Annotated in this window: 94 protein-coding genes and 3 pseudogenes (1 of these 97 cut by a window edge); 47 read left to right on the top strand and 50 right to left on the bottom strand. The window is 65.7% G+C overall.

The genetic code is table 11. The annotated features are described in order from the left end of the window. Nucleotides 1-7,305, top strand: a 7,305-nt coding sequence (locus ACWEO2_RS29420) for an SDR family NAD(P)-dependent oxidoreductase (RefSeq protein WP_452408291.1), incomplete at its 5' end; no start/stop codon positions are given. Nucleotides 7,306-7,350: 45 nt separating this feature from the next. Here ACWEO2_RS29420 and ACWEO2_RS29415 read toward each other — a convergent pair. Together ACWEO2_RS29415 and ACWEO2_RS29410 are read right to left on the bottom strand one after the other, a co-directional pair. After that, nucleotides 7,351-8,109, bottom strand: a complete 759-nt coding sequence (locus ACWEO2_RS29415; protein ID WP_452408290.1) for a thioesterase II family protein — start codon at nt 8,107-8,109, stop codon at nt 7,351-7,353. A 28-nt stretch (nt 8,110-8,137) separates the two neighbouring features. Next, nucleotides 8,138-9,007, bottom strand: coding sequence for a class I SAM-dependent methyltransferase (locus ACWEO2_RS29410; RefSeq protein ID WP_452408289.1), 870 nt, complete (start codon nt 9,005-9,007; stop codon nt 8,138-8,140). A gap of 112 nt (nt 9,008-9,119) precedes the next feature. Between ACWEO2_RS29410 and ACWEO2_RS29405 the strand changes: the two genes are divergently transcribed. The 3 genes from ACWEO2_RS29405 to ACWEO2_RS29395 all read left to right on the top strand — a co-directional run bounded on the left by ACWEO2_RS29405 (nt 9,120) and on the right by ACWEO2_RS29395 (nt 12,024). Further along, nucleotides 9,120-10,457 carry a cytochrome P450 gene (locus tag ACWEO2_RS29405; protein ID WP_452408288.1) on the top strand — a complete coding sequence of 446 codons (1,338 nt, stop codon included), beginning with the start codon at nt 9,120-9,122 and terminating at the stop codon, nt 10,455-10,457. 278 nt (nt 10,458-10,735) lie between these two features. Then, nucleotides 10,736-11,431 carry a type 1 glutamine amidotransferase domain-containing protein gene (locus ACWEO2_RS29400; RefSeq protein ID WP_452408287.1) on the top strand — a complete coding sequence of 232 codons (696 nt, stop codon included), beginning with the start codon at nt 10,736-10,738 and terminating at the stop codon, nt 11,429-11,431. Nucleotides 11,432-11,433: 2 nt separating this feature from the next. Next, complete coding sequence (locus ACWEO2_RS29395) at nt 11,434-12,024, top strand: TetR/AcrR family transcriptional regulator (RefSeq protein WP_452408286.1); 591 nt, start codon at nt 11,434-11,436, stop codon at nt 12,022-12,024. Here ACWEO2_RS29395 and ACWEO2_RS29390 read toward each other — a convergent pair. The 3 genes from ACWEO2_RS29390 to ACWEO2_RS29380 are packed head-to-tail and all read right to left on the bottom strand — an operon-like array spanning nt 11,991 to nt 15,039. After that, entirely contained in the window at nt 11,991-13,127 is a 1,137-nt protein-coding gene (locus ACWEO2_RS29390; RefSeq protein WP_452408285.1) for an FAD-binding oxidoreductase, read from the bottom strand. The genes ACWEO2_RS29395 and ACWEO2_RS29390 overlap by 34 nt on opposite strands. Before the next feature lie 14 nt (nt 13,128-13,141). Next, on the bottom strand, nt 13,142-14,626 hold the full coding sequence (locus ACWEO2_RS29385) for a phytoene desaturase family protein (protein WP_452408284.1): 1,485 nt from the start codon (nt 14,624-14,626) through the stop codon (nt 13,142-13,144). Beyond that, on the bottom strand, nt 14,623-15,039 hold the full coding sequence (locus ACWEO2_RS29380) for a nuclear transport factor 2 family protein (RefSeq protein WP_452408283.1): 417 nt from the start codon (nt 15,037-15,039) through the stop codon (nt 14,623-14,625). Before ACWEO2_RS29380 ends, ACWEO2_RS29385 begins: the two co-directional genes overlap by 4 nt. Nucleotides 15,040-15,160: 121 nt before the next feature. Between ACWEO2_RS29380 and ACWEO2_RS29375 the strand changes: the two genes are divergently transcribed. Further along, on the top strand, nt 15,161-15,727 hold the full coding sequence (locus ACWEO2_RS29375; protein WP_452408282.1) for a PadR family transcriptional regulator: 567 nt from the start codon (nt 15,161-15,163) through the stop codon (nt 15,725-15,727). Nucleotides 15,728-15,843: 116 nt separating this feature from the next. Here ACWEO2_RS29375 and ACWEO2_RS29370 read toward each other — a convergent pair whose 3' ends face one another. Beyond that, nucleotides 15,844-16,488: a hypothetical protein gene (locus tag ACWEO2_RS29370; RefSeq protein WP_452408281.1), complete on the bottom strand. Its 645-nt coding sequence runs from the start codon at nt 16,486-16,488 to the stop codon at nt 15,844-15,846. Nucleotides 16,489-16,723: 235 nt separating this feature from the next. Between ACWEO2_RS29370 and ACWEO2_RS29365 the strand changes: the two genes are divergently transcribed. The 7 genes from ACWEO2_RS29365 to ACWEO2_RS29335 all read left to right on the top strand — a co-directional run bounded on the left by ACWEO2_RS29365 (nt 16,724) and on the right by ACWEO2_RS29335 (nt 26,953). Next, the gene (locus tag ACWEO2_RS29365; RefSeq protein WP_452408299.1) at nt 16,724-17,428 is read left to right on the top strand and encodes a response regulator transcription factor; all 705 of its coding nucleotides are present in this window, start codon (nt 16,724-16,726) and stop codon (nt 17,426-17,428) included. Next, nucleotides 17,406-19,073, top strand: coding sequence for a sensor histidine kinase (locus ACWEO2_RS29360; RefSeq protein ID WP_452408280.1), 1,668 nt, complete (start codon nt 17,406-17,408; stop codon nt 19,071-19,073). The genes ACWEO2_RS29365 and ACWEO2_RS29360 overlap by 23 nt, the downstream gene beginning before the upstream one ends. Further along, nucleotides 19,070-21,124 carry an ArnT family glycosyltransferase gene (locus tag ACWEO2_RS29355; protein WP_452408279.1) on the top strand — a complete coding sequence of 685 codons (2,055 nt, stop codon included), beginning with the start codon at nt 19,070-19,072 and terminating at the stop codon, nt 21,122-21,124. The genes ACWEO2_RS29360 and ACWEO2_RS29355 overlap by 4 nt, the downstream gene beginning before the upstream one ends. A 293-nt stretch (nt 21,125-21,417) precedes the next feature. Further along, nucleotides 21,418-23,625: a hypothetical protein gene (locus tag ACWEO2_RS29350; protein ID WP_452408278.1), complete on the top strand. Its 2,208-nt coding sequence runs from the start codon at nt 21,418-21,420 to the stop codon at nt 23,623-23,625. A 92-nt stretch (nt 23,626-23,717) separates the two neighbouring features. Then, on the top strand, nt 23,718-24,581 hold the full coding sequence (locus ACWEO2_RS29345; RefSeq protein ID WP_452408277.1) for a MurR/RpiR family transcriptional regulator: 864 nt from the start codon (nt 23,718-23,720) through the stop codon (nt 24,579-24,581). 107 nt (nt 24,582-24,688) lie between these two features. Beyond that, on the top strand, nt 24,689-25,510 hold the full coding sequence (locus ACWEO2_RS29340; RefSeq protein ID WP_452408276.1) for an HAD family hydrolase: 822 nt from the start codon (nt 24,689-24,691) through the stop codon (nt 25,508-25,510). 18 nt (nt 25,511-25,528) lie between these two features. After that, nucleotides 25,529-26,953 carry a lipase maturation factor family protein gene (locus tag ACWEO2_RS29335; protein ID WP_452408275.1) on the top strand — a complete coding sequence of 475 codons (1,425 nt, stop codon included), beginning with the start codon at nt 25,529-25,531 and terminating at the stop codon, nt 26,951-26,953. On the opposite strand, the gene ACWEO2_RS29330 is transcribed toward ACWEO2_RS29335, so the two are convergent. Next, entirely contained in the window at nt 26,947-27,348 is a 402-nt protein-coding gene (locus tag ACWEO2_RS29330; protein ID WP_452408274.1) for a nuclear transport factor 2 family protein, read from the bottom strand. The two genes, ACWEO2_RS29335 and ACWEO2_RS29330, sit on opposite strands and share 7 nt — an antisense overlap. 87 nt (nt 27,349-27,435) lie before the next feature. Here ACWEO2_RS29330 and ACWEO2_RS29325 point away from each other — a divergent pair, with 87 nt between their 5' ends. Next, nucleotides 27,436-27,990 carry a PadR family transcriptional regulator gene (locus ACWEO2_RS29325; RefSeq protein WP_452408273.1) on the top strand — a complete coding sequence of 185 codons (555 nt, stop codon included), beginning with the start codon at nt 27,436-27,438 and terminating at the stop codon, nt 27,988-27,990. A 5-nt stretch (nt 27,991-27,995) separates the two neighbouring features. Here the strand turns inward: ACWEO2_RS29325 and ACWEO2_RS29320 are convergent, their stop codons facing one another. The 3 genes from ACWEO2_RS29320 to ACWEO2_RS29310 all read right to left on the bottom strand — a co-directional run bounded on the left by ACWEO2_RS29320 (nt 27,996) and on the right by ACWEO2_RS29310 (nt 29,756). After that, the gene (locus tag ACWEO2_RS29320; RefSeq protein ID WP_452408272.1) at nt 27,996-28,661 is read right to left on the bottom strand and encodes a VC0807 family protein; all 666 of its coding nucleotides are present in this window, start codon (nt 28,659-28,661) and stop codon (nt 27,996-27,998) included. Nucleotides 28,662-29,130: 469 nt separating this feature from the next. Then, on the bottom strand, nt 29,131-29,469 hold the full coding sequence (locus ACWEO2_RS29315; RefSeq protein ID WP_452408271.1) for a hypothetical protein: 339 nt from the start codon (nt 29,467-29,469) through the stop codon (nt 29,131-29,133). Beyond that, entirely contained in the window at nt 29,466-29,756 is a 291-nt protein-coding gene (locus ACWEO2_RS29310; RefSeq protein ID WP_452408270.1) for a hypothetical protein, read from the bottom strand. The genes ACWEO2_RS29315 and ACWEO2_RS29310 overlap by 4 nt, the downstream gene beginning before the upstream one ends. 449 nt (nt 29,757-30,205) lie before the next feature. On the opposite strand from ACWEO2_RS29310, the gene ACWEO2_RS29305 reads away from it, so the two are divergent. The 3 genes from ACWEO2_RS29305 to ACWEO2_RS29295 are packed head-to-tail and all read left to right on the top strand — an operon-like array spanning nt 30,206 to nt 31,873. After that, complete coding sequence (locus ACWEO2_RS29305) at nt 30,206-30,535, top strand: hypothetical protein (protein WP_452408269.1); 330 nt, start codon at nt 30,206-30,208, stop codon at nt 30,533-30,535. Then, nucleotides 30,516-31,034: a DUF6879 family protein gene (locus ACWEO2_RS29300; RefSeq protein WP_452408268.1), complete on the top strand. Its 519-nt coding sequence runs from the start codon at nt 30,516-30,518 to the stop codon at nt 31,032-31,034. The genes ACWEO2_RS29305 and ACWEO2_RS29300 overlap by 20 nt, the downstream gene beginning before the upstream one ends. Further along, nucleotides 31,031-31,873, top strand: a complete 843-nt coding sequence (locus ACWEO2_RS29295) for a helix-turn-helix domain-containing protein (RefSeq protein WP_452408267.1) — start codon at nt 31,031-31,033, stop codon at nt 31,871-31,873. Before ACWEO2_RS29300 ends, ACWEO2_RS29295 begins: the two co-directional genes overlap by 4 nt. A 92-nt stretch (nt 31,874-31,965) precedes the next feature. Here ACWEO2_RS29295 and ACWEO2_RS29290 read toward each other — a convergent pair whose 3' ends face one another. Further along, nucleotides 31,966-33,294, bottom strand: a complete 1,329-nt coding sequence (locus tag ACWEO2_RS29290) for a lipase family protein (RefSeq protein ID WP_452408266.1) — start codon at nt 33,292-33,294, stop codon at nt 31,966-31,968. Between the two features lie 325 nt (nt 33,295-33,619). Here ACWEO2_RS29290 and ACWEO2_RS29285 point away from each other — a divergent pair, with 325 nt between their 5' ends. The 6 genes from ACWEO2_RS29285 (at nt 33,620) to ACWEO2_RS29260 (ending at nt 39,315) form a co-directional block, all read left to right on the top strand. Next, nucleotides 33,620-34,861 carry a PucR family transcriptional regulator gene (locus ACWEO2_RS29285; protein WP_452408265.1) on the top strand — a complete coding sequence of 414 codons (1,242 nt, stop codon included), beginning with the start codon at nt 33,620-33,622 and terminating at the stop codon, nt 34,859-34,861. Nucleotides 34,862-34,901: 40 nt separating this feature from the next. Continuing rightward, the gene (locus tag ACWEO2_RS29280; RefSeq protein WP_452408264.1) at nt 34,902-35,516 is read left to right on the top strand and encodes a DUF1800 family protein; all 615 of its coding nucleotides are present in this window, start codon (nt 34,902-34,904) and stop codon (nt 35,514-35,516) included. Further along, on the top strand, nt 35,513-36,772 hold the full coding sequence (locus ACWEO2_RS29275; protein ID WP_452408263.1) for a DUF1501 domain-containing protein: 1,260 nt from the start codon (nt 35,513-35,515) through the stop codon (nt 36,770-36,772). Before ACWEO2_RS29280 ends, ACWEO2_RS29275 begins: the two co-directional genes overlap by 4 nt. 17 nt (nt 36,773-36,789) lie before the next feature. Then, nucleotides 36,790-37,461 carry a response regulator transcription factor gene (locus ACWEO2_RS29270; protein ID WP_452408262.1) on the top strand — a complete coding sequence of 224 codons (672 nt, stop codon included), beginning with the start codon at nt 36,790-36,792 and terminating at the stop codon, nt 37,459-37,461. 2 nt (nt 37,462-37,463) lie between these two features. Beyond that, complete coding sequence (locus tag ACWEO2_RS29265) at nt 37,464-38,657, top strand: sensor histidine kinase (protein WP_452408261.1); 1,194 nt, start codon at nt 37,464-37,466, stop codon at nt 38,655-38,657. Between the two features lie 202 nt (nt 38,658-38,859). Continuing rightward, entirely contained in the window at nt 38,860-39,315 is a 456-nt protein-coding gene (locus ACWEO2_RS29260) for a DUF2231 domain-containing protein (RefSeq protein WP_452408260.1), read from the top strand. Nucleotides 39,316-39,410: 95 nt separating this feature from the next. Here the strand turns inward: ACWEO2_RS29260 and ACWEO2_RS29255 are convergent, their stop codons facing one another. Both ACWEO2_RS29255 and ACWEO2_RS29250 read right to left on the bottom strand, forming a co-directional pair. Continuing rightward, nucleotides 39,411-40,235: an amidohydrolase family protein gene (locus ACWEO2_RS29255; RefSeq protein WP_452408259.1), complete on the bottom strand. Its 825-nt coding sequence runs from the start codon at nt 40,233-40,235 to the stop codon at nt 39,411-39,413. A 19-nt stretch (nt 40,236-40,254) separates the two neighbouring features. Further along, nucleotides 40,255-41,046, bottom strand: coding sequence for a 3-oxo-5-alpha-steroid 4-dehydrogenase (locus ACWEO2_RS29250; protein ID WP_452408258.1), 792 nt, complete (start codon nt 41,044-41,046; stop codon nt 40,255-40,257). A 102-nt stretch (nt 41,047-41,148) separates the two neighbouring features. Here ACWEO2_RS29250 and ACWEO2_RS29245 point away from each other — a divergent pair, with 102 nt between their 5' ends. Continuing rightward, nucleotides 41,149-41,955 carry a nuclear transport factor 2 family protein gene (locus ACWEO2_RS29245; protein WP_452408257.1) on the top strand — a complete coding sequence of 269 codons (807 nt, stop codon included), beginning with the start codon at nt 41,149-41,151 and terminating at the stop codon, nt 41,953-41,955. 9 nt (nt 41,956-41,964) lie between these two features. Here the strand turns inward: ACWEO2_RS29245 and ACWEO2_RS29240 are convergent, their stop codons facing one another. Continuing rightward, nucleotides 41,965-42,558 carry a TetR/AcrR family transcriptional regulator gene (locus ACWEO2_RS29240; protein ID WP_452408256.1) on the bottom strand — a complete coding sequence of 198 codons (594 nt, stop codon included), beginning with the start codon at nt 42,556-42,558 and terminating at the stop codon, nt 41,965-41,967. Between the two features lie 128 nt (nt 42,559-42,686). On the opposite strand from ACWEO2_RS29240, the gene ACWEO2_RS29235 reads away from it, so the two are divergent. Further along, nucleotides 42,687-43,553 (top strand): NmrA/HSCARG family protein, encoded by an 867-nt coding sequence (locus ACWEO2_RS29235; RefSeq protein ID WP_452408255.1) that lies wholly within the window; start codon nt 42,687-42,689, stop codon nt 43,551-43,553. Here the strand turns inward: ACWEO2_RS29235 and ACWEO2_RS29230 are convergent. Beyond that, complete coding sequence (locus ACWEO2_RS29230; protein WP_452408254.1) at nt 43,550-44,458, bottom strand: sterol desaturase family protein; 909 nt, start codon at nt 44,456-44,458, stop codon at nt 43,550-43,552. The genes ACWEO2_RS29235 and ACWEO2_RS29230 overlap by 4 nt on opposite strands. A gap of 223 nt (nt 44,459-44,681) precedes the next feature. On the opposite strand from ACWEO2_RS29230, the gene ACWEO2_RS29225 reads away from it, so the two are divergent. The 3 genes from ACWEO2_RS29225 (at nt 44,682) to ACWEO2_RS29215 (ending at nt 47,129) form a co-directional block, all read left to right on the top strand. Further along, nucleotides 44,682-45,845, top strand: a complete 1,164-nt coding sequence (locus ACWEO2_RS29225) for a sensor histidine kinase (RefSeq protein ID WP_452408298.1) — start codon at nt 44,682-44,684, stop codon at nt 45,843-45,845. Next, nucleotides 45,842-46,507, top strand: a complete 666-nt coding sequence (locus ACWEO2_RS29220) for a response regulator (RefSeq protein WP_452408253.1) — start codon at nt 45,842-45,844, stop codon at nt 46,505-46,507. Before ACWEO2_RS29225 ends, ACWEO2_RS29220 begins: the two co-directional genes overlap by 4 nt. A gap of 238 nt (nt 46,508-46,745) precedes the next feature. Then, nucleotides 46,746-47,129, top strand: a complete 384-nt coding sequence (locus ACWEO2_RS29215; protein WP_452408252.1) for a hypothetical protein — start codon at nt 46,746-46,748, stop codon at nt 47,127-47,129. Here the strand turns inward: ACWEO2_RS29215 and ACWEO2_RS29210 are convergent. Both ACWEO2_RS29210 and ACWEO2_RS29205 read right to left on the bottom strand, forming a co-directional pair. After that, nucleotides 47,119-47,826: an endonuclease/exonuclease/phosphatase family protein gene (locus ACWEO2_RS29210; protein WP_452408251.1), complete on the bottom strand. Its 708-nt coding sequence runs from the start codon at nt 47,824-47,826 to the stop codon at nt 47,119-47,121. The genes ACWEO2_RS29215 and ACWEO2_RS29210 overlap by 11 nt on opposite strands. Nucleotides 47,827-47,896: 70 nt before the next feature. Then, nucleotides 47,897-48,097, bottom strand: a complete 201-nt coding sequence (locus ACWEO2_RS29205; protein ID WP_452408250.1) for a hypothetical protein — start codon at nt 48,095-48,097, stop codon at nt 47,897-47,899. A 268-nt stretch (nt 48,098-48,365) separates the two neighbouring features. Between ACWEO2_RS29205 and ACWEO2_RS29200 the strand changes: the two genes are divergently transcribed. After that, a complete protein-coding gene (locus ACWEO2_RS29200) occupies nt 48,366-49,514 on the top strand; it encodes an alpha-hydroxy-acid oxidizing protein (RefSeq protein ID WP_452408249.1) in 1,149 nt (382 codons plus the stop codon). 1 nt (nt 49,515) lies between these two features. Here ACWEO2_RS29200 and ACWEO2_RS29195 read toward each other — a convergent pair whose 3' ends face one another. Then, complete coding sequence (locus tag ACWEO2_RS29195; protein ID WP_452408248.1) at nt 49,516-50,145, bottom strand: TetR/AcrR family transcriptional regulator; 630 nt, start codon at nt 50,143-50,145, stop codon at nt 49,516-49,518. A 112-nt stretch (nt 50,146-50,257) separates the two neighbouring features. Between ACWEO2_RS29195 and ACWEO2_RS29190 the strand changes: the two genes are divergently transcribed. The 4 genes from ACWEO2_RS29190 (at nt 50,258) to ACWEO2_RS29175 (ending at nt 57,387) form a co-directional block, all read left to right on the top strand. Next, the gene (locus ACWEO2_RS29190) at nt 50,258-51,544 is read left to right on the top strand and encodes a glycosyltransferase 87 family protein (protein WP_452408247.1); all 1,287 of its coding nucleotides are present in this window, start codon (nt 50,258-50,260) and stop codon (nt 51,542-51,544) included. 264 nt (nt 51,545-51,808) lie between these two features. Beyond that, nucleotides 51,809-53,557 carry an aa3-type cytochrome oxidase subunit I gene (gene ctaD / locus ACWEO2_RS29185; RefSeq protein WP_452408246.1) on the top strand — a complete coding sequence of 583 codons (1,749 nt, stop codon included), beginning with the start codon at nt 51,809-51,811 and terminating at the stop codon, nt 53,555-53,557. A 150-nt stretch (nt 53,558-53,707) separates the two neighbouring features. Further along, the gene (locus tag ACWEO2_RS29180; RefSeq protein WP_452408245.1) at nt 53,708-54,691 is read left to right on the top strand and encodes an endonuclease/exonuclease/phosphatase family protein; all 984 of its coding nucleotides are present in this window, start codon (nt 53,708-53,710) and stop codon (nt 54,689-54,691) included. A gap of 743 nt (nt 54,692-55,434) precedes the next feature. Next, nucleotides 55,435-57,387 (top strand): cytochrome c oxidase assembly protein, encoded by a 1,953-nt coding sequence (locus ACWEO2_RS29175; protein WP_452408244.1) that lies wholly within the window; start codon nt 55,435-55,437, stop codon nt 57,385-57,387. Between the two features lies 1 nt (nt 57,388). Here ACWEO2_RS29175 and ACWEO2_RS29170 read toward each other — a convergent pair whose 3' ends face one another. Beyond that, on the bottom strand, nt 57,389-59,707 hold the full coding sequence (locus ACWEO2_RS29170) for a heavy metal translocating P-type ATPase (protein WP_452408243.1): 2,319 nt from the start codon (nt 59,705-59,707) through the stop codon (nt 57,389-57,391). A 44-nt stretch (nt 59,708-59,751) separates the two neighbouring features. After that, nucleotides 59,752-60,510 carry a zf-HC2 domain-containing protein gene (locus tag ACWEO2_RS29165; RefSeq protein WP_452408242.1) on the bottom strand — a complete coding sequence of 253 codons (759 nt, stop codon included), beginning with the start codon at nt 60,508-60,510 and terminating at the stop codon, nt 59,752-59,754. A gap of 81 nt (nt 60,511-60,591) precedes the next feature. Here ACWEO2_RS29165 and ACWEO2_RS29160 point away from each other — a divergent pair. Further along, nucleotides 60,592-60,800: pseudogene (locus tag ACWEO2_RS29160) on the top strand (sigma factor-like helix-turn-helix DNA-binding protein); the annotation flags it as partial. Between the two features lie 170 nt (nt 60,801-60,970). Here ACWEO2_RS29160 and ACWEO2_RS29155 read toward each other — a convergent pair. The 3 genes from ACWEO2_RS29155 to ACWEO2_RS29145 all read right to left on the bottom strand — a co-directional run bounded on the left by ACWEO2_RS29155 (nt 60,971) and on the right by ACWEO2_RS29145 (nt 63,891). Then, complete coding sequence (locus ACWEO2_RS29155; protein ID WP_452408241.1) at nt 60,971-61,726, bottom strand: ABC transporter ATP-binding protein; 756 nt, start codon at nt 61,724-61,726, stop codon at nt 60,971-60,973. Nucleotides 61,727-61,803: 77 nt separating this feature from the next. Beyond that, nucleotides 61,804-62,850: a FecCD family ABC transporter permease gene (locus tag ACWEO2_RS29150; protein WP_452408240.1), complete on the bottom strand. Its 1,047-nt coding sequence runs from the start codon at nt 62,848-62,850 to the stop codon at nt 61,804-61,806. 3 nt (nt 62,851-62,853) lie between these two features. Then, the gene (locus ACWEO2_RS29145; RefSeq protein ID WP_452408239.1) at nt 62,854-63,891 is read right to left on the bottom strand and encodes an ABC transporter substrate-binding protein; all 1,038 of its coding nucleotides are present in this window, start codon (nt 63,889-63,891) and stop codon (nt 62,854-62,856) included. A 210-nt stretch (nt 63,892-64,101) separates the two neighbouring features. Here ACWEO2_RS29145 and ACWEO2_RS29140 point away from each other — a divergent pair, with 210 nt between their 5' ends. Beyond that, the gene (locus tag ACWEO2_RS29140) at nt 64,102-64,563 is read left to right on the top strand and encodes an STAS domain-containing protein (RefSeq protein ID WP_452408238.1); all 462 of its coding nucleotides are present in this window, start codon (nt 64,102-64,104) and stop codon (nt 64,561-64,563) included. A gap of 234 nt (nt 64,564-64,797) precedes the next feature. Here the strand turns inward: ACWEO2_RS29140 and ACWEO2_RS29135 are convergent, their stop codons facing one another. The 3 genes from ACWEO2_RS29135 to ACWEO2_RS29125 all read right to left on the bottom strand — a co-directional run bounded on the left by ACWEO2_RS29135 (nt 64,798) and on the right by ACWEO2_RS29125 (nt 68,006). Continuing rightward, nucleotides 64,798-65,943, bottom strand: a complete 1,146-nt coding sequence (locus tag ACWEO2_RS29135) for a DoxX family membrane protein (protein ID WP_452408237.1) — start codon at nt 65,941-65,943, stop codon at nt 64,798-64,800. A gap of 77 nt (nt 65,944-66,020) precedes the next feature. Then, the gene (locus ACWEO2_RS29130) at nt 66,021-66,884 is read right to left on the bottom strand and encodes an alpha/beta fold hydrolase (protein ID WP_452408236.1); all 864 of its coding nucleotides are present in this window, start codon (nt 66,882-66,884) and stop codon (nt 66,021-66,023) included. A gap of 111 nt (nt 66,885-66,995) precedes the next feature. Beyond that, nucleotides 66,996-68,006 (bottom strand): sigma-70 family RNA polymerase sigma factor, encoded by a 1,011-nt coding sequence (locus tag ACWEO2_RS29125; protein WP_452408297.1) that lies wholly within the window; start codon nt 68,004-68,006, stop codon nt 66,996-66,998. 152 nt (nt 68,007-68,158) lie between these two features. On the opposite strand from ACWEO2_RS29125, the gene ACWEO2_RS29120 reads away from it, so the two are divergent. Beyond that, on the top strand, nt 68,159-68,758 hold the full coding sequence (locus ACWEO2_RS29120) for a dihydrofolate reductase family protein (RefSeq protein ID WP_452408235.1): 600 nt from the start codon (nt 68,159-68,161) through the stop codon (nt 68,756-68,758). Between the two features lie 296 nt (nt 68,759-69,054). On the opposite strand, the pseudogene ACWEO2_RS29115 reads toward ACWEO2_RS29120, so the two are convergent. The 7 genes and pseudogenes from ACWEO2_RS29115 to ACWEO2_RS29085 form a co-directional block, all read right to left on the bottom strand. Continuing rightward, nucleotides 69,055-69,249: pseudogene (locus ACWEO2_RS29115) on the bottom strand (hypothetical protein); the annotation flags it as partial. 403 nt (nt 69,250-69,652) lie between these two features. Further along, nucleotides 69,653-69,943, bottom strand: coding sequence for a helix-turn-helix domain-containing protein (locus tag ACWEO2_RS29110; protein ID WP_452408234.1), 291 nt, complete (start codon nt 69,941-69,943; stop codon nt 69,653-69,655). Further along, nucleotides 69,940-70,479 carry a DUF6879 family protein gene (locus ACWEO2_RS29105; RefSeq protein WP_355188891.1) on the bottom strand — a complete coding sequence of 180 codons (540 nt, stop codon included), beginning with the start codon at nt 70,477-70,479 and terminating at the stop codon, nt 69,940-69,942. Before ACWEO2_RS29105 ends, ACWEO2_RS29110 begins: the two co-directional genes overlap by 4 nt. After that, nucleotides 70,476-70,703: a hypothetical protein gene (locus ACWEO2_RS29100; RefSeq protein ID WP_452408233.1), complete on the bottom strand. Its 228-nt coding sequence runs from the start codon at nt 70,701-70,703 to the stop codon at nt 70,476-70,478. The genes ACWEO2_RS29105 and ACWEO2_RS29100 overlap by 4 nt, the downstream gene beginning before the upstream one ends. A 407-nt stretch (nt 70,704-71,110) precedes the next feature. After that, nucleotides 71,111-71,359 (bottom strand): hypothetical protein, encoded by a 249-nt coding sequence (locus tag ACWEO2_RS29095; RefSeq protein ID WP_452408232.1) that lies wholly within the window; start codon nt 71,357-71,359, stop codon nt 71,111-71,113. Then, a complete protein-coding gene (locus tag ACWEO2_RS29090) occupies nt 71,359-71,781 on the bottom strand; it encodes a DNA-directed RNA polymerase subunit beta (RefSeq protein WP_452408231.1) in 423 nt (140 codons plus the stop codon). Before ACWEO2_RS29090 ends, ACWEO2_RS29095 begins: the two co-directional genes overlap by 1 nt. 62 nt (nt 71,782-71,843) lie before the next feature. Beyond that, nucleotides 71,844-72,002, bottom strand: coding sequence for a hypothetical protein (locus ACWEO2_RS29085; RefSeq protein ID WP_452408230.1), 159 nt, complete (start codon nt 72,000-72,002; stop codon nt 71,844-71,846). A 255-nt stretch (nt 72,003-72,257) separates the two neighbouring features. Between ACWEO2_RS29085 and ACWEO2_RS29080 the strand changes: the two genes are divergently transcribed. The 3 genes from ACWEO2_RS29080 to ACWEO2_RS29070 are packed head-to-tail and all read left to right on the top strand — an operon-like array spanning nt 72,258 to nt 73,607. Further along, nucleotides 72,258-73,163: a helix-turn-helix domain-containing protein gene (locus ACWEO2_RS29080; RefSeq protein WP_452408229.1), complete on the top strand. Its 906-nt coding sequence runs from the start codon at nt 72,258-72,260 to the stop codon at nt 73,161-73,163. Continuing rightward, entirely contained in the window at nt 73,153-73,359 is a 207-nt protein-coding gene (locus ACWEO2_RS29075) for a DUF397 domain-containing protein (protein ID WP_452408228.1), read from the top strand. Before ACWEO2_RS29080 ends, ACWEO2_RS29075 begins: the two co-directional genes overlap by 11 nt. A gap of 41 nt (nt 73,360-73,400) precedes the next feature. After that, complete coding sequence (locus tag ACWEO2_RS29070; RefSeq protein ID WP_452408227.1) at nt 73,401-73,607, top strand: DUF397 domain-containing protein; 207 nt, start codon at nt 73,401-73,403, stop codon at nt 73,605-73,607. A 221-nt stretch (nt 73,608-73,828) separates the two neighbouring features. Here ACWEO2_RS29070 and ACWEO2_RS29065 read toward each other — a convergent pair whose 3' ends face one another. Genes ACWEO2_RS29065 through ACWEO2_RS29045 form a run of 5 tightly spaced genes read right to left on the bottom strand, consistent with a single transcriptional unit; the run spans nt 73,829 to nt 80,861 of the window. Continuing rightward, the gene (locus ACWEO2_RS29065) at nt 73,829-75,574 is read right to left on the bottom strand and encodes an N-acyl-D-amino-acid deacylase family protein (protein ID WP_452408226.1); all 1,746 of its coding nucleotides are present in this window, start codon (nt 75,572-75,574) and stop codon (nt 73,829-73,831) included. A 13-nt stretch (nt 75,575-75,587) separates the two neighbouring features. Beyond that, nucleotides 75,588-77,276 (bottom strand): class I adenylate-forming enzyme family protein, encoded by a 1,689-nt coding sequence (locus tag ACWEO2_RS29060; RefSeq protein WP_452408225.1) that lies wholly within the window; start codon nt 77,274-77,276, stop codon nt 75,588-75,590. A 24-nt stretch (nt 77,277-77,300) separates the two neighbouring features. After that, a complete protein-coding gene (locus ACWEO2_RS29055) occupies nt 77,301-78,341 on the bottom strand; it encodes an NAD(P)-dependent alcohol dehydrogenase (RefSeq protein WP_452408296.1) in 1,041 nt (346 codons plus the stop codon). After that, the gene (locus ACWEO2_RS29050; protein ID WP_452408224.1) at nt 78,341-79,480 is read right to left on the bottom strand and encodes a serine hydrolase domain-containing protein; all 1,140 of its coding nucleotides are present in this window, start codon (nt 79,478-79,480) and stop codon (nt 78,341-78,343) included. The genes ACWEO2_RS29055 and ACWEO2_RS29050 overlap by 1 nt, the downstream gene beginning before the upstream one ends. 13 nt (nt 79,481-79,493) lie before the next feature. Beyond that, nucleotides 79,494-80,861, bottom strand: coding sequence for a flavin-containing monooxygenase (locus tag ACWEO2_RS29045; protein ID WP_452408223.1), 1,368 nt, complete (start codon nt 80,859-80,861; stop codon nt 79,494-79,496). Between the two features lie 208 nt (nt 80,862-81,069). Between ACWEO2_RS29045 and ACWEO2_RS29040 the strand changes: the two genes are divergently transcribed. Both ACWEO2_RS29040 and ACWEO2_RS29035 read left to right on the top strand, forming a co-directional pair. After that, nucleotides 81,070-81,687 (top strand): TetR/AcrR family transcriptional regulator, encoded by a 618-nt coding sequence (locus ACWEO2_RS29040; protein ID WP_355188876.1) that lies wholly within the window; start codon nt 81,070-81,072, stop codon nt 81,685-81,687. 199 nt (nt 81,688-81,886) lie between these two features. Next, nucleotides 81,887-82,600 (top strand): DUF6319 family protein, encoded by a 714-nt coding sequence (locus tag ACWEO2_RS29035; protein WP_452408222.1) that lies wholly within the window; start codon nt 81,887-81,889, stop codon nt 82,598-82,600. Between the two features lie 61 nt (nt 82,601-82,661). Here ACWEO2_RS29035 and ACWEO2_RS29030 read toward each other — a convergent pair whose 3' ends face one another. From ACWEO2_RS29030 to ACWEO2_RS29020, 3 genes are read right to left on the bottom strand one after another with little or no spacing between them, the layout of a single operon-like run. Beyond that, complete coding sequence (locus ACWEO2_RS29030) at nt 82,662-84,251, bottom strand: diguanylate cyclase domain-containing protein (protein WP_452408221.1); 1,590 nt, start codon at nt 84,249-84,251, stop codon at nt 82,662-82,664. 8 nt (nt 84,252-84,259) lie between these two features. Next, the gene (locus ACWEO2_RS29025) at nt 84,260-84,871 is read right to left on the bottom strand and encodes a hypothetical protein (protein WP_452408220.1); all 612 of its coding nucleotides are present in this window, start codon (nt 84,869-84,871) and stop codon (nt 84,260-84,262) included. Next, complete coding sequence (locus ACWEO2_RS29020) at nt 84,868-85,458, bottom strand: pyruvoyl-dependent arginine decarboxylase (RefSeq protein WP_452408219.1); 591 nt, start codon at nt 85,456-85,458, stop codon at nt 84,868-84,870. The genes ACWEO2_RS29025 and ACWEO2_RS29020 overlap by 4 nt, the downstream gene beginning before the upstream one ends. Nucleotides 85,459-85,652: 194 nt before the next feature. Here ACWEO2_RS29020 and galK point away from each other — a divergent pair, with 194 nt between their 5' ends. The 3 genes from galK (at nt 85,653) to ACWEO2_RS29005 (ending at nt 88,907) form a co-directional block, all read left to right on the top strand. Continuing rightward, a complete protein-coding gene (galK, locus tag ACWEO2_RS29015; protein ID WP_452408218.1) occupies nt 85,653-86,774 on the top strand; it encodes a galactokinase in 1,122 nt (373 codons plus the stop codon). 174 nt (nt 86,775-86,948) lie between these two features. Continuing rightward, nucleotides 86,949-88,640: a sodium:solute symporter family protein gene (locus ACWEO2_RS29010; protein WP_452408295.1), complete on the top strand. Its 1,692-nt coding sequence runs from the start codon at nt 86,949-86,951 to the stop codon at nt 88,638-88,640. Between the two features lie 12 nt (nt 88,641-88,652). Further along, the gene (locus ACWEO2_RS29005) at nt 88,653-88,907 is read left to right on the top strand and encodes a hypothetical protein (protein ID WP_452408217.1); all 255 of its coding nucleotides are present in this window, start codon (nt 88,653-88,655) and stop codon (nt 88,905-88,907) included. Between the two features lie 247 nt (nt 88,908-89,154). Here the strand turns inward: ACWEO2_RS29005 and ACWEO2_RS29000 are convergent, their stop codons facing one another. Further along, on the bottom strand, nt 89,155-90,075 hold the full coding sequence (locus tag ACWEO2_RS29000; protein WP_452408216.1) for an NAD-dependent epimerase/dehydratase family protein: 921 nt from the start codon (nt 90,073-90,075) through the stop codon (nt 89,155-89,157). Further along, nucleotides 90,072-90,464 carry a hypothetical protein gene (locus ACWEO2_RS28995; protein ID WP_452408215.1) on the bottom strand — a complete coding sequence of 131 codons (393 nt, stop codon included), beginning with the start codon at nt 90,462-90,464 and terminating at the stop codon, nt 90,072-90,074. Before ACWEO2_RS28995 ends, ACWEO2_RS29000 begins: the two co-directional genes overlap by 4 nt. 394 nt (nt 90,465-90,858) lie before the next feature. On the opposite strand from ACWEO2_RS28995, the gene ACWEO2_RS28990 reads away from it, so the two are divergent. After that, nucleotides 90,859-91,467: a TetR/AcrR family transcriptional regulator gene (locus ACWEO2_RS28990; protein ID WP_452408214.1), complete on the top strand. Its 609-nt coding sequence runs from the start codon at nt 90,859-90,861 to the stop codon at nt 91,465-91,467. Between the two features lie 73 nt (nt 91,468-91,540). On the opposite strand, the gene ACWEO2_RS28985 is transcribed toward ACWEO2_RS28990, so the two are convergent. After that, on the bottom strand, nt 91,541-92,176 hold the full coding sequence (locus ACWEO2_RS28985) for a DJ-1/PfpI family protein (RefSeq protein ID WP_452408213.1): 636 nt from the start codon (nt 92,174-92,176) through the stop codon (nt 91,541-91,543). 84 nt (nt 92,177-92,260) lie between these two features. Between ACWEO2_RS28985 and ACWEO2_RS28980 the strand changes: the two genes are divergently transcribed. The 3 genes from ACWEO2_RS28980 to ACWEO2_RS28970 all read left to right on the top strand — a co-directional run bounded on the left by ACWEO2_RS28980 (nt 92,261) and on the right by ACWEO2_RS28970 (nt 96,069). Then, entirely contained in the window at nt 92,261-93,598 is a 1,338-nt protein-coding gene (locus ACWEO2_RS28980) for an aminotransferase-like domain-containing protein (protein ID WP_452408212.1), read from the top strand. 183 nt (nt 93,599-93,781) lie between these two features. Continuing rightward, nucleotides 93,782-94,942, top strand: a complete 1,161-nt coding sequence (locus ACWEO2_RS28975) for an MAB_1171c family putative transporter (protein ID WP_452408211.1) — start codon at nt 93,782-93,784, stop codon at nt 94,940-94,942. 230 nt (nt 94,943-95,172) lie between these two features. After that, the gene (locus ACWEO2_RS28970) at nt 95,173-96,069 is read left to right on the top strand and encodes an alpha/beta fold hydrolase (protein ID WP_452408210.1); all 897 of its coding nucleotides are present in this window, start codon (nt 95,173-95,175) and stop codon (nt 96,067-96,069) included. Between the two features lie 39 nt (nt 96,070-96,108). On the opposite strand, the pseudogene ACWEO2_RS28965 reads toward ACWEO2_RS28970, so the two are convergent. The 6 genes and pseudogenes from ACWEO2_RS28965 to ACWEO2_RS28940 all read right to left on the bottom strand — a co-directional run. Next, nucleotides 96,109-96,294, bottom strand: a pseudogene (locus ACWEO2_RS28965) (hypothetical protein); the annotation flags it as partial. Nucleotides 96,295-96,372: 78 nt separating this feature from the next. Continuing rightward, a complete protein-coding gene (locus tag ACWEO2_RS28960) occupies nt 96,373-97,830 on the bottom strand; it encodes a PepSY-associated TM helix domain-containing protein (protein WP_452408294.1) in 1,458 nt (485 codons plus the stop codon). Between the two features lie 306 nt (nt 97,831-98,136). Beyond that, nucleotides 98,137-98,700 (bottom strand): hypothetical protein, encoded by a 564-nt coding sequence (locus ACWEO2_RS28955; protein WP_452408209.1) that lies wholly within the window; start codon nt 98,698-98,700, stop codon nt 98,137-98,139. 169 nt (nt 98,701-98,869) lie between these two features. Then, nucleotides 98,870-100,528, bottom strand: a complete 1,659-nt coding sequence (locus tag ACWEO2_RS28950) for an acyl-CoA synthetase (protein ID WP_452408208.1) — start codon at nt 100,526-100,528, stop codon at nt 98,870-98,872. Nucleotides 100,529-100,726: 198 nt separating this feature from the next. Beyond that, the gene (locus tag ACWEO2_RS28945) at nt 100,727-102,352 is read right to left on the bottom strand and encodes an acyl-CoA synthetase (RefSeq protein WP_452408207.1); all 1,626 of its coding nucleotides are present in this window, start codon (nt 102,350-102,352) and stop codon (nt 100,727-100,729) included. A 143-nt stretch (nt 102,353-102,495) separates the two neighbouring features. Then, on the bottom strand, nt 102,496-102,758 hold the 3' portion of the coding sequence (locus ACWEO2_RS28940; RefSeq protein ID WP_452408206.1) for an ArsR/SmtB family transcription factor. 241 nt of this gene lie beyond the right edge of the window; the window shows 263 of its 504 coding nt (coding positions 242-504); the start codon falls outside the window, past its right edge; its stop codon occupies nt 102,496-102,498.

The following is a 102,758-nucleotide window of genomic DNA, read 5'->3' as shown; positions in this document are numbered from 1 at the left end:
TTCGGTGAGTCGGTGTTGGTGGTTCGGACCAGTGGTGCGGTTTCGGTTGCCGGGGAAGATATTACGAACTTGGCCGGTGCGGCTGTGGGTGGTCTGGTTCGTTCCGCCCAGGCGGAGAGTCCTGGCCGGATCGTGTTGCTCGACACCGATTCCCACGATGCCGGTGCCGAATCCGGTGGGTTGTTGGGTGGGATTGTGGCTGCGGAGGAACCTCAGGTGGCCGTGCGCGGTGGGCAGGTATACAGAGCGCGACTCGCCCGAGTCGTCTCCACTACTGCGACCGCTCCGGCGACCGATGCCTTCGAACCCGACGACACTGTTCTGATCACCGGTGCCAGCGGCTATCTGGGTGGGTTGTTCGCCCGGCACCTGGTGAACGCATATGGTGTGCGGCGTCTGTTGCTGTTGAGTCGGCGCGGTGAATCTGCTTCCGGTGCTGCGGAGCTACGCGCAGAGTTGCAGGGTCTCGGTGCCGAGGTCGGCTTCGTGGCTTGTGATGTTGCCGATCGTGGTGCGCTTGCGCAGGTGCTGGCCGAGGTGCCTGTCGGTCACCCGTTGACCGGTGTGTTCCATATGGCTGGTGTGCTCGATGATGGTGCGATCGCGTCGTTGACGCCGGATCGGTTGGATGCGGTGTTGGGGCCCAAGGTTGATGCTGCTCTGCATCTGCATGAGTTGACCGTGGATCTGCCGTTGAAGGCGTTCGTGCTGTTCAGTTCGGTGGCTGGTGCGTTCGGTAACCCTGGTCAAGGTAACTATGCCGCGGCCAATGCGTGTTTGGATGCGCTGGCGGCACATCGCAGGGCATCCGGGCTCTGCGGTCAGTCTTTCGCGTGGGGTTTGTGGAGCGTGGGTGGGGGTATGGCCGCGGAGCTCAGCGACCGGGACCGTCACCGCATGTCTCGCTCGGGCATGCTGCCGCTCTCGGAGGAAGAAGGCCTCGCGCTGTTCGATGCGGCTACCGGGATCGACGCGGCGGCCCCTGTGCTTGCTCGTCTGGACCTGGATGCCATGCGCAGCTCCGGGTTCGCCGCGCCCGCACTGTTTTCCGCGCTGATCCCGCATCGCCGCAAAGCAGCCTCCGGAGCCGCCACGGCGCTTCGCGCTCGGTTGGCGAACACTCCCGAGAGCGAGCGTTTCGGTGTGCTCGTGGATATCGTGCGTGGTCAGGTCGCGGCGATTCTGGGACATCAGGACGTCAACGCGATTGCGGCCGATAAGGCCTTCAACGAGTTGGGCTTCGATTCGATCACCGCTATCGAGTTCCGCAATGCCCTCAAAACCGTGACGGGCCTGCACCTCCCCGCGACCCTGGTGTTCGACTATCCGACACCACAGGCTTTGGCGAAGTATCTGGCCGATGAGTTCGCGGGCACCAGTCGGGATGTCGTGGTCACTGCCAGCAGAGCTGTTGACGACGACCCGATCGTGGTGGTCGGAATGGCCTGCCGTTATCCCGGCGGGGTCACTTCACCTGAGGAGCTCTGGGAACTGGTCCGTAACGGTGGCGATGCGATATCGATGCTCCCGGTCGACCGTGGCTGGGATATCGAGGGCATCTATGATCCGGAACCTGGTCGGGTGGGCAAGTCCTACACCCGGGAAGGTGGGTTCCTGCATACCGCTGCCGATTTCGATGCGGACTTCTTCGGGATCAGCCCGAACGAGGCCACGGGGATGGATCCGCAACAGCGGCAACTCTTGGAAACGACGTGGGAGGCGCTGGAGCGCGCCGGTGTGGATCCGGCGGTGTTGCGCGGCAGTTCGACCGGGGTGTTCGCCGGTGTGATGTACCACGATTACGCGCAGGGGAGCGGCGGCAACGCAACCGGCAGTTTGGTGTCGGGTCGGATCGCCTACACGCTGGGGTTGGAAGGCCCAGCAGTATCGGTGGATACGGCGTGCTCGTCGTCATTGGTGGCAATGCATTTGGCCGCGCAGTCGTTGCGGTCGGGTGAGTGTGATCTGGCATTGGCCGGTGGTGTGGCAGTGATGGCGACGCCGGAGACGTTTGTGGAGTTCAGCAGGCAGCGGGGTTTGTCGCCGGACGGTCGGTGTAAGTCCTTCGCCGACACGGCCGATGGTGTCGGCTGGGCCGAAGGTGCCGGTGTGCTGGTGTTGGAGCGTTTGTCCGACGCCCGCCGCAACGGTCATCAGGTTTTGGCGGTGATGGCTGGTTCGGCGGTGAATCAGGATGGTGCGTCGAATGGTTTGACCGCGCCGAATGGTCCGTCGCAGCGGCGGGTGATCCGCCAAGCCTTGGCGAATGCGGGGGTGTCCCCGGTCGAGGTCGATGCGGTCGAAGCTCACGGCACGGGAACCACGTTGGGTGATCCGATCGAAGCCCAAGCGCTGCTGGCGACGTACGGGCAGGACCGTGATGCGGAACGTCCGCTGTGGCTGGGGTCGTTGAAGTCCAACATCGGTCATTCCCAAGCTGCCGCGGGTGTGGGTGGTGTGATCAAGATGGTGATGGCGATGCGCCATGGCGTGCTGCCTCGAACGCTGCATGTCGATCAGCCCTCGACGAAGGTCGATTGGTCCGAGGGGCATGTGCGGTTGTTGACCGAGGAGGTGTCGTGGCCGGTGGTTGATCGGCCGCGTCGTGTCGGTGTGTCCTCGTTCGGTATCAGCGGGACCAACGCACACGTCATCCTGGAGCAGCCCCCGGCCGTGGAGTCGGTGCCGGTGGTGAAGACCGACCCGGTGGGTGGGGTGCTGCCGTGGGTGGTTTCGGCACGCAGTGCTGCGGCTCTTGCCGGTCAGGCTGCCCGCCTGGCATCTCATGTGGCCGACCACGACCTCGACCCGACCGATGTCGGTTTCTCGCTGGCCAGCACACGTGCTGTGTTCAACCATCGCGCTGTTGTCCTGGGCGATGATCGCGACGGTGTCCTCGCGGGAGTACGGGCGCTGGCCGGGGGCGTGCCGGCTCCCGGTGTGGTGACCGGTCGCGTGGTATCGGGTTCGACAGGTGTGGTGTTTTCCGGTCAGGGTGCGCAGTGGGCGGGCATGGCTACTGAGCTGCGTGGTGCGTATCCGGTGTTCGCCGAGCATTTCGACGCAATCGTTGCCGAATTGGATCCGCTACTGGGGCAATCGGTTTCGTTGAGTGTGGCGTTGGCCGACGGTGATCTGGTCGATCGGACGGTGTTCGCGCAGGCGGGTTTGTTCGCGTTCGAGGTGGCGTTGTTCCGGTTGCTGGAATCGTGGGGTGTGCGTGCGGATGTGGTGGCGGGTCATTCGATCGGTGAGGTTGCTGCCGCCCATGTAGCCGGAGTGATGTCCTTGGTGGATGCGTGTGTGTTGGTGGCCGCGCGCGGCCGGTTGATGCAGGCGCTGCCTGCCGGTGGCGCGATGGTCGCTGTGGGTGCCTCGGAAGCCGATGTGCTGCCGTTGCTGGGTGGTGAGGTGTCGATCGCGGTGGTCAACGGCCTATCGTCGGTGGTGCTCTCCGGTGTCGAAGACGCGGTCCTGGCCATTGTCCAGGCGTGCATCGAGCGTGGTTGGCGGACGCATCGGTTGCGGATCTCGCATGCCTCCCATTCGGCGTTGATGGAGCCGATGCTGGCCGAATTCGCTTCGGCGATCGAGGGTTTGACGTTCACCCGCCCGAGCCTCGCATTGGTATCCACGGTGACCGGTGCCCGGATCGAGCACGAAATGATCGACCCGTCGTATTGGGTCGGGAATATCCGCAAGACAGTGCGATTCGCCGACGCTGTCACCACGATGGCGGATATGGGTGTGACCCGGTTCGCCGAGGTCGGCCCCGATGCGGTTCTGACCCCGATGATCGCTCAAACTCTCGACACCGCAACCGCAATCGCGCTGGCCAGACGCGACAACGCCGACCCCACGACTTTGCTGACCGGACTCGCCCGGCTATACGTCGCAGGCACGACAGTGGACTGGACGGCGTACCACGCCGGTAGCGGAGCAGTGAAAATAGATCTACCGACATACAGCTTCCAGCGCCGCCGCTTCTGGGTCGCGGGCCAACTGCACACCGGGGAGGCACACGCACTCGGTCTGCGGTCCACCGAACATCCCATGCTGGGCGCGGTGGTGGCGCAGCCGGAGAGCGGGGGTGTCCGATTCACCGGCCGCCTGTCCACGGCCACCCATCCCTGGCTGGCCGATCATGACGTGCTCGGTACCGTGCTGCTGCCCGGCACCGGATTCGTCGAGCTGGCCATCCACGCCGGAGACCAGGTCGACTGTCCGGAACTGGAGGAACTCACGCTGCTGGCGCCACTCGTGCTCCAGGGGCACGGCGGTGTACAGATCCAGGTGATCGTCGGTGACGGAGATGAGACCGGTCGCCGCCGGCTCGACATCTACTCGCGCAAGGATGATGACGATCCGTCGGTCCCGTGGACGCACCATGCGGAAGGCGCTGTGCGCCCGAGCCGGGAGACCGACGAAGCGGAAAGCTGGGCCGACTTCGCGCAGTGGCCACCGGTCGGTACCACGCAGGTGCTGCTGGCCGGCGCCTACGACGAACTCGCCGACAATGGGTACAACTACGGGCCTGCCTTCCAAGGTTTGGAAGCCCTCTGGCGCCGCGGCGAGGATCTCTTCGCCGAGGTTTCCCTGCCCGAGCAGACCGCTACCCAAGGCTATGGTGTCCATCCCGCATTGCTCGATGCGGCGATGCACGCACTGGCCTTCAGCCATCCGCAGGGCGTGGACGAGGACGCCGAGCGTCCGATCCTCGTACCATTCACCTGGTCTTCGGTGCGTTTGCACAGCGACGGCGCCCGGCGGGTTCGGGTTCGGTTGACCTCTCCGAAGGCGGGGACAGTCACCCTGACCATGGCCGATTCCGGTGGCGCGCCCATGCTTTCGGTGCAGTCCCTCGCAGTGCGCCCGCTGTCCCTCGAACTGCTCGCGGCCGCATCCCAGTCCGCACATGATGCGCTGTTCGAGGTCATTTGGCGGCCCGGTCCGGAGCTGCACTCCGTTGCGGGAGTCTCCTGGGCCGAGTGGGGCGCGGCGGAGTCGGCCTCGGTCCTCCTCTTCCGGCCCCCGCTCGACGGCGGTGAAGTGCCGGTCCGGCTGCGCACAGCTCTGCATCGCACGCTCGGCGTCATCCAGGAGTTCGCGCGCGACGAACGCTACGCCGCAAGCACTCTCGCCGTGATCACCGACAGCACGGCCGACCCGGCCGCGGCTGCGGTGTGGGGTCTGGTGCGCGCGGCGCAGGCGGAGAACTCGGGGCGGCTCGTGCTCATCGAGGCTCCCGCAGCGACAACGGCGGATCACCTGGTAGCAGCAGCGCTGACGGGCGAGCCGGAACTGAATGTCCATGCGGATGGGACGCGGGTGCCGCGGCTCATCCGCGCCGCGTCACCAGAATCGGAGCGGCCGACCCCCTGGGATCCCGAGCGGACTGTATTGATCACCGGTGGTACCGGCGGAGTCGGTCGCTATCTCGCCGAGCACCTGGTGCGCGAGCACGGTGTGCGACACCTGCTGTTGGTCGGCCGACGTGGACCAGCCGCCGCCGCGGATCTCATCGAGAAACTCAACGCTCTCGGCGCCGAGGTGCGCGTAGCCGCCTGCGATGTCGGAGACCGTGCAGCGCTGCGGGACCTGCTTGCCTCGATACCCGCGGAGCATCCGTTGGGTGGGATCGTCCACGCGGCGGGGGTTACCCACAACGGGCTGGTCGACAACTTGACGCCGGAGCAGATCGACTACTGCCTCGGTGCCAAGGCCGACGCCGCCTGGTACCTGCACGAGCTCACCAGTGCGGCCGGGCTGTCCGCCTTCGTGATGATCTCCTCGGTGGCAGGCTTGGTACCGCCCCCGGGTCAGGGCGGCTATGCAGCCGCCAACATGTTCCTCGATGCGCTCGCGGCCCACCGTCACGCCGAAGGCATGCCGGCCACCTCGCTCGCCTATGGCCTGTGGGAGTCCGACACCGGACTGACTCAGCGGCTCAGCCAGGCCGATCGGCAGCGTATGCGCCGCAGCGGTGTGCCGCCACTGGCTGCCGCCAAGGCGCTCGAGCTGTTCGACGCGGCATTGTCCACGGACCGTCCGGTACACGTACCGGTCGAGATCGACCTTGCCGCGTTGCGTGCTCTGGACGCGGTGCCCCCGCTGCTCAGCGACTTGGTCAAGCGGACCGGGCGTCGGCAGAGCACCGGAACACAGGATGTGGGGGCGCTTCGCAGACGACTGGCACAACTGTCCGAGTCCGAACAGGAACAGTGGCTCCGGACGCACGTCCTCGAGAACGTGGCGAGACTGCTGGGACACGAGAGCACTGAGGCACTCGACCCCGAGCGGGACTTCCTCGAATCGGGGTTCGACTCACTGGCCGCCATGGAGTTGCGCACCGCCCTCAGCGCTTCCACCGGCCTGACGCTGCCGACCGCCGCGATCTTCGATCACAAGACGCCGGCGGCACTGGCCCGATACCTGCAGAAGGAGCTCACCGCAGACTCACGAACCGACCATGAACCCGATGGTGCGGACGACTCGTTGTACGGGATGTTCCGTGGCGCGGTAGCGTCCGGCCAGGCCGGCAAGGGTTTCGCTTTGTTGCGGGCGGCGGCGGAGTTGCGTGAGCAGTTCTCCTCGGCCCACGAACTGGACCGAGTGCCGGTGCCCATTCGGCTCGCCGCGGGCTCCACCCTGCCACGCATCATTTGCCTCGCGCCGCCGCTGGCCACCGGCGGCGCACATCAGTACGCCCGGATCGCATCGCATTTGCGAACTGCCCGTGACGTTTTGGCGCTGCCGCCGATCGGTTGTCGGACGGGTGAGCCACTGCCGACGACGCCGACGGCGGCCGCGGAAGCCGTGACGCGCTCCGTCCTCGAGGCGGCGCAGGGAGATCCGTTCGTTCTGGTCGGATACTCCTCGGGCGGACTGCTGGCCTACCTCGTCACCGAGCACCTGGAAGCCGCTGGTGGCCCAACGCCCGACGGCGTGGTCCTGTTGGACACTTACAACGTCCACTACGACGGCGAATGGCTGCTTCGGGCGATGGCTGAACGCATGGTGTCGGCGGAGGCTACATTCGGTCGCTTCGACCAGGCCCGGCTGACCGGCATGGGCCGGTATGTGCAGTTCCTACAGGAGATGGTGCCCGGCTCCGTCGCCACGCCGACGTTGTTCATCCAGTGCGCCCAGAACTTCCTGGGGAGTTCATCGGATCGGGTGAACTGGCAGGCCGAACCGTGGGATTCGACGCATACCGTTGTTTCGGTACCGGCTGATCACTTCACGATCCTGGAGGACGGTTCAGTGGATGTCGCCGAAGCGATCGAGGGCTGGCTCGAGAGCTAGGAACAATGACCGGGTGGGCGCCATGCTCACCCGGTCATTGTGGCCCTAGCCCGACAGCGCTCGAGCGCAATGATCGCGGATCAACTGTCCTATCGGACGGCAATTCGCATCGATGAAGAAGTGGCCGCCCGGAAATGATTTCGCGAAGAAGCTTCCAGAGGTGTGCGAGCCCCATACCTCGATCTCCGCGAAACTGGCATCGGGGTCACGATCGCCGACAATTGCGACGATGGGGCTGCTGACCATCGCCTCCGGACTGCACTCGTAGGTCTCGATGGCTCGGTAGTCGTTCCGGACGATCGAGAGGATCAGCTCTCGAAATTCGGGATCCTCGAGCAACGCCGATGGGGTACCGCCGAACCGGACCAGTTGCTCAGCGAGTTCTCGATCGCCCAGCAGGTGCACTCGCAGCTCAGGTGGCGCCGCCGAAGGTGCGCGCCGACCGGAGGCGAACAGGATCTTCGGGCTCGCTCCCACCTCGTGCTCGAGCCGTCGGCATGCCTCGAAAGCCACGACAGATCCCATACTGTGCCCGAACAAGGAGAAATCCTGGGCATCCCCGACTGCTGCTACCAGCTCGGGCAGCAGGCCGTCGACGAGGTCTGAAATATTCCCGACGAGCGGTTCCCGTCTTCTATCTTGTCGCCCCGGGTATTGGACAGCGAGAACCTCATACTCTGACCCCACGCCTTCGGCCAATCGTCCGAAAGACATGGCGGATCCGCCGGCGTGCGGAAAGCAGACCAGTTTATGAGATCCGTTCCCCGGCGCAGGGGACAGGCGACGTAGCCAGCTATTACCCATAGGGTGGAGAGCCTTTCGTTTACGCGAGCTAGAGGCTCGATGGTGTGTGCTCGAGCCGCACCACCGCACTCCAAGGCCTCGACGAATTTTCGATCGGCTTGCGGGGATCCGGCTGTGGGAAGAGCATGATCGGCTTCATGAACCAGGGCAGCCGGTTGAACCGGTGTGCCGCCGAGACCAGAGGTTCCACGTCGTCGGCCGTCCAGCCGAGGGCGGCGAAGAAGCCGAGCGGATCGACCGGACCGAACTGCCATGGTGCGTTGGCCAGCAGTTCGGTGGTGGCCTTGCCCATTCGCTTCACAACCGCCTGGTTATTGACATCCAGTGCCCACCAAGCGATTTCAGGACGAGCCAGCGCGGCGGCCAAGCCGACGACATCGTCGTCGCTGAGGTAGTAGACCAGACCCTCGGTGAGCACCAGTGCCCGCTGTGCACCCGCGAGGGCCCCGTCCAGGAACTGCTGCCGCGCCTCGGGATCGGCGAGATCCACCGCCGTGCGGGTGAGTGCGCAGCGCGGCGACTCCCCGGCCAGCAGCTTGTTCTTCTCGGCGACCAATTCGGGGAGATCGGCCTCTATCCAAGGGAATTCGGCGGACAGCTCCAGCCGGTACGGGCGGGTATCCATACCCGCGGCCATATTGACCACCAGATCGCAGCCCTGCGCGACGGTCTTCAGGATCAGGTCGTCGATGAGCTTGGTCCGGGCGACCAGGCTCCAGCCATTGCGCATCAAGCGCGGCGCGCGGGCGGCTATGGCGTGGCCCCGCTCCCCGGCGACCCGGTCGGCGAGGGGATCGTGGAAGAGGGCATCGGGGCGCGCGGATTCGGCGGCCCGGTAGGCGGCCACCCAGCGGGCGGTGTCGGAAACATTGGTAACTAGTTCAGCGGTCTCGGCCACCAATGCAGTCTTGCACAGCAAAACGAAAAAGATAATTATGAGCCACGCGTATTTCAGAACTCTCGCAACGCCACGTACTGTGATGTTTTCGCCATTGCACACAGGGGTTTTGATGAACGCACGGTACGCGGTCAGGTGGGCAGCCGAGCACGGGGTGCCGCGGCTGGCATTGCGCGCGCAGCGCCGCTTGGGCGACCCGTTCGCCCGGCTGCTCAGTGGCGCGGAAGGCCGCAGCGATCCGTATTCGCTGATCGATCAGCTGCGTGGGACCGGCAGCGTGCATACCGGCCCGGTTGGCTACGCGACCTTCGATTACCGGCTGTGCCGGGAGATCCTGCGCGACAGAAGATTCGGCGCGCGCACTCCGATCGACCCCGCCGTGCCCGGCCCGCTGCGCCGCAATGCCGAGCGAGTCGTGTTGCCGCCCAACTTGACCGAGGCGCCATCGATGTTGATGCTCGACCCACCGGAGCACAGCCGGATGCGCAAGCCGGTCGCCTCCGCGTTCACCCCGCGCGCCGTCGCCCGGTTGGGCGACCGGGTGCGTGCGGTCACCACCGAACTACTCGACGCCATGTCCGCGCGCGGATCGGCCGACCTGATCGGCGATTTCGCCGCGCAGGTCCCCATTGCCATCATCGCCGAGATGCTCGGTTTCCCCGCTGCCGACCGCGAGCTGTTCCTGCGCTGGGGTGATGTGGTCACTCCGCTGCTGGACGTCGGGATCTCCCGGCGGACGCACGGACGCGCGATAGCCGCGACGGCGGCGATGAATGGTTATCTCGCCGCCCACATCGAGAAATTGCGCCGCGAACCCCGCGAGAACATCTTCAGCGTCCTGGTGTCCTCGGGCGATCTGAGCACCACCGAGCTGATTGCCAACGCGAACCTGCTGATGGCCGCTGGCTTCGAGACCACGGTGAACGTGATCGGCAACGCGATCCCGCTCCTGTTTTCCCACCCCGACCAGCTCGACCTCTTGCGCGCCGAGCCGCAGCGCTGGCCCGGCGCGATCGAGGAGGTGCTGCGGTTCGACCCGCCGGTGCAGATAGCCGCTCGCCGAGTCCTGGAACCGGTGGATCTCGGTGCGGGCGTTCACCTTCAGCCAGGAAAGTCGATCATCGTGTCCCTGGCAGGCGCCAACCGCGATCCCGCGCACTTCCCCGACCCGCATCGATTCGACATCGCCCGGACCAACGCCAAGGAGCACCTCTCGTTCGGCTCCGGCATCCACGCGTGCATCGGCGCGAGCCTGGCCAGGCTGGAAGCGGCACACGCGCTACCTGCCCTGTTCGAACGCTTCCCCGACCTGCGCCTCGATGGCGAACCCAGCCGCCGCGGCCTGTCCACCCTGCGCGGTTACCAGCACATGCCGGCTCGACTGGGTCGACCGGCGGGGGCGCGGGCTGTCCCGTCCATGGCATCCGGCGACCGCGTACCCGGCAGCTGACAGCTGGGACGGGCGCTCGGCTCTTCCAGCGATACCGGGGTCTGGACCCATTGTCGGCGGCCGGTGGACATCCGGTGCCGAGCCATCGGAATTTCGATGTCTCGAATAGCCGATTCTATTGGTCAACCTTGATCGGGCGGGTCTACCTTCGACCATGTCGCCGCTGCCGAATCGAGCACAGAATGTCAGCTCATCCACTGCGTGGAGGACTCGAACCAGCGCGACGGCAACTCGGAGAGCGAGCCCGCTGCCCGGGCTCAGAACGACGGAGACAACCCATGTCGAAGATCCTTTTCGTGATGACCGGCGTCGACTACTGGACGCTGGCCGATGGCACCGAGCACCCGACCGGCTTCTGGGCCGAGGAGTTCGTTGTGCCCTTCCAGGCGCTGAAGGCCGCGGGTCACGAGATCGTGGTGGCCACCCCCGGCGGCGTAGTGCCGACGGTGGACAAGGGCAGCCTCGCGCCCGAGGCCAACGGCGGTCAGGAGATCGCCGACCAGCGGGCGGGCGTGCTCGCCACCAGCACCGAGCTGAACAACCCGAGCAAACTGGCGGAGGCCGACCTCGCCGACTACGACGCGGTGTTCTACCCCGGTGGCCACGGCCCGATGGAAGATCTCGCCGTCGATGCCACCTCCGGCGAATTGCTCAGCGCCGCACTGGATTCCGGTAAGCCGCTGGCCGTGGTGTGCCACGCGCCCGCCGCGCTGCTCGCCGCGACCAAGGCCGACGGCAGCAATGCCTTCGCCGGTTACGCCCTGACCGGATTCACCAATGTCGAAGAGACGCAGGCGGGTTTCGCCGATAAGGCCAAATGGCTGCTGCAGGACCGGCTGGTCGAGATCGGCGCCGATTTCCGCGAGGCCGATCCGTGGACCCCGAATGTGGTGGTCGACCGCAACCTGATCACGGGCCAGAATCCGGCGTCCTCGGCCGGTGTCGCCGAAGAACTGCTGAAGAAGCTGTCCTGATCATGGCCCCCGACCGGCTCGCGGAGGTGCTCGACGCGACCTATGCGTGCCTGACCCGCTACGGGGTGCGGCGCACCACGGTCGACGACATCGCCGCCACCATGGGGGTGTCCCGGTCGGCGGTCTATCAATATGTCCGCAGTAAGGACGATGCCGTCCGGCGGCTCGCCGAACGCCTGCACACTCGGGCGCTCGCGCGGGCCGAGACCGCCGCTACCACGGAAAGTCCTGCGGCCCAACGCATTCGCGGGGTATTGGCGGCCAAACTAGAGCTGGTGCTGCAACTGAAGGGCGATTCTGCGCACGGGACCGAATTGCTCGACCACAAGGCACGCCTGTTCGGCGATATCTGCACCGCATTCACCACCGACCTGCGCGAACTGCTGGTCGGACTGTTCACCACGGCGGGCACCGTCGAGCAGGTGTCGCCCGCGGCGGCCGCCGATATCTGTATCGCCATGGTGATCGGTCTGGAATCCGCGCCCCGGGCCCGGCGGCTGTTCGACCCCGCCGTTACCGCACTGCTCGGCGGGTTGCTCGCGGCACCAGGCGGGTCGGGTCAGATATCTATCTCGACGTCGGTGAGCGGGTAGGCGACGCAGGAATGGGTGTAGCCGAACCGGCTGTCGGACAGGCGCAGTCGCGCTTCCTCGGCATTGTGGATCTCGCCCTTGCAGATCCGCACGCGGCACAGGCTGCACTCGCCGGATCGGCAGGCGGCCTCGGGCCGGATGCCCTGATCTTCCAACGCGTCCAGCAACGGTCGGTTGCGTGGTGTGCGGAACGAGGTGGCGCCCACGGTGACGGTCACTTCTTCGGTCGCATCGAGTCCGGCGGGCCAGTGTGGTTGTGCGGTGGGGTCGGCGGGCGCGCCATTGGCCTCGAAGCGAATCCGGCGGCGGCGCTGTCCCAGCGACATGAGTTGTTGCAGCGCATAGGGATACAGCGCCTGCGGACCGCATACGTACACCATCCGATCGCGCAGTTCACCGACCAGCGCGGTGATCGTCTCGGCGGTCAGGAATCCGGTCCGTCCGTGCCAGCCGGGATTCGGTTCGGCGATCACGTAATCGACGCGGATATTCGGGTGCGCGGCGGCGATCGTGTCGAGTTCGCCGCGGAAGATGATGTCATCGGCCGACCGTGAGCCGTAGACGAGGTGGAAGCCACGGCCCAGCCCATTGTCGACGATATCGCGAATCATGCTCAGCGCCGGGGCGACTCCCGATCCACCCGCCAGGAACACCACGTCATCGCCATGGAAGAGCGGATTGTGGTGGAAGGTGCCCAGCGGACCGGTGGTGCTGAGGCGGTGTCCGATCTCGATGGTGTCGATGAGCAGATTGCTGATCCGGCCGCCGGGTACCCGGCGCACGGTCAGGTCGTAGTGGTCGAGTCGGGCCGGGCTGGAGGAAATCGCAAACGGCCTGCTGGTGCCGTCGATGAAGACGTTGACGTACTGTCCGGCCAGGAATGGCGGGAGTGGAACCGAATCGGCCGCCGCGATCCGGAAGGTCTTGCTGGTGGCGGTTTCCGCCATCACGTCGGTGACCACCACCCGCAACCGCTTGGGGTGGTATGCATCGACGGTCCGGTGGGTTTCGTCGTGATAGTCGCGGGCGTCGGGTGTGCGTGCGGCGATCTCGGCGAGGATTTCGGCGGTGCCGCCGAAGCGGTCGGCGAGTGGGTGTGTCACGAAAGATGCTCCCTTCAGGCGGCTTTGGTGCGAAGCAGGCGGCGGGCGACGCGGGCACCGGCTTCGAGGGTGGGCTGGAAGCCGCCGATGCCAGCCCAGGATCCGGCCAGATGCAGTCCGGGGACGTGGGTCCGGCGCTCGCTGTTGCGGAACAGCCAGCTCTCGGTGGCGTCCTGGTCATAGCCGTAGATGGCGCCGCCTGGGTGGCCGAGGTAGCGCATCATTGTCAAAGGTGTTGCGACATCGACCTCTTCGATGGCGTCGCGGATGCCGGGTGTGATGTGTTCGACCACATCGAGCAGGGTCTCGGCATAGGCGAATTTGGTCCTCGCGTAGTCCTGCGGCGCGATGTTGTCCCATGCGTCGGCGTACTGCAGGGTCATCAGGCTGATATGGGTCGCGCCGGATGGGGCGAAGCCGATGGGAGCGACGTCGTAGGAGGAGACGCAGACCCCGCGTGCTGGTTCGAGCGTGTGCCAGGAGGCCTGGGTGCGGTCGTCATCGGCGTCGCGATTGATGAAGCTCGTGCTGGCGGTGAAGCCCAATTCCGCTGGGGTGGCGGCCAATCCCATATGCAGTACGAAGCCGGAGACGCCGATGCGGCGGCTGGCGAGATCATCGCGGACGGCCGCCGGCACGATATCGCCGAGCATCGCGTAGGTGACCGGCAGCGAAGCATTCGAGACGATATCGGGCGCGGTGACCTCCTGCCCGTCCTCCAGCCGGACGCCGATGGCCCGGCCCGCCTCGGTGCGGATGGCGTCGACGGCGGTATTGAACCGGACCTCACCGCCCGCGCGCAGGAACGAATCCAGAATGGCGGTCGACATGGCCTGGGATCCGCCGCGCACATGCCACGGCTTGAATTCGAAATAGGCGAACAGCGTCAGCGCCAGATCCTGGAAGGGCAGCTTCGACGGCGGCTGGCCGAGGTAGGTCCAATAGATACCGAGCGCGCACTTGAGCGCTTCGTCTTCGAAGTACTCATCCAGCACCTGCCGAAGGGGGCGCAGCCCGTAGGTGAACAGCGTCGGATCGATCTCCTCGGCGGGCATGCCGCGCTTGGCTGCGATCTGCCAGAAGGCGACCGCCTTGACCAGATCGAAGAAGGCACGAGCCCGAGATCCATTGCCGGGGAACGCTTCTTCGATCGTCGTGATGGCGCCCTCCCAGTCCGCGGGCAGTGTCAGGTCGAGCTGCCCGGGAATCACCGCCCGGTACAGGTCGTGTTCCTGCACGAATTCCAGCTTGTCGGCGATATCGAGCTGCCGGAACAGGCCCTCGCGCAAGGAGACCGGCTGCCCCTCGACACCCACCCCGGACAGCTGGTGCAGTGCGACCTCGAATTCGAAGCGCCCGCGCCGAAACGAAGTACCGCAGCCGCCCGGGATATTGTGGCGCTCCACCAGCAGCGTGCGCGCGCCCGCCCGCTGCAGCGTGGCGGCCGCGGTCAGACCGGCATTGCCCGCGCCGATCACAATGGCGTCGAAATCGCTCATGCGTCTGCGCCTTTCGGCCGCGTGGCGGCGTAGGCTTCGGTTTGGATCTGCTCGAATTGCGCGCCCATCGCCTCGGCCAGTGCAGTCGCCGCCGAGAGCGGGCGCACCATCACCATGAAGTCATCGATCTTGCCGTCGGCGTCGAAGTGCAGGAAGTCGCAGCCGGTGAGCTGCTTGCCATTGACCTTCGCCTCGAAGACGAACGCGTGATCGCGCCCGTTCGGGTCGGCGATCTCGCGCACGTAGTGGAAGTCCTCGAATACTCGCAGGACGCCGCGCAGGATCGCGGCGGTGATCGCTTTACCCGGATAGGGCTTGAACGCGACCGGGCTGGTGAATACGACATTGTCGGCCAGCAGCGCCTCGATGGCGGCCGCGTCGCGGGTCTCGACGGCCGTGCGGAAGGGGTGCATCTCTCACCTTCATACTCAATTTGTTGACTATTTGGCTCAAAGATTAGCGAGGAACAGGCACGAGTGTCCATAGCTGAGTAGACAATATTTTGAATAATCGCCGAGGTGATAACCTGACCCGATGGCATTACGCAATGCGGTGCTGGCCGCGCTCATCGAAGGGGAGGCCTCCGGCTACGACCTGGCCAAGGGCTTCGACGCGTCGGTAGCCAACTTCTGGATGGCCACTCCGCAGCAGCTGTATCGCGAACTCGACCGGATGGCCGAGGAAGGGCTGATCCGAACGCGGGTCGTGCAGCAGGAGCGCAGGCCGAACAAACGATTGCACTCGCTCACCGAGGCGGGGTGGGCAGCCTTGCGCGCCTTTACCGCCGAGGAGCCGAAGCCCACGGCCATCCGGGACGAGCTGATGGTCAAGGTGCAGGCGGTGGATGTCGGCGACGGGGCGGCCGTGCGCGCCGCGATCGCCGAGCGCAAACAGTGGGCCGCGGCGAAATTGGCCCGCTACGAACGACTTCGGACGCGGCTGCTCGACGGCCGCACCGAACAGGCATATCTGCTGGAGGCCGACCATATCGGCCCATATCTCACGCTGATGCGCGGTGTGTCCTTCGAACAGGAGAACATCCGCTGGGCGGAACTGGCGCTCGCCGTTATCGACCGACGACTCGGCGCGGCGCAGTCCTAGTCCGGCGGCCGGGGGCAGCCTTACCTCCGCTTTCGCGGCGAATATCGCGGCTAGGGGTGGTTGGTGCTCGAGCCCTGCCGCGCCGCTGCCGGACCGGCGGGCGGGCTTCCAACGGCTCAGCTGCCTGGGCGGGTGGGCGGACCGTCCATGGGCCTGCCCATACCGGATCCGTTCAGGCCGTTGGTGCTGCCGCCGGGGCCGCCGCCCTGTGGGCCGGGGCCACCGTTCATGCCGTTCGGTGCGCCGGTGCTCGTGCCGACGGCGGTCGCAGTATTGGTGCCGTCGGTCTGGGTGCCCCGAATGGTCACGGTGTCACCGACTTTCACGCTGGTCGTGCCGGTGGTGGTTGCGGTGATGGTGTAGGTCTGGGTGTAGTCGTCGGCGCTCTTGGCGGTGACGGATGTGCTGGAAAGCGCGGTGATGGTGCCGGTTTGGGTCAGTTCGGTGCGATAGCCGCCATTGCCGTCGGAGACGACGACCTGGCCGTGCAGCGGCGGGCCGGTCATGGCACCGCCGGGACCGGCGCCGATCTGGCCGGGCTGGCCGTTCATGCTCATCCCCGGTCCGCCGGGGCCTTGGTTGCCACCGTTGTCACTGGACGACGCCGCATAGATGATGCCGCCGCCCGCCGCGGCGATCACACCGGCGATACCCACGGCGGCCAGGGTCTTTCGGGTCGACCAGCCGGTTGAGGACGGGGGAGTCGGCGCGCCCCAGGTCGGGTCCTGGTCGGGCGGGGGCTGGTGGATGAGGGTGGTCATGCTGGGTGCTCCTCTGCGGTGACGGCCGGTGCGCGCCGGTCCGGGTAGTCCTGGTCGGGGTCAACCGTCGTCGGCGAAATTAGGTGCGAGCTGTGGGCGAGGTCAGGATCGGCTATGTCCGATTCGGCGCACAGCAAGTTCACAGCCGGGCCATAGCCGCTGCCGAGCCACCGCCCGGAGTATGAGGCCCATGTCCACGATGACCTCTGGAAACAGCCCGGCCAACCGGACTGCCATGCGGCGCGCCGACGGCAGTCCGATCAATGTGCTCGTCGTCGATGACGAACCGGTCCTGGCCGAGATGTTGTCGATGGCGCTGCGATACGAGGGCTGGGAGGTCGGCACGGCCGGTGATGGGCGCACGGCGGTAACCAGGGCGCGCGAGACCAGGCCGGATGTGGCGGTGCTCGATGTGATGCTGCCCGATATGACCGGACTCGAGGTGCTCGGCAAGCTGCGCGCGCAGGTTCCGCATCTGCCGGTGCTCTTGCTGACCGCGAAGGATTCGGTGGAGGACCGGATCGCGGGGCTCACCGCGGGCGGTGACGACTACGTCACCAAGCCGTTCAGCATCGAAGAGGTGGTGCTGCGGTTGCGGGCGCTGCTGCGCCGCACCGGGGTGGCGAGCGAGAACGGCGGCGCCCAGATCGTGGTCGGTGATCTGGTTCTCGACGAGGACAGCTATGAGGTCACCCGGGCCGGTACCCCGATTGTGTTGACGGCCACCGAATTCGAACTGCTCCGGTTCTTCATGCGCAACCCGCGGCGGGTGTTGAGCAAGGTGCAGATTCTGGATCGGGTCTGGAGTTACGACTTCGGCGGCCGGTCCAATATCGTCGAGCTCTACGTGTCGTACCTGCGCAAGAAGATCGATAGCGGTCGGGCGCCGATGATCCATACCCTGCGCGGAGCCGGATATGTCCTCAAGCCCGCGGGCTGAGGTGCGCCGCCTGCGGTCGCCGCGACGGTGGTCGCTGCGGGCCAGGCTGCTGGTCGGGCAGGCGCTGCTCCTGGTGACCGTGGTGGTCGGCATCGGCGCCGCGACCGAGTTCGCGCTGCAACAGTTCATGGTGCATCAACTCGATACCCAGCTGATCGATGTGCAGAAGCGCTCACTCGGCGATTCCGGTGGCGGTCCCAGCCTGGGGCCGCCGCCCGGTGGGTCTTCCGGTAACCAGTCCGCACCCCCGCCCCCGCCGCCGCATCCGCAGAGCACCGGACCGGGGCCGGAATTCCTCGACCGGCGCGGCATCCAGCCCGATGCCGTGGGTGCGATCGTCGATCGGGGCACGGTCACCGCCGCGGGCCGGATCGGCAGCGACGGCATACAGGACGCGCTATCGGATGCCGCCCGCCGACAGCTTGCCGCGGTGGCGGCCAACGGCAGGGCGAGCACCGTCGATATCGACGGTGCGGGCCGCTATCGCGTGATCGCAGACCGGACCTGGCAGGGCACAACGGTGGTCACCGGGCTGCCATTGGCATCCGTGGACGAGACGCTCATGCGGGTGTTGTGGGTGCTGGTGATCGTTACCGTGATCGTGCTGGTGTTCGCGGTCACGGTGGGTATCTGGCTGATTCGCCGCGCGCTGGCGCCGCTGGACCGGGTCGCGGCCACCGCCGCGCGCGTGGCCGATCTGCAGTTGGATCGCGGGGAGGTCACCCTGCCGGTGCGGGTGCCACGAGACGATGCCGATCCGCATACCGAGGTGGGGCAGCTCGGCTCGGCCGTCAACCGGATGCTGGATCACATCACTGGCGCGCTCTCGGCCCGACACGCCAGTGAGACGCGGGTCCGGCAATTCCTCGCCGACGCCAGCCATGAACTGCGCACTCCGCTCGCCGCCATTCGCGGCTATGCCGAACTGGCGCAACGCAAACGGGCGGAGGTACCCGGTGAGGTGGCCAATGCAATGGGCCGGGTGGACTCCGCGGCCCGGCGGATGTCGGCGCTGGTCGAGGACATGCTGTTGCTCGCTCGGCTGGATTCCGGCCGCCCGCTCGAACACGAGGCGGTCGATCTGACCCAGCTCACCGTGGACGCGGTGAGCGACGCACATGTCGCCGGACCAGAGCAGCAGTGGGATCTCGACCTGCCCGACGAACCCGTGGTAATCGTCGGCGACGCCGCCCGATTGCATCAGGTGCTGACCAACCTGCTGGCCAATGCCCGGGTCCATACCGGTCCGGGGACCACGGTCGTCACGGCGCTGGCCTTCGATGGCGACGGCGGTGCGGTGCTGCGGGTCGTCGACGACGGGCCCGGCATTCCAGAAGCGTTGCAGCCGGAGATCTTTCAGCGATTCGCCCGCGGCGATACGTCGCGCTCGCGGCGCGCGGGGAGTTCCGGACTCGGTCTGGCGATCGTGGCCGCGGTGGTGAAGGCACACGGCGGTGCGATCACGGTGGACAGCATGCCGGGCCGCACCGAATTCACCGTGCGGTTGCCCGCAGATCCGGCGGCGATCAGCACCCGACCTCCGATCGATGGGCTCACGGCGGGCAACAGCGCCCAGCCCGCACAGACAGTGCACAGCAATCGCAAATATCGGACCCACGTCCGCAGATCAGGATCGGAAATATGACTACCGCTACCGAAGCGCCCGTATGGCGCGCCGACCGCGCCGAGCCGGATGGCTCGATACGGCAGCAAACCCGATGGACCCGACTGCTCTTCGGCTCCCGCGACCAGCCCCGCTGGGCCCGTCCCGGCCTGTGGACACTGCTGGCGGTGACCGCCGTCCTCTATCTGTGGGGGCTGAGCCGATCGGGCTGGGCCAATGAGTTCTACGCGGCAGCCGTGCAGGCGGGCACCCAGAACTGGAAGGCGCTGCTCTTCGGTTCGCTCGACGCCGGTAATGCCATCACCGTCGACAAACCGCCGGCCGCGCTGTGGGTCATGGGGTTGTCGGGGCGGTTGCTCGGATTCAGTTCCTTCTCGATGCTGCTGCCGCAGGCGCTGATGGGTGTGGCATCGGTCGGGCTGGTGTACGGTGCGGTCCGGCGCTGGAACGGTCCGGCCGCAGGATTGCTCGCCGGGGCCACACTGGCGCTGACTCCTGTTGCGGCACTGATGTTCCGGTTCAACAATCCGGACGCATTGCTGGTGCTGCTGCTGGTCGCGGCGGCCTATTGCACGGTGCGCGCCACCGAGCGCGGCAGCGGACGATGGCTCGCATTCGCCGGTGTCGCGGTGGGCTTCGGCTTTCTCACCAAAATGATGCAGGCGTTCCTGGTGCTGCCAGCACTCGGCCTGGTGTTCCTCGTCGCCGCGCCGATCACCTGCTGGCGCCGAATCGGCAAGCTGGTCGGCGCTTTCGCGGCCATGGTGATCTCGGGTGGCTGGTTCGTCGCACTGGTCAGCTTGTGGCCGAGTGATTCTCGGCCGTATATCGGTGGATCGACCGACAACAGCCTGCTCGAACTCGCGCTGGGCTACAACGGCCTCGGCCGGGTACTCGGCGGATCCGGCAACGGTGGTGGCCCGGGTGGTGGTCCGGGTGGTGGTGCCAACACCGGTTTCGGTGGCAGCATCGGCATTACGCGGCTGTTCGGGGATTCGATGGGAACCGAGATCTCCTGGCTGCTGCCCGCCGCGCTGATCGGTCTGATCGCGGGCCTATGGTTCACCCGCCGCACGCCGCGCACCGGGCGGACCCGTGCCGCCCTGCTGCTGTGGGGTGGTTGGCTGCTGGCGACCGGCGTCGTATTCAGCTACATGCAGGGCACGATGCACCCCTACTACACCGTGGCCTTGGCGCCCGCGATCGCCGCACTGGTGGCGGTCTCGGTGACCGAGCTGTGGCGGGGCAGGCGATTCCGGACGGCGCGCATCGCGCTCGGTGTCATACTCGCGACGACCGCCGTCTGGAACTTCATCCTGCTCGACCGCACACCCGACTGGTATCCGGCCTTGCGCTGGATCGTGTTGATCGGATCGATCGTGATCGCCGCGATCGTGATTGTCGGCGCCCACCAACTCGGCAGGTCGACCGCGGTGGTCGCCATCGCCGGTTTGCTGTCCGGACTGGCCGGAACCGCGGCGTACACCATCGACACCGCGGCGACATCGCACAACGGTTCGATCCCGACCTCGGGGCCGAATAGCGGTCGCGGAATGAGTGGCGGACCGGGCGGCCCCATGGACGGCGGCGATTTGGCGCCCGCCCGAGCCGAATCGACCACGGCTGGAACAACTTCCGATGCCGCAACACCAGGAAGCAACGATGCCGATGGGTTCCGCCCGGGTGACGGCGGCGGACCTGGCGGCTCGACGGCGAACAACACGGCGCTGCAACAGCTGCTGAAGAACACCGACAATCGTTGGGGCGCGGCAACAGTGGGCGCCCAATCGGCAGGCAGTCTCGAATTGTCCACCGGCACTTCGGTCATGGCCATCGGCGGCTTCACCGGCGGCGACAACTCGCCCACCTTGGCCCAGTTCCAGCAGTACGTCGCCAATGGCGAGATCCACTACTTCATCGCGGGCGGCATGGGCGCTCCGGGCGGCGGCATGGGCCCGGGCGGCGGATCGGGCAGTGCCAGCGAAATCACCGCATGGGTCAAGGCCAACTTCACTGCGATAACCGTCGGCACGACCACGGTCTACGACCTCAGCCTGCCGCTCACGTCCTGAGCATCGGCCGTATTGTACTGCGGCGCAATCGCTTCCGCCGAAATCCTTCTCGGTGATGGGAAATCCGCGGAAGTGGACGTTAGATGAACAATTGGTTTCTCAGAAGTGTTGCCGCGCAACAATAGTTGCGTCATGCTGAGAGCATGGCCACACGGTCGAAGATGCGGCCGAGTCGGCCAAGGTGGGGATCAGAGGATCCATGGGGGTGCTGTCCGCGCCCCGTTCAATTGTTGCGCCGGTTCGGTGCGAGTCCTTGGCGGCGTCGCATCGGGTGGTTTCTGGCAGTCATTTTCGTGCTCTTCGTCTTTCCCGGCGTCGTCGGGGCGGTGGCCAGTGCGCAGTACCAGGCCGCCGCCACCGGCAGCGGTGTTTCCCAAATCGACGGGCTCAGTTGGATGCACATCCGGGACTCGTCCGGGGTGCCGCTGGCCAACTATTCGTTCGCGACCGACCACGGCGGGGTGCTGAACCCGGGCGCGACCATCCTCTGGGCCATCCTCGGCTTCCTATTCATCGGCTACATCGCCATCGTGACGACCGCGATCTGGTTGATCGGGAATGCTTTGAGCTTCCAGTGGCTCAATATGTTCAGCTCGGCGCTGACCGGCGTCGCGGACCGGCTGACCGGTCAGATCGCGACACCCATGATGCTGATCACCGCGGCGACGATCGGTGCGTTCTGCGTCGCCTGGTTCTGGATGCGCGGCTATCACGCCAAGGCGGTGCTGCAGATCGTGACGATGCTCGGGGTGGCGGTCCTGGGCCCGGTGTTCCTGGCCGAACCGCTCGCCGATGTGCTGTCCCCGGACGGATTGCTCACCAAGGGCAGGGATTTGGGCATTTCGGTCGCAGCCGGTTTGAACGGCAATAACAATCCGAATCCGAATCAGCTGGTCACCACCATGCAGCGCGATCTGGCGGACAACTTCGCGCGCCGCCCGGTCCAGGTGTGGAATTTCGGGCATGTGGTCGACGAGCAACCGGCATGCCGCTCGGCGTGGTCCGCGGGGATGGCCGCCGGTGACGACGATCGGGTCCGCAAGGGCATGCAGTCCTGCGGCGACTCCGCCGCCTACGCCAAGGCGCAGAATCCGAGCATGGGTCAGGTCGGCACCGGCCTGATGCTGTTGATCTGTGGTGGCATCCTGCTGGTCTTCGCGGTGGTGCTCGGGATCAGGGTGATCAAGGCCGCCCTGGACACGATCTATCACGGGTTCATGTCGATATTCGGTTTCGCCGCAGGCGGATTCGTATACGGACCGACGCAGACATTTCTGGTCCGTAATCTTGTCGACAGCATTGTCGGGGCCGCCAAGATGACGGCCTACACCATCTTCCTCGGCGTCTATGTGCTGTTCATGGGCAATCTGTTCGCGCAGGCCAAGGGCGAGACCATGGCGGTAATCGTGATCGCGGGCACCGCCGAGATCGTGGCCGTTTCGCAGCTGAAACGCCTGAGCCGCGGCCTGGATCGGGGCAATGACTGGATCGCCAACCGGTTCGCGCTGGCGATCCAGGGTGGCCGCGCGCCCGGGGGTGGCAGCGGCGGCACGGCTTTGGGGATGGGAACCATGCAGGCCAGGGGCGGTGGGTCGGGGTCAGGACTGATGTCCGGCCTGGCCGCGATCAACACCGCCAACACCTCTCCGGTGGTGGCCTGGTTGGCGATGCGGACGAACCGACCGCTGGATCCCAACGCGCGACTGCGCAAGCAAGCCGAGCTGGTCAATATGCAGATCGCGGCATCGCGTATGACTCTCCACCAGCAGGAGGAACTGCTGGCCGCGCGAAACGTCCTCGACACCAAGGCCACATCGCGCGCGGACGATTACGGCGGCATGGGCCACTATGTGGGCCGGGCTCACGGGTGGGATGGTCTCGGCGATATGGATGCGAGTTACCAGGGCAAGATGGGCTCGATGAACCGGCTCGGTGTCAACGAGACGACGGTCGGCAATATCGCGTCCGTTCACGCGATTCAGAAGGCGAGCACGCCGCCGAACACGTACGAGTTCGCGCCGCGGGCGAAGGCGAACGCCGCCTTGCAGGCGGCGGTGAATCGTCCCGGCTCGGGCATCATGGAAGAATTGGCTGGCCAGGCGCATGTCGCGGTCTATAACTTCCGCAACAACGCCCCAAGGCCGATGCGGAACACGCTCGTCGACCAGGTCCTTATCGACGACGTCAACACGGCCATGGAGCGGGGCCAGAGGCTCGACCAGGCCATCGCTCCGGATCGTTGGGCAGACGCGGATAAGGCGACGCTGCAAACAATCGGATTCAATCTCGCGAACAACGCCTACGAGGCCGTGAACACGTGGGCGTTCAACATGACGGATCAAAATCTCGCCGCCGCCGTGGCCGCACACGAGCATGCGCACATGTTCGATGGCCTCACCGATGGCCTGGTGAATGATCCGTGGGGCGGCCTGAGGATGCGGAACCTGAACATCCAACCGGATGACCCATTCGCGCAGCGAAGCTGGCGAAGTGTGCAGTAACCCCGAGGGTTGGCGGCGGTTGCTGTTGGGCACTAGAACCTTACGGCTCGTCAGTTATTGTGTGGGCCTATCGTTCGAGTACCCGAATGATCGTGAGGCTCACTGTGCAGGACAGGGCACCTACCACCTTTCAGGAACTACGTGCCCTACTGCAGGTGCGGTTGCCCGAATTAGCCGACGGTCAACAGCGCATAGCCAGGCTGGTTTTGGACGATCCGGAGGGTACCGCCTTCCGGAGCATCGGCCGCAGCGCCGAACTAGCGGGCGTGCATCGCTCCTCGCTGGTGCGGTTCGCGACCATGCTCGGACTACCCGGTTATCCGGCTCTGGTCGAGCTATGCCGCAGGCAACTGGCCGCGGAGGCGCATCTGGTGCGTAGGCCGGCTGGCGCACCGCCACCCTCCTCGAACGACGAATTCTTCGATGCGATCACCGAATACGATACGAACAATCTGACCCGCACCTTCGCGCGGATCGATCGCGACGACTGGGACCGGGCGGTCGAGACACTCGCGACCGCGTCGGCCGTCCACATCATCGGTCTGCGGCGCAGTCTGGCCGTTGCCTATTCGGCCGACCATCTGCTGCGAATGATCCGGCCACGGGTCCGACAGCTGGGGGCCTCGGCCCGCCTGCTGACCGATGAACTGCGCGATATCGAGCCAGGCGATGCGCTCATCGCGGTGTCGATCCGCCGGTACAGCAGCGATACCGTGCGCACGGTCGAGTACGCGCGCCGCCGCGGTGCCACCACGATCGCGCTCACCGACGATCCGTCCTCCCCGCTGGCCCGCATTGCCGATCTGACGTTCTACGTCGAGACCGGCTCGGTCACGGTGCTGCGTTCGCTCACCGCATTCACCGGACTCGTGCACGCGCTGGTCACCGCCGTCGGGTTGCGCCTGGAATCCGTGAGCGCCGATACCGATATCCTCGACGACCAATTGTTCGAATAGCCGCACGGCCGCAGCGGCGATCGACGATAACGCCGCCGTCACCATCTCGAACGTCGCCGCAGCTCAGCGCCGCGTTTGCCGCTCCGGCTCCCGGGTACCGCTGTGATATGACGCCCATCCATGACCTCCGGGGGCTGGGTCTACCCGAGTCGATCTCGGTCGCGCTGTTCGATCTCGACGGCGTGCTGACCGACACCGCGGCAGTGCACCGGCGGGCGTGGAAGTTGGTATTCGACGAATTCCTGTCCGGTCGCGGCCATGGCGCGTTTTGGCCGTTCTCCAATGAGGACTATCTGGGCTATGTGGACGGCCGCTCGCGGGCGGACGGTATCCGGGAGTTCCTGAAGTCGCGGGGGATCACCCTGTCCGAAGGCGAGCCCGATGCGTTGCCGGGGGAGCCGAGTGTCGCGGGGCTCGGCAATCGAAAGAATCGACTGCTGTTGTCATTCCTCGAACGTGACGGTGTCCATACCTATCCGGGGTCGGTGAAGTATCTGGCGGCGGTGCGCGCGGCCGGGGTGAAGACGGGTGTGGTGACCGCATCGGCGAATGCCGCCGCGGTGTTGTCGGCCGCGGATCTGGGCCGGTTCATCGATGTCTGTATCGACGGGCTGGAGATCGCGCGCCGCGGATTGCGCGGCACACCCGCGCCGGACGCATTTCTCGCGGCCGCGCAAGCCCTGGACGCGAAGCCGGAACAGGCGGCGGCGTTCGAGGACGGCGTCGCCGGGGTGACGGCTGGTCGAGCCGGTCGTTTCGGATACGTCGTCGGCGTCGATCGAGACCGCGATGCCGGGCATGCCGAGGCGTTGCGCCGGGCCGGGGCGGATGTGGTCGTCACCGATCTGGCCGAACTCGGGAAAGTAGCGATGAATACCGACCGAGCCGAGCCGCAGCTACCCGATGGGCGGGCACCACACCGTAGGTAGCGGTACGAAGGAGCGGGCATGGCGTTCACCGAATCCGAGTACTGGTTGGGCAGACTGGTTTTTCAGCACGGCCTCGCGGTCATCTATCTGATCGCGTTCTCGGCGGCGGCGCGGCAATTTCGAGCGCTCATCGGTGCGCGGGGGATGTTGCCGGTGCCCGAGTACGTCCGGCGGGTTTCCTTCCGCCGCGCGCCGAGCATCTTCCAGCTGCACTACTCGGACCGCTACTTCGCCGCCGTCGCCTGGTCCGGCGCGGCGCTGTCCGCCGCGATAGCGGCCGGTGCGCTGCATCTGGTGCCGCTGTGGGGCGCGATGCTGATGTGGGCGGTGCTGTGGGTGCTGTATCTGTCGATCGTCAATGTCGGACAGGCGTGGTACTCGTTCGGGTGGGAGTCGCTGCTGCTAGAGGCCGGGTTCCTGGCTATCTTCCTCGGCAACGATCGGGTGGCGCCGCCGGTGCTGGTGTTGTGGCTGATCCGCTGGCTGCTGTTCCGGGTGGAGTTCGGCGCCGGGTTGATAAAGATGCGCGGGGACTCCTGTTGGCGGGATCTGACCTGCCTGTACTACCACCACGAGACCCAGCCGATGCCCGGTCCGCTGAGCTGGTTCTTCCACCGCCTGCCGAAACCGCTGCATCGGGTGGAGGTGGCGGCCAACCACTTTGCCCAACTGGTCGTGCCGTGGGGGCTCTTCACGCCGCAGCCGGTGGCGAGTGTGGCCGGGGCGCTCATTATCGTCACCCAGCTCTGGCTCGTGCTCTCCGGGAACTTCGCCTGGTTGAACTGGGTGACGATCCTATTGGCCACTACCGTGATCGACGGATCCTCGGCCGCCGCGGTTTTGCCAGTGCCGAAGCCGCCGTCGTTGGCCGCCGCACCGCCGTGGTTCGCGGGCCTGGTGATCGCGTGCACCGTCGCGGTGGTGATCCTGAGCTACTGGCCGGTGCGCAATCTGATATCCCGGCAGCAGCGAATGAACGCGTCCTTCAACCCATTGCACCTGGTCAATACCTATGGTGCGTTCGGCAGTATCGGCCGGACCCGTGAGGAGGTGGTGTTCGAAGGCACCGATGACGCGGAGATCACCGAGCGAACACACTGGCGGGAGTACGAATTCAAAGGTAAGCCGGGGGATCCGCACCGACTGCCACGGCAATGGGCCCCTTACCATTTGCGGCTCGACTGGTTGATGTGGTTCGCCGCGATCTCCCCGGCCTACGCCCGTGGCTGGCTGCTCGGCTTCGTCGAGCGGCTGCTGCGCAATGATCCGGCGACGCTGCGGCTGCTGCGCCGCTGTCCCTTTCCTGACGCACCACCGACCTATGTGCGGGCGCGAATCTACCTGTACCGCTTCGCGACTCCCGCCGAACTGCGGCACGAGCGAACGTGGTGGCACCGCACACTGGTCGGCGACTACCTGCCCCCGATGACACTCGCTCAGTAGAAGCTGCGTCCGGCGGGACCACCGGAGACCGACCAGACCTCGGTGATGACCCCCGCGACGATGCGCAGAATATCGGTGCCGCTGATGGCAATGGTCGCCCCATCGGGACCGGTCGATTCCGCGCCGTACGGGCGTGCGATGAATCCGGTTCGAGTGTCATCCATTTCGACGACCGGCTCACCCTGGGGTGCGAATCGGATGCCGGGACGCTGCTCACGAAATTCGGCGATCTGGGTGGCGAGGGCTTGTGGATCGCGGATGTCGTCGTACTCGCTGGCGTTCGGCTGCGCGTAGCGAAGGGTGAACTCTGGGGCCATGATTCGCTCCGCGAGCGTCAGATCGCCGTTCCACATCGCGGTCCACTGGTCGAACAGGGTGATGCCGAAATCGCGCATCGTCACTCCTTAATAGTCTCATTGATACGGTCTCGATGGCACTAACATATAGTCTCAGTGAGACGGTGTCAATGCGATGGAGGAGGCATGCCGGATCTCGGGCCGCAGGATCACATCGTGCTGGGATTGATCGCCAGGCACGGGCCGCTCACGCCGTATGAGTTGAAGGCCAGACTCGAAGAGAGCGTCGACTACTTCTGGCCGGTGCCGCATGCGCAGCTCTATCGGATTCCGGTGCGCTTGGCCGAGCGCGGTTTGCTCGACGAGGAGGCCGAACAGGGTGGGCGACGACGCAGACTCTTCCACCTGACCGATAAGGGCCGGACCGAACTGCGGCGCTGGCTCGCCGACCCGCGGAACCCGCCCGCCGAGACCCGCGATCCGGCACAGCTGAAACTCTTCTTCGCCGATCTCGGCGCACCGGAGGATGTGGTCGCCTTGGCGAACGGCCAAGCCGCGGAACACCGTCGGCTGCTCGAGCTGTATCGATCACTGCAAGCCGATATCGACCCGGCCGATCAGGTCCGCGCGGTTTCCCGCGCCCGCATCATACGGCTCGGCGTCCTGCACGAGCAGGCCTACGTCGAGTTCTGGGAAGACCTCGCCGCCGACCCCGAATATCGGGACCGGCGGCGCGGATAGGACGCTCAGGCCCGGCGGGCGCGCTTGACGAACCGGACGCTCAGGGCGATCAGCGGGGCGAAGAAGATGATCGACAGGACCGGCGACAGCCAGGCCATGGTGTGGACCGGGAGCTGGTAGGCGAGCAGTATCCGGACGACGGCCTCGGACAGCAGGCCGACGCCCCAGGCCGCGGCCAGGATAGTGAAGCCGCGGCGCTTGGCCGGATCAGCGCGGTAGGACTCTTCGAATTCGGCGAGCTTGGCCGGTCCGGCGGCCGAGAGCGCCTTGCGTGCAGACAGGTAGGTCAGTGGTTTGCCGACCGCCGTGCTGATCAGGAAGGCGATGCCGACGATCGCGGTACCCGCGGAATCCTTGACGATCATCATCCGGGGGTCGCCGCTGATCAGCGAGCCGACCAAGCCGAAAACGAAGACGCCGAGCATGATCGCGGCGAAGGGTTCGAGGCGCCGCGACCGGATGGTCTCGATGATCAGGACCGCACCGGAGAACAGGGTTCCGGCGAGCAGTCCGGCGAAGTCGCTGTAACCGAGGCCGGTCAGCAGGAAGTAGGCGCCGATGGGCACCGCGATATCGCGCACGATCGGGGCGAGTACGCGAATCGGGCTGAAGCGCGGCGCCGGGGTCCGAACTGTATCGGTCGGCCCGGCCGCTGCTGCGGTGGTCGTCATCTCGGGTGCTCCTGGTGAATTCGGCTGTGCACTACGAGAAATGACGCTACGGACCGGCGCGGGGCGGCAGATCTGCCAACCATCACGGGTCGGGCATGACAACTGTCATGCCCCGCGACGAGTTCGCCGAGTGTCCTGTGCGACCGTGATCGCACCGAACATCGATGCGGTGATCACGCACGCCGCGAGGGCGGCTCTGATGATCTTCATTTAGTTTCCTCCATCAGGGATCCCAAGAAGACGGCCCGGCCCTCACGCGCACGACGGTCGGGCCGCTTCTTGCTGTTCAGAGCTGCTACTTCTGACTCGGCGGCAGCTATCGCCCCCACGGCCGAATCAAGTCGTCACCTCGGTCTTCGCGCGGGTCCTGATTCCAGTTGTCGTGGTTGTTGCCGTCCGGGCCTGGATCCTCTACTCGTGCCACCATGTTGGGCCACATCCTTTCCAGCGTCGTTGCTGCGGAGCAGGTCTATGCGCCGTCCACATCGACAAACCGGAACGAGGCGTGCGGCGCGTATGTCGCCTTGGGCGAAATGGTGTTGATCTCGCAGACTCGGACGAGATCAGGCGGCACTGCGCCGCCAAGGTGCTCGAGGTTGGGGGTGATCACCGCGTCGACATCCAGACGCCGGACCACGTTCAGCAACCGACTCAGCGGATGGTCGGTCTGTGCGCTGAATGCCACAGTCTTGGCGAGGTTGTAGCCGTATCGCTTTGCGAGACTGCGAATCTGGATTTCGTCCCATGTTTGCGATATTCCTGATACGTCGGTGCGCAGGTATCCGATCGCGGTTGGTTTCGCCCTCACCGGCTCGCCCCGCTTGCGCTCACGGTGACAGCGCCGTTGCGCGGCAGGAATTCTCGGTATGGCCGTGCGTTGATCAGTGCCCGCCCGCGGTCGGTGATCTGCCACCCGACCGGGACTGTGCGGGAACCATGGGCGAGACCGGAATCGGCGAGCCCCTGCAGCGCTGCACGCGTAGCAGCCTCGGCGCGACCAGCGTGGCCGCACAGTTCGCGCACGGTCAGCGCTTGCGCGGGTTCCGGAATCGCCAGTGCGGCTAACACTTTGGCCTGTGTCTCAGTGAGCGCCATGACGCACCCCCTCGGGTGGGTCATGCGCACCAATGTCGAAAGACTCGACACCCCAGCACCGTGACGACTGTGCGAGCACGGGCGGATCTGCCCACTGGCGTACCGCGCCCGCGAACAACTCGACCACATCGGCCGGTGCGCCGCAAAAGGGAATGGGTGGGCCGACCAAGGGGTCACGTTGTGGCAGTTTTGAATTAGGCATGAACGGCATTGGCTGTACCGCCTCGGTGTTCGTTTCGGTTTGGCAGGCCGCCCGGCGCCGAGGGCTCTTGGGCATCACCCCGGCGCCGAGTGCCTGGCAATGACGGTAAGAATCCGGCAGCCTGCTCGTCCAGGCTCATGCTCCAAAATGCTCGAAATCTATTGTTCCTCTACACAACAAGCATTTAGAGAGGAACATGGAATCCGCGCGAGCATAGGTAGGCATACAGCGATTGGAGAGCCAGGCCATGCGGTTACAGTTTCTCGGCAAGGGCGGAACCACTGGAGGCGGATGCCCCAGCCTCTACGCCACCAACCAGGACACCTACGTCGTACAGGGATGGAAAACCGATTCAGCCGGAACTGTCGAGATCCCACACCTGTTGCTCGGATTCGCGCTCCCGAACACGTTCGTCGGGGCGCCGATGACCGACAGCGGCCGTGGCACCTTCACTCTCGAAGGGACACCGGTCACCGACCCGGACGTACTCGGGGGACTGGACATCTACGACGACGAAACATGCGTCGAGGTTTCGAAGGCAGAAAGGATGTTCTACGGTGCAACTCGTGCAGGATGAGGCGTTCAACCGCCTATTCCACTCCTGCCAGCGGGAGGCGTTTCATCTGGAAGTTCAGGACACCTACGAGACTCCAGAGGAGTCCGAGCCGTTTCGGAAGTTCCTTCAGGACGAACCCGACGACTACGCATGGTTCCGACCGTGGCTCGACCACGTGCGGGACGTGACCAGTCGTGGTGTGGCCGTGAACCGTGCCCGCGTGGTGACCGAACCTCACACCGACTACACGCGCTTCGCGAAGGCGGTAGCGCGGTTCAACGCTGAAGCTGGCGAGGACGTTCGCTACCTGCCGCGGCACTTGATCGACTCGGCCGAGTTGACCGTGGATGACTGGTGGTTGTTCGATGACGCGGTGCTGGCGTACACGATCTTCGAGCCGTCAGGCCGTTGGGTCGGTGGCGCAGTCACGACCGATCCTCGACTGGTCAAGTACTGCCGAGCCGTGAAAGAGCGTGTCTGGGCGCTCGCTACCCCTCTCGCGGAGTACTCCAACCAGTGAGTGATTCGCTTCACCAACTGCGCGAAGCTCTCGGAGGCCGACTCCGGGAGCTTCGCCTCAATTCGGGGCTCACCGGCACGGAACTCGCCAACCTCGCAGGCTGGCACCAAACCAAGGTGTCAAAGATCGAGTACGGGAAGACCAAACCGACCGATGCCGACGTTCGCACCTGGTGCGTGCATACAAACTCCGTGGACCAAGTGCCGGATCTCATCGCGACCGTGCGCAACATAGAGGCGTCCTACTTGGAGTGGCGCCGAGTACTTGGAACCGGCACGAAACGGCGGCAGCAGGCTTCGATCAAGTTGGAAGCCGAGACGCAGCTGATGCGTTGGTATGAGCCGGTTCTGATCCCGGGCTTGTTGCAGACTGCCGAATACGCAGAAGAGATCATGCGCAATGTGATCGAGTTCCAGGGCATACCCAATGACCTCGAAGATGGCGTATCGAAGCGGATGGAACGCCAACAAATCCTGTATCAACGCAAGCATCGGTTTCACTTCGTGATCGGAGAACAAGCGCTACGGACGACTGTCGGCGATGACCGGATCATGACTGGACAACTCGATCGCCTGCTCGCCGTGCTGGGCATGCCGCGGGTGCTGTTCGGGATCGTGCCCGCCGAAACCCGCTACCAAGTACCAATATCGAACTTCATCATGTTCGACGATCGCACAGTGATGGTCGAAAACGTGACAGCCGAACTCACGATTACCCAGCCACGGGAGGTCGCCACATACGGGCGCGCATTCCATGTCTTGGCGAAGCAGGCCGTGCGGGGCAACGCCGCTCGTTCCTTGATATCAGCGGCCCTCGAACGGCGAGCCAAGTCGGGCTGACGCCAACGCTCTTCGGGCACTGTGAATGTCAGCGTGACTTCGGTCATCGCACGCGCGAGGCTTGATCATCTGAGTGCTGTGTGCGACCGGGCTCAGGCGCAGCGGCGGAACTGCCGGATCGGCCTGCTGGTGAGCATGCGTGCCAGCAATCCGGCGAAACGCAAGTGGCCCAACGCCTCTCGCTTGGTGAACGCGACCGACCACACGGTTTCGGTGCCCGCAGCGGGCAGCGGACGCTGGTCGAATCGATCCGCCAGCCAGTTCATGGTGGCGGGTGCGCCGATGAACAGCAGCGGCATATGCAGGCTCAGGCGGTCGCGCAGGTAGCGCACGTGCGCACCGCGGATCGCATAGCGGGCAACGTGCTGGTCGACATCGGTGACGGCGATGAGTTCGTCATTGACACCCTGGATGACGAGCAGCGGCATGGCGGGTGCCTGCACACCGGGCCGGATATCGTCCAGGATCTGCTGCAGGTCGGGTTCGGCGAGTAGTTCGGCGAAGGTGCGGTGGCTGTAGTTGTCGATGTTCTTGCCCATCAACCGGAACAGCAAATGCAGTGTGGTGCGCGATTCGGCATCCGCGAGTATCTCCAGGAATTCGGATTCGAGGTGTGTGCGCAGGATGCGATCGAGATCGGTGTAGGCCCGCCGCAGCCCTGCCACGGCCATCGTCGAGAAGGCCGCGAAGAAGGTGCCGTTCAATCGCGCGAAGGCCGAGCCGAGATCGCCGACCGGCGAACCGGCGACCGCACCGACGATATCGAGCTCCGGTGCGTATTCGGCGGCCAACTCCGCGGTCCAGGCGGTGGCGAGTCCGCCGCCCGAATAACCCCACAGCGCAACGGGAGTCGAATCGGTCAAGCCGAGCGGGGCGAAACTCAGACTCGCCCGGATCGCGTCGAGGGACCGATAGCCGGGTTCGCGCGGCACTCCGAAATGTCCGGCCATCCCGCCGTGATCCGGAATCGATACCGCCCAGCCCTGAGCCAGTGCGTACGCGATGACCGGCAATTCGACCTGCGGAATCGAGCCGAGCGCCCGTGCGCCGCGGCGCAGTGCGTAGGAGGGCAGGCACTTGGAACTGACGCCGTCGATGGCGCATTGGAACGAGACCAGCGGCCGCGGCTGATGCGGATCGGCGCCCCACGGCAGCAGGACCGTCGTTGCGGCCGTCTCCGCACCGCCGTGCAGGTTGCTGGTCCGGTAGAGCAGCTGCCAGGCCGAAACCTTTTGTGGCACACGCCCGAACAGTGCCAGCTCGACCCTGCGGGTGCGCAGCACGGTGCCGGGGGCGAAGCGTGCGAATCCGGCGGGCGGGTGATAGAACCGATCCAGCTCCGGCGGCAGCGGTCGCTCCGATGGGAATATTTCGACAATCGGACGCGCCGGGCCCATCTCGGTGTCGGCAGGCACGGTCATTCCTGTACATCCTTTCGAACGGCACACCGGCACGGTGTTTATTTGAAATGACGCCGGAATCCTGGTTATCAAGGTAGCAACGGCGGTGACGGAAATTAATTGTCCCGAAACACAATTGAGTCGGGTCTTTTTCTCCGGTGGATGGTGTTGACGGTGACCGGCGTCACCAGGTAGCGCGCGGAACGCGCTGGTGAGCACGGTCATTCGAGCCATATTGTCACTGCACCCGGGAGAGAAGAATCCGCGGAAAGTTTGTGTTCGAAGACAACCGGCCGGTGGTTACGAGATTTATTGGTAAATGGCATCGTTGGGTACCGTGCAAGTCATGCCCGTTGCCCTACCCCCGTTGTCCGGAGACGCACCGATAATCGCCCGACTGGTCCGTCGGTTACCCGAAATCGCCGAACGCATGCTCGCTGCGGGCCTCGGATCGACGCCACCGGCCGCCGATCTGCCGGACGGGCATTTCACCGATGAGGTGCTGCCCGCGATCGCCGGATGCGGCCGCGCCTTCCTGCGCGCGCTGCAGGAGCAACGCACGTTCACCGGGGCCGAGGTGGTCGAGTTCGTCGGCCCGGTGGCCGAGCGGCATGCCGAGGACCGCATCCCGCTCGGACTGCTGATGCATGCGGTGCACGGCTCGGGCCAGGCGATCCTGCAGGAGGCGGCGGCGGTGGCCGCACCCGAGGATATGAACGATCTGATCGCCTTCGGTGGTCGACTGCTCGACCTGCTGCGGGATATCAATGTCGCGGTGGTCGAGGCGTATACCGATGTCGAGCAGTCGATCTATCACGCCGAACGCGAGGCGCGCCGGGCACTGTGTTCGGCCCTGTTGCGCGGCCAGCCCGCCGAGGAACTGGCCGCACGCGCGGATGTCGTTCTCGCGGAACGCTATACGGTGCTCGCCATCCACATCCGCCCGGACGACCATCCGATCGTGGTCGCCGATCTGCTCACCCGCCGCCGCATCCGGGTGCTGCAGCGGGCATTGGACGGGATCGCCGGAACCAAGGCACTGAGCACCTTCGACGGCACGACCGGAATCGCCCTGCTGCCGAGCGGATCCGACTCCGCGGAGTACCAGCGGCTGGCCGCCGACCTCACCGAACAGTTCGGTGTCGATGTGTTCCTCGCCGAACGCCGCGCGGTGGAACGGGATCTGCTTCCGCACGCGGTCCAGGAGGCATCCGATCTGGCCGAACTTGCCCGGCTGCTCAACCGGCCGAGCGGGCTGTACGACCTCGACGATCTGCTGCTCGAGTATCAGCTCACCCGCCCTGGTCCGGCCCGGGATCGCCTGGCCGACCGCATTGCGCCACTGCTATTGCGCCAGCACCTGTTCGAGGCCCTGGATGCGCACCTGCGGCACGGATCCGATCGCAAGGCGGCCGCCGCCGAGGTCCACGTGCATCCCAATACCTTCAGCTACCGGCTCAAGCGCATTGCCGAACTCACCGGCATCGATCCGAGTGAGCCCAATGGCTCCCGACTGCTCGCCGCGGCGCTCACGGTGCACCGTTTCTATCCGGTGGCCGAGGCGGCGGAGGTCGTCGAGGCGGACTGATTTCATGATCCCTTAATGCGCCCGGTGCGACCGTGAGCGCATGGCGGGCAGTGTCGTGGACGATGAGCGGGCGCTGATCGCGCATGTGCTGCGGCGCACCACCTTCGGGCCGTTTCCCGGACAGACCGAACGGTGGGTCGGCCGCGATATCGGCGCGGTGGTCGAGTCCGTGCTCACCGCACGGCCGATGGCGCCGGGCACGCCGGAGTTGTCCGATGACGACGCGGATGCGGCCAATGGGCCCATCGAGCGCTGGTTGACGGTGCTGGCCGACCCGGCGGCGGGACTGCACGAGAAGCTGGTGTGGTTCTGGCACGGGCATCTGACCACCAGTTACGACAAGGTCGGGCAGTGGCGGTTGCTATGGCGCCAGCATCTGCTGCTGCGCAGGCATGCCCTCGGCAATTTCCGGACGTTGCTGCACGAGATCACCAGGGATCCGGCCATGCTGGTCTATCTCGACGGCGCTGGCTCGCGCGCGGATGCCCCGAATGAGAACTTCGCGGCCTTCGAACGCGCGGCCATCTACGACCCGACACCCACCACTCGCGATGCGGTGACGGCCCTGGCCGCCACCCCCGGCCTCGACCCGCGCGCCCGCGCCGCGGCAATTCTGGCCTGCGTCGTCTCGTCACCGGAGTTCACCCTGTCATGATCAGCCTCGACCGCCGCGGGTTTCTGGGTCTCACTGCCGCAGGCGCTTTCGCCGCCGTCGGTGGCTACGCGGCATGGCAGCTCGGCACGGAATTCGCACCGGCCCCCGCGCCGCTGCGCGCGCCGACGCCGCCGGTGGCCGCGCCACCCGACCAGCGCAAGCTCGTCGTCATCGAAATGGCGGGCGGCAATGACGGGCTGTCGATGGTGGTTCCCTACACCGACGACCGCTACTACGCGCTGCGCCGCAGTACCGCCATCGAGGCATCGCGTGTACACCGGATCGACGATCGGCTCGGCCTGCACCCCGAACTCGAACAGGTCGCGCTCGGTGGCGCTGCGGTCCTAGCCGGTGTCGGCACCGCCGCGCCCGATCTCTCACACTTCGAAATGCTGCAGCGCTGGTGGACCGGGGATCCCGCGGGCACGCTACGGCCGACCACCGGCTTCCTCGGTCGACTCTGCGATGTCGTGGGGGATCCGGCCGCGCCCGCCGTTGGGGTATCGCTCGGCGGCGGGCCCTCGCCCGCGCTGAGCGCCGAACGGTGCACAACGCTGTCGATGGATCCCGATACCGGTGGCGCCTTTCCGATGCCCGACGATCCGGCCCTGGCGGCGGCCTGGCTCGCGGCCCAGCACGCAATGAATCATCCGGATCGGGGTGCTGCCGCATTGCTCTCGACCGCCCGCGACAGCGCGCGCACCGCACTGCGCTTCGGTGCTGTCGCGGCCGCACTGCCCGCCGCGGCGGACGGCTACCCGGACAGCCACCTCGGTTCCCAATTGTCCTTGACGGCAAGAGTTCTCGCCGACGATCAGCACGGCATCCGCATCGTGCACGTACCGATGGCCGACGACTTCGACACCCACACCGACCACCTGACCCGATACGCGAGCATCATGCGGCAATTCGACGCCGCCATCGGCGCCTTCCGCGCCGATTTGGACCGCCGCGGCCTCGGCTCTCGCGTACTCATCGCGACGCTGAGCGAATTCGGCCGTCGCGTTCCCGATAACGACTCCGGCGGCCTCGATCACGGCGCCGCGTCGACCGCACTGCTGTTCGGTCCGGTCCGCCCGGGTGGCCATGGCGAGCAGCCGTCACTGCGCACCCTCGATCGCGACGACAACCTGAAGGCCACCATCGATATGTCCGAGTTCTACGCGACCATTGCCGAGAGCTGGTTCACCGTCCCGGCCGAACTGGTCCTGCCGGGCCGTCCGAAACCCGTCCCCGGCATCATTGTCGACCGGTGATGTGATCGACTGTGTCGGTGCGGTTGCTGGTGGTCGAGGATGACGCGGGGCTGGCCAGGGTGCTGGTGCGCGGCCTGCGCGAGGAGGGGCATGCGGTCGACCACGCCCCGACCCTGGCCGAGGCCGACGATCTGTGCTCCTATAACGACTACGCGCTGGTCGTCCTCGATCTCGGTCTCCCCGACGGTGACGGGCTGAGCCTGTGCCGCCAGCTCAAGGCGGACGGCCGCACCCGGGTACTCGTGCTGACCGCGCGCGACAGTGCCACCGATCGCGTCACCGGTCTGGATACCGGTGCGGACGACTATGTCAGCAAACCCTTCGACTTCGGTGAGCTCGCCGCCCGGGTGCGGGCGGTGCTGCGCAGGCCGGTGACACAGGGCGGTTCGCTACTGCGGGTCGGCGATCTGAAACTGGATATGGCAACCCATCGGGTATGGCGGGCCGAGGTGCTGATTCCATTGACCGCCAAGGAATTCGCCGTAGTGCAGTATCTGATGCAGCAGTCGGGGCAGACGGTCAGCCGTACCGAATTGCTGGAGCAGGTCTGGGATCTGCACTACGAGGGCACCTCGAATGTGGTCGATGTCTACGTCTCGACGCTGCGCCGCAAGCTGGATCTGCCGACCGCGCGGACCCGCCTGGATACCGTGCGCGGTGTCGGCTTCCACCTGTACGCCAAGGAATGACGATGTATCTCAGGCGATTTCGCATCCGGCTCACCCTCGCCACCGCGCTATCGGCGCTGTTGCTGGTCGGTGCCGGTGCGGTCTATCTGGCGGCTGTGCTCGCCGACCGCAGCCAGGCCGAGGCGCGGGTGGTCGCCACCGAACAGGTCGCGGATATCGCGGCCCAGCCCGATCCGGCGAAGGCCCCCGACTGGTTGCGCGAGAATGCCTGGGTGGTCGACGCGGCGGGTGTGACCACCCCGCTCGGTGAGGTCTATGTGGGTGCGCCGGTACAGGATCTGGCCGAGCAGGCGCGCGATCCGGACTGGGGTGCCGGTTCGGCATTGCGTGAGGTGTGGAGCGACGATGAGCACTACTTTGGTGCGGCCCGGCTGCGGCCCGACGGCCGAGTGGTGGTGACCGCGACCCCGCTGGACGATACCGACGCCGAAATCGTCAGGCAGCGTTGGTATGTCGCGCTGGTCGCGGTCGGCGTGACCGCCCTGCTGACCGGGCTGACCTGGCTGCTCGCCGGGCGCATGCTGGCACCGGCGGTGCGCGCCCAGCAGTTCCAGCGTGACTTCCTCGCCGATGCCGCCCATGAGCTGCGCACGCCGATCGCGGTCATTCGCGCGACGGCAAGTCAGGCCCTGTCCCGGCCGCGCGAAGCCGAGGAGTACGTGCGCACGCTGACCGAAATCCGCGCGGCCACCGAACGCGCGGGGGAGAGTGTCGTGCAACTGCTCGACCTCGCCCGGCTCGACGCGGGCACGGTCGAACCGGTTCGGATGCCGCTGCGGGTCGACCTGCTCACCGAGGAGATCGTCGCGACCGCCGCGGCCGGCGGTGCCGCGGTCGAGCTGACCAACGCCCGCCCGGCGGTCGTCGACGGCGACGATATTCTGCTGCGCCAGGCCATCGACAATGTCGTGCGCAATGCCATCGCCCGCGCCACCAATGTGCGGGTCGGCATCGCGACCTATGGCAAGGAGGTCGTGGTGACGGTCACCGATGACGGGCCCGGATTCGATCCCGCCGTATTGCCGCACGTCTTCCGACGCTTCGCGCGTGGCCACGGACAGGGCCACGGACTCGGGCTCGCCCTGGTGCGCTCGATCGTCGCACTGCACGACGGGCGGGCCGAGGCGGTCAACCGGCCCGAGGGCGGCGCGGAGGTCCGGTTGCACCTGCCCCTGAGCGATACCGGCACCGCCTGACCTCTCGCATTCCGACGCCCGATCCGGTGCGGTCGACCAGGGGAACCCGGGCGGTATCCGGATCTGCATCACGTCGCGGATATCGCCCCGGCGAACGGCCGAACATTCGTGAAATGAACCTGTCGGCGCGGTAAACCGTGAGGTGAGGAAGATACTTGGGCCGGAACTGCCCAGGTGGTCGAGAACTCCAGGAGTGCGCCTCATGTCGACGATCAACGGTCTACCCGCCCATGTGCTGCTGGTCCACATCATTGTCGTCTTCGTCCCGCTGACCGCGGTCCTACTGATCATGTCCGCCCTCTGGCCCGCCGCGCGCCGCCGCCTGATCTGGCTGATCACCGCCCTGGCCGCGATCACCGTCGCACTCACCCCCATCACGACCGACGCCGGCGAGTGGCTACAACACAAACTCGGCGGCTCCCCCGCAATCGATAAGCACGCAAACCTCGGCAACACGATGATCTACTTCGCAGTCGGGCTCCTCCTGGTCACGGCCCTACTGATCATCGTCCACCTCCGCGCCGAACGCGGAAAACCACTGGGCCGCACCCTCACCGCCCTCGTCGCCGCACTAGCGATCCTCGCAGGCAGTGCAGCCCTGGTACAGACCTACCGAGTCGGCGACTCCGGCGCCCACGCCGTATGGGGCACCCAGTAAAGCCCACCCCGCGAGAATGCGCTGGTGCAGGTCAGCACTCGACATTTACCTGCACCACCGTGACCGCTCTGCGGGGGCTCAGCTACGGGTGTTGCTCAGGGGGACTTGGTCAGGTTGAAGATGCGGGTGGCGTTGTTGGAGAGGAACAGGTCGCTGCATTCGGCGTTCAGGGCGAGGTCGTCGAGGCCTGCCAGTGCCTGTTCGGGCGCGATCATGGGGTAGTTGGTGCCGAAGAGGACCTTGGTGCGGCCGTGGGACTTCATGTAGGACACCAGTTCTGGTGGGTATCTGCGGATCGTGTAGGCGGAGGTGTCTATGTAGACGTTCTCGTATTTTGTTGCTACCGCGATCATTTCGGTGGTCCAGGGGTAGCCGATGTGGCCGCCTACGATGACCAGTTCGGGGAAGTCCAGGGCGACGTCGTCGAGGTAGGGGATGGGGCGGCCGGTTTCGGAGGTGCGTAGCGGGCCGGTGTGGCCGACTTGGGTGCAGAACGGGATGCCGAGTTCTACGCATTCGGCGTAGAGCGGGTAGTAGCGGCGGTCGTTCGGGGGCAGACCCCAGAGCCACGGCACGATGCGCAATGCCTTCATACCCAATTCGGTTACCGCGCGGCGCAGTTCGCGGACCGCGACCATCGGCTTGCGGAGGTCGACCGAGGCTACGCCGACCAGTCTGCCGTTGGATTCGGCGACGAAACCGGCCACCTCGTCGTTGGAGATGAGCACGCCCTCGGGGCCGTACCAGGCGCTGATCAAGGCGGTGTCGACGCCGCCCGCGTCCATGGCCGCCAGCGTGGTCGAGACCGGCGGCGGCTGGGTCGGGATGGTGTCACCGGTCCAGCGGCGCAGTGAGTCCAGCATTTCGTGCTGTAGCAGTCGCACCGTCGGATGCTGGGCCCAAGCATCGATGATCGCCATTACGCCACTGTATGACTCCTCACAGGACGAAGGGGATCAATGCCTTTCGATCGGCGGGATAGTCGGGGAACTTCTCCCGGTACCACTTGTGGGTGGCGAAGGCTCGGGGGACCAGATTGCCCGCGGTGATCAAGAAGATGACCACACCCGCCAGCGACCAGGTGAGCAGTGCGAATCCGGCCCAGGCGATCAGTTCGGCGAGATAGGCGGGGCTGGTGACGAACCGGAAGCCGGCGCCGTGCGGAATCCGGTACTCGGTCGCGCCCGGATTGTTCTTATCGCGCAGATTGCGCACGATCGACTCGGAGCGGACCAGCAGCGCGAAACCGCCGAGGTAGACGACCAGACCGATCAGGAAGCGCGGATCGATCAGCCAGTGGGGGTCGTACTGGTGCAGGTAGTCGTGGCTGAAGAGGGCGCCGTTGAGGTAGCCGTGCAGCGCGGTGACGAACATGCCCGCGGCGATCACCGATACATTGAAGCTGCTGCGCTTGCCGGGGACCTGGCGGATGGACAGCGGGAAGAACCAGCCGCGGTTGCCGTAGTGCAGCACCCAGATCGCGGCCAGCACCAGTGCGGTCGGTTCGAACCGGTCCGGGCCGGTCAGATAGAACACCGCGAAGACCACCGTCGCCGGAATCTCCATCAACCACCAGCCGAGCTTCGGGTTGAGGTTGAAGCCGATCTCGGTGGTACCGAAGCGGCCGTAGGGACTCTGCGCGAAAAGGCCGCCGATCAGCACGAATGCGGCGAAGGCGAAGGCGATCGTCAGCACGGTGTCGTAGGCGGTATTGCCGGTGTACCAGTCCATGGGAGTCCTTGTCGAGCGGGACGCCGGGCAGTTCTGCCGAACCCGCGGCGCCGAAATTAGAACATGTTCTACCATGTGACGCAGCAACTAGGAGGAACTGTCATGCCGCTGGATTCCACCGCCAAGGACCTGCTCGCAGCCGTCCAGGCGTCGCCGCGCGCGGTGGCGGCACACGATAAGGCGGCCTGGGTCGGCCTGTTCGCCGCCGACGCGACCGTCAACGATCCGGTCGGATCGAGCCCGCACATCGGCCGTGTCGCGATCGAACGGTTCTACGACACCTTTATCGGCCCGAACACCATCGCATTCCAGATCGACCACGACTTCGTCGGCCCGTCGACGGTGGTTCGCGACCTGCTGATCCGCACCACCATGTCGACCGGCGCCACCGTGGCCGTCCCGATGCATCTGCGCTATGACCTCATCGAGGAAGGCGGCGTCTGGAAGATCGTCCGGCTGGCCGCGCACTGGGAATTGGCCGCGATGATCGTGCAGTTGCTGCGCACCGGCCTGCCCGGACTGGGTGCGGCACTGAAGCTGGGCCCACAGCTGATCGCCAACCAGGGCTTCGGCGGCATGCTCGGCATGATGCGGGCGCTGGGCGGGGTCGGGCGCGCGGGCAAACGCACTGCGGCCGAGGTTTTCGCGGCCGCGGCGGCCACCGATATCGCGCGGGTGCGGCGACTGCTCAGCGACCGTGCCGTCATCGAACTGCCCGCGGGCACCAGGATCTCACTGGAGGAGTTCACCAACCGCACCCGAAATATGCAGTGGGACAAGCTGATCGCCGCCGGTCGAACGGTGAGTGCCAGCGTCCGGCTCGATTCGGCCAACGGCGTCGCCTTCGTCGAATTCGCCACCGATAGCCGGCGCATCACCGCGATCCGCATCTTCATCCACTCGAGCTGAGACCGCGTCTCAAGTGGCTGATTTCCTGGCGCGCAAACCGGCCAGGATGACCGCGAGCAGGTCGTTCTCTGCGCCCCGCAGGCGAGCGAGCCGCTCGGCCGTGGCTGCGCCGATCAGGAGATCCAGTACGTCGGCGTCATCGAGGTCGAACCGCACCTCCCCGGCGGCTTGTGCACGGTGCAGCAGGGTGCTGAATGCGTCGCGAAACTCGGTGCGCACCTTCTCGGGCACCGCAAAACCTGCTCCGGCGCCCGGCTCCATGGCGTCACACAGCGCCTGATTGAGCGCTACCGCACCGACGACATGGGCGAAGTAGCCGAGAAACACCTCACCTGGCTCGGCATCGGCCACCATCGACGTGCGCGCCAGCTCGACGAACTGTTCGATCCGGCCGAGAACAACCGCCTCGAACAGCGCGTCGCGGGTGGGGAAATGTCGGTAGACGGTGCCAACGCCAACACCGGCGCGGCGCGCGATCTCATCGAAGGACACCGACATCCCGTCGGTGGACAACATCTCCTGCGCGGTGACCAGCACCAGTTCGCGGTTGCGGCGAGCGTCCGCACGTAAGGGCTTGGCCGTCGGGCCAGCGTTGTCGACCACCACACGATGCTATCTCCCGCCGTTGCCAAACGGAGAGATCTCTCCATATAGTCTATTCGGAGAGAGTTCTCCGTTTAGCGGACGATCTCTGACCATTGACTGGGTGAATCGCTCGCGGAGGTATTGCAGTGGACCAGGTTGTTTTCGTCGTCGGTGCGACCGGACAGCAGGGTGGCGCGGTCGCGGCCCGACTGCTTGCGGACGGGTGGCGCGTGCGGGCATTGACTCGTGACGGGGACAGCGTCAGAGCTCGGGCTCTGGCCGCGGCTGGCGCGGAGGTTGTCACCGGATCGCTGGAGGACGACGCGACCATCGGTCGGTGCGTAGACGGCGTATACGGGGTGTTCAATGTGCATCCGGGAGCGTTGGCGCCCGATCAGGACGAGGTGCGAGCGGGTAGAGCCGTGACCGACGCAGCGGTGAAATACGGTGCGACACATCTGGTCTACAGCTCGGCGCTAGGTGCCGACGGGGGTGGGCAGCCCACCAAATGGGAGATCGAGCAGTACATCGCCGAGTCCGGCATCCCGGCAACGATCCTGCGGCCGAGTTCATTCATGGAAAATCTCATCACGCAATCGGCCACCGTCGGGGTCCGTGATGGTGCGTTGCGCACCGCTGCCGCCCCGCATGTGCGCCAGCAGTTCATCGCCCTCGACGACATAGGCGCCTTCGCCGCGCTCGCCTTCGCGCAGCCCGACGCTTACCGCGGCAGGACCCTCGAATTGGTCGGTGACGTGCTGACACCGCCGCAGGTCGCCGCCGAGATCAGCGCCGTCGTCGGTCGCCCCGTTCCTTATATCCAGCGCCCCATCGAGGAACTTCGCCGCATCAACGAACGCTTTGCCCGCGGCTACGAACGGATCAACAGCGGCGACGGCATCCCCGATGTCGATATCGACGAACTGCGTGCACTACACCCGGGCCTGATGAGCCTGCGCACCTGGCTGACCCGCAAGGGCGCGCAGCTGCTGCGGCCGCTACTGGTCACCTAGGCGGCGACCGATCCCTGGGTAGCTGACTCGGTGGGCAGCGCGGGCGCAATGTCGGGCTGCGTGCTCTCGGACCATCCGGGCGGCCCGAAGATGTAGCCGAGACGGCCCTTCCACGTATTCGCGTGGCGCACATCGCTGATCAGTGCGCCGAGTTCGTGATAGTTGATCTTCAGCGGGTTATCGGTGCCGATGTTCTTGGTGAGGCCGTAGCGAATGGGTTCGCTCCGCGCGGCGAAACTGCCGAACATGCGGTCCCAGATAATGAAGACGCCGCCGTAGTTCTTGTCGATATAGGGCTGATTCGAACCATGGTGGATCCGGTGGTGGGCCGGGGTATTGAACAGGAACTCGATCGGGCGCGGCAGGGTATCGATGCGCTGGGTGTGGATGGGGAACTGATAGAGCAGCCCGATGGTCTGCAGCAGGAAGATCATCCACGGCGGCAGACCGATCAAAGCCGCTGGCACCCAGGCGAATCCGCGCAGAACGGCGGCCACCGGATGCACCCATGGCAGGCGGATGGCGGTGGAGAGATTGAAGTACTCGCTGGAATGGTGGACGCTGTGCGAGGTCCACAGCAGCCGGACCCGATGGTCGGCGCGATGCGCCCAGTAGTAGCAGAAATCGGTGACGACCAGCCCGAGCACCCACACCCACCAACTGCGCGGCGAAAGCTGCAGCGGCGTGATCGCGGCGGCCAGCACCACCGCCGAGAACGGAATCAGATACTGCGTCACCGGCTTCAGGAATCGGCCGAGCAGATAGGTGGTGATATTGGCGGCCATATCCCGCCCGGAGTGGCCATTGGCCGGGCGATCCGGATCGCGGCGATAGTCGATCCATTCCACGAACATGAGTACCGCGAACGCGGGTATGGCGTAGATGAATAACTGTCCACTGATCACTATGTCTCCTCCGCTCGGTGCTCACCGCCACGTTACGGCCGCTGGCCTGCGCAAACATCGCGCTGACGAGGGATCGGCCGTCCCTCGCGCGGGGGATGCGCCGGACCGCGCATGCGGGCAGAGTCGGTCCGGAGCGGTCGGGTGAATGCTGGGTAGGATCGCCCGCGGACGGCTCGAAACCGGACTTCTGGGATGGTGCGAAGGTGGTGGCGAACTGTTGGATGTGAGCAGGTCGCTGGCGTGCCAGTCGCTCGTGGTCGCGGTGGTGGCCGCGGCCATCGATGCTTCGATGCTGGCGCTCAACGGGATCTTCGCGGTGGCACCGTGGCAGGCGAGTGCCGTGCTGATCGGCATCGTCGCGGCCGATCTCGCGCTGGCCGCGCCGCCGCGCACGGCGGGTGCGGTGGCCATTGTCCAGGTGGCGCTGCGGCTGGCGGCGGCCGTGCTGCTGCACCGGCACGGCTTCGCCGCCCGCTTCGCCGATGTCGGATTCCTGGTGGCCGGATATCGGGCCGGAGCCTGGATGACCGGCCCGAAATCGGTGGCGACCGTCATCACCATGTCCACCGGCTGCGCGGCCGCGCAGCTGCTGGTCGGCAGCACTACCTCGCACGATTGGCGGCTGCTGCTGGCATCGGCGGTGTCGGCCGGGGTGGTGCCGTGGCTGGTCGGGCGGTACACGGCGGCACACGGTGCGTACCTCGCCGATCTCGAGCAGCAGGCCAAGCTGCGCGAGCAGGAGCAGCGGACCGCGCTCGCCCGGGCGCTCACCGAGGAACGCGCCGCCATTGCCCGGGATCTGCACGATGTGATCTCCCATCACGTCAGCGCCATCGGCATCCATGCCGGTGCGGCCCGAATCGCCATGGCCGACACCGGCAATGCCGCCGCTACCCGCTCGCTGACCGCGGTGGAATCGAGCAGCCGCGCGGCCATGGTCGACCTGCGCCGCCAACTCGACCTGCTGCACGGGCGCGAGGAGGACGGTCAGCGTCAGCCCGGCCTCGCCGATATCGATGACCTGCTGGAACGGGTTCGTGCGGCCGGTTTGGCCGTCGAATACACCGCGCGCGGTGTCGCGGTCGAGCTGCCGGATTCGCTGAACCTCACGCTGTATCGCATCGTGCAGGAGATGCTGACCAACGCCCTGCGCCACGGTGACGGCGCACATGCGGAACTACTCGTCGACTACCAGCCGAACCGAGTGGTGCTGGAGACGGTCAACCCACTCGCCGCGACCGCCGATGTCGACGACGCGACCGCGCACCGCGGCCTCGGCGGAATCCGTCAGCGCGCCGAATTATTCGGCGGCGAACTGGAATTCGGCCCGGACCAGGCCCAAATCCGGTGGCACACCCGGGTCTGCCTACCGATCGGAGGAGCGTGAACGCACCGGTGCGCGTGCTGATCGCCGACGACCACAGCATGTTCCGCTCCGGACTGCGCGCCGTGGTCGACAGTCAGGCCGACCTCGAATGTGTCGCCGAGGTCGGCGACGGCCGCGATGCGATCGCCGAAACCGCCCGGCTGCGACCGGATGTCGCGATTCTGGATGTGCGGATGCCGAAGTTGGACGGGCTCGCGGCCACCGCGGCCATTGTCGCGGCGGGCGGCACCCGCGTCCTGGTGCTCACCACCTACGACAGCGAGGCCAACCTCTATCGCGCACTCCAGGCGGGGGCCAGCGGATTCCTGCTGAAAAGTCTGCCGCCGGAAGAACTGGTGGCCGCCATTCGCATCGCGGCCCGCGGCGACGCCCTGATCGATCCGTCGATGACGCGACGCCTGATATCGCGCTTCGCTGGCACCCTCGCACCGCCGCGCACCCCGCCGGAGGTGGAACAACTCACCGCGCGGGAGCGAGAGGTGTTGCTGCTCTTGGCCGATGCGCGCAGCAATGCCGAGATTGCGGCGGCCCTCGGGGTCGGCGAGGAAACGGTGAAGACGCATGTATCCCGGATACTCGCGAAGCTCGGTGTGCGCGATCGCATTCACGCAGTCGTCTACGCACACCAGCACGGTTTGGTCGCGCCCACGCACGGCCACTAGTGCGGCATTACGCGACAGCCCCGTACCGGACCGAATCGGTTGGTGGACACCTCGAGGCGTCCGCTCCGGCACCAGCGCCGTCGATGACCTACTGGCCCAACTTATGTGACCCGCATTGCACGCTGTTAACTCGGCGGGCGCTGCGCGCGATACACCTCATGAAGCCCCGGGCCATCCCCTTCGGTCCGGGGCTTCGCTTCGCTCTGCGTCCGTATCCATCGCATGGCACGCTGCATGCATGTTGGAATCACCGAACCGGACCGGGTCGGGCAGAGTCGCGTCGGGCCTGCGCTTTGCGGTCGAACTCATCGCCTGGATCGCGACACCCTGGGCGCTGGCCGGGCATTCGGCGTTGCTCGCGGTGCTCTCGGTGGTGGTGCTGATCGGTCTGCCCACGGTGTTCGCCACGCCGGGGGACAAGAAGCAGATTCTGGTCCCGGTGCCGGGGTGGGTCACGATCGCCCTGGTCGTGCTGCAGGTGGTCGCGGCCGTCATGAGCACCTGGGTGCTCTTGCCGACCTGGATCGCCGTGCTCGTCCAAGTGCTCGCGGTGCTCACGGTGATTGCGGAGTTGCCGCGCTGGCGCTGGCTCTGGCGCGCTGGCGCACGGCCTATCCGGTGACGGTGGCGCGGACGAAATTGTGGTCCGACAGACCGTCGACGGCGAGTACCGCCGCATCGGCTACGTTCGCGCCTCGTACGACTATGTGGTCGATGAACTGGGATTTCGTGCCCGAGGTGCGCGGGCGCGTCGGCACGGAATCGGCGGGCAGATCGGCGATGGCGAAATCGGCGCCGAATGCGGCTGCCACGGTGTCGCGGTCGATATTGAAGTCGCCGAGCAGTACGGTCGCCCGGCCCGGCGCTGCGAGTTCGGCCAACCGCGCGAGTTGCCGGGTGCGCCGCAGATCGCCGGTCACATGGGTTGCCAGGAAAACCATTCCGGCCGTTTCGACGGCCAATGCGCCATTGCCGGGATCGTTGTCGAAGGATTCGGCCGCCACCTCGCGGCCCGATCCGTCGATCAGCAGGACGAGATGTTCGGTGCGCTCGCGCAGCGGACTGATGCCGCTGCGCGGATGCGGGACGCGCGGATAGCGCAGTGCGTGAATATCCCTGCCGGGCAATGCCGATCGCAGACTCGCCAGCTGGTCGCCGCTGACCTCCTGCAGGGCGATGACCTGTTCGGGTCGCGCGGCCAGCCAGTCGGTCACCGCCGCGATGCGCGCCGCTTCATCGGGCCAGCGCGTCGCGATATCGGAGCCCCAGTTCTCCGCGTGCACGCGATGCAGGACATTCCAACTGGCCACAGTGATCACGGGGCCCGATGCTAATGGCATCGGCCGGGTCGTATTCGATTGTCGAGGCGGTGCCGGAGGTAGGGACGGGCTAGAACTCGCCGGAGGTCGCGGGATCCGGTAGTGCGCCCTCGGCGGTCCGTAGTCGGTCGGTGAGTGCCGTGAGCAGGTCCATGGACTCCGTGGACAGGCCGAGCGCCAGATGTAAGAGGCGGCGTAGTGGACTACTCATCATCTGATTCGCCAGCAGCAGGTCGTGGTCACTTGATCTGGGCAGGTAGTCGAGATTCACGGCGCGGTTCTCGCAATCTGTCAATTGTTCCGGATTACCCGTTGCTACAGCGGTTGCTCGCGCTACAGCAGGTACGGCCGTCGGACCCGATGCGCAGGTCATCCGGTACGAACCACCCCGGCATTGTGACGCACATCGCACAGACTCCTTCGCTGTGCCGTGGTCGAATGTTTCGCGGTTCGTCCGGACTCGATCATGGACATTAGCGTCTAATATTCGGGCAACCGGAGACCACCCCTCCGATCGACCCCTACCGAAGGGCAGAACAGTGGCGTTCGCCGATTACCAGAACGAGATCTACTTCGCCGCACTCGGCGGGCACGCCCCGGATTTCCCGATGGACTACGCGACGCTCGAGGCGAAGGCCGCCGCCGCGCTGCCCACATCGCTGCACTCCTATATCGCGGGCGGTGCCGGTGACGAGCTGACCCAGCGACGCAATGTCGAGGCGTTCGCGGACTGGGGTGTGGTGCCGCGGATGCTCGTCGGCGCGACGCAGCGCGATCTGTCGGTCAGCGCGTGGGGGCTCACCTTCCCGAGTCCGATCTTCATGGCCCCGGTCGGGGTGATCGGGTTGGTCGGGGATAAGCACGGTGATATCGCGGTCGCCGAGGCCGCCGCGAAAACCGGTGTGCCCGCGTTCTTCTCGACGTTGATGGAGGATCCGCTGGAGGAGGTCATCGGGCATGCGGGCAGCACGCCGAGCTTCTTCCAGCTGTACACGCCCAAGGACCGCGACCTCGCCGCGAGTCTGGTGAGCCGGGCCGAGCAGGCCGGATATCGCGGCATCACCGTCACCTTGGACACCTGGGTGCCGGGCTGGCGTCCGCGCGATCTGTCCAGCGGCAACTTTCCGCAGCTGCGCGGGCACGTCTTGAAGAACTACACCACCGATCCGGTCTTCCAGAAGATGGTCGGTTCGAATGATCCGCAGTCCATCGTGCTGCACTGGGTTCAGACCTTCGGCAACCCGCTCACCTGGGACGATCTGGTCTGGCTTCGATCACTGACCGAACTGCCGATCATTCTCAAGGGCATCTCCCATCCCGATGACGCACGCCGGGCGATCGATGCGGGCGTCGACGGCATCTACTGCTCCAATCACGGTGGGCGCCAAGCCAATGGCGGTCTCAGCGCGCTCGCGACACTGCCCGGGGTGGTCGAAGCCTGTGACGATCGGGTACCGGTGTTGTTCGACTCCGGCGTGCGCTCGGGCACCGATGTGATCAAAGCGCTCGGATTGGGTGCGACCATGGTCGGCATCGGCCGTCCGTACGTGTACGGCCTTGCGCTGGGCGGGGTTTCGGGTCTGGTGCATGTGCTCCGGATGCTGCTGGCGGAGGCCGATCTGCTGATGGCGGTCAACGGGTATCCGGATATCGCCGCGGTCCGGGAGAATATTCGGCCGAGCCGCTGAATCACGGCGTCATCAGGCAGACCAGGAAACGGGTCAGTACCTCGGTGATCCCGGCCAGGTCGGTGCGCGGATCTCCGGTAGTCCACTGCTGCACCAGGGCGAGCAGCGCACCGAGATATCCGGTCACGGCGGCATCGAACCCACCGGGCGGTACGAAGTCCGGTCCCAGCGCCCGCCGGATCTGGTCTTCGAACAGTGCCATCCACAGCTTGCGCTGCTCGAGCCTGCGCCGCTCGACCCGCTCGCTGACGCCGACGACCTCGATATGTGCGATCCGGGCCCGGCGCGGGTCGCGACCGATCGACTCCGCATAGGCCCGCACCGCCGCCTGGGCCCGGCCGACCGGATCATCCGGTGCGGCCGCGGCCGTCGCGGCGGTGACCGCCTGCCTGGTTTCGACCTGGATCATGTCGTAGACCGCGATCAGCAGATCCTCGCGATTGTCGAAATGCTCGTAGAACTGGCTGCGCGCCAACCCGGCCGCTCGGCACAGCGCGGTGATCGAACTGCCTTGATACCCGCGCTCGCCGAATACCGTCACTCCGGCGGCCAGGAATTCCGCGCGCCGCTGCGCCCGCCGGTCCGCGACGGGTCGTCCGTCGTACATCCGCGGTGGTGGGCCAGCAGTCACCCGAGGACAATATCGGTCCCGCGCCGGCCGGGGCGCGGCTGCGGTGTGCGGCTCACGACGAGTGCCACTACCGTGGGGCGGCGAATCCGGACCCGATCGCTGGGAGATGAGCGTGCCATTGTCGACGATCGAGAATGCGGCGGTGCCGTCCGCGGTAACCACCGCGCCGCAGCGCCGCACCATCCCCACCCCGGCCTTCCTGGCGATCTCGGTGCTCGGCACGGCAGCCGGTATCTGCTATCTCGTGCAGGTTCTCGATACGCCGCGGGTGATGATGCATCTGATGGACCTCAGCGTCTACCAGATCGCCGGGAACCGGGTGGTCGACGGCGTTTCCGTCTATGACACCCCATTGCTAGGCCAGACCCGCGGCGTCTGGGAGTTCGTCTACACACCGTTCGCCGCACTGCTGTTCGTGCCGCTGGTCGATCTGCACGGCGATCTGTACACCTATATCGGCGCATTGGGGAACTTCGCGATGCTGACCGGATCGGTCTGGGCCGCATTGTCGATGCTCGGCTACCGGCGCGACCGGCGGCTGGTGCTGGTGGGTCTGCCGATCACCGGATTGTTGATGTGGTGCGAGCCGGTGCGCGAAACCATGGCCTTCGGGCAGATCAATATCTTCCTGCTGTTGCTGGTGCTCGCGGATATGGCGCTGCCCGATTCGTCGCGTTGGAAAGGCGTGCTGACCGGGATCGCGGCCGGAATCAAACTGACTCCCGCATTCTTCGTGCTCTATCTACTGATCACCCGCAGGTACCGCGCCGCGGTGACCGCGATCGGCGCATGCGTCGCGACTGTTCTCATCGGCCTCGCGGCCATGCCCAAGGATTCGCTGACATTCTGGAGCGGCGCCTTTGCCGATCCCACCCGCGTCGGCGTACCGGAGAACCCGCGCAACGAATCGCTGCGCGGCCTGCTCGCCCGCACCATCGGCGTCGAGGGCACGCACCAATTGCTGTGGCTGGCAGGTGCTTTCGCCATCGCTGCAGGCTGCCTGCTGCTGGCGCGGCGGCTGTCGCTGACCGGATACGAACTGCCCGCCGTCGTACTGTGCGGACTCACCACCACTGCGGTGTCCCCGTACAGCTGGGTACATCACTGGGTCTGGCTCGCGCCATTGCTGGTGTACCTGGCCGATCTGGCATTGCGCCGGGGCGGGGTGGCCGCACCGCTCGGATTTCTGGTGGCGCTGGCGGCTGCATCGGGCGGTTTGATCTCGCTTTTCGATCCCACGGTGGTCAGCATCTTCGACTATCCCCCGGGCAGCCACCTCACGACGTTCTTCCACAACGGCTACATCTGGCTGACACTCGCGCTGTTCGCTGCGGCCGCGGTGCAGTTGCGTCGCTCGGTGGACCAGCCGGTCGAAGATCGCGTCACAACGGTCCGCTGACCCGCCCCGGCGGGCGGTGCCGCACTCCTCGCCGGGTCCGCGGAAACCCGCGCGCGAGCCGAGCCCAGCGCAGCCGGAATGTGCTGGTAGCCATGCGGTCGCTACGACGCGCGTGGCGACCGCAATCGCACCATGGTCGCAGATCCGGCTCCTACCGTAGACACGGACGCAACGGCGTCAATGGGGTCAAAGCGGGCATGTTGGTGTTCGGATGAGCGCATAATCCGGACAAGGCTGCTCGGCGATCGGAAGGTGGCGACGGCCGTGACCACAACTCAGCTGGAAGTTGTTCGGCCCTATCCGCGGCGGGTCGGGCCCAAGGGCTCCTATTTCTGGAAAATGATCACGACCACCGATCCGAAGGTGCTCGGGGTCATGTACTTGACCACCGCGATGACCTACTTCTTCATCGGTGGTCTCATCGCGCTGCTGATGCGCGGTGAACTGGCTCGCCCCGGCATGCAGTTCCTCTCGCCCGAACAGTTCAACCAGCTGTTCACCATGCATGGCACGATCATGCTGCTGTTCTACGCGACGCCGATTCTGTTCGGCTTCGCCAATTGCGTCCTACCGCTGCAGATCGGGGCGCCGGATGTGGCCTTCCCCCGGCTCAACGCCCTCAGCTACTGGCTGTATCTATTCGGCGCGACGATCGCCACGGCGGGCTTCGTCACCCCCGGCGGCGCGGCCGACTTCGGCTGGACCGGCTACGTCCCGCTGAGCAACATCGTGCACGCGCCGGGTGCGGGTGCGGATCTGTGGATCATGGGCCTCGCGGTCTCGGGCGTCGGCACCATCCTCGGCGGCGTCAACATGATCACCACGGTGATCTGCCTGCGGTGTCCGGGCATGACCATGTTCCGGATGCCCATCTTCACCTGGAACATCCTGGTCACCAGCATCCTTATACTGCTCGCGTTTCCGATTCTGACCGCGGCGCTGATGGCGCTGGCCTTCGATCGGCATCTGGGCGGGCATATCTACGATCCGGGCACCGGCGGAGCCCTGTTGTGGCAGCACCTGTTCTGGTTCTTCGGACACCCCGAGGTGTATATCGTCGCGCTGCCGTTCTTCGGGATCGTCACCGAAATCTTCCCGGTGTTCAGCCGCAAGCCGCTGTTCGGCTACACCACCCTGGTGTACGCGACGCTGTCCATCGGCGCGCTGTCGATGGCGGTGTGGGCGCATCACATGTACGCCACCGGAGCCGTACTGCTGCCGTATTTCTCGTTCATGACCTTCCTGATCGCGGTCCCGACCGGCGTGAAGTTCTTCAACTGGATCGGCACCATGTGGCGCGGCCAGTTGACCTTCGAAACGCCCATGCTGTTCTCGGTCGGCTTCCTGGTGACCTTCCTGTTCGGTGGTCTGTCCGGCGTCGTCCTGGCCAGCCCGCCGCTCGATTTCCATGTCACCGATAGCTATTTCGTGGTCGCGCACTTCCACTATGTGCTCTTCGGCACCATCGTGTTCGCGACATTCGCTGGCATCTACTTCTGGTTCCCCAAGATGACCGGCAGGCTGCTCGACGAACGACTCGGCAAATGGCACTTCTGGACCACGCTCGTCGGCTTCCACACCACCTTCCTGGTGCAGCACTGGCTGGGTGCGGAGGGCATGCCGCGTCGTTATGCCGACTACCTGCCCAGCGACGGATTCACCACGCTGAATACCATTTCCACGATCGGCGCCTTCATCCTCGGCGCGTCGATGCTGCCGTTCATCTGGAACGTCTTCAAGAGCTACCGCTACGGTGAGGTCGTCACCGTGGACGATCCGTGGGGTTACGGCAACTCGCTGGAGTGGGCCACCACCTGCCCGCCGCCGCGGCACAACTTCTACGAGCTGCCCCGAATCCGTTCCGAGCGACCCGCTTTCGAATTGCACTACCCGCATATGGTCGATCGCATGCGCTCGGAATTGCATGTCGGCTGGGGCTCGGGCGCCAAACATGCCGCGGCGGTCGCCGAACACACCGAGGCCGAGGCCGAAGCTCCTCGGACGGAACCGTAGCCAGCGCCCTACGGGCCATAACACGCACCTCGATAGCCGCATTGATCGGGGAATTCGAGTAGTCGGTACGCAGGAGTTCGGGTGTCGGCCGAGTGAGAATCGGGTCGTAATCGATAAGTCGGTCGGGGCCTGATAGTGGATCGAGGTGTCATGACCACCCTACGTATCGCCACATTCAATGTGGAGAATTTCGATGAGACGGTGCCGAATGCGAGCACGCCGTCATTGGCGGATCGGATCGCGGTAATGCGACCGCAGATCGAGCGGTTGCGGGCCGATATCTTATGTATGCAAGAGGTGCACGGACAGGAACGGCCGGGCCAGCCACGGGCGCTACTCGCACTGGCCGAACTGCTCTCCGGTACGAAATTGGCTGGGGCAAATATTGTTTCGACGCAAACCGCGAATGGAGAAGTATTCGATCAGCGCAATCTGGTGCTGGTCACCTCGCTGCCGGTGACCGGGCACACGCAATTGCTCAATACGCTCGTCGCCGCGCCGATCTATCAGATGCTGACCGCGGATCCACCCGCCGTCGCGCCGCAAGCAATTCGAGTCGAGCGGCCGATTCTGCATGTGGAGCTGAACGTCGACGGCGCACCCCTGCATGTCATCGTGGTGCATCTGAAGTCGAAACTGCCCACCGACATTCCCGGGCAGAAGCTCAATACCTTCACCTGGCGCAGTGCGGGCGCGGCCGCCGAGGGTTCGTTCATCTCCTCGATGAAGCGGATGAGCCAGGCGCTGGAGGTCCGGCGGCTGGTCGATCAGATCCTGGACCAGGACCCGAACGCGCGCATCGTGGTCGGCGGCGACTTCAATGCCACCGCCGAGGAGGTGCCCCTGGTGGCCATCCGCGGCGATGTCGAGGACACCGGCAATGGCGCGCTGGCGGGACGGGTGCTGGTGCCGCTGGAGAACACCATCCCCGAATCCGCGCGGTACTCGCTGTTCCATCAGGGCAAGGGGCAGATGCTCGACCATATCCTGGTCACCCGCAATCTGCTGGCCCACTACCGCGGCGCGGAGATCCACAACGAGCTGCTGCACGACGAATCCGGTGCATTCGCTACCGACGTCAAATATCCGGAATCCGATCACGCTCCGGTCGTTGTCACCTTCGACTTTGCCTGAGCGATTCGCCAAGTTTTAATGATGCCGCGACAGGGAAATATGGACCGGAGATCGGAATAAAAAGGACATAACCGGGTATTCGTCTGTTCCCGGTCCTCGAATTCGAGCGGATATCAATCGGAAAACCCGGTCATCCCCCAACTTCTCGACAGTCCGAAGGGGGCCGAAAGTCCCTAGTAGACTACGTGAATCGCAGAGATGATAGTTGCGAGGCAAATCATAATTGGATGAAACGCTTCTTTCTCGCGTTTCGTGCTCGAGCACCAATGTGGTGCAAGGTTCAAGTGAGAAGGCAAGAAGATGCACACCAAGATCGCAAGCTCCGTTGCCGCAACTGCAATCGCACTATCCCTTGGCGTTGGCTCCATTGTGGCGCCCACCGCTTCCGCGACCGAGGCGCCAGCTCCGGTAACGCCCACCCAGGGATCGATTGCCATATGCTTCCCCATCTGGCTGGGATCGGTGACCTGGGTCCTGTGTCTGTAGATTTTCCAAGGAACTGAAATAGGCTGGGGTATCGACGAATCCGGTGCGTTCGCCACCGACGTCGACGATCCGGAATCCGATCACGCCCCGGTCGCGGTCACCTTCGACTTGCCTGAGCGATCCACCATGTGACGCTCGTCGCACCGCCTGCGGCCCGGGAACCAGCACCGGGCCACCGGCGACTTATGTGCGAGGGCTGGCACATCCGCTGCCCGTCACACATCTTCGGTTACCCGGATTGGTGGAAAAACGTGCAGGTGAAGCGCTCGCCCGACCACTTCATCTGGCTGATCGCGGCGGTCGCCGCCGGTGCCGTCGTGCTCATCTCCGTCATCGCGGCCGGAGATATGCCCTACCGCCGGGCCGGGCTCGCATATCCGGGCTTCCCCGATGTCCTGATCTATGTCGCGCTGCGCGTGGTGGCGGCGCTGGCAGGCGCGGTCACCGTCGGCGCGCTGATCTACGCACTGTGCTGCACCGTGGTCACCGCGCGCGGACGCGTCGATGTGGACGGATATGCCGGGGTCCGGGTGGCCGAGCGGGCGAGTCTGGTGTGGCTGGTCTCGGCCCTGATCTTGATTCCGGTCAGCGCCGCCAATGTGGGCGGACTGTCGATGAGCACCGCACTGGATCGGGGTGCGATCGGCGCGCTGATCGATGCGAGTGAGAAGCCCAAGGCCTGGATCGTGGTCGCGGTGCTGGCCGGTGTCGTCGCGCTGGTGACGCGGCTGACCTTGGCCTGGACCGGTCTTGTGGTACCGACAGTGCTCGCGCTACTGGCGGTGCTGCCGCCCGCGCTGGTCGGCAATGCGGGTGAGGGACCGGATCATGACTTCGGGACCGGTGCGATGATCATCTTCCAGCTGGCCGTCTCGGTGCTGCCGGGCGCGGCCTGGTGTGTCGCGGCGCAGCTGGGCCGTGCGGGTTCCCAGGTAGCGACCGCGGTTCGACGCTACGCACGCATCGGCCTGTTGTGTCTGGCCGCGGCCACCGTCAGCGGGCTGGTGCTCGGTGCGATCCTGTTGCCGTGGTCGGCGTTGTTCGATACCGGCTATGGGCGGCTCGCGCTGGTGGTGGTCGCGGCGGCCATCGGCATCGGACTGATATTGAGAAAGCTCGCGGCCGAACCGGATTCGTCGCCTCGTACGCGACAGCTGATCGCCGGTTCCGGTGCGCTGTCGGTGTTGGCGACGGCCGCATTGGTAGCGATGGCGGTACAACCCGCCCCGGCCTTCGCCGATCGGTCGTTCACGGCACAGGAGGTCTTCCTCGGTTTCGATCTGCCGGGCCGGGCCGACCTCTGGCGGCTGATGACCATGTGGCGCTTCGATATCGTCCTCGGCAGCGCCGCGTTGGCTGGCATCGGGTTGTACTTCGCGGGTGTGCTGCGACTGCGGCGGCGCGGCGATATCTGGTCGCCATGGCGCACGCTGTCGTGGACGAGCGGCTGTGCGGTCCTGCTGATTTCGACATCATCGGGCATCGGCAGCTACGGCTACGCCATGTTCAGCATGCACATGATCACGCATATGGCCCTGAATATGTTCGTGCCGGTGCTGCTGGTGCTCGGCGCACCGGTGACCCTGCTGCTGCGCACCGTGCCCGCGGCCCCGAAGGATACGGTTCCCGGTGTGCGCGAATGGGTGCTGTGGATCCTGCATTCGCGCCCGACCGCGATGCTGGCCCATCCCGGCACCGCGATCACGGCCTTCGTGCTCTCGCTCTACGGCCTGTATTTCACGCCGCTGTTCGCGAACCTGATCCGCTATCACTGGGGGCACGTGCTGATGAACGTGCACTTCCTGATCATCGGCTACCTGTTCTACTGGGCGATTATCGGCATTGATCCCGGCCCGCGCCGCCTGCCGCATCTGGGCCGGCTCGGCATGCTGTTCGCCATCATGCCCTTTCACGCCTTCTTCGGTGTCGCGGTGATGTCGATGAACACCATTATCGGCGAGCGGTTCTATCAACAACTGGAACTGCCATGGCACCTGGACGTGATGGCCGATCAGCGGGTCGGCGGCGGCATTGCCTGGGTCTCCGGTGAAATCCCGATCCTGCTCGTGGTCGGCGCACTGCTGACCCAATGGGTGGCACAGGATCGCCGCACCGCGGTGCGCACCGACCGCAAGGACGACGAGTACGGGGATTCCGAACTCGCCGCCTATAACGCGATGCTGGAGAAGTTGGCGCGATCGCGCCGCTGACTCAGCGTACGAGCCGAACGCGACGCAGTCGCAGGCTATTGGAGACCACGAAGAACGACGAGAACGCCATGGCCGCACCGGCGATCAACGGGTTGAGGAACCCGAGCACGGCCACCGGAATGGCGATCACGTTATAGCCGAAGGCCCACACCAGATTTCCCTTGATGGTGCGCAGGGTGGCGTGCGCCAGTTCGATGGCATCGGCGACCGCCCCGAGATCGTCACGCACCAGGATCACATCGGCGGCCGCGATCGCGACATCGGTGCCCGCCCCGATCGCCATGCCGAGGTCGGCGGTGGCCAGCGCCGCCCCGTCATTGATGCCGTCGCCGACCATCACGATGCGGCGGCCCTGCTCCTGCATGCGGGCGATGAGTTCGACCTTGCCCTCCGGAAGCAGTTCGGCGACAACCTCATCGATGCCGATCTCATCCGCGACCGACTGGGCCGCGTAGGCATTGTCACCGGTGAACATCATGACGCGCAGGCCGAGCGCATGCAGTCGGGCGATGGCGTCGGCGGCGGAATCCTTGACGGTATCGGCGACCGCGATCACCGCGCTGGCCACACCGTCGACCGCGACGAGCACCACGGTGCGTCCGGACCGTTCCTCTTGGCGCACAGCGCGACTCAGCGGTCGCGGCACATCGATACCGCGATCGTGCAGCAGGCGCAGGCGCCCGACTATGACCTCGCGGCCCGCGACGATGCCACGCGCGCCCAATCCCGGTAGCGCCGTGAAGGATTCGACCTGCGGCAGATCGTTCCGCGCTGCGGTGGCGTGCCGGGTGATGGCCGCGGCAACGGCGTGTTCGGAGGCCGCCTCCACCGCACCGGCCAGCCGCAGCACCTCGGCTTCGGTCAGCGTGTCGGTTACGGTCACCGCGACGACGCTCATGACCCCATTGGTGACCGTTCCGGTCTTGTCCAGCACCACCGTATCCACATCGCGGGTGGCCTCGAGCGCCTGATGGCCCTTGATGAATATGCCCAGTTGCGCACCGCGTCCGGAGGCCACCATCAGCGCGGTCGGAATCGCCAGCCCCAGCGCGCACGGGCACGCGATCACCAGCACCGCCAAGGCGGCCGCGGCGGCCCGGTCGATACCGGAACCGAGCAGCCACCAGGTGAGGAAGGTGCCAGCCGCCACGGCGAATACGAATGGAACGAATACCGCCGAGACCCGGTCGGCGATGCGCTGCATGCGCGCCTTCCCGGTCTGCGCCTGCTCGACCAGCCGGATCATGCCGGACAGCTTGGTATCCGCGCCCACCGCGGCGGCCTCCACGATCAGGCGACCGGTGAGTGCGGTGGTGCCGCCGATCACCGCCATCCCCTCGGTCACATCGATCGGTATGGATTCGCCGGTCATGGCACTGGCATCGACGCTCGACGCACCCGAGACCACCAGGCCGTCGGTCGCGATGGTTTCGCCGGGCCGCACCACGAAGCGCTGTCCCTCGACCAGTTCGCCGATGGGGACGCGCATTTCGCGATTGTCACGGGTCAGCACGGTGACCTCACGGGCGCCCAGCGCGGCGAGCGCCCGCAGCGCGCTGCCCGCCGACCGCTTGGCCTTGGCCTCGAAATACCGTCCGGCGAGCACGAAGGTGGTCACGCCAGCGGCGGCTTCGAGATAGATCGAATCACCGGACCAGAACGCGTCCCATACGCCATCGGGAGTTGCGGTCCGGTCCGCGTGCAGGAACATGGTGTCCAGCGACCACAGCGTCGCGGTCGTCACACCGACCGATACCAGGGTGTCCATGCTCGCGGTGAAATTCTTCGCCCCCGCCAGCGCCTTTCGGTGCAGCGGCGCGGCCGCCCACACCACCACCGGCAGTGCGAGCACGGTCAGTATGACCTGCCAGCCGGTGATCCTGGCCGCTGGCACCATGGCGAACATGACCGAGAGATCGGCGAGGGGGAAGAACAGCAGCAGCGCGACGACCAAGCGGCGGAACAGATCTCGGACCGCGGCCTCCTCGGGGGCCGCGGAGATCGGGCCGGTGCCCTCGGTGATCGGCTGCGCGCCGTAGCCCACTGCGACCACCGCGGCGCAGAGCTGTTCGGCCGAAATATCCTCGGCGGCATCGACGGTGGCGATGCCGGTCGCGTAGTTCACCGATGCCAGCACGCCGTCGACCCTGTTGAGTTTGCGCTCCACCCGATTCGCGCAGGCGGCACAGGTCATGCCGGAAACCGCGAGCGAGATGCGAACGGTGGCGTGCTGCGCCGCGGTGGCAAGGTCGGGCTTGTCCGTCGCGCGACCGCGCTCGGTCAATGCTGTCGGCCCACCCGTCGCCCGACCGCCACTCATTATCGAATCGCTGCGCGATGCTGTGTCCATTTGGTTCCGTTCGGTCAGGCGGCGGGGTCTTGGGTCGAGCGATGCTGGGTCGAGCGCAGATGGCCGGTGCGGCGGCCGAATCGGGCGCCGGGTGGCAGGACGAGTTCGGCGGGCACCGGATTGCTCGTGCGGGTCGGCGGTGCGGTCTCCGGTCGGCGGGTGCGATGTACCACCACGACCAGCACCAACGCGGCGACCAGGATGCCGTGCGAGAGCACCCGGGAGACCGTCACCACTCCGGAATACAGATCACCGATGACGAATGCGGTGAGCGTCGCGACCAGTACGCCGAGCACCGGCAGCACGCCCGAGGTTGCGTGCGGCCGCACCGCGCAGTACACGAATCCGATACCGATCGCCAGACTCCACGCGGTGGACTCGTTCATCAGATGCCGGGTCAGCTCGGCGCCGTGGTGGTGGGTCATGCCGAAGTCGAATCCGGCGAACTGGCCGATCGCCAGTGCGCACTGCACGATACCGAGCAGGCCCAGCAGCAGCCGGGTCCATTCGGACCAGCCAACTCCGGACAGTGCAGTGCGCCAGCGCGATCCGTGCGGGCGCTCCAGATCGGCGGCGGCGAAGATGGCGTCGGTGAGATCGGGCGCGTAGCCCGAACCGCCGCGCAGCAGGCGCGAGATCGCCACGGCGGCGGCGTACCAGGAACAGCACTCCCGGCACTGTTCCAGGTGTTCGTCCACGCGCGCCGCGGGCACGGTTTCGCGTTCGCCATCGATCCGCGCCGATAGCGCGGTCCGGCATACCTTGCACTCCACGTCCACATTGTCGGATCGGCGCACTACAAAGTTCCCGCGGGTTGTATCTGATGGCGGCGCAGCCGGGCCTCCGGGCTCGCCGACATCGTGGGGCTGAAGTTGCTGCTCGAGGATCTTTCCGACGATCGGCGCGAGGCATTGGTGCTGACGCATGTGCTGGGTTGTCCTATGCCGAGGCGGCGGCGGTATGCGGATGTTCGGTGGGCACGGTGCGGTCCCGGGTGGCGCGTGCGCGCGAAGGCCTCGTCGCAGCAGCCCGTTTCGGCGGCAAGCGCCGCGCCAACGGCTGACCCTGCGGGCAGTTCTTTGGCGTGCTGTACCTTTCGGCGCGTAACAACCGGTTGCTCTGCGTTCACTTCCCCGCGCGAGTCCCACCTTCGAGGGGCCGCACTTGCGTACGCCGCGTCGGTGCCCGATCGAGTGCGGAGCCCGACCGGCAGTGCAGCACCCGCGCTGGCACTCATTCGGAGGCCAAAGGCTCTGCGGCGTAATGCAATCGGACGACGCCGTCGTCGTGTTGCTCGGCCCGCGCATGCACGCCGAAGACAGTGCGCAGCAGCTCGGGCGTCATTACCTCGAGTACCGTCCCCGCCGCGACGACCCTGCCGTGATCGAGCACGACCAAACGATCACAACACCGGACCGCGAGGTCGAGTTCGTGCAGCACCGCGAGTGTGGTGATCCCGGTCGAGCGAACCAGGTCGAGCAGTTCGAATCGGGCGCGCACGTCGAGATGGTTGGTCAACTCGTCGAGGACGAGCAGCCGCGGATGCTGTGCCAGCGCCCTGGCCAGCAGCACGCGCTGGCGCTGGCCGCCGGACAGGGTGCCGATGGGGCGATCGGCGTACGCGGTGACACCCGTTCGCGCCATGGCCTTTTCGATGGCCGCGTGATCGGCGGCGGTGTCGCGGCTGAAGAGCGCGTGATGTGGATTGCGGCCGAGGCCGACCATTTCCGCGACGGTGAGCTCGGGTGATCCGGCCCCGTTCTGCAGGACCGCGGCGGTGGTCCGGGCCGCTGCCCGCACGGACATTCCGGTGTTATCCGCGCCGTCGATCAGCACCATGCCCCGATCCGGCCGCAACGACCGGTAGATCGTGCGCAGCAGCGTCGTCTTACCACTGCCATTCGGCCCGACCACGCCCACCACCGACCCGGGTGGGGCCTGCAACGTCACCGCATCCAATACCCGCGCACCCCCGATCGCCACGCTCACCCCGACAACCGATAGCTCGGCGGTGCGGGCATCACGTGGCTCAACCGAGCTGCCCGATTTATGGGACGGTGGCCCGCTCATGCGATGCCGCCGTCGCGGCGCAGCAGCCAGAGGAAGAAGGGTGCGCCGAAGGCGGCAGTGAAGATGCCGAGCGGGAGTTCGTTGGGCGCGTCGACGGTGCGCGAAAGCAGGTCCACTGCAACCAGATACGCCGCGCCGAGCAGTGCCGCCAGTGGCAGTACCCGGCGGTGGTCCATGCCGAATGTCAGGCGCACCAGATGCGGAACCATCAAACCGACGAAGCCGATTCCGCCCGCCACCGCGATCAGTACACCGGTCAGCAGGGAGGCGAGTACCAGCAGGACCATGCGGGTGGTGCGGACGTCGACGCCCAGTGCGGTGGCCTGCTCATCACCGGTGCCGAGCACATCGAGGCGTCGGCCGAAGGCGAGCACGATCGCGACGACAACGAGAACCACCAGCGTGACGGGGCCGAGTCGCGACCAGCTCGCACCGGACACACTGCCCATGGTCCAGAACATCACCGCGCGCAGCTCATTCGGGGTGGCGCGCAGTTGCAGGTAGTTGGTCGCCGCCAGCAGCAGATATCCGACGGCGACACCGGCCAGTACGAGGCGGGTGGGGGCCAGCGTGCCGCGCCGCTGTCCGAGTGCGAAAACCACTGCGGCAGTGCCGATCGCCCCGAGGAAGGCGGCGCCGGATACACCGATACCGCCGAGTGCCGCACCGGCGGTGACGATCACCGTCACCGCACCGAGCGAGGCGCCGGAAGATAGGCCGAGCACATAGGGGTCGGCGAGCGGATTGTTCACCAGCGCTTGCAGAATCACGCCGGAGACCGCGAGCCCGCAGCCGCACAGCGCGGCCAGGATGACCCGGGGCAGCCGATAGTTCCAGACGATCTGGTCGACGGTGAATCCGACATCCGGTGTTCTACCCGATAAGTGGGCGAAGATGACCCGGCCGGTATCGGCGATCGACACGGTGACCGATCCCGCGCCAATGGATACCAGCATTACCGCGCACAGAATTGCCACTGCGCCGGCGATCGCGACGGGCAGGGGTGTGGTGGCCAGCAGTCGCTGTTGTCGAAGGGTGCGCATCGGTCAGAACTGTTCGGGGTGAACGAGCCTGGCGATCTTCGCCACCGCGATGTCATTGCTCGGGCCGAGGTAGATCGAGTCCGAGAGCACCGTGTAGTTGGTGTTCTTGCTCGCATTCCACTGCGGGAACTGTTCCAGGATCCGCTTTGCCGTCCCGTCGATATCGGAATTGCGGTAGTTGACCACGATCAGGCCGTCGATCGGGGTGACGGCGAGCTGCTCTTTGCTGATCGTCACGAAAGTCGTGCCGTCCGTGCGGTTGAACGGGTTCACCGCAGCGGCCCGCTGGATGATGTCGTTCCAGATGCCGCCCGCCGCAATGGCCGAGAAGTCGCCCGTACCGCCCATATCCATACCCGGGAAGATGAGCAGCACATTCTTCTCGGGCTGTCCGGCGACCCGTGCGGCGGTCTCGGTGATCTTGCCCGCGATATCGTTGATGAGCTGTTCGGCGCGGCCGGGTACGTCGAAGATCGTCCCGAAGTCGCGCAGCATGGCGTAGCTGTCCTCGATGGTCGGTGTGCCGGTGACCGCACCGGTCATACCGCAGTTCGCCCGGGGCACATAGGTATTGGCGCCCGCATCGGACAGCTCCGCGCGGGTGGCGAAGCCCTGATCGGCCGAGAAGCCGCCACCCCCGGTGGAGATGACGAGATCGGGTCGCTGGGCGAGCATGGCCTCGCGGGGGATGTCCTGCAGGTTGTTCGGGGTGATGCCGCCGGTCGGGAGTGCCGCGATGGCGGCGGCGCGGCCGGGCACCTCGGAGGTGCCGTAGGACTGGGCGTTTGCGATGACGCGGTCGCCGACGCCGAGCGCGATCAGGGATGAGACCTCGCCGATGGAGCCGCCGTTCATCACCGCGACTCGCTTCGGTGCCTCGGTGAAGGTGTAGCTCTTACCGCAGTTCTCGATGGTGATCGGATATTTGGTGCTGCCCTCGGTCGCGGCGGGTGCGGTGGCCGCGGATTCGGTGACCGTGGTCGAACATCCGGTGACGGCAATGGCGCCAATGGCCATGGCCAGCACGGCGGCACGTGTCATAGGCGGGGTCGAGCTCTCGATGCGTCCGGCGCGATCGCCATGGGCCGCACGCCGACGTGCTGCCAGTGCTGTGTGTTGCATGATCACTTGGTCGTCCGATACGGCGGTCCGGTTCCCGGGAATCGCGGCATGCGCTGTCCCTGTACAGACCCGGCGGACCCTGCTTCACTGGTGTGACCAGGTCTGCACCCGGACCGCAGGAGCCAGCGCATGTCCACCCACTTCGCTTATCCGGCAGGGCGACCCGCTGACCGTGATCGACCGGAACACGGTGAGTGCGTCGATATTTCGACCGCGCCCCGAGCGCGGAGCATGCAGTTCTCGGTGAGCCACCCACGCCGCGATGTGACGCTGGTGGTCGTCGCTGGCGAAGTCGATCTGTGCACCGCGCCACAGCTGCGGGATAAGCTATTGCGCGCCTTCGACTCTCAGGAATCGACCATTGTCGTCGATCTCTCACCGGTCACCTTTTTCGCCGCCGCCGGGCTCGCGGCCCTGATCGAGGCCCAGGCGGCGGCCGAAAAGGCCGATCGGCGAATGGTGTTGATCACCACCGTGCGCTGTGTCGACCGCGTCATCGAGATCACCGGGTTGTCCACGACGTTACGCCGCGTCGGTTCCCTGGCCGCGGCACTCGCGGACACCACGCCGGGATGCGCGGCCCCGGTGTAGTTCTGGTGATTGCGCTGGCGTGACTTAGTGGTGTTGTCCTTCGGTTCGGGTTGCTGGTTGCGGTATTCGTGGGTACTACGCCGGGATGTGTGGCCCGGGTGTAGTTCTGGTGATTGCGCTGGCGTGACTTAGTGGTGTTGTCCTTCGGTTCGGGTTGCTGGTTGCGGTATTCGTGGGTACTACGCCGGGATGTGTGGCCCGGGTGCAGTTCCGGCGATTCGCGCCCGGCGCAGATCAGTGGCGCCGCCCCTCGACGCGTGCCCTGGCCTGCGCAATCCGCTCCTGTGCCAGCGCCATCCGCTCCTGGGCTTTGTCGAGACGGCGCAGGGCCCTATCGATCCCAGGCTGCGCCTTCTTGGCCCGGCGCTCGGCCTTCGCGGCCAGGCGCGCACCACGCTTCTGCGCCTTCGCCGACAGCCCGGCGCCGCGCGTCCGCGCGGTCGAAGCCAATTCGGGCCCACGCTCTTTGGCGAGTTCGGCGAGTTCGGCCCCGCGGTGCTGGGCCTTCTCGGCGAGTTCGGCCCCGCGGTGCTGGGCCTTCTCGGCGAGTTCGGCCCCGCGGTGCTGAGCCTTTTCGGCGAGTTCGGCCCCGCGATGTTGGGCGATCTCGGCCAGCAGCGTGCCGCGTTCGCGTGCGACCGAGGCGATTTCGGGCCCGCGTTCCTTGGCGAGTTCGGCGAGTTCAGCAGCCTTCTCGGCCAGCTTCGCGCGGCGTTCCTTGGCGAGCTCGGCCCATTCGGGGCCGTACTCTTTGACCATATCGGCGATTTCGGAGCCCCGCTCCTGCGCGACCGCGGAAACCTTGGCCGCGGCGACATCGCCGAGTTCCCTGGCGCGCAGGGCGGTGTCGTGCGCATGTCGACGCAGCGCCTCACCGGTCTGCGAATCCGCCGCCGCGAACGGCAAGGCGGCCGAGACCGCCGCGCTGGCATTGCTCGCGGCCCGGCGGCCACGCCAGCCGAGCGAGGGTTTGCCGCCGGTATCCGCGCTGGCGATCATCAACCCGCCGAGCAGACTCACATCCTTGAGAAAGGCATTGCGCTTGGCCAGCCTGCGATCCGGATCCTTCTCCGCCCAGAAGTCCTGTTCGGTGACCGTTGCGGGAATCACCGTCGCGGCCAGGGTGAGCGAGGCCAGCCGCGGCATTTTGCCGAGCGCCAGCAACGCACCGGCCGAGACCTGGGCGATCGCATTGATCTTGACGGCCGTCCCCGGATCCGAGGGCAGTTTGGCGGCGAAATTATCGGGCAGTGATTGCTGGCCCTGCTGTACCAGCCCCGCGGCGGCCTTGGTGCGCTGCTCGGGGTGGGCGAGTGCGTCGACACCATCGGCGATGAATGCGGTCGCCAGCAGTGGACGGGCAAATCGGCGTAGCAACATGACGTCCCTTTCCTCGGTGTTTGAGGTTCGGTTTCCCGCGCTTCGCTTCGCCAAACAACCATATCAACACCCTGGAATCAGGGTTTGACCTGGTGTTTCTCTGTTCGGTACTGCCGCACCTCCTTGGCGGCGAGGAAGGTGGTGATGGCATTCGTCACGGTCTGCGGCTCCTCAACCATCGGCAGATGTCCGCATTCGGTTAGCTGGATCCGGGTGTGCGTCCGCAGCGTCTCGTCGAGTTGAGCACCCGCCCGCGCCGACAGGATGCGGTTCTGCTGACCCCAGATGGTGCAGATCGGCGGGAACCCGGGGCCGGGAGTGAACACATCGAGTTCGGCATAGGTCGGGAAGTCCTGCACCAGCCCGTGCAGCGCCTGCAGCCGCCCCTTATCGCCCCAGTGGGCCCTCAGTCGCGGCGAGCGGTGCAGATTCCGGCGCCGCCCGTCCGCACCCAACTGGTCGGCAACGATTCGGGAGACGACCGCATCCGGCAGCGCGAGCCAGCGTGCCACCGGTGCGAGTGGGAGCCTGGCATCGACCCAGGCCAGTCCGGCTTGGCGTCCGGCGCGGACGGTATGCCAGGTCAGCGGGTTGCACAGCACCAGAGCCCGGACGTTGTCCGGATGCGCCATCGCATACCGCAACGAGGTGGCGGCCCCGAGGCAGTTGCCGATCAGCACGACATCGGTGAGATCCTGCGCGGCGAGGAAGGCCTCGAGCATCCGCATATAGTCCGCGAGCCGGTAGCCGTCGGCCGGCTGGTCGGATTCACCGTAACCGGGCAGGTCGAGTGCGAAAACCTCGTAGTGATGCCGCAATTCGCCGACCTGATCGTCCCAGATATGACGCTGGGTGCCCGCATTGTGCAGCAGCACGATGGGTGGCCCGCTGCCGACCCGGTCATAGACTACATTCCGACCCTGGTGCGCAAATATCGCCACATCGCCTCCTTGCGAGTGGATAAGCGAACACCTGTGTTCGCCAGTAACAGATAAGGTAGCGCGGATCGGACGGCGACGCGAATCGCCGAGTGGCCGGTCGGTACGGCGGGTCTACTGGGCACTCGGGGGGGATTGCGGCAGGCCGAATATGGGGAGGACAGTGTTTTCGAAGCGGGTCATGGCGCCGATTCGGTCACCGGCGAGAGTGAGGACGAAGAGGCCGGATCCGTGGACGCCGGTCCAGGGGTGTCGGTAGACCCCGAATGCCGGCTGACCGTTGGCTCGCGTCGGCACCAGTTCGAATCTCTGTGCCGAGCCGAAAATGAGTGCGAAGAAGCGGGCGACGATGTCTCGGCCCTGGTATTCCAGCGGTATCGGTGGCATCGACATGAAGACGTCGTCGGTCAACAGAGCCACCAACGCGTCGATGTCGGCAGATTCGTAGGCGCTGACGAACTTCGCCACGATTGCGTCCTCGGCAGGTGAGTCGCTGGCAGGCGGCTGCTCTCGGGCAGTAATCACCGGCAGTTGGCGCTGCATTCCTGCACGCGCGCGTTTGAGGGCGCTTTTGACCGATTCGACGGTCGTGTCCAGCATGTCGGCTACTTCGTTCGCGTGGAATCCGAGGACGTCGCGCAGGATGAGGACGGCGAGCTGGCGCGGCGGCAAGATCTGCAGGGCGGTCACAAAGGCCAGGGAAATGGATTCGGTTTGCTCGTAGCGCGCCTCCGGACCGAGCGGCACACTGATCGCACCGTCCAAAAGGGCGTCGGGATAGGGCTCGAGCCAGTGGATTTCGCCGAGTCCAGTGGGTTCCGGTAGTTCGATTCCCGGGATGTCCCACTGCTTTGCAGGACGTCGGCGAGCAGAGCGCAGCGCGTCGAGGCACCGGTTGGTGGCGATGCGGTAGAGCCAGGTGCGAAGTGAGGCGCGGCCGTCGAATCGTTCGAGACCTCGCCAAGCGGCGAGCATCGTGTCCTGGAGAACGTCCTCGGCATCCTGAAACGATCCGAGCATCCGGTAGCAGTGCACCTGTAGCTCGCGACGGTGTGGCTCGGTCAGCGCTCGGAATGCCTCGCCGTCGCCGGCCTGCGCCCTCGACAACAGGTCCGTTCGCGCCAACTCCACTCCCGCCACCTCATTCCTTGTGTGCAGTTCCATCCCGTATGGACGTCGGCCAAGGCGCGAACGGGGCGGTCGCAGAGCGCCTCCTTTTCGAATGCCGTGGCGTCTAGACCAGTGATAGCCGACAACATTGTCAAAGGAGCACGGAAATGGGAAAGATCATCCTCACCTCGAATGTGACACTCGATGGAGTGGTCCAAGACCCGGACGGCGCGGAAGGCTTCGAGCGGGGCGGCTGGTTCCACCAGTTCGTCGGGGCCGGGGACCTCCAAGATTGGACCGCTCGCGAGACGCAGGAAGCCCTCGATGCCGAGGTGCTGCTGCTGGGCGGGCGTACCAACGAGTGGTTCGCAGACCGGATGACAGAGCGCAATTTGGCGGAGGGCCGTGTGAGCCCCGAGTGGGCGAACAGGGTGAGAAGCATGCCCAAGTACGTCGTGTCGTCGACTCTGGAAGATCCGCGTTGGGGCAACGTCACGGTCCTGGGCGGTGAAGTGGTGAAGGAGGTTTCGGAGCTGAAGCGGAAAGTGGACGGGGAAATCCTGATCTACGCCAGCTATCAGCTCGCGCGCACACTGATAGAACACAACCTGCTCGACGAACTGCGGCTGGTAGTTTTCCCGGTCGTGCTGGGAACCGGCCTGCGTTTCTTCGACGAGACCAGCGACAAGAAGCCGCTGCACCTGGTCAACACACGAAAGATGGGTGACGGCCTGCTGTTTTACACCTACGAATTCGTGCAAGGCTGACGACTGCAGACGGCGACGAAGTCGCGTTCCTCGGTGTTGAAGTAGCGTCCCCCGTTTCGACGGAATTCGGGGAGAAGTTTGGTGGCGGGCGGGTTGATGGGGTCGCGGATGCTGTCGTAGGTCATGAACGAGACCCACTCGGTGTTGATGTCGAACTCCATCGCCCGCACCGCCCCCGCACGGTGCAGCAGTTCGGCGCGGGTGCGTACGGACAGCGCAGGGCCCATGGCGTAGACGATGTTTCCGTCCGCGGTGACGCCGGAGCGCCAGACGAAGTAGCGATTGTCGACGGTGAAGCGTAGGAACCGCAGTCCGAAGTTGTAGAAGGCCATATTGCGCAGGTGTGCACCGGCATCGGAAAAGCCCAGTTGCACACCGGGATCGGCCGCGAACCTGTCCAGCACCTGCGGCCGGTGGTTGGAAATGGTTGTCCGCCAACGCACTTTGCCGCAGTATTCGACGACCAGATCCAGGAACGCGTCGACCGGATGAGTCCACCGCGCCAGCTCTGATGTCGTCGGCGCGGCTGTACCACGGTTGCGAACCGTGCGGAGCCTGTCCAGCGTCATCCAGTGGCGGCGTCGGCATTCCCGGAATTTGTGGTGCCATCGGAAGTCTCCCCCAACCGATATAGCAGTCTCACCACCTCGAGCCCTACCCCACTCCGCCGCGACCGGCGTATCAACGACCGGCCCGCCGATCGGCAACCTTCAGCAACGGCTCCGGGCTAGCGCCGCGTCCAGTTAGCTCCTGCCGTGTCGAGCCCCAGGGCCGGGATCTGTCGAACGTATTCGAATGGTCGTCGCCCAGGCGTATTCGACCGCCCTATGACTGCGCTCGACGGGCATTCGCAAGCTGTCTGGCGGGGCGCTGGCACTGTGTCGGCCGAACCGGTCAGTGGGGGTGTTCACGGCTGAAGATACAAGCTTCGACATAGGCCGCTTCAACGTTGCGCAGCGTGGCGATCAGATCGGGCACCTGCGGCTTGGCCTTGCAGTGGCGGCACCAGATCCGGATGTCAGCTTCGGACGGTGCCTGCTTGCCGCTCTCGATCTTGGATATCTTCGAGGAGTGCCACCCCGTCAGCTCGGCCAGCTGGACGCCAGAGAGGCCCGCGTCTTTGCGCAGCTCCCGAAGACGGGCGCCTAACGCCTCTCTGGCATCACGAACGCTGGAGCTGGTCACTTGGCAGCAGCGAAGTCGCTCTCCACGTAGTCAGCGTGCGGGACACCGAGGCCCCACACTTTGTCACGAATGGCGACGCAGTGAGCCGCGATCACCGGATCCTCGGTGACGGCGAACCCGCCGAAGTCACCATCTTCTTTGAAGGTGACGAAGACGACCAGGCGGTCATCAAACAGCCAGTAGTCGTCGCCGGCCAGCTCGGCGGAGTCGATCAGGGGGCGCGGCAGCCACTTGATCTCCTCGCCCGCTTGGATGTTCAGCGGGGCGATCGTCAGGCCGAACCGGGTGTAGTCCACATGCGGAATACTGACCAACCGGACGCGATGAACCTGCTTGCCGGTTGACGTCACCTCGTTGATCAGGGTATCCCAGGAACGGCACCACTCGTAGTCGTCGGGCTCTCCGGCCAGAAACTTGCGGAACGGTTCATGCTCGTCAGCGACGAGGTACTCGTCCTGGGTTTCCAGGTGAAAGGCCCGCTTCCAGGCACCAGCGCGGAAGAGGTCGACGAATTCCTCGCCCTGGATCAGCTTCATACGGGCCGGATTTCCTTTCCTATTGGCACCTCGATGGCGGTTTCATGGTCGGGGAGGTTCATCTGCTGCAAGGCTTCCAGATCGGTCACCGGGGTGCCGCTGAGGGTGAAGGTTCCGCGTCCGGTATCCGTCAGCTCGGCACCGAGGCAGGTCCCCTGCTCCAGGAAACCCAGCAGCATATGGGGGATCTCGATCACCGAGTCATCCGGCGGCGGCGTCGGCATTCCCGGAATTTGTGGTGCCATAGGGAATCTCCCCCAACCAATAGAGCAGCCTCGCCGCCTTGAACCCTACCCCGCTGTGTTGCGACCGCCTTATCGACGAACCGGCCCGTCGATCGGCAACCTCCAGCGACGACTCCGGGCCAGCTGTCTCGCCGAACCGTTCAGTGTCGATGTTCATGGCTGAAGATACAAGCGTTCGTTGGGGAGTCTCCGGTATCCGGTAGTGTCGCCGGGGATCACGTTCACGGCGTCCACGTAGTGGCGTGACCGATGTTCCGCAACGAAGACCAGTGCGGCGGTAAGGCATGCGGCGAAGTCCATTCGCACGCCGTGGACGAATACGCTGAGGTGTACGTCAGGTTCGTGCGGTAGCGGCGAAATGTCTTGGTGCTGTGGGGTTTGCGGGTTCATTGTTCCTCGATGTCGCGGACGCTGGTCGGTGTGATGGTGATTGCGTCGGCTTTGTCGAGGTCTGCGTCCGAGTCGGATATCCAGCCGTCGGTGACCCGGCTCAACGAGCCGTCTGTGCCCTCGTAGATCGGCGCGCTATCGGTCAGGGCGAGGCCGAGCTTGTCTCGGGTGTCGGCGTGGAATTCCGCGAGTAATGCCCGTACGGATGGGGCGATTTCGCGCCGTTGGGGCTGGATGTCGGACATCACGCCCGTGTCACCATGGGAGACCGGCCCGAACCGGCGTAAGCACGGATCGCATCGACTACGACGAGCCCGGAGGGGCGGAACGTGCAACGGGGTGGTTCGATCCAGCGCCGGAACTCCACGTGTTGATCTGCGGGGCTCGGCAACGCGATGGTGCCGCCGGTACGGACCACCGAGACGTTGAGCCGGAACATTTCCGCGAAAAGATAGTCGTCATCGGGCAAGTCCGGCCGCACGAGGTAGCTCCAGCGAGATGACCGAGGATGGGACAGGATCGGACCGATATCGTGGTCGTCGCGTTGCATGTGTGCCTTCACCGCTTGTCCGAGCGGGAGCGGCATCATCAGCGCCCAAATGAAATCGGCGCGCATGACGATCCGGCCCAAGTGCGGCGGGTCGATGGTCGCGGGAAGGTCGCACACCTGCCGGTAGTAGACGCAGCGTGATGCGGGCGTATCCCCAAATGCTATGTGCTCCACGCGATTTAGGCCCTTCGGTTGTGGTGCTCGGTGCGGGGTGGCTCGGTGGTGCTCCACTCGCGTAGCGCGTCGGCGAAGAGTTCGACCACATCGACGGTTGCGCCCGTGTACGGGACTGGTGGTCCGGTGAACGGGTCTCGTTGCGGAAGTACATGTTTCGACATCTGCCGACCTCTCGTACCTCGATGATTCAAGGATTGGCCCAGCTCCAGTACCGTCAGCACTGCGGCCTGCGCCTTGCCGAGTTGGGAGTTGTCGCCATGAGAGAAAGGGTGTGTCAAGCGCCGATGTCGGGCGCGGCAAAATGACGACTCGGGAAAACGCGCGCAAATCGCCTGGGCGTGTTGTGCAACGCCATCTACGATCGCCGCATTCTGCAACAAATAACGACTTCGGAACGCAACCAGCTGGGGGAGTGTGTGATCGAGATCGATGAGTCAGAGGAAACAGGCAGCACCCTGCCACGTAGGCAGCTCGGGCGGTATCTCAAAGAGGCGCGCGAGGGTGCCGGGCTTACTGTGGAACGGGCTGCGGCGGTCATGGAGTGGAACAAGTCCACCCTGAGCCGTCTGGAACGTGGTTTGACTGAAAAGGTCAGGGGGCGAGATGTATTGGCGCTCTGCGAAATTTACGGACTCGACGAGGAGAAGACAGCTATCGCCAAGGGCCTAGCCGAGCAGACACCCGCGAAGTCTTGGTGGCATGCCTATGGCGATCTCATCCCCGCAGGTTTCAATCTTTACGTCGGATTGGAGTCTGGCGCAAAGGAATTGGGCGTCTTCCAGCCGTTGGTGATACCGGGGCTGCTTCAGACTGCCGACTACTCGCGGGCACTGGACCGGGCGTATTTCCCGGACGAGTCCGATGCGGAACTGGACCGCCGTGTAGAGCTGCGAAAGCAACGGCAAGCGGCCCTCACCCGGAGCCGCCAACCGGTCACGGCCTGTATCGTTCTGCAAGAGGCGGCTTTACGAACCGTGGTAGGGGATCGGCGTGTGATGGCCGCCCAGTTGCGGCACATCGCGGACCTGAGCACGCGAGACAACATTGACATCCGTGTATTGCCGTACAGGGCTGGGTTCCCGTTCGGGATGGCGCTGCCACCGTTCGTGATCCTGGACTTCCCTCGCGACGGCCGGGGCAGGCCGACCGAGCCGCCAGTGGTGTTTGCTGAGAACTTCACAGGTGGGATGTACTTCGAACGCGCACTGGACGTACGGAGGTACCGTGAAGCGTTCGAGAGAGTACACGTTGCGACCGTGGATGCTCGTCCAAGCCGCGACATCGTGCGTGAGATAGCAAGGGAGTACGAGAGTGAGCGTTGATTTGACCAATGCCCGCTGGTTCAAGTCCAGCCGCAGCGCCGGAGGTCAAGAGTGCGTAGAGGTCGCCTTCCTCGACGGGGGCGTGGTCGGCGTGCGGGACTCCAAGAATCCGACTGGCCCGGCGCTGGTCTTCACCCCCGGCGAGTGGGACACCTTCACTGCTGGTGTGGCAGATGGAGAGTTCGAACGCCGGTAGCCCGAGTGCCAGAACGGCCCTCAGCCAAAGGGAGTATAAGTGTGAAAACTGACCTGACCGGGGCACAGTGGTTCAAGTCCAGCCACAGTTCAGGGGGGAGCGAGTGCGTTGAGGTCGCCTTCCTCGACGGGGACATGGTCGGCGTGCGGGACTCCAAGAATCCGACTGGCCCGGCGCTGGTCTTCACCCCCCGCGAGTGGTCCGCCTTCACTGCCGGGGTGAACGACGGCGAGTTCGAACGCCGGTAGCCCCGAGTACCAGAGCGGCCCTCAGCCAGGAGGCTGAGGGCCGTTTGCGTGTGTCCAGGGGTTTCCTTTCGGTCGCTTGCCCGAACGCTGCGAGATACGTTGTAGCCAATGTAGACCGAACTTCTACTCGCATCTCAATGCTGATCCGACACCACGTCGGCGGAGATGGCCTCGGCGATCAGTGAATCGCCGAGCGGCCGGTCGGTACGGCGGGTTCGGACCTATGTCGTGCCCGCCCGGAGGAATCGGCCCGTGCGCTCGGTGCCGAGGACCGGCGCCGCCACACCATTGCCGAAGACGTATTCACCGCCGACCAGTACTGCGGTCACAGTCGCATCATTGCGGTTGACCATGCGGGGGAGGTTGTCGAATATTTCGACCGGATGTTCGGCGTAGGCCTCGACGGTCTCGTCGAGATGCGCTGGATCGATGACGACCAGGTCGGCGCGGTCACCCGGGCGCAGATGGCCCGCGTCGATGCCGTACCAGTCGGCGAGTTCGCCGGTGATCCGGTGCACGGCCCGCTCCAGGGATAGGAACGGTCGGCCCGCGCGCTCGGCGTCGTGCACCCGGCGCAGGAACCGCAGCCCGAAGTTGTAGAAGGCCATATTGCGCAGGTGCGCACCGGCATCGGAAAAGCCCAGCTGCACACCGGGATCGGCGGCGAACTTGTCCAGCACCTGCGGCCGGTGATTGGAAATGGTTGTCCGCCAACGCACTTTGCCGCCGTATTCGACGACCAGATCCAGGAACGCGTCCACCGGATGCAGTCCACCGCGATCGAGGCCGACCTGACCGAAGGTCTTGCCGAGTACCGATTGATCCGGGCACGCCACGATTTCGGCATCGAAGAAGTCGCGATGCCAGACCCGCGGCCCGAACTTCTTGTCGTAGTCCTTGCGGAACCGGCGTCGATAGCCCTCGTCGCGCAGCAGTTCCCGGCGCTGTTCCAGTTGGTTGGACAGGTGCAGGGCCGCCGCACCCGAACCGAACTCCTCGAAGACCGGCAGATCGATACCGTCGGAGTACACCTCGAACGGCACCGGCAGATGTTGCCAGCGGAAGTCGCCGCCCAGCCGGTTGAGTACCCGGGCGATCAGCGGAAACATCTGGGCGACAGCGGGAATGGCCTTGATATCGGCCGCCGAGAGCAGGCTGACCTTGAGCGGCTTGCGGAAGATGCCGAGGCTGCTCGCCGCCATCGCGACCAGACTCTGCGGTCGCGCCACATCCGGACCGCCCTGCAGCGCCCGGCCGCGGCGGCGCAGGATGGCATTGAGTCTGCGGCGTTCCCGCGTGGTGGCATAGGTCGATGGCAGGGTGCGCGAGCGGCACACCTCACCGTCGAGTTTGTCGAACAACAGCTGCTGGGAGGACATGCCGACGAAGCCCGCGTCCAGCGCCTCATCGAGTTTCGCGGCCATGGCCGCCAATTCGGCCTCGGTGGGGCGGACCTCCTTGCGGGTGGCACGATCCAGTCCCATCTCGGCGGCCCGGATATCGGAATGTCCGATGAACGCGGCGAGATTCGGACCGAGCGGCAGTGCCTCCAATGCCGCCACATATTCGCGCGCCGATGTCCAGGATTTGGTTTCGGTCATCGCCGCGACCACATGTTTGCGCGGGATGGCCTCGACCCGCCCGAAGAGATCACCGGCGTCGGATGCGCCGACATGCACCGTGGACAGCGAGCACGAACCGAGCAGTACGGTGGTGATGCCGTGCCGGATGGATTCGGCGAGTGCCGGACTCTGCAGCACCTCGACGTCGTAGTGGGTGTGGATGTCGATCATGCCGGGAATCACCCACTTCCCGGCGGCATCGATGACATTCGGGCAGTCGGTCTCATCGAGCGGTTCGGCCGAGACCACGGCGATAGCGCCGTCGCGAATGCCGAGGTGGCGGATGGCCGATGGGGAGGCGGCGCCGTCGAACCAGCGTCCGCCGCTAATGATGGTGTCGTACATGACTTCTCATATCTCAGTGCTGATCCGAGGCCGAGTCGGCAGACAGGGCTTCGGCGATTCCGGCGCGCACGACCTTGCCGGTCGCATTGCGGGTCAACGGTGTGGTGGTGAGCCGCCAGCGCGCGGGGACCTTGTAGTAGGCGATGCGCTGCTTCGCGAACTCGATGAGCTCCTGTTCGTTTGTGGCGGAAAGACTCTCGACGACGACGAGCGCCGCGACCTGTTGCCCCAGATCGTCATCGGGCAGGCCGACGACGGCGCATTCGCGGACCGCGGGATGTTCGTCCAGGCACTGCTCGACCTCGGTCGGATAGACGTTCTCGCCCCCGCGCAGGATGAGATCCGAACGCCTCCCGGACAGCCGGAGTCGGCCCTGTTCGAGTACGCCGATATCGCCGGTGCGCAGCCAGCGGTCGGCGGTGATGGCGGCTGTCGTCGCGGCATCGTCGGCCCAGTAGCCGAGCATGACATACGGGCTGCGCACGCAGATCTCGCCTTCCACCCCCTCGACGACCGGTTCCCCGAGCTCATCACGGATCTGCAACTCGACGCCGATTACCGGGCGGCCCACGGTATCCGGGAAGGCGGCGAGTTCGGCCGGTGCTGCGATGGTCGCCGCGGTACTGCATTCGGTCATGCCATAGCTGGTCACCAGCGCGGTCTTGGCGACCGGAAGCTGGTCGCGCAGTTGCTGTTGCAGCGCGGCCGAGGACGGCGCGGAGTTGAGCGAGAAGGCGGCCAGCGATGACAGGTCGTAGTTCGACATATCGACCTCGAGCAGTCGACTCGCCATGGTCGGCATGGCGCCCCAGTTGGAGATCCGCTCCCGCTCGATCAGCCGCAGTATCCGTTCGGCATCGAATGCGCCCTGGTAGATGACGGCGGTATCGCCGGTCGCCATCCGCGGCAGCACCAGATTGTGCAGGCTGGCGATGTGGAACAGCGGGGAGGTGAGCAGGAAGCGACGTCCCTTCGGACCACCGTCGTCGACACCGCCCTGGAAGGCGGCGGCGAGTGCGTCGTTGAACCGGTGATAGTCGATGACCGCCACCAGGTTTCGATGGGTGTGCACCGCGCCCTTGGGGCGGCCGCTGGTGCCGCTGGTGTAGAGGATGACCGCGGGATCGTCCTCGTCCACCGCCGCGTGCGGCACCTCGCCGTCGCCGAATTCGCCGATCAGTGTGGGCAGATCGTGCTCCATGGTGAGCACGGGCACCTGAGTATCGAGCTGCGCCACCTGTGCCGCGCGTTTCGCATCGACGATCAGCACGGCGGGACCGGTGTGTTCGAGGCCGTAGGCGATTTCGCGCGGCATCCACCAGGCGTTGTAGCCGACCGCGATCGCGCCGAGCGCCTGCGCGGCCCAGAACGTCACCACCCATTCGGGAGTATTGGCCGCGAGAATGCCGATCCGGTCGCCCTTTCCGACGCCGTAGCGTTCCCGCAACGCCCGAGCCAGCGCATATACCGCGGCCGCATGTTCGGCATAGGACATCCGCCGGTCCTCGGTCACCAGGTAATCGCGATCGCCCAGCGCCACCGAATTCGCGAGGACATCGCCCAGTGCGCGTACTCGGTCCTTGATCACCGGAATCGGTGCGCCGAGGACATCCTCGACCGTCATCTCGAACTGACCACCCGGCCCGGTCAGCCGTGCCACGGCCTGGGCGGCCATTGCCTGTGGATCGAAAGGCTTTGTCATAAACGGCACTTCCTCATGGGTCAATTAGGGCACCAGCACTGCGCGGCCGGTGATGAGTCCGCGTTCGAGCTGGTCGAGGGCTTCGCGGCCGTCCGCGAGATCGAAGCGTTCGACCTCGACGGTGAGCCTGCCCGATCGGGCCAGTGCAATGGAGTTGATCAGATCGGATTTCGTGCCGCCGTAGGACTTTCGAACCGACGCACCCCAGGGCCAGCCGGGTCCGCCCGCCGGTCCCGCGGTGATCTCCGGTGCGCCGCCGCCGAGTCCGATCATTCGGTATGCGCCATTGGGGGCAACCGATTCCACGGCGAGGGTCGCGGTCGCGTCGACCCCGACGAAGTCGAACACGGCATCGGCGCCGCGACCGTCGGTGCGGTCCAGAATTTCGCGTGCGGTGTCGGCGCCGCTGAGCAGCCCCTCGGCCGCGCCGCAGCGGGCGGCGAGGGCGAGTTTATCCTCGGTGATATCGACCGCGATCACCCGTGCCGCGCTGGTCGCGGCGAGGATCTGCACCGCGACATGGCCGAGCCCGCCGATGCCGATGACCACCGCGACCGAACCCGGTCGCAGCTGTGCCCGCGCGCCCTCGATGGCGTGATAGCTCGACAGAGCCGCGTCGGCCAGCGGTGCGGCCTGGAGGAAATCCAGGTCGCCGATGGGTACGAAAGAGCTTGCGGGGATGCGGATGTACTCCGCCATACCACCGTCGGGACCGAGTCCGGGACATGGCGGCATGGCGGTCCGACCGGCGGCCAGACAGACATTCTCATTGCCGCTCACACACTCTCGGCACACACCGCAGGACCAGCACAGATAGACGATGCCCCGGTCACCGGCCACCCGCCCCTGGACATCGCTGCCGACCGCTTCGATGGTGCCCGCGACCTCATGCCCGAGCGTCAGCGGTTCCTCGCGCATCTTGAACGGGATATGCAGCACGTGCAGATCCGAATGGCAGATTCCGGCCGCGCCGACGCGCAACAGCAGATCCGTCGGCCCGATCTCGGGCACCGCAACCTCGCGCAACTCCAGCACACCAGGATCGGTGAGCTGCAATGCCCGCATCATGACCGCACCACCGAAAACACCTCGCGCAGATAGGCATTCGCGCGATCGGAGCCGATGAGTCCCGGCGCCATCTTGTTCATGGTGTAGGCGAAGGTGACCCGGTGCTCGAGGTCGTTGACCACGATGGCGCCGCCGAACCCGGCCCACCAGCAGACCCGGCCGTCGGGGACCTCCGGTGCGGTTTGCGGCTGGGGGAGACCGTACCCGAGTCCGAAGCGCAGCGGCAGCAGCAGCGCCAGATCCGCACCGTCGGACTGCTGTTCGAAGATCAGGTCGATGGTCTTCTCCGACAAGAACCTGCGTCCGTTCAGCTCGCCACCGCAGGACACCAGCGATTGCACGCGGGCCACCGAACGGGCATTGCCGTGTCCGTTCACCGCGCCGATCTCGGCCGTGCGCCACGCGGCGCTATTGGCCTCCGGAATATCGAGCAACGGGCTGGTGAGCGTCTTGACCAGGATGCTCTCCTGATCGAGCGTCGCCATATCGAATTCCAGCAGCGGCGGTGGGACCAGCGGCGCGATCCGGTCGTGATGTTCGGGGCCGGTGCCGATATGGAAGTCGGCATCCAGCGGTCCCGCCAGTTCCTCGGCGAAGATCTGCCCGAGCGTGCGGCCGGTGATGCGGCGGATCACCTCGCCGACCAGATGTCCGTAGTTCAGCGCGTGATAGCCGGATGCGGTGCCCGGTTCCCACCAGGGCGGCTGCGCGGCGAGCCGGGCGCTGGCCGCTTCGGTGTCGTAGATATCGGCCAGTTCGATCGGCCGTTCCCAGCCGGAGACACCGGAGGTGTGCCCGAGCAGATGGCGGATCTCGATATCGGCCTTGCCGTTGGCGGCGAATTCCGGCCAGTAGTGTGCGACCTTTTGCTGCACATCCAGCTCACCGCGGTCGACCAGCAGCAGCGCGGTCAGCGCGGTCATGGTCTTGCTGATGGAGAAGACATTGACCAAGGTGTCCTCGGTCCATGGCACGGTGCGTTCGAGATCGCGGTGTCCGCCCCAGATATCCACGACCGGTTCGCCGTCCACCAGCACACAGATCGCCGCGCCGAGCTCCTCGCCCGAGGCGATCTGGTTCGCCAATTCCGTTCGCACACCGTGGAATTCGTCAGCGCAGAATCCTGACGTCGTCATGATGAGCGCCCCCTCACGCATTCTCGAACGCGCGGGCGGGCACCGGCAGCGCATGGCCAGCGGCGGCGGCGCGCTTTGCGCCCCTGGCCAGTTCGCGGTTCATATCGCGCACGTAGGGCTCGAATTCGATCTGGATCGTGTGCCGGGGCGAGTTGTAGTACCGCCCGCTGCGGCGCTCCTCGGCCGCGGCGATCTCCGCGTTCATCTCCGCTTCCGACGGCGGCAGGTACTTGCCGGTCAGATATGCCGCGACCAACTTGGACTGCTGTTCGGCGAAATTCACCAGGGTCGGCAGCGGTTGAGCCAGGCCGAGATAGAACAGATTGTCCACACCCGGCTTCAGCATCTGCTTGAACAGCGGAATGCGATTCTGCTCGTCGGGCACCAGCTTCGGATCCGAGAAGAACGGGAAGCTGATGCGATAGCCGGTGGCGCAGACGATCACATCCACCTCCTCGGTGCTGCCGTCGGCGAAGCGCACCCGCGGACCCTCCAGTGCGGTAATGGCCGGTTTGAAGGCGATATCGCCGCATCCGGCGCGATGCAGGAACTCCTCACTGGCCGAAGGATGCGCCTCGAACGGCTTGTGATCCGGCTTCGGCAGTCCGTAGAACTCCATATCGCCGCGGAACTTGCGCACGAAGCGCTGCTTGAGCTTCATGCTGACCTTGCGCGGAATCCACGGCGGCACACTCTGTTTGTCACCGACCGCGCCGTGCACATATTTCGGCAGCACCCACACCCCGCGCCGGGCCGAGACGGTCAGCTTCTCGGCGATGAAGCGCTGCGAGAGCTCCGAGGCGATATCCAGCCCGGAGTTGCCCATGCCGACCACCACGACCTTCTTGCCGCGCATATCGACCGGGTCGAACGGGTCGTTGTAGGCATGGCTGTGTATCAGCACGCCGTCGAATTCGCCGGGATAGTCGGGCGTGCGCGGATCCCAGTGGTGGCCGTTGCAGACGATCAGCGCGTCGTAGCCGCGGGTGCGGCCGTCGCTCGCGGTGACCAGCCAGCGACCGTCGTCCTGCCGTTCGGCCGCGGTGACCTTGGTATCGAAGAGGATCTTGTCGCGGAAGCCGAAATGCTCGACATAGTCGCGGAAGTACTGGAACAGCTGCGAATGGTGCGGGAAATCCGGCCACTCCTCCGGCGCCGGGTAATCCTCGAACGCCAGGCGGAACTTGCTGGTGTCGATATGCAGCGACTGGTAGCAGGCCGACATGCCATTGGGATTCTTGAAGTACCAATTGCCGCCGACTTCATCACTGGCCTCGAAGACATCGAAGGGAATATCGAAGTCCTGCAGGCGTTTTGCGGCGGTGATACCGGAGGGGCCCGCGCCGATGACGCATACCCGGGGCAGATTGCGTTGAGTCAATTCACTGGTCCTCGTCTGAAGGATTGCCGTCACCTATCGGCGGCACCGGATGCGGTGCCCGAACGATCCGCCAGCCGCCTGCGACCGTGGAGTGACGTAGGCAACAAAGTAGCACTGGCTAGACTTGGTGTCTAGTGAATGACATGATGTCTAGCGAAGCCCGCGTTCTCGGACTTCTCCGACGACAGACCCGAGGTGGCCGCACCCCATGCCGACCAAGTCGAACCCGCTGAGTCTGCGCGACGAGCAGAAATTGCAGACCCGCGCGAAATTGCTGGATGGCGCGAAAGCGCTGTTCACCGAGCGGGGCTATGCGGCGGTCCGGGTGGACGACATCACCGCCGCCGTCGGCTGCAGCCGCGCCACCTTCTACTTGCATTTCGCCAGTAAGCAGGAGTTGCTGCGGGCCATTGCCGAACAGGGCACCGCGCCGACCGCGCTGCACTTCTACGAGGATCTGGACCGGGTGCTCGATACCGGCTCGCGCGCGGAGTTCGTGGACTGGGTGACCCGGGCTATCGCCTGGTTCCAGGAATACAAGGATCTGCTGCCCGCCTGGGACGAGGCCACCGCGCTGGAACCGGAGTTCCGCGAACTCGCCCGGCAGGGCATCCTCGCCCTACCCAATGCCATGACCTCCTACCTCGCCCGTTGGCCCGCCGACCGTCAGGACGAGGCCCGGTTGCGCGTGGAACTGCTTGTCGCCCAACTGGAACGCTTCTTCACCCGCTGGGCCATGCAGGGCACCATCGACGTCACCGCCGACCGGGCCGCCGAGGTCCTCGCCGAAATCTGGTTCCCCGCTCTGCAGGCGCCCACGACGTAGGAGCGGATCCGGCTATCCGAGGGCCCCGCGACGCTGATAGCTCTACATTTGCTGAATTTTGGAATCTTGCCTGATCCTGGGCGGATTCGGTGGTGGCCTGTGTATCTGTCGGTGGCGTGCGGCATCATCTGTGCACGCAGCCATCCACGAATAGCGCTCGGAGTGCACCATGCCGTCCCCAAGAACGAAACCACAGCCGTTGTCGGACACTGAAATTCAGCAGATCGCCACGGACATCGAGGGCGGTCGCCCGCCGATGGTGTGGTTCACCGCGGCCGCGGTTGGCGTGCCGGAGGGACGGTCCGGCAAGGTGGTCGAGATCGGCGATCGATCCGAAAGTGACTTCCTGCGGGTCAAGCCGACCGGATCGAAGGATGTACTGTCCTTTTCTCCGACCGAAGTCACGTTGACCAAGCCGCCGCGGGATAAGGCGGCGACCGCTAGTCCTGCCCAGCCGAAGTCGACAACCAGGAAGGAATCCACTGTGACCCAGCCGTCGACCTTGACAACGAGCATCGCCGCTCCACCGAGCCCGACCCCGGTCGCGCCGAAACCCGTTGCCCCCGCCGCCGAACCGGCCAAACCGGCCGCATCCACGGGTGCCGCGAAGCCCGCGGCCAAGGCGCCCGCCGCCCGCGCCAAGGCGAAGGCGCCCGAGGTCACGGTGACGCTTACCGGAACCGCGGACGGCGAATGGTCGGTCGATGTGGTCAGCGGTAAGAAGAAGTCCGTGCGCGGGCTGCCGGTGACCAGCTCGGCGGTGGCGCAGGCGGCCAAGGTGCTGCATCCGGAGGTGGCCGAGGTAGTGGCCGGAATCCTGGAGGCGGCCCGCGTGGTGCAGGAGTCCAAGGTGCACCAGTTACAGGCCGAGTTAGCCGAAGCGAAGCGGCTGCTCGAGGAGCTGTCGGACTAGACCGCGGTACTGGCCGGAGCAGCTGGCGGTACTGGCTGATCGGACCGCGGTGCCGGGCTGATCAAACCGCGGTGCTGGCAGACTTCCCGCTGGCATTGTGCGACCTGCCGCTCGGGCGCCAGATCCGGCGTCCCGAGTCGGCGGTGCCGTGGTGGGTGTCGCTGCCATGGCGCGTGTCCGCACCGTGGCGCAGATCGTCGTGGAATGCGTAGCCGAGCGAGTACTCCTTCGCGTGGTACATCGCCGAATCCGCATACCGGATGAGGTCGTAGATGGTGTCCTCGGAGCTGTGCGGGCTGCCGCAGGCCAGTCCGACACTCGCGGTGATAGGGATTTCGCCCGCGCTCAGCTCGAACGGCCGAACGAAGGCGCCGAGTAGTCGTTCCGCGAGCATGGTCGCCTCCTGCCGCTCGAGCGGCGCGAGCACCACGAATTCGTCGCCGCCGTAGCGGGCCACCACATCGTCGTGCCGTATGACGCGCCGGATCCGGGATGCCGCATTCGCGATCAGCTCATCGCCGACCGCATGGCCATAGCTGTCATTGACCATCTTGAAGCCGTCGAGATCGATGAAAAGCAGACACAATGGCTGCTCGATCCAGTACTCGCGGTTGCGATGCAACGCGCGCAGCAGGGCGGACCGGTTGAGCAATCCGGTGAGCATATCGTGATCGGCCTGGTACTGCGCGCGCCGTTCACTGCGCGCACTGCGCACGATGGCGCGTTCGCTGCGTACCAGCACACCGATGAGCAGCAGTGCGCACAGCGAGGAGACCACCGCCCGATCCAGGGTGTCCAGGCTGGAGCCGACCACCGGAACCAGCGAGGCCACGATCAACGCGACCGCGATGAAACTGGCCCGCTGCCGCGAGTGATGTGGGTGGATGCGCCGGGGCGCACCGAGGGTCGCCATGGTCGGATGCAGTGCCGCGACACCGACGATCAGGTAGGCGAGCAGCAGTGGCGCCGGCAGTATCTCGTGTCCGACGGGTGCGCTGCCGACGGTATCGAGACTGTAGCCGAGATCGCCGATGAGCACCGCGATCAGGCCGACGTGCAGTAGGCGCAGCGAGGTCTCCGACCGGGTCGCGGTCGCCATCGAATGCGCGACGAGGGCCAGCAGCAATGCGTCCAGTACCGGATAGGTCGCGGCAACCAGGGTGTTCACCGTGGTGTCGTGCGATTGCAGGATCGGTGAGATCAGAAAAGTCCACGAGGCCAGCAGGGCACCGAGCCCGATGAGCGCGGAGTCGAGCAGCAGGTCGTAGTTGGCCCGGACCCGGCGCGGGCGCAGCCACAGCGTCGCGGCCACGCCGATACCGAAATAGCCTGCGAGAGTGAACAGATCATCGATCGGGTGCATCGCGTGATCGTCGATCTCCCGGGTGGCCGTGCCCGTGCCGAACAGCACGGCCGAGGCCGAGAGCAGATACCAGGGCAGCGGCCGCTCGGGTCGGTGCCGCCACAGGCCGATGCCGATCATGGTGAGCGCGCCGATCACCACGGCGGCCATGGTCAGCAGCGACAGGGGCTGCCGATCGACCAGGAGCAGTACCGCGAGCCCGATCGCGATGCCGGCGAGAAGTACTGTGCTCCACCACATTTCGAGGCCGTGGCGGGCGGTCGTCGACTGCTCTTCGCTGACTGTCATCAGCCCCCCTAGGTCGCTCCATCCCCAGTGAACCGCGCCGCGTAGTAGGTCTGTGAATCCTCCACCGCGACTTCGACGTTCGCCTGTTGCTCATCGAGCACCGCTCGAATGCTGTCGGCGAAGGAAAAACGAGTGTTGTTGTACGAGCAGATGTCCCAACCGACCGCGGCGCGCTCGGCCACCAGTACCTGGACAACTGATTTGATCATGGCATGGAACGCGGCGCCTTGTCGTGCACTTGGCGCAACAAGGGTGAATCCGGCGTAGTAGATCGCATCGCGCGCCGCGTACTCGGGATAGCGGGTGGCGAAGTACTCCGGACTGATCCACGGCACGGTCTCGAGATGTTTGGTCAGCGTCGTCACCCCGACGGGTTCGCCGGTCGCCGTGCGCGCGACATGTTTGGCGACCCGCGGATCGATCATCTCCTCGTGGAATTCGGAACGGTGCAGGACCTGTCTGGCAATGGCCTTGGTCCGCAACGGGCCGAAGGCCTCCTCGTCGAGCCGGTGGAACATCTCGATCCGGTCGTCCGGAATGCGCGATTCGATAGTGACGTGCAGCCCACCCGTCGCCCGACCGACAACCCCCGTCGAATCGCTGCGCGCTGCCGCCGTCATCGCTGCCCCCACGGGGTGGTGCGGTACGCGGCCAGTACCAGCGCGCAGGTCGGCGTGCGATCGCAGCGGGCCTCGGTGGTGCACAGCTGAATCGGGCCGAACCGCTCGGGCCGGTTGCGGGTCATATCGGTCAGACTGGATCGGATCAGTCGCGCGACCTCCGCGGCGGTTTCGGCCTCGTGTTCGACGAAAAGTCCGGCGCCGGAACCGTCGTCGCGCAGTACCCAGCCGATACCAGCGCCGGCCCGCTCACCCGCCGCGTGCGCATGCTGCGCGGCGTAGACACAGTAGAGCCGATCTCCCCAGGGGATCGGCTTGCGGACCCGACCCGTGCGGGCCAAGGTGGCGCGCGGCGGAATGACCGATGACAGGCGAATCAAGTTGGCATCACCTACTCCCAGGTCACGCAGTGCCGCATCGAAGGCCGACATAGCCATCGGGCCCGCCCCGGTCGCCGCGCCGATCTCGATCGTCAGTGGAGCTCCGGAGTCACGCTGATCGTCGCGATCCGGCCTGCCCATAGGCGGGAGTAGTCGATCGATCCACTGCAGCCCGAGTAGGCCGCTGCGTGGGGTCGTGTGAATCATAATGCCCTCCCGAAACGGTCGGTCGATTTTGCAGGCCGGTATTGCGTCAAATTCGACTGCGCGTCAAGAAGATCGATCGCGCATCCGCGCCGACCGAAGACCGTGCTCGCGCGGCGTGTCTCGTAGGGTGTGGTTCCGGTGGTTGCTGGGATGGCAGGCGTGGGCACTGGCCGATAGAACGAAGTGAGGAATTCGTGCCGAAGTGGGTGGCGCCCGGGCGGGTCAATATCATCGGTGAGCACACCGATTACAACGACGGCTTCGTGCTGCCCATCGCATTACCGCTGGTAGTCGAGTGTGTGGCGGAGGTCCGCCGAGACGGACTTGTGCGGGTGGCGTCGTGGCAGCGCCCCGGTCAGGTGGTGCTTGTCGAGCCGGGTGACCTTGGCGCGGAACGGGATCGGCTGCCGCCGTGGGCGCGGTATCCGCTGGGCGTTGTGTCCGAATTCGTGCGGCACGGGTATCCGGTCGACGGGGTCGATCTCGAACTCGACGGCGCGGTGCCGATCGGCGCTGGCCTATCCTCCTCGGCCGCGTTGTTGTGTGCGGTGGCGGTTGCCCTGCGAGATCTGTTCGCGCCCAGCGTCACCGATCGGGAGTTGATCGATATCGCGCGCGCCGCCGAGAACGACTACGTGGGAGTGCCGACGGGCGTGCTCGATCAGTCCGCCTCCATACTGTGCCGGGCGGGACACGCGCTCTTCCTCGACGTTCGTGACTTTCGCAGTGCGGCGAGCCGCGGCGGTGGGTACGAACAGATCCCGTTCGACCTGAACCGGTTCGGATTGGAACTGCTCGTGATCGATACCGGACAACCGCACGAGTTGGTCGACGGGGGCTACGCCACCCGGCGCGCCGAGTGCGAGGCGGCAGCCGTCGAACTCGGCGTATCCGCACTGCGCGATGTCGATTCGATCGTGGCGCTCGAGCGGATCGCCGATCCGGTCCTGCGTCAGCGGGCTCGACACGTTGTCACCGAGAATGCGCGAGTGCTGACAGTTGCCAAAAAGTTGCGGGCCGGTGCGGATCCGCGCGAGATCGGCCCGATACTCACCGCGGCGCACGCATCCCTGCGCGATGATTTCGCCGTGTCCACACCGGCTCTGGACACGGCTGTCGCCGCGGCGCTGGACACCGGGGCGCACGGTGCGCGCATGGTCGGCGGCGGGTTCGGCGGCAGTGTCATCGCGCTCACCGATCGCGATGACACCGCGACGGTCGCCGAAGCGGTGCGAAACCGGTTCGCGCAATCGGGTTTCGACGCACCGCGCACCTTCGTGGTGCTGCCGGGAGCTGGCGCCCACCGCGTCGACTGAGCAGCCGATCGGGCGATACATCCGACCTATGTGCGTGATTGTGCCGCGTGGGTGCGGCACAATCACGCACAGTAGAACGCACGACTGGCTCGACGCCCGGTTAATGCCTGGAGGGACGACGCTGTGCCGCTTGCCGATTCGACCGTTTTCATAGCAGCGCCGGATACCGACTCGGTGCAGGCCTCGTCGACGCTGCGCCTGGACGCGCAGCCCGTGGACTATGTGCTGGTCGCGCTGTATTTCCTCTTCGTACTCGGCATCGGTCTGCTGGCCAGGCGGCGGGTCTCGTCGAGTATCGACTTCTTCCTCTCCGGCCGATCGCTGCCCGCCTGGGTGACCGGACTGGCCTTCATCTCCGCCAATCTCGGCGCGGTCGAGATCATGGGCATGTCGGCCAATGGCGCCGAATACGGCTTCCCGACCTTCCACTACTTCTGGATCGGCGCGGTGCCCGCCATGCTGTTCCTCGGTGTGGTGATGATGCCGTTCTACTACGGCTCCAAGGTGCGCAGTGTGCCGGAGTTCATGCGTCGGCGCTTCGGCACCGGCGCACATCTGGTCAACGCGTTGAGCTTCGCGATCGCGCAGGTGCTCATTGCCGGAGTGAATCTGTACCTGCTCGGCTCCATCCTGAATGTGCTGCTCGGCTGGCCGCTGTGGGTGTCGGTGATCGTCGCGGCGGCGATCGTGCTCTCCTACATCACCCTCGGTGGACTGTCCGCGGCGATCTACAACGAGGTGCTGCAGTTCTTCGTCATCGTCGCCGCACTGCTGCCGCTGACCCTGGTCGGCCTGCACAAGGCGGGTGGCTGGGAGGGGCTGCGGGACAAGGTGACCGCATCACCGGGCGGCGCCGAACAGTTGGAGTCCTGGCCGGGCACCGCGCTCAGTGGGTTCTCCAATAGCTTCCTCTCCGTGGTCGGCATTGTGTTCGGACTCGGATTCGTGCTCTCGTTCGGATACTGGACCACCAACTTCGTCGAGGTGCAGCGCGCCCTGGCGACGCATTCCATTTCCGCCGCGCGGCGCACCCCGATCATCGGCGCCTACCCGAAGATGTTCATTCCATTGATCGTGGTGATTCCCGGCATGATCAGCGCGGTGCTGGTGCCGCAGATGCGCGAGTACAAGGCGGCGGTGACGGCCGATCCGAACTTCTCCGGTGATGTCACCTATAATCAGGCGCTGCTGTATCTGATGAAGGATGTGCTGCCGAACGGGCTGCTCGGCGTCGGGCTCGCCGGATTGCTCGCGGCGTTCATGGCCGGGATGGCCGCCAATGTCTCCGCATTCAATACGGTGTTCAGCTATGACCTCTGGCAGCAGTATGTGCGCCGGGATCGACCGGACGGCTACTACCTGACCGTGGGGCGGCTGGCCACGGTAGGTGCGACCGTCGCGGCCATCGGAACCGCCTTCATCGCGGCCAATTTCAGCAATATGATGGACTACCTGCAGACACTGTTCAGCTTCTTCAACGCGCCATTGTTCGCGACCTTCATTCTGGGCATGTTCTGGAAGCGGATGACACCGACGGCGGGTTGGATGGGGCTGGTCTTCGGAACCCTGTCGGCCATTGTGGTTTTCATCCTGCACAAGACCGATGTCTTCGAAATGTCGGGCCAGGGGTCGAGTTTCGTTGCGGCCGGTGTCGCCTTCGTCGTCGATATCGCCGTCAGCGTCGCGGTCACCCAGGTGACGGCATCGAAACCGGATGCCGAACTCGTCGGGCTCGTCTATTCGGAGACGCCCAAACAATTGCGCCACGATCCGGACGAGGCCAGCCTGCCCTGGTATCAGCGTCCGGTGCTGCTCGCGGGCATTGCCCTGGTCCTGGTCATCGCCCTCAATATCATTGTCGGATAAGGAGGCCAGCCGATGCTTTTCGATATCCGCACCATTGTCGGCGCACTGCTCGGCAGTTATGCCGTCATCTTGATCGTGACGGGGCTGGTGCACAATACCGCCGCCGAGGAGGCCAAGACCGGTGGTGTGAATGTGAACGTCTGGGCCGGTCTCGGCATGGGTGCGGTGGCAATCGCCTTCCTGGTCTGGGTGCTGTTGCGGCCGGTGTCCGTGCCGACCGAGACCGATGCGCCTGCCGCCGAGGCGGATTCGCCACCCGAGCCCTGACCGGCGCGGATCGGTGCGGCCGCCGCTAGCGGCAGCGTGCTAGATCGGTGTCAGGTGCCACTGCGCCGCGATCGCGGCGGCGGCCGTCCTGTTCGGTGCGTCGATTTTGCGCAGAACGCGTTCGCCTTACAACCGAAGGAAGGCGCGGGACAAACGCCATGAAGACCCGTTCCGGCCGGCGTCGGAAGGGGTTGTCGTTGGCTGGAATTCGACGGGCGCAAGCCGACCTGAACCCGGCTGCTGGCTCCTACAGTGTGGTCAGACCGTCGCGGACCGAAGGGTAGACGGGTGCCCAGCCCAGTTCTCGCTTGGCTTTGGCATTCGACACCCGGATGCGCGTGGTGACCATCAGCTCGTGCAGATACGGGAAGGCCGCCAGCAGCCAGCCGGGTACTGATCTGGGTGACGGTGCCGCGGTGGCTTCGGCCAGGGCCTGGATGTAGTCACTGAAGGCGATGGGCTGGTCATCGACGATGTTGTAGGCCTGGCCGGGTCGTCCGCGGTCGAGGGCGGCCACGGCTGCGGTGGCGGCATCGTGAATGTGAATAGGTGAGGTAATCCCGGAGGGATGAGGTGTGGGCAGCCGGCGCCGCCGGGTCTGCTCGGCCAACTGACGGGTCAGAGGTTCGGGGCCGTAGAACATTCCGTAGCGCAAGGCGATCCCGTCGATGCCCTGGGTGCCGAGCACCTGGTCTTCATTGGAGCGCAACGAACGCATATGTGTGTCGGTCGCGCGGTGCCCGGTGAGCTGAGCGAACGGCCGTTCTTCGGTGACGAACTCGTCGCCATGGTCGCGGTAGCCGTACCCGAGGAAGAACGATTGGGTGACGAAGCGTTTCGCACCGACATGTCGGGCGGCTCGGATCAGGTTCGCCGTACCTTGATCACGCAGTGCGTCGGTGGCATAGAGACTGCGGTGGAACAACGGAGTTCCGGTGATCGAGGTCGCCTGGTGGATCACCGCGTCGGCGGTGCGGCCGCTCAGCGCGGCCAGCAGCTCATCAGCGTCCATCAGACTTGCGCGCACCGGCTCGGCGCCAGCCGTCCGCAGCTGCCGCAGACCGCGGTCGGACCGCGTCAATCCGATGACTTCATGACCAGCCGCAAGCAACTGCGGGACCAGCGCAGCTCCAATTGTGCCGGTGGCCCCAGCGAGCAATACCTTCATGCCGAAACCACCTCGCTCGCGCTGGGGCGGCGCCGTGACACACGCAGCCTGATCACCAGTCCCACCGCGGCAACCGCGGACAGCGCCAGCAGCGCCCACGGGTCGGATGCCTTACCACCTTGGTCAAGGTCGACGGCGTGGTTGAAGGCGTGAAAGGTGTTGGTGATGAGGAAACCGGTCAGCACAACAGCGATGACGTCGCGCCACCAGAGGGCGGCCAGCATCATGAATCCGATACCGATCTGGAAAACACCTGCGTCATGAAGGAAGTGCACGTGATCGGGCCAGTTCGCCCACTCGGCGAAACCCGCGGGATCCAGGCGTGCCCACCATCCGAACCCCAGCATCGATAATGCCGTGAGTATCACGGCGCCTCTGACAGTATTCATTTCAATCCTTCGGTGAGTGCGGGTACCAGCAGGTGCGGTACCAGCGACCGCCGCCACGCCGATCAGCCCTGGTCCGCCACCGAATCGGCGCGTGCGCAGTGCGGTCAGCAGGATCAAACGATGAGTGGTCCGAGCTATCCGATGCGGCCGCCGACGCCGGGAAGATCATTGTGAGCATCATCCGCAGCTGACCGGCCCCACGCGCTCGATCGACCATCAGGTCTGTGCGGTATTTCGCCAACTGGGTGAGTTCGGCGACCGGCTTTGCGGGCGGGGCACCTGCTGTAGGTCGATACTCCTGCGCGGGTGTCGGCGATCAGACGGGCGGCGTCGATCGCGGTCGTGCCAACCAATTAGAATTCATGTTCTAGAATCTATATTCTAGAATGGTGATGTGGCAAGGGCGGCGAAATTCACACGAGACGACATCCTCGACGCGGCGGCAACCGTGGCGGCCGCGCACGGGCGAGACGCGACGATCGGGCACGTGGCGGCGCAAGCCGACGCCCCGGTCGGGTCCATCTACCACCGGTTCCGATCCAGGGACGAGCTGTTCGTCTCCCTCTGGCTCCGCTCGATCCGTCGCTTCCACATCGGCTATCTGCAGGCCCTGAACGAACCGGACCCGAACTCGGCGGCGATCGCGTGCGCCGTGCACATCCCGCGCTTCTGTCGCGATCACCCAGCCGAAGGTGTCGCCATGACCATGTATCGCCAGACCGAACTCGTCAGCAGTGGACCGCCGTCGCTAATGGAAGACATCGTCCATATCAACGATGCCGTCACTCGGGCACTGCTGGATCTGTCATCCCGTCGATACCCCGTAGGCGACAACTTCCATCTCCGTCTCATCGCCATCGCGTGTCAGGAAAGCCCCTACGGGCTGGTGCGTCCCCACCTGCGATCGGCTGAACCCATACCGACCTGGGTGGACGACGTGGTCCGAGCATCGACGGCGGCAATCCTCGCACTCGGCGACTCCGCTGCGACCTCGGGTGAGTAGGCAGGTGCCGGGCAATCGGCGCATCCGGTCCGTCGCCACCACCGACTCCGGTTCGCTGGTCTTACGAGACCGGTCAGCCGTTGCGCCCAGCTGACACGGTGGCCAGTTCGCTGGTCAGGTATGGGCTGATATTGCCCATCGCGCGTGCCACATAGTCTTCCTTCTCGCCGACCGGAGCGACGTAGTGCAGAGCGCTTTCGGCCGCTTCGACACTTTCCAGGCGGGCGATCATCCAGGCCGCGAGGTAGGGCGATGCGAGGCAGCCGCCCGCGGTGGCGAGGTTGCCCTTGGCGAAGAAGGGCTGCTCGAGCACATCGACTCCGGCTGCCTGGACCCATGGTTTGGTCGTCAGATCGGTGCAGGCGGGTACACCGTCGAGTAGTCCGAGCTTGGCCAGCACCAACGTCCCGGAACATTGTCCGGCCAGCAGTTGCCGAGACGGGGCGAGTCGTAGCCGTGCCATCAGTTCCTGGTCGGCGACAACTTCGCGGGTCTGCACCCCGCTGCCCACGATGACCGCGTCCGCGGCGCTGGCTTCCTCCAGGGTGGCCGTCGACTCGATGACCACACCGTTCATCGAACGGACTCGCCGGGTAGGACTGGCGATCGATACCCGCCAGTCGGTCTTCTTGACTCGATTGAGAACGCCGAGCGCGATGAGCGAGTCGAGTTCGTTGTAGCCCTCGAAGGTGAGGATGGCGATATGCATGACGGTTGCCTTTCCCAGTCGCTGCTGGGCACCGTACGACCATGATCCAATACAATCAAGAAATTGTCATGCATACAATCGGGCGTGGCGGTCTCGAGATACAAAGGCATCGTGGACGCGTTGGCGTCCGATATCCGGGCGGGGCGGTTGCCATCCGGGACGCGGCTCCCGACCCATCGCCAACTCGCGGCCAGGGAAGGGCTGGCATTGGTAACCGCGTCGCGGGTCTATGCCGAGCTCGAAGCCATGGGGCTGGTAAGTGGGGAACCCGGCCGGGGCACCTTTGTTCGTGAGATCGCGCTGCCGCCCAGCCATGGCATCGACCTACAGGCGGCTGCGGCTGACGTGGTGGATCTCAACTTCAACTACCCCGCACTACCTGGTCAGGCCGATATGCTGCGGCAGGCTTTGCGTCAGCTGGCGTCCCAGGGTGACCTCGAGGCCCTGTTGCGCTATCAGCCCCATGGCGGACGACCTGATGAGCGGGCCACGGTAGCCCGCCATCTGCGACGGAATGGATCAGCGGTCGGCGCTGATCAGGTGCTGATCGCCAATGGCGCTCAGCATGGATTGACCGTCACCGCCATGGCGATGCTGCGGCCCGGTGACGTCGTAGCCGTCGATGCCCTGACCTATCCGGGCTTCAAGGTGCTCGCCCATGCGCTCCACTTGGAACTGGCACCGCTTCCCGCGGCGGGCGACGCGCCCGATCTCGACGCGCTCGAACAGCTCTGCGCGACGCGGCGGGTCCGTGCCGTCTACACAATGCCGACGCTGCACAACCCGTTGGGATGGGTCACCGGGGAATACCACCGTGAGCAGCTGGTCAAGATCGCGCGCCGATACGAACTGCTCATCATCGAGGACGCCGCATACGCCTTCCTGGCCGAGCAGCCACCACCCCCACTGGCGGCGCTCGCACCGGAAAGGACCGTCAACGTTTCCGGGCTCTCCAAGAACGTCGCGACCGGCCTGCGCTTCGGATTCGTCACTGCTCCAACCACATTGGTGCCCGCCATCGAGCGCGCGATCCGCGCCACCACCTGGAACACCCCTGCGGTGATGACAGCGATCGCGTGCCGGTGGCTCGACGACGGCACCGTCGCCAGGCTGGAGACGCAAAAGCGCGATGATGCGAGGATCAGACAGTCGATCGCCCGCGACGCGCTGGCGGGGCTTCCTCAGGTCAGCCATGCGTCGTCGTATTTCCTCTGGCTCCCGCTGCCCGAGGACGTACGGGCCGACCAAATAGCAACCGCGCTGATGAGCGAACACGTACTGGTGTCCACGGCGGAACCGTTCGCGACGTCCGCGCACGTGCCACACGCGCTTCGGCTGGCTCTCGGCTCGACAAATCTGGACACCCTGCGCGAAGCGCTGGACAAGGTAAGACGGGTCGTCGATGCATACACCCATCGCTGAGTCTCCAAAGATACGTGTCGCCTCCGGATTGCCCTGTAGCACACGGGACAAGGCCGCGGTCGTCGCTAGCGGCAGCGTGCCTCGAGCGAATGCCCCCGCCCAATTGTCTTGGGTTCTAGGAGAAGTCGAGGCGGCAGTATCCTCCGACGGGCATGAGTTCCGCCGGACCGAAAGGGTGCATCGATGTCGTCGCCGATACCGGGGGTCGTGGCCTGGGCGGTGATCGGCTACCTCGCGGTTGGGCTGTCGGGTTGGCTGTGGCTCGTCCGCGGCACTGATGTCGATCGGTTCGACAACCGCATGGGCCGACTCGTAATCCACATGGGCCTGTGGTGCATCGTGGCCCTGCTGATGTACCGGTGCGCATCGACGCCGACCATCGATGACCCGGCGAATCAGCTTGCCTTGGGCTGCGTTCTCATGACCACCACGTACCTGTACAGCATCGGTCGGCTCATCAGCGCCGATTCCGTGCCGGAGACCGTATGGCGCAACCAGCGCAACGCCGGTTTCGTCGCCTTGGCCGCGACGGCCTCGATAGTCCTGACCGCGGCATCGGTCAGATACTCGGGACGCACGGTCGACCTGCGCCTTGCGCGGGATGGACTGGGCATCGGTTGCGCCTTCGCCGTACCACTCACCTACAACACGTTCGTGTTCGCTCGCGGCTGTCTCGGCGCACTCCGCGATGTCGATACGCCGCGCGCGGCTCGGATCGTGTCTTTCGGCATGATCGGCAGCATTGCGATTATCTGGGGCGCGCAGGCACTCTCGCTTTCCCAGCTGACCACTGGATGGCCCGACGGACCACCACTGTCGCTGGTCCCGGCTGCATTCACCCTGTTCGTCGCGATTGGTTCGACGCTGCTCGCGGTACCACTGGTCGCGGAGCTGATGCTGCGAGCGGGTATGGATCGCGCCACCCGAACCTACCGTCGGCTATTGCCGCTGTGGCGTGATCTCACTGCGGCGGTCCCGGAGATCGTTATGCCCGTCGACGCGCGACACGGCTCGGATCCAGCCACCCGTCTACTGCGGATGACTGTGGAGATCCGCGACGCAATGCTCCACCTGGGTGCTTACCTCCCGGCCGAATCCGATGCAACGCAACGCAATACCGTGGGAGAGTCCGGATCGAACCGGGCGATTACCGATTATGCCCATCGGTTGATACGGGCGGCGCAGGCCAGAAAGGCGGGCATACCGCCCGCTGGCACCGGAGCACCACCGCCATTGCCCGTGGTCGCCCACGATTTCGACACCGAGCTCGCGCACCTGATCGACCTGGCCCGTATCTGGCCGCAGGCCAAGGCCGCGATGGAATGTGCCGATCGCGCAGGTTAGATCGCCGGTCGCCACCGGGGGTATCCCATCGCGTTTCGGACGCGCCTTCCGCGGTTGCCGCTAGCGTGCCTCGAGCGATGATCGATATCACATCATGTAAGCGTCACGGAGTCGACGGGCCATCTCGTCCTGGTTGTGTCAGGCATTCGACATATGAAGGACGGTCGATGATAAATCAGGGAACGGCTCGTAAGTGGCTACGGTGGCTCACCGTGTCCTGCGCTGCGGTGGTGGCGTTGATCTTAACGGCGGCGACTGCGATCGCTTATGTATGGCAGCCCCCGGAGGACCGCGACTACACATCTCACTACCTGTCCACCGTGCAGTCGCGATACGCCGACACCGACGTGGCGCGGTTCCACTACACGAAAACGGGCTCCGGGCCGGCGGTGGTGCTCGTCGCGGGCGGCGGGCAGTGGCTCTACTCCTACCGCGACACCATTCCGGTGCTGGCTGAGCATTTCACCGTGTACGCGGTGGATCTGCCCGGTCAGGGCTACACCACCCCGAAAAGGGACGACTTCCGCTACGACCTGGACGCCATGTCCGGTGCCCTCGGCGCCTTCCTCGACGCGATGAATCTGCCGGCTACCTCGCTGGTCGGGCATTCTTGGGGCGGCGCGATTTCGCTGTACTTCGCCGAGCGGCATCCGGACCGGGTGGACCGGCTCGGCCTGCTCGCCTCGCCGGGCCTGAATGTGCCCTCGAGCTGGGATTGGCGGCCGCTGGAAATCCCGGTGGTCGGCGAGTTGATCACCAAACTGATGACGAAAGCAAGCAGCGAAACGACGCAGCGGAAGTCGTTCGAGCACCAGGAACTGGTCACACCCGAGCTGATCGACGAGAACTGGGCCGCGATGAGCAGGCCCGAGAACCGTGCGGCGCTGTGGGCGCAACAGCGCCGCTTCGACTACTCACTGACCGAGCGACTGCTCGGCGAGGTCCATGCGAAGACGCTGGTGATCTGGGGTGCGGCGGACCACTTCGACGAACCGTGGCAGGCGGCGGAACTCGCCCGCCGCATCCCCAACGCACAGTCGCAGGTGTTCGACGGCTGCGGGCACTCGGTGCACGAGGACTGCCCCGGTCAGGTCATACCGCTTCTGGAGACCTTCCTGACCGACTGAGCCGGGGCTCCCACCGAGGCGGTCGGCCTCCGAATGCCAGATCGCCGCACCGATCGCGACCGGTGCGGTCACCAGGATCTGACCCGCGAGCACACCGAGCGCGCCGATCGCGACAATGCCGCCGACGCAGCCGACCGCGGCGGCCGGAATGAACGGACCGAATAGGCCGACGATGGTGGCCGAGGCGACCGTCGCACCGGCGATACCGCCGAGCACGCAGCCGACGCCGATACAACGGCCGTACCTCTGACGTCCGATAGGTCGAATTGGTAACTGCCGGAGCCCCTCACGCTCCGGCGGTACTCAGCTTGCCGTGGCGCGGCCGCGTGCGATCAGGCCGACGATGACATCGACGGCGAGGAAGGCAAGCAGGCTCAACCCGACCAGTGGGACGAACCAGCCGACGACCAGCGCGGCCGCCACAACGGGCAGCGCCAGCCACGGCGAGGTCCGGCGCAATGCGCCGCGCCGGGGTGCGCGCCCGATGGCCAAGCGCGACGAACCGCGGGTCGGCCGTCGCTTCCACCACATCAGGTAGCCGAGCACGAGCACGGCGATCAGCCCGATCATCACCACGAGCAGCAGCAGCTGGTTGAGCAGCCCGAACATCAGGCCCATGTGGAACTGGATGCCCCAGTTGGTGAGTTGGGCCATCAGCGGCCAATCGGCGTAGGGCAATGTGCTGGTGACCGTGCCGGTCGCGCCGTCGACGGCGACCGCATCGACGGCATAGGTGCCGGACATGCGCCGTTCCTTCACCGCGAATGCCACGCCGGGCTCGGCCGGAATGCTGATCTCCGCACCCTGGGTAATGCCATTGGCGCGCGCCGCCGCGTACACCGCGTCGAGTTGCGTGATCCGGGTCGGCGTATCGACCGCCGCGGGCGCGTGGTCGCCACCACCGTGGTGATCGCCCCCGGCGTGTTCGGTGGCAGTCGCGCCCGGCAGCGCGGTGCTCACCGCAGGGGTGGTCCAGCTGAGCTGCTGGCGCAGTTCGGTGATGTTCTCGCCCGCATAGGTCGACCAGGTCATGCCGGTCGCCGAGAGCAGCAGGATCACCGGCATGATCCAAACTCCAACGGCGCCATGCCAATTCATCGACCGGCCGCGACCCTGCTGGGCGCCGTCCGGTGCCAGCAGCCAGGCCGCCGAGTTCCGGTTGCGGCGGCCGCGGACCCGGCGGATCCACAGCACCAGACCGGCCAGCGCGACAACCCACAGCCAGGAGGCGGCGAGTTCGCTGTAGATGCGTCCCGGCTCACCGAGGTGCAGATCCCGGTGCAGCCTATCGATCCAGGTGCGCAGCGGAAGCGCACCCGAACTGCCGTAGACGACATCGGTGCCGACCGGCTGCGCGGTATAGGGATTCACGAAGACAGCGCGTCGTTCGGACTCACCGAGTGACGGGTCATCGAACAGCACACGAGTGGTGTCGTCGGCCTCGGGTGCCGGAGCCACCGCGGCCAGCTTCAGCGTCGGCTGGGTGGCGACCGCCGCGGTGATCTGTTCGGACAGCGGTCGCATCGCGCCGTTCGGCTCGACCTTCAACAGATCGTGCGAGGTTATCGATTCCAGGGTCGGGGAGATCGCGTAGAGCGCTCCGGTGACCGCGGCGATGAGGATGAACGGTGCGATGAATATGCCAGCGTAGAAATGCAGCCGCATGGCCAGGGGATAGAGGCCATTGCGCGGCCGATCGGTTGTTTTCGCTGCCGGATCCGATGATTCGGCATCCGGTGGGCTGATGTCCGTAATTGTCATGGTGATTCGTTTCTGGAGTTCGGAAAGCACCCGGAATCGTCCGTCGTCGACAAGAGCCGTCGGAATCCACCGAACGCCGTCATCGCGGCGATACGCGGAATTCATGACGGACAGCGGATCCCGGCGTTTCGCCGGGCGCGAAGAGCGTTGCGCAACAACCGGGTGCGATCGACGGCAGAGCTGATCGGTGCACCCGTGAACCACGGAATCGATGTCACACGGTGATGTGAAATCTAGTCCGCGGAAGAGTTTGTGCGTGGGTGACGGCGACGCACGAGCGGAGCCCGTGCACCGGGTAAAGGAGAATCAGTAACCGAACGCCAGTGGCGGACCGCGTGTACGCAGCGAGTCCGCGGCGAAAATCCGCAGAATGACGCGATCACGATGGGTCAGGCGCAGCGGCACCGGCCCCGGAATCGCGGGCGGGCGATAGCGCATCGGCAGCACCCGGGACAGCACCGCACAGCCGATCCGATACGCGGCTTCCGCGCCACGGATCACCATTGCCGCGATGGTGGCCGCAACGATGTGCGCGGCAAGCATGCCGGGACCGAGCTGGGCATCGCCGTGATGCAGATGCCCAGAGCTCCAGCCCATGGTGAAATGGCCGAGCAGTTGACCGGTGGCGAGTGCCATGACCAGCCCGAATGAGCTGTCGCGAAACGCTGCGATACCGGCGACCAGCGCACCGATGACGGCCGAGCCGACGGCGATCAGCGCGAGAGCGGTATCGCCCGGCGCCACACCGCCGGAGACCCACCCATGTGCGGCAACGGATATCGCCCCCGAGATCGAACCGGCACATGCGCCGCGCACTCGCGCGACGGCGCTGCGGTGCCCCGCAGCGGCCGGGCCGAACTCGATACTCACGCGCTGATGATAGCCGACGAATTACCGGCCGAATGACACCCCGGTCGGTCATCGAAATTCATGAGATGCATCAGTTTCCAGATGGAAGAAATGCGAAAGCCGCACACCTCCGGATATCCGAACGAATTCCGCGGCCGGGAAATCGAAGGTGTGCGGTCCCGAGTTCGAATCAGCTTGCGTCGATTTCCATTTCGATCAGCGGCTTGCGCAGCAGCTTGCCGGTTGCATTGCGCGGCAGTTCATCCAGGAAGATCACCTCGCGCGGCACCTTGTAGCGCGCCAGATTCGCCTTGACGTAATCCTTGATTTCCTGCGCGTCGCACTTGGCGTCCGGACCGGGAACGACGAAGGCGCGCAACCGCTTTCCGAATTCGCGATCGTCCACGCCGACCACGGCCGCCTCGAAGATATCGTCGCGGCCCGCGATGAGATTCTCCACCTCGAGCGGGAAGACGTTCTCGCCGCCGGAGACGATCATGTCATCGTCGCGGCCGTCGATGTAGAGCAGGCCATCGGCATCGAAATGTCCGACGTCACCGCTGGACATCATGCCGTCCACGATCTCCTTGGTGCGGCCGTCGGTGTAGCCGGTGAAGGCGAAACCATTGTCCACGAAGATGGTGCCGGTCACATTGGGCTCGGTGATCGGCTTGCGGTTCTCATCGAGCAGCACGATCCGGATGCCGACCGGCGCCTTGCCCGCGGTGGTCGGGGCCTTGCGCAGATCCTCCGGGGTCGCGACGGTCATCACCGCGCATTCGGTGGAGCCGTACAGGTTGTAGAGGCTGTCGCCGAAGTAGTCGAGGGTGCGGGTCACGACATCGGGCGCGATCGCCGAGCCCGCCGCGAAGATCACCTTGATGCTGCTCGGGTCGTACTTGGCCAGCACCGCGTCGCCGAGATCGAGGATGCGCTGCAGCATGGTCGGGACCACGACCAGCGAATCCGCCTGGTATTCGGTGATATTCGCGAGCGTGCGCTCCGGATCGAACCGGCGCTGCTGGAAGATCACCCGATTGCCGAGCGCCAGGCCGAGGGTGAACTGCGATAGGCCGGTGCCGTGGAAGATCGGCGCGGCCATGATCATGGTGCCGTTGTTCGGCAGCGGCACCCGGTCGACGAACTGGGCCGAGGCGAACGGGCTGACCCGATCGCGCGGTGCGCCCTTGGGAGTGCCGGTGGTGCCGCTGGTCAGGATGACCATGCCACCCGGCTTCGCGGGCGCGGGCACCGGTTCGGTCGAGCGGCCCGCGATCAGCGATTCGATGGTCGGCACCGACGGATCAACATTGTCCTTCTCATCGACCCAGGTGAGCACGCGCGGGATCTCGGCGGGAATCGCGCTCATCAGATCGAGGAATTCGCTGTCGTGCAGTACGGCCTTGACGTGCTCGCGCTCGGCCACATCGGCGAACTGCGGTTTGGCGAAGCCGGTATTCATCAGCACGGTGCGGACGCCGAGTTTGCCGGTCGCGAGCAGGCTCAGCACCATGCCACGGTGATCGCGGGCCAGCAGGGCGACCACGTCACCGGGCTCGAGACCCTGCGCCTCGAGACCACGCGCGAGCGCGCTCGACTGCTCATTGAGCTGCCCGAAGCTCACCTCGCCGCGTTCGTCGACAATGGCGGCTGCGCCCGGCCTGGTCTGTGCCGCATGCATGACGACACCGGCGAACGGGCCGAACTTCAGCACGTTGAATGCGGACCGGACCGCATGATCGGGCCGCAGCGGATTGAACAGCCGCCGCTTGACCATGACATTCACGCCCTGGGCGAGATCGCCCGCCTTCCGAACGGAGTCATTCAACGCAGGCAGAGATAGAGACATTCGACAACGCCTTCCGCGGTCCGCCCACCGGGACCGGCGGTGGTGTGGACCGCAACTTCGAGATCCAGTGCTGCCGCTAACGATAGCAAGCATCTGTGACTCGGTGTGTCATGTATCTCACCGGTCCGGGCTCATCAGCCGTGGGAAGCGTGAAACGCCCTGTTACGCCTCGGTTTTCGCCGGGGCGGCCGCGTTGGGCTACGCCTTCACGTCGTACTCGACGAGTACCCGGCGCAGCAGTTTGCCGGTGGGATTGCGCGGCAGATCGTCGAGGAAGATGACCTCGCGGGGCACCTTGTAGCGGGCCAGGTTCTCCTTGACGTAGGTCTTGATCTCCTCGCCGTCGGGGGAATGCCCCGGCTCGGGAACCACGAAGGCGCGCAGGCGTTTGCCGAACTCGACATCGTCGACGCCCACCACCGCCGCGTCGAATACATCCGGCCGCTCCAGCAACAGGTTCTCCACCTCCTGCGGGAAGACGTTCTCGCCGCCGGAGACGATCATGTCGTCATCGCGGCCGTCCACCATCAGCAGGCCGTGCTCGTCGAAATGCCCGACATCGCCGCTGGACATATAGCCGTCGATGATCTGCTTATGCCTGCCGTCGGTGTAGCCCTCGAAGGGCGCGCCGCTGCGGATGAAGATGCGCGCGGTGGTGTTGATCGCGGTGACCTGCTTGTCGTTATCGTCGTAGAGCCGGACCTCGCAGGTGATCGGCGCACGGCCCACGGTGCCCGGTGCGAGCGCCAGATCCTCCGGATTCGCGACGGTGGCGACGGCGCATTCGGTCGATCCGTAGAGGTTGTACAGGACCGGGCCGAAGACCTGGGTCGCCTTGATGCACAACTCCGGAGCGAGCGCCGAACCCGCGAGCAGAATGCATTTCAGCGAGGAGGTGTCGTATTTGGCGCGGATCTCCGGTGCCAGTTCGGTCATCCGGTGCAGCATGGTCGGCACCGCGACCAGCATTTCGGCCTTGTGATCGGCCACCATCTTCAGCGTGGCCTCGGCGTCGAAGCGACGGCGCACCACAACTTTATTGCCCATCGCGGAGGCGACCAGATAGGTGCCGAGCCCGGTGCTGTGGAAGATCGGCGAGACGATGACCTGAGTTCCCCGGACCGGGAACGGGATTCGGTCCACCATCTGTGCGGTGGCCAGCGGGGTGACCTTGCTGCGCGGTGCGCCCTTCGGCAGGCCGGTGGTGCCGCTGGTGAGGATCACGAAGCCGCCCGGTTTGGACGGCGCGGGCAGGTCCGCGGTCGAGTTGGCAGCGATCAGATCATCGAGAGTCTTTGCGCCCTCGGGCAATTCGGTGCCCTCGTCGACCCAGGTGAGGTAGCGCGGGAGATCGGTCGGCAGCGCGTCGAGCAGTCCGAGGAACTCGCTGTCGTGCAGCACCGCCTTGACCTTCTCGCGCTCGCAGACCTCGGCGAACTGCGGCTTGGCGAATCCGGTGTTCATCAGCGCGACCCGCACGCCGAGTTTGCCAGCGGCGGCCATGGCCAGGATCAGGCCGCGGTGGTCGCGCGCCAGCACACCGACCACGGACCCCTCGGTCAGATTCGCCTGCCGCAGCCCGCGCGCGATCGCGGTCGACTGCTCGTCCAACCGCCGATAGGTCAGTTCGCCACGCTCGTCCACCAGTGCGGGGGCATTGGGCGCGACCCGGGCCGAATGCCGGATCAGCGTCGCCTGCGGTCCGTAGACCTGCGATTCCTTCGCCGTTCGCAGCGTTTCCACTGGCTTCGTGGGATCGCTGACCCCGCGCGCCCGCAGCACTCCCAGCGCCTTCACAACCTCGAGCGCATGCGCCAACTTCATTGTCGAATACCTCCACAAGGAACTCGCGTCGGCCCTCGACCTAGCGATATCGAACGGGCGTCTATGTGTGACCAACCGTATCAGCGTATGGCGTGCGTCACAGGTTGCTGTCGAATCGCGCCGGTTCCTGCTGATCTCTAGCGTCACCGTCGCGCGGTCGCCAATGCGACCAACAGTGGGACGACCCGGTTCGGGGGTACTTCGAAGCGGCCGCGGCCCACGGTGTGCAGCCAGCCGGTCGCGGCGAGTTGGCGCAGGTGGTGGTAGATCTGACCGGAGGTGCCCACCTCGTCGAGGTCGGTGAGTTCGGCCGCGGTTCTGCTGCCGCGGATGATTTCCCGCAGAATGCGCAGGCGCACCGGACTACCAAGGGCGGCAAGGCATTCGGCGGCATCATCCCAGTCAT

Source organism: Nocardia sp. NPDC004278 (assembly GCF_053602975.1).
Note: the sequence above shows the minus strand (reverse complement) of the source record. Positions and strands in the feature narration are given on the sequence as shown.

Bases quoted from the DNA above. Each gene is read 5' to 3' on its own strand.
- ACWEO2_RS29415 (WP_452408290.1), bottom strand. From the start codon at position 8,109: ATGGGTAATAGCTGGCTACGTCGCCTGTCCCCTGCGCCGGGGAACGGA.
- ACWEO2_RS29405 (WP_452408288.1), top strand. From the start codon at position 9,120: ATGAACGCACGGTACGCGGTCAGGTGGGCAGCCGAGCACGGGGTGCCG.
- ACWEO2_RS29400 (WP_452408287.1), top strand. From the start codon at position 10,736: ATGTCGAAGATCCTTTTCGTGATGACCGGCGTCGACTACTGGACGCTG.
- ACWEO2_RS29395 (WP_452408286.1), top strand. From the start codon at position 11,434: ATGGCCCCCGACCGGCTCGCGGAGGTGCTCGACGCGACCTATGCGTGC.
- ACWEO2_RS29385 (WP_452408284.1), bottom strand. From the start codon at position 14,626: ATGAGCGATTTCGACGCCATTGTGATCGGCGCGGGCAATGCCGGTCTG.
- ACWEO2_RS29380 (WP_452408283.1), bottom strand. From the start codon at position 15,039: ATGCACCCCTTCCGCACGGCCGTCGAGACCCGCGACGCGGCCGCCATC.
- ACWEO2_RS29375 (WP_452408282.1), top strand. From the start codon at position 15,161: ATGGCATTACGCAATGCGGTGCTGGCCGCGCTCATCGAAGGGGAGGCC.
- ACWEO2_RS29370 (WP_452408281.1), bottom strand. From the start codon at position 16,488: ATGACCACCCTCATCCACCAGCCCCCGCCCGACCAGGACCCGACCTGG.
- ACWEO2_RS29365 (WP_452408299.1), top strand. From the start codon at position 16,724: ATGCGGCGCGCCGACGGCAGTCCGATCAATGTGCTCGTCGTCGATGAC.
- ACWEO2_RS29360 (WP_452408280.1), top strand. From the start codon at position 17,406: ATGTCCTCAAGCCCGCGGGCTGAGGTGCGCCGCCTGCGGTCGCCGCGA.
- ACWEO2_RS29355 (WP_452408279.1), top strand. From the start codon at position 19,070: ATGACTACCGCTACCGAAGCGCCCGTATGGCGCGCCGACCGCGCCGAG.
- ACWEO2_RS29340 (WP_452408276.1), top strand. From the start codon at position 24,689: ATGACGCCCATCCATGACCTCCGGGGGCTGGGTCTACCCGAGTCGATC.
- ACWEO2_RS29335 (WP_452408275.1), top strand. From the start codon at position 25,529: ATGGCGTTCACCGAATCCGAGTACTGGTTGGGCAGACTGGTTTTTCAG.
- ACWEO2_RS29330 (WP_452408274.1), bottom strand. From the start codon at position 27,348: ATGCGCGATTTCGGCATCACCCTGTTCGACCAGTGGACCGCGATGTGG.
- ACWEO2_RS29325 (WP_452408273.1), top strand. From the start codon at position 27,436: ATGCCGGATCTCGGGCCGCAGGATCACATCGTGCTGGGATTGATCGCC.
- ACWEO2_RS29320 (WP_452408272.1), bottom strand. From the start codon at position 28,661: ATGACGACCACCGCAGCAGCGGCCGGGCCGACCGATACAGTTCGGACC.
- ACWEO2_RS29310 (WP_452408270.1), bottom strand. From the start codon at position 29,756: ATGGCGCTCACTGAGACACAGGCCAAAGTGTTAGCCGCACTGGCGATT.
- ACWEO2_RS29305 (WP_452408269.1), top strand. From the start codon at position 30,206: ATGCGGTTACAGTTTCTCGGCAAGGGCGGAACCACTGGAGGCGGATGC.
- ACWEO2_RS29290 (WP_452408266.1), bottom strand. From the start codon at position 33,294: ATGACCGTGCCTGCCGACACCGAGATGGGCCCGGCGCGTCCGATTGTC.
- ACWEO2_RS29285 (WP_452408265.1), top strand. From the start codon at position 33,620: ATGCCCGTTGCCCTACCCCCGTTGTCCGGAGACGCACCGATAATCGCC.
- ACWEO2_RS29280 (WP_452408264.1), top strand. From the start codon at position 34,902: ATGGCGGGCAGTGTCGTGGACGATGAGCGGGCGCTGATCGCGCATGTG.
- ACWEO2_RS29275 (WP_452408263.1), top strand. From the start codon at position 35,513: ATGATCAGCCTCGACCGCCGCGGGTTTCTGGGTCTCACTGCCGCAGGC.
- ACWEO2_RS29265 (WP_452408261.1), top strand. From the start codon at position 37,464: ATGTATCTCAGGCGATTTCGCATCCGGCTCACCCTCGCCACCGCGCTA.
- ACWEO2_RS29260 (WP_452408260.1), top strand. From the start codon at position 38,860: ATGTCGACGATCAACGGTCTACCCGCCCATGTGCTGCTGGTCCACATC.
- ACWEO2_RS29255 (WP_452408259.1), bottom strand. From the start codon at position 40,235: ATGGCGATCATCGATGCTTGGGCCCAGCATCCGACGGTGCGACTGCTA.
- ACWEO2_RS29250 (WP_452408258.1), bottom strand. From the start codon at position 41,046: ATGGACTGGTACACCGGCAATACCGCCTACGACACCGTGCTGACGATC.
- ACWEO2_RS29245 (WP_452408257.1), top strand. From the start codon at position 41,149: ATGCCGCTGGATTCCACCGCCAAGGACCTGCTCGCAGCCGTCCAGGCG.
- ACWEO2_RS29215 (WP_452408252.1), top strand. From the start codon at position 46,746: ATGTTGGAATCACCGAACCGGACCGGGTCGGGCAGAGTCGCGTCGGGC.
- ACWEO2_RS29180 (WP_452408245.1), top strand. From the start codon at position 53,708: ATGACCACCCTACGTATCGCCACATTCAATGTGGAGAATTTCGATGAG.
- ACWEO2_RS29170 (WP_452408243.1), bottom strand. From the start codon at position 59,707: ATGAGTGGCGGTCGGGCGACGGGTGGGCCGACAGCATTGACCGAGCGC.
- ACWEO2_RS29150 (WP_452408240.1), bottom strand. From the start codon at position 62,850: ATGCGCACCCTTCGACAACAGCGACTGCTGGCCACCACACCCCTGCCC.
- ACWEO2_RS29145 (WP_452408239.1), bottom strand. From the start codon at position 63,891: ATGACACGTGCCGCCGTGCTGGCCATGGCCATTGGCGCCATTGCCGTC.
- ACWEO2_RS29140 (WP_452408238.1), top strand. From the start codon at position 64,102: ATGTCCACCCACTTCGCTTATCCGGCAGGGCGACCCGCTGACCGTGAT.
- ACWEO2_RS29135 (WP_452408237.1), bottom strand. From the start codon at position 65,943: ATGTTGCTACGCCGATTTGCCCGTCCACTGCTGGCGACCGCATTCATC.
- ACWEO2_RS29120 (WP_452408235.1), top strand. From the start codon at position 68,159: ATGGGAAAGATCATCCTCACCTCGAATGTGACACTCGATGGAGTGGTC.
- ACWEO2_RS29105 (WP_355188891.1), bottom strand. From the start codon at position 70,479: ATGAAGCTGATCCAGGGCGAGGAATTCGTCGACCTCTTCCGCGCTGGT.
- ACWEO2_RS29100 (WP_452408233.1), bottom strand. From the start codon at position 70,703: ATGCCGACGCCGCCGCCGGATGACTCGGTGATCGAGATCCCCCATATG.
- ACWEO2_RS29095 (WP_452408232.1), bottom strand. From the start codon at position 71,359: ATGTCCGACATCCAGCCCCAACGGCGCGAAATCGCCCCATCCGTACGG.
- ACWEO2_RS29085 (WP_452408230.1), bottom strand. From the start codon at position 72,002: ATGTCGAAACATGTACTTCCGCAACGAGACCCGTTCACCGGACCACCA.
- ACWEO2_RS29065 (WP_452408226.1), bottom strand. From the start codon at position 75,574: ATGTACGACACCATCATTAGCGGCGGACGCTGGTTCGACGGCGCCGCC.
- ACWEO2_RS29060 (WP_452408225.1), bottom strand. From the start codon at position 77,276: ATGACAAAGCCTTTCGATCCACAGGCAATGGCCGCCCAGGCCGTGGCA.
- ACWEO2_RS29055 (WP_452408296.1), bottom strand. From the start codon at position 78,341: ATGCGGGCATTGCAGCTCACCGATCCTGGTGTGCTGGAGTTGCGCGAG.
- ACWEO2_RS29050 (WP_452408224.1), bottom strand. From the start codon at position 79,480: ATGACGACGTCAGGATTCTGCGCTGACGAATTCCACGGTGTGCGAACG.
- ACWEO2_RS29040 (WP_355188876.1), top strand. From the start codon at position 81,070: ATGCCGACCAAGTCGAACCCGCTGAGTCTGCGCGACGAGCAGAAATTG.
- ACWEO2_RS29030 (WP_452408221.1), bottom strand. From the start codon at position 84,251: ATGACAGTCAGCGAAGAGCAGTCGACGACCGCCCGCCACGGCCTCGAA.
- ACWEO2_RS29025 (WP_452408220.1), bottom strand. From the start codon at position 84,871: ATGACGGCGGCAGCGCGCAGCGATTCGACGGGGGTTGTCGGTCGGGCG.
- ACWEO2_RS29020 (WP_452408219.1), bottom strand. From the start codon at position 85,458: ATGATTCACACGACCCCACGCAGCGGCCTACTCGGGCTGCAGTGGATC.
- ACWEO2_RS29005 (WP_452408217.1), top strand. From the start codon at position 88,653: ATGCTTTTCGATATCCGCACCATTGTCGGCGCACTGCTCGGCAGTTAT.
- ACWEO2_RS29000 (WP_452408216.1), bottom strand. From the start codon at position 90,075: ATGAAGGTATTGCTCGCTGGGGCCACCGGCACAATTGGAGCTGCGCTG.
- ACWEO2_RS28995 (WP_452408215.1), bottom strand. From the start codon at position 90,464: ATGAATACTGTCAGAGGCGCCGTGATACTCACGGCATTATCGATGCTG.
- ACWEO2_RS28985 (WP_452408213.1), bottom strand. From the start codon at position 92,176: ATGCATATCGCCATCCTCACCTTCGAGGGCTACAACGAACTCGACTCG.
- ACWEO2_RS28975 (WP_452408211.1), top strand. From the start codon at position 93,782: ATGTCGTCGCCGATACCGGGGGTCGTGGCCTGGGCGGTGATCGGCTAC.
- ACWEO2_RS28960 (WP_452408294.1), bottom strand. From the start codon at position 97,830: ATGACAATTACGGACATCAGCCCACCGGATGCCGAATCATCGGATCCG.
- ACWEO2_RS28950 (WP_452408208.1), bottom strand. From the start codon at position 100,528: ATGTCTCTATCTCTGCCTGCGTTGAATGACTCCGTTCGGAAGGCGGGC.
- ACWEO2_RS28945 (WP_452408207.1), bottom strand. From the start codon at position 102,352: ATGAAGTTGGCGCATGCGCTCGAGGTTGTGAAGGCGCTGGGAGTGCTG.